The organism is Pseudomonas sp. NFX98 (assembly GCF_047784845.1).
In the GTDB taxonomy this organism is placed as follows: domain Bacteria; phylum Pseudomonadota; class Gammaproteobacteria; order Pseudomonadales; family Pseudomonadaceae; genus Aquipseudomonas.
This window is the reverse complement of sequence record NZ_JBLNNF010000007.1, coordinates 113,560-227,634: the sequence shown is the minus strand read 5'-3', so window position 1 is coordinate 227,634 and position 114,075 is coordinate 113,560. Positions and strand designations below refer to the sequence as shown.

Here is a 114,075-nt window from a genome sequence, read left to right as displayed (position 1 = left end):
AGATCGCTATCGCCGGCAAGCCGTGCTCCTACAGGTTTGCTGTGCGGGTCAGAGACTCAGTCGCATCGACAAATCAACGGCCTTTACGTCCTTGGTCATTGCACCAATCGAGATGTAGTCCACGCCGGTTTCTGCGATCGGCAGCAGGGTGCTTTCGTTGATCCCGCCACTCGCTTCCAGTTTGGCCTTGCCGCTGTTCAGGCGTACGGCTTCGCGCATGTCATCCAGGCTCAGTTCGTCGAGCATGATGATATCGGCGCCGGCCGCCAGGGCCTCTTTGAGCTCTATCAGGCTTTCCACTTCAATCTCCACCGGTTTGCCCGGGGCGATCTTGTGCGCGGCTGCGATGGCCTGCGCGATGCCACCGCACGCGGCGATATGGTTTTCCTTGATCAGGAAGGCGTCATACAGGCCGATGCGATGGTTGTGGCAACCGCCGCAGGTCACGGCGTACTTTTGCGCCAGGCGCAGTCCCGGCAAGGTCTTGCGGGTGTCCAGCAGTTTCACCTGAGTCTGGGCCACGAAGTCGGCCAGGTACTGCGCGCGGGTGGCTACGCCGGACAACAGTTGCAGGAAATTCAGCGCGCTGCGTTCACCGGTCAGCAGCGAACGAGCCGGGCCTTCGAGGTGGAACAACACTTGATTGGGCTTGACCCGCTCGCCATCGGCGACCTGCCAGTGCACCGCAACTCGCGGGTCCAGTTGCCGAAACACGTTATCCACCCAGGCAGTACCGCAGATGACGGCGGCGTCGCGGGTGATGATGGTGGCTTTGGCCAGGCGTTCGGCGGGGATCAATTGCGCGGTGATATCGCCGCTGCCGACGTCTTCGAGCAACGCACGGCGCACGTTGGCTTCGATTTCGGCGGTCAAATCGGCGAGACGTAGATTCGGCATAACGGGCTCCACAAACAAAGTGGCCCGATTATAGGGCCATGGCGCGGAGCAACCCAAGGCATCCGAGACGTTGCCATCGCTCTGAAGCCTGCATTTGGTCGATTCCCTCCGGCAACCGGGCTCTTGAAGCGGTGATCGGCAATCTGCGAAGACTCAATCGCGGCAAGTGATCGCGTCCTGAGGGGCTATCGCGGCATACTGGGCACCAACACAGTCGTCGTTGAAGGAAACGGTATGCAGTTGGACCCCGCGAGCGGTTGGTGTCAGGACGTGCGTTTGTGCCCCTCACCCAACTTCAATGCGCGCCCCACGGGCGAAATTTCCCTGCTGGTGATCCACAACATCAGCCTGCCGCCGGCGCAATTCGCCACGGGCAAGGTGCAGGAGTTTTTCCAGAATCGTCTGGATGTCACGGAGCACCCTTACTTTGAGGGGATTGCCGATCTGCGGGTGTCTGCGCACTTTTTGATCGAGCGTGATGGCGCGGTCACTCAGTTTGTATCCTGCCTTGAGCGCGCCTGGCACGCTGGCGTTTCGAGTTTCGAGGGGCGGGAAACCTGTAACGATTTTTCCCTGGGCATTGAGCTGGAGGGCACGGATGATCTGCCGTTCACCGATGCTCAGTACGACGCATTGATTGCCCTGACCCGGCAACTGCAAAACGTCTTCACGGCCATTACTCCACAGCGTATTTGCGGGCATAGCGACATCGCGCCCGGGCGCAAGACCGATCCGGGACCGGCGTTCGACTGGGCACGCTATCGCGCGGCGCTGGCTAAAGCCGCAGTGGAAAAAGAGGAGCAACAATGAGTTTTCTGGTGTTGCTGTTGGCGGTATGGATCGAGAAGTTCTCGGCCTTGCGCCACCAGATTCAGCGAGATGGCGGTTGGGTGCGCGAGCTGCATAAACTCGAATCCAGCCCGCGCCTGGCGAAAAAGCCATGGCTGGTTTTGCTCGTGCTGGTGTTGTTGCCTGTCGCGCTGTTGGGGTTGCTGTTGCTGGTGCTGGACCCGGTGGCTTATGGGCTGCTGGCGTTGCCGGTGCATCTGCTGGTGGTGATTTACAGTCTGGGGCGCGGCGATCTGCTGGCCGGTCTCGGGCCGTTTCGCGACGCCTGGCGCCGTGAAGACCTGCAAGCTGCGGCCCATGTCGCCAAACGTGACCTGGATATTTGCGCCGACAGTGGCGAGCAACTGCTGGAGCGGGTCGAAGGGCATTTGTTGTGGGAGGCGTACCAGAGCTTTTTCGCGGTGATTTTCTGGTACTTCCTGTTGGGACCGGTCGCTGCCCTGAGTTACCGGTTGCTCGCCTTGGCTGAGGAGCATGGCCAGAACCCTGCGGTGGTCGAGCGTGCTGCTCAGTTGCGCCATGCGTTTGATTGGGTGCCGGTGCGGTTGCTGGCGGCGAGTTTTGCCTTGGTCGGCAATTTTGTTGCGGTGAGTCGGGTGATGTTGCATGAGTTGCTGAACTGGAACATCAGTGCCGCGCAGTTGATCGAGAAGGCCGGGTTGGTGGCGGCTGAAATTCCGGCGCCGGTGGTTGGGCCTGAGGGCATCAATAATCTTGATCGGATCTGGGAGTTGCTGCTGCGGGCGGCGGTGCTTTGGTATGCGGGGTTTGCGCTTTGGACGGTGTTGCCTTAGGTCGATTTTGCTTGTTGCGTACATATCCATTCCTGCGGTAACGGCGGCTTATGGTTTCGCCCTTACGGCGACTCCCTTTGGCAAACGCCGGAGTGCCGGCCCAGCCCAAAGGAAGCAAAGGTTTCGCCCCTTACGTACGGCCCCTCGCTAGAGCTCGGGGTTCCTTCGCTCCGGTATCCATCCGGGGACACTGCCCTCCGGTCTGCTGCGCGACGACCTACATGCAGCGTGTTCGACTGCGTCGAACGGCGCTGCGCGCCACTCCCCGGATGAACACCTCTACTCAGCCTCCCGATGGGCGGGTGGATCAAGATCAACCGAGGCGGCCTGCCGGCCGGCCTATTTATTTGGTTCGTACGCATTTCAGCTGTAGGAGCCAGCCTGCTGGCGATGGCGGCCTGACAGCCGACCTGATTTCGCGGTTGCATCAGGAACAAACCAAAACGTCCCCTCCGTTAACCTTAAGTTACAAAACGACTCCCTGATTTGAGCTATACAGGAATAGCGTCCAATGGTGGCTATCTGCTGCCTGGCTGCGCCTGCCAATAAAAATAAGAAATCAAAGGGAGACTTCCAGTGAAGAGCTTGCTCTATCCCGCCGTCGCACTGATGAACCGCTTGAGCTTCGGCATGAAGTTCAGCCTGATCAGCGTCTTGTTCCTGGTGCCAATGCTGGTGACCAATTTCTATCTGGTGCGCGACTCCTATCGCGAATTCCAGGGTACCCGCATCGAACTGCAAAGCCTCGACTTGTTGGGCAGCAGTCTGTCGCTACGGCGTGATCTGGAAACCCTCAACAATCTGGTGCAGATAAACGTCACCCTCGGCCAGTCCGGCAAGGCCGGCAATGTTGAGCCGCAGATCACCACACTCGAACAAAGCATTCTGGCGCGCCTGCAAGGGCTGACCGCGATGACCACCGATCCGGAGCAGATCGCGGTGTTCGACGGCAAGCGTGACGAAATGATCGCCGCGTTCAAGGCTCAGCAAACTGAAAACTCCCTGCAAAGCAAAAGTGCGCTGATCGGCAAAATGGTCGGCAGCGCGCAGATTTTCAGCCAGATCATCACCAGTCAGGCCGGTCTGAGCCGGGACAATCAGAGCGACATGCGCCAGTTGAGCGAGCTCGTGACCGTCGTCACGCCGCGTGTCACCCAGATTTTGGGTGAAGGCCGGGCGATGGGCTCCTACTCGTTGGGGCAGGGTTTTCTAAACTCGGCATCGAGCACCCGTTTTGATGAATTGCTGTCGCAGATTGAAAAGCTTCAAGGCGAATATGGCTTGAAGTTGCAGGACGCGCTTAGCTCCAGCAAAGCCGCGCGGGAAACCCTGGCTGCCCAGGCTGACAGCAGCAAGGCGTCGTTGAAAAAGGCCAGCGAGTTGTTCGAAGAACAGGTGGTGATGGCCGACACGCTGGATGCGCCGTGGCAGGCTTTTTACGATCAGGTCACGGGCTTGATGGATCAGACTTACCAACTCAACGAAGCCACCCTGAAGTTTCTCGACACCCAGTTGCAGCAGCGCCTTGAGCAAAATCGCACGCACATGATCCTGCAGGCCGTGGCGCTGTCGGTGGTGTTTGTACTGATTTTTTACCTGTATGGCGGCTTCTATTTCTCGACCCGCACCACGCTCAAACGCCTTGGCGGGGTGATGGACAAAGTGGCGGCTGGCGACATGACGGTCACGTTCAGTGCCCACAGCCGCGATGAGCTGGGCGAGTTGGGCGAGGTGTTCAATGGCACCGTGAAAAAAATCCATGACCTGATCGAGCGCGTCGGGCAAACCGTCAGCGAAGTCGAGCGCCAAGCTGGGCAAGTGGAAAACGTGTCTGCGCAAAGCAACCAGGCTGTCGCCGGTCAGCGTACGCAGATTGAGCAGGTCGCTACGGCGATGAATCAGATGTCGGCTACATCGCTGGAGGTTGCGCGCAGTGCTGCTGCGGCGGTCAGCAGTGCCCACAGCGTCAACGATGAAACCATCAGTGGTCGTGGATTGGTGCAGTCGCAGCAGGGCAGCATCGCCGCGCTGGCCAGCGAGATCGATCAATCGGTGCTGGTGATCAATCAATTGGCCAGCGACAGTCAGTCCATCAGCCGTGTGCTGGAAGTGATCAAGAGCATTGCCGAGCAGACCAACCTGTTGGCGCTGAACGCCGCGATCGAAGCGGCGCGGGCCGGAGAGCAGGGGCGTGGTTTTGCGGTGGTGGCGGACGAGGTGCGGACCCTGGCCAAGCGCACCCAGCAATCGACCGAGGAAATCGAGCAGATGATCGCCAGGCTCCACGGTGGTGTCGGCGCCGCGGTGAAGGCGATGGGGGTCAGCCATGAGATGGCGAACGGCACCGTGGGCCAGTCGGAAAAGGTCCAACAGGCGCTGGAAAACATCCTCGGGGCGGTGGGCATGATCGTCGACCAGAACCAGCAAATCGCCGCCGCCGTAGAGCAGCAAACCGCCGTGGCCCATGACATCGACCAGAACATCGTCGAGATCAACCGCGCCGGCGAGCGTACCGCCGAAGGTGCGCACCAGACTGAGGATGCCAGCCGCGCGTTGTCGGCGCAGGTGGTGGAGCTGAAACAGTTGATTAGCGCGTTCCGGGTCTGAAGGAACACTTGGATTCCTGTGGGAGCGGGCTTGCCCGCGAAAGCGGTTTGTCAGTCACTTTGATGTTGAGTGTGCCGGCGTCTTCGCGGGCAAGCCCGCTCCCCCAGGTTTAGTGTCCCGTCTGAAGGCGTCGTAGTGTTTTTCCGCAATCCAAGTAGGATTTCTCCTGTTTTTCTCCGCCCTCTGGTTTCTAGTCTTCAATGAAGGAAGATGCACGTCACCGACACAGAGGAGGCCCAGTCATGTCTGCAGCAACGCTTGGAATCCAGGGGCGCTGTGCCCATTGCCAGCGCACGCTGTTACTCAAACCCTGGCAGCTCAATGCCATTGCAATCAATGAACCCTTCACCTGTTCCCACTGCCAGAAAGCCTTGCAGTTGAATGATCCGAAACAGATCAAGCGCTTCAAATCCCTGGACTCGGTGGCCATGTTGAAGGCGAGCCTGTTGGTCACGGTGTGCACTGCGTTGATGGTGGCGCTGGTGTTGGAGTGGGTCGGACTGCTCAGCGTCGTGGAGCAGTTGAATGCTTCGTTGCTGGCGATTTTTGTCTACTTCATCGCCGTACGGTTTGCCCGCCAGCGTCAGCACATGACCTTGATTCTCGAGGCCGCCAAGGCGCACACCGACTGATTACCAGTCGAACAATTCACAGGCATTGGCAGTACTGGCGGCGGCTAATTGCTCTGGGCTGATGAGCATGATTTCAGCCAACGCCGCGCAGATCGCCGGCAGGTGCGCCGGGCTGTTGCGTTGGCCGGGGAACATGGCGGGCGGCATGTCCGGGGAGTCGGTTTCCAGCACCACCGATTCCAGCGGCAACTCGGCGAGCACGCGGTGCATGCGCAGTGCCTGCGGCCAGGTCGCCGCACCACCCAGGCCCAGTTTGAAGCCGAGCTTGATGTACTCCCGGGCTTCTTCACGGCTACCGGCAAAGGCGTGGATGATCCCGGCACGTTTCAACTTGAAGCGCTTGAGCGTGGCGATCACCGCGGCGTGACTGCGTCGTACATGAATCAGCGCGGGAAGATTGAAGTCCACCGCCAGTTGCAGTTGCGCATCGAACAGCGCTTGCTGGCGCTCGCGGTCGAGGGTTTCGATGAAGTAGTCCAGGCCGATTTCACCCACTGCGCACAGTTGCCGATGACCGGCCAGCCGCGTCAGCCAGTCGCTGAGCTCCGTCAAATGCTCGGGGCGATGATCGTCCAGATAAACCGGGTGCAAGCCGAACGCGGCATGCAGGTCGGGATCGCTTTGCACCAGCTCCCACACGCGCTGCCAATTACCTTGATAAACCCCCAGCACCACCATCTGCCGCACGCCGAGCGCGCGGCTTTCGGTCATCAGGGCCTGACGATCCGTGTCGAAGTCCGGAAAGTCCAGGTGGGTGTGAGTGTCGATCAGGTCCATGGCTCAGTCCTGACGAATCCGCTGCTTGAACGTACGCGCGATGGCCTGTACGCCGGGTTGGTAATCGGATTGCTCGATGGCCGCCAGAGCCAGCTCCAGCGCTTTGTCGGCGATCAATTGATGCTGCTGGGCCATGGCGTTGACCGGCAATGGCAGGAAGTCCAGCAATTGCGTATCACCGAATGTGCCGAGGCGCAGTGGGCGAGTCTTGAGCGGGAAGTCATGCAAGGCATCGAACACGCCTTGCAGCAACACGTAGGAAGTTGTCACGAGCGCTTCGGGCAAATGCCCTACGCGTTGCAGTAACTCTTCCATCAACTGTTTGCCGCATTCACGGCTGAAGGATTCGCCGTGTTCGATCAGCACTTCGCCATTGAACCCGGTCAGCGCCTCTTTGAAACCGGCGGCCCGTTCCTGACTGATGCTCAGTTCAGGACGCGCGCCGATCAAGGCGATCTGCTTGGGCAAAGGATCGAGCAGACTGCGAGTCAGTTGAAGGCTGGCTTCGCGATCGTCGCTGATCACCGAGCAGAAATGTTCCGGTTCCATGACCCGGTCGATGGCGATGATCGGAATGCCTTTGGCCTGCAATTGCCGATAGCTGTCGTCGCCCGTCGGCAGGCAACTGGCGACGATCAGCGCATCACAACGCCGGGCGCGGAACAGTTTGAGCAATTGCCGTTCGCTGTCCGGCGCATCGTCGGAACTGGCGATCAGCAACTGATAGCCGCGCGCCCGAGCGCCTTGCTCCAGCAACTTGGCGATTCGCGCGTAACTGGGGTTTTCCAGGTCCGGCAAAATGAAACCCAGGGTGCGGGTGTGGCGACTGCGCAGCCCGGCGGCCTGGGGGTTCGGCGTGAAGCCGTGTTGTTCGACCACCGCGCGCACGCGCTCGACGGTCGCGCTGCTGATGCGTTGTTGTTCGGCCTTGCCGTTGATGACGTAGCTGGCGGTGGTAACGGACACACCGGCCAACTGGGCGATATCACTGAGTTTCAACCCGCGAGTTCCTTGTTTTTTCGAGCATGCCCGACATTTTCGTCAATCCTACCCGATTCAGGCAGTCGACCATCGTCGCCACGCATCCGACAATTGGGCTTCAAGACTGAGAGATTATCGAGTAACGTGCCAATCATTCTAGATTAAACGTTTCAGCAAGCGTATTTTCTACGTTATCAGCGCTTTTGGCCGGTTCTGCCGTGAAACCGCCAAATATTGTCCTGCGACAAGCGCGTAAGCTGAATCATTCAAAACAATACCTGGCGCCCACAGGCGCCAAAAAGGAGTAAGGCATGCTCGAGCTCACTGTAGAGCAGATATCCATGGGCCAGTCGGCTATGGATAAGTCCGCAGCGTTGCAATTGCTGGCCCGGCATCTGGTTGTCGACGGCCTGGTCGCCGAGGGCTACCTCGCCGGCTTGCAGGCGCGCGAAGCCCAGGGCTCGACCTTTCTCGGTCAAGGTATTGCCATTCCCCACGGTACGCCAGAAACCCGCGACCAGGTGTTTTCCACCGGCGTGCGCCTGATGCAGTTTCCAGAAGGCGTGGATTGGGGCGACGGGCAGATCGTCTACCTGGCGATTGGTATCGCGGCCAAATCCGATGAACACCTGCGCTTGCTGCAACTGCTGACTCGCGCCCTCGGCGAAACCGATCTGGGCCAGGCGTTGCGTCGCGCCAGCACGGCCGAAGCCTTGCTCAAACTGTTGCAAGGCGCGCCGCAAGAGTTGGCGCTGGATGCGCAGATGATCGGTTTGGGCGTGGCCGCCGAAGATTTCGAAGAACTGGTCTGGCGTGGCGCGCGATTGCTGCGTCACGCCGACTGCGTGAGCAACGGTTTCTCCGCCGTGTTGCAGCAGGTCGAAGCGTTGCCGCTGGGCGATGGCCTGTGGTGGCTGCACAGCGAGCAAACGGTCAAGCGCCCGGGGCTGGCCTTCGTCACTCCGGACAGACCATTGCGCTATCTCGGTCAGCCGCTGAACGGACTGTTCTGTCTGGCCAGCCTCGGCGAGGCCCATCAAGCCTTGCTCGAACGCTTGTGCGCGCTGCTGATCGAAGGTCGCGGTCATGAATTGGGTCGCGCCACCAGTTGTCGCGCAGTGCTGGAAGTGCTCGGCGGTGAGTTGCCAACCGATTGGCCAAGCGCACGCATTGCACTGGCCAACGCCCACGGTTTGCATGCGCGCCCGGCGAAAATCCTCGCGCAACTGGCAAAAAGTTTTGAAGGCGAGATCCGCATTCGCATCGTCGATGGCCAGGACAGCGCCGTATCGGTGAAGAGCTTGAGCAAACTGCTCAGCCTCGGTGCCCGTCGCGGTCAGGTGCTGGAAATCATCGCCGAGCCAAGCATCGCCGCCGACGCCTTGCCGGTGCTGTTGGCCGCTATCGAAGAAGGCCTGGGCGAAGAAGTCGAGCCGCTGCCACCGGTGAGTCTGCCGCGTGAAGAAGTCGTCGAGATAGCTGAAGTGCTGTTGGCGCCGGCGTCCGGCAGTCTTGTACAAGCGATCGCTGCCGCACCGGGAATCGCCATCGGCCCGGCGCACATTCAAGTCCTGCAAACCATCGAATACCCGCTGCGCGGTGAGTCCGCTGCGATTGAACGCGAGCGCCTCAAGCAAGCGCTGGCATCGGTGCGCAACGACATACAAGGCTTGATAGAGCGCAGCAAGGCCAGGGCCATTCGCGAGATTTTCATCACCCATCAGGAAATGCTCGACGACCCGGAATTGACCGATGAAGTCGACACTCGGCTCAAGCAGGGTGAAAGCGCCGAAGCGGCGTGGATGTCGGTGATCGAAGCGGCGGCCAAGCAGCAGGAATCATTGCAGGACGCGTTGCTCGCCGAACGCGCCGCCGATTTACGTGATATCGGCCGACGGGTGCTGGCGCAACTCTGTGGAATCGAAACCCCGAGCGAACCGGATCAGCCGTACATTCTGGTGATGGATGAAGTCGGCCCGTCGGATGTGGCGCGTCTTGACCCGACTCGCGTGGCCGGCATTCTCACCGCCCGTGGCGGCGCCACGGCCCACAGCGCCATCGTCGCCCGTGCCCTCGGCATTCCGGCGTTGGTCGGCGCTGGGCCTGCGGTGTTGCTGTTGGCGCCGGGCACGCCGTTGTTGATTGATGGTCAGCGCGGTCGCTTGCATGTGGACGCCGACACGGCGACCTTGCAGCGCGCCACCGAAGAGCGCGATACCCGCGAACAACGTTTGAAGGCTGCCGCCGAACAGCGCCATCAACCGGCGCTGACCACCGATGGTCATGCGGTTGAAGTGTTCGCCAACATCGGTGAGAGCGCCGGTGTTCACGCAGCGGTGGAGCAGGGCGCCGAAGGCATTGGCCTGTTGCGCACTGAACTGATTTTCATGGCCCACCCGCAAGCGCCGGACGAGGCGACTCAGGAAGCCGAGTATCGCCGCGTCCTCGATGGCCTCGCCGGGCGACCGCTGGTGGTGCGCACCCTCGATGTCGGCGGCGATAAACCACTGCCGTATTGGCCGATTGCCAAGGAAGAAAACCCGTTCCTCGGCGTGCGCGGTATTCGCCTGACCCTGCAACGGCCGCAGATCATGGAAGCGCAGTTGCGCGCCTTGTTGCGCGCTGCCGAGAACCGTCCGCTGCGGATCATGTTTCCCATGGTTGGCAGCGTCGATGAGTGGCGACAGGCGCGAGACATGACCGAACGCTTGCGTCTGGAAATCCCGGTCGCGGATCTGCAACTGGGGATCATGATCGAAGTGCCGTCGGCGGCATTGCTGGCGCCGGTGCTGGCCAAGGAAGTCGACTTTTTCAGCGTCGGCACCAACGACCTGACGCAATACACGCTGGCCATCGACCGTGGTCATCCAACGCTTTCTGCTCAGGCCGATGGCTTGCACCCGGCGGTGCTGCAACTGATCGACATCACCGTGCGCGCGGCCCATGCCAACGGCAAATGGGTTGGCGTCTGCGGTGAACTGGCGGCCGATCCGCTGGCGGTTCCGGTGCTGGTTGGGTTAGGTGTGGATGAGCTCAGTGTCGGTGGTCGCAGCATCGCCGAGGTCAAGGCGCGGATTCGCGAACTCAGCCTCGCCCAGTCTCAAATTCTTGCCCAACAGGCGCTGGCCGTGGGCAGCGCCAACGAAGTGCGCGCATTAGTGGAGGCGCTGTAATGGCCCGGATTCTTACCCTGACCCTCAACCCGGCGCTCGACCTCACTGTCGAGTTGTCGCGCCTGGAGCCCGGTCAGGTCAACCGTAGCGACACCATGCACACCCATGCCGCCGGCAAAGGCGTGAATGTGGCGCAGGTATTGGCGGACCTCGGGCATCAGCTGACGGTCAGCGGTTTCCTCGGCGAAGACAACCTGCAAGCGTTCGAAACCCTGTTCGCCAAACGTGGTTTTGTCGATGCGTTCATCCGTGTTCCCGGCGAGACCCGCAGCAATATCAAGCTGGCGGAAAGCGACGGGCGCATCACCGACCTCAACGGTCCGGGGCCGCAGGTCAGCGCAGCGGCGCAGCAGGCATTGCTGGATCGGCTCGACCAGATAGCGCCGTCGCATGACGCTGTTGTCGTCGCCGGCAGCTTGCCGCAAGGCGTCAGTCCGCAGTGGTTGCAGGCGCTGATTCTGCGATTGAAAAATCTCGGTTTGAAGGTCGCTCTCGACACCAGCGGCGAAGCGTTGGCAGCTGCGCTCAAGGCCGGTCCGTGGTTGATCAAACCCAACACCGAAGAGCTGGCGGAAGTGCTGGGCTGCGAGGTGGTTTCGGTGCTGGCGCAAGCTGAAGCGGCGAGCCGTTTGCACGCTCAGGGAATCGAGCATGTGGTGATCTCCCACGGTGCCGAGGGTGTGAACTGGTTCAGCGTTGGTTCTGCGCTGCATGCCACGCCGCCCAAGGTCAGTGTCGCCAGTACGGTGGGCGCGGGCGACTCGTTGCTGGCGGGCATGCTCCACGGATTGCTCAGCGCCGATACGCCTGAGCAGACGCTGCGCACCGCCACGGCGATTGCCGCGCTGGCGGTTACCCAGATCGGTTTCGGCATTGGCGATGCGGCGCAGCTGGCGTCGCTCGAACAGGGTGTGCGCGTGCGTCCCCTGACAGAACAATAAGAGGGTTGGTCATGAAGTTAGCCATTGTTACTGCCTGCCCGAACGGCATGGTCACCAGTGTGCTGTGCGCCCGTTTGCTTGACGCAGCGGCTCAGCGTCAGGGCTGGAGCACCAGTGTCGAAGTCACCGATGTCGTGCATCCGGAAAAACAATTGTCGGCGGCCACCCTTTCAGCGGCCGAGTGGGTGTTGCTGGTGACCAGCGCGCCGGTGGACATGTCCCGATTCGTCGGCAAACGCGTGTTCCAGAGCACGCCGGCCCAGGCCCTGCAAGATGTCGAAGCAGTGCTGCGCCGTGGCGCCGAAGAGGCTCAGGTTTATCTCGCGCCTGAAGCTATCGTAGAACCTGTTGCCGTCACCAAAAACGCCCCGCGCCTGGTGGCTGTCACCGCTTGCCCGACCGGCGTGGCGCACACCTTCATGGCCGCCGAAGCCTTGCAGCAAGCAGCCAAGCGTTTGGGCTATGACTTGCAGGTGGAAACCCAAGGCTCGGTGGGCGCGCGAAATCCTTTGAGCGCAGAGGCGATCGCCGATGCCGATGTGGTGTTGCTGGCAGCGGACATCGAAGTCGCCACCGAGCGCTTCGCCGGCAAGAAAATATACCGTTGCGGCACCGGCATTGCGCTCAAGCAAGCCGAAGCGACGCTGAACAAAGCCCTCGCCGAAGGCACGCAGGAAAGCGCATCGACCGGCGCCAAGGGCCCGGCGAAACAAGAGAAAACCGGCGTCTATAAACACTTGCTGACCGGCGTGTCGTTCATGTTGCCGATGGTGGTGGCGGGCGGTTTGATGATCGCCCTGTCGTTCGTGTTCGGCATCACCGCGTTCAAGGAAGAAGGCACGCTGGCGGCCGCACTGATGCAGATCGGCGGCGACACCGCGTTCAAACTGATGGTGCCGTTGCTGGCAGGCTACATCGCCTACTCGATTGCCGATCGCCCGGGCCTGGCGCCGGGGATGATCGGTGGTCTGTTGGCGAGCACCCTGGGTGCCGGTTTCATCGGCGGGATCATTGCCGGTTTCATTGCCGGTTACGCGGCGCAGGCGATCAATCGTTATGCGCGGTTGCCGCAAAGCCTCGAAGCGCTGAAGCCGATTCTGATCATCCCGTTGCTGGCGAGTTTGTTCACTGGGCTGGTGATGATTTACGTGGTCGGCAAACCGGTGGCCGGGATGCTCGCCGGGCTCACGCATTTCCTCGACAGCATGGGCACCACCAACGCGATTCTGCTCGGCGTATTGCTGGGCGGCATGATGTGCGTCGACCTCGGCGGACCGATCAACAAAGCCGCTTATGCATTCTCGGTGGGGCTGCTGGCGTCGCAGAGTTACGCGCCGATGGCCGCGACCATGGCGGCCGGTATGGTGCCGCCGATTGGCCTCGGCATCGCCACGTTCATTGCCCGGCGCAAATTCGCCCAGACTGAGCGCGAGGCAGGTAAAGCGGCGCTGGTGCTGGGCTTGTGCTTCATCTCTGAAGGGGCTATTCCGTTCGCGGCGAAAGACCCGTTGCGGGTGATTCCGGCGAGCATTGCCGGTGGTGCGCTGACTGGCGCGTTGTCGATGTATTTCGGCTGCAAATTGATGGCGCCGCATGGTGGGTTGTTTGTGCTGATGATCCCGAATGCGATCAACCATGCGTTGCTGTATTTACTGGCGATTGTTGCCGGGAGTTTGCTGACGGCGGTGGTGTATGCGTTGGTGAAGCGGCCGGAAACCGTTGAGTTGGCGCTGGAGCCGGCCAAGGCATAGATCAAAAGATCGCAGCCTGCGGCAGCTCCTACAGGATTGGGTTCACAGAAGGCCGATGTAGGAGCTGCCGGAGGCTGCGATCTTTTCTGTCACAACCGATTCATCCAGGCGTGCTTAAGTTTTTCCTTTTTCAGGGAGAACACCATGAGCGATTTCAATCTCGGTCGCCGCCGTCTCATGCAAGCCGTCGGCGCCGGGCTGTTGTTGCCGGGGCTGGCGCCGGCGGTGATCGCTTCGGTCAAGGATCGGCCACAGCTCACCGACGGCGTGCAGTCCGGCGACCTGCTCGGTGACCGGGCGATCATCTGGAGCCGCAGCGACCGCCCGGCGCGGATGGTGGTGGAGTGGGACACCCGCAGCCTGTTTCCCAACCCTCGACGTTTTGTCTCGCCGCTGGCCGATGCCCGTACCGACTTCACCGCTCGGGTCGAGCTGACCGGGCTGCCCGCCGATCAGGCGATTTTCTACCGTGTGCAATTTGAAGACGCCCAAAGCGGCGTCGCCAGCGAACCGTGGTTCGGCCACTTGCAAAGCGTGCCGCAAACCCGCCGCGACATTCGTTTCGTCTGGAGCGGCGACACGGTCGGCCAAGGCTTCGGCATCAACCCGGACATCGGCGGCATGCGCATCTACGAAGCGATGCGCCTGCGCCTGCCGGACTTCTTTATCCACAGCGGCGACACCATCTACGCCGACGGCCCGGTGCCTGCGCAGCTCACCACCGAAAGCGGCCGCGTGTGGCGCAACATCACCACCGAAGCCAAGAGCAAAGTCGCGGAAACCCTCGACGATTACCGGGGCAATTACCGCTACAACCTCATGGACGAAAACATCCGCCGCTTCAACGCCGAAGTGCCGCAGATTTGGCAGTGGGACGACCACGAAGTGGTGAACAACTGGTCGCCGGGCAAGCAACTGGACGAGCGCTACAAGAGCAAAGATATCCACAGCCTGGTGGACCGCGCGCGTCAGGCCTGGCTCGAATATGCGCCGATGCGATTGCAGATCGCTGACGGTGGTGGGCGGATTTATCGCCAGCTCAGCTACGGGCCGTTGCTCGATGTGTTCGTGCTCGATATGCGCAGCTATCGCGAAGCGAATGATGACAACCTCGGCGGCGCGAAACCTTTCCTCGGACGTGAACAGCTGGATTGGCTGAAGGCGTCATTGAAAGCGTCCAGCGCACAATGGAAAGTCATCGCCGCCGACATGCCGATCGGCCTCGGCGTGCCCGATGGCGAGGTCAGCCCCGGTGTGGCGCGCTGGGAGACGGTGGCCAATGGTGATCCGGGACCGGCCCAGGGGCGCGAGTTGGAAATCGCCGAATTGCTGGGTTTCCTGCGGGCGCAACAGGTGCGCAATTTTGTCTGGCTGACGGCGGATGTGCATTACTGCGCGGCCCATCATTACCACCCGGACCGCGCTGCCTTTCAGGACTTCGAACCGTTTTGGGAGTTCGTCGCCGGACCGTTGAATGCCGGCAGCTATGGACCGAATCCGCTGGATAAAACCTTCGGCCCTGAAGTGGTGTTCCAGAAAGCACCGCCCGCGCAGAACATGTCACCGTTTGCCGGATTTCAGTTTTTTGGTGAAGTGAATATCGAGGGGCAGAGCGGGGAATTGAGCGTGGTGTTGCGGGATCTGGATGGGGTGGCGGTGTTTGAGCAAAAACTGCAGCCGGTGTGACGGCCCCTGTAGGAGCTGCCGAAGGCTGCGATCTTTTGATTTTTTTAGATCAAGATCAAAAGATCGCAGCCTTCGGCAGCTCCTACAGGGGAGGTGCGGTGTTATCAGTAAACGTCGCGGCGATAGCGGCCCTGTTCAATCAGGCGCTGCACTTCGGCGGTGCCCAATACATCGTTGAGCACTTGATCAACTCCGGACGCCATACCCTGCAAACTGCCGCAGATATAGATCACCGCACCGTCCGCCAGCCATTTTTTCAGTTCGCCGGCCGATTCACGCAGGCGATCCTGCACGTAGATCTTCTCAGCCTGATCCCGCGAGAAGGCCAGGTCCAGACGCTGCAAGTCACCGGAAATCAACCACTCTTCCAGCTCGTCGCGGCACAGGTAATCGTGTTCGCGATTACGCTCGCCGAACAGCAGCCATTGATGTGTTTGACCATCGGCAATCCGCGCCTTGAGCAAACTGCGCAACCCCGCCAGCCCGGTGCCGTTGCCGAGCAGGATCATCGGCACCGGTTCGTTCGGCAGATGGAAACCACTGTTACGACGCACCCGCAGGCTGATGTTGCCGCCCACTGGCGCATGTTCAGTGAGCCAGCCGGAACCAACCCCCAAGCTGCCGTCGTGGTGCAGCTCCTGGCGCACGATCAATTCCAGAATGCCGTCGGCGGCAATCGAGGCGATGGAGTATTCGCGCATGGCCAACGGCACGAGGGCGTCCAGCAGGGCTTGTGCGTGCAGGCCGACCAGATGACTGCGGTTCTGCGGCAGTTGGCGGCCGGCGAGGGCTTGCTCCAGCGGTTGCGTCAGACCGTCGTGCTCAATCGTGGCCCGACCGTCGATCCCGAGGCCATCGAGGAAATGTTCGATCGCCCACGGACAGTTGCGCGGCAGCACTTCCACCAGGTCACCGGCCAGCCAACTGCTGGTGGTTGGCGCTGTAAGGCCTAGCAGATAAACCGGCGAACCGCTGCTGTCAGGGTTGAGCAATTCGCGGCGGGTCAGGGTCCAGTTGTCGTAGCTCGGCGCTTGCCATGTATCGGCAGGCGCCTGGCCTGTCAACAGGCCGAGTTGCTGTTGCCAGTGACGCAGGGCGTAAGGATCGCCGCTGTCGACTTCCACCGGCGCGAACAAGGTCTTGCCGCCGTGTTCGCCGAGCCAGTTGTGCAGGCGTCGGGCAAAACCGCAGAAGTGTTGGTACTGGCGGTCACCGAGGCCGAGTACTGCATAGTTCAGGCTTTCCAGGCTCAAGCTGCGGCCCAGTACCTTGCGTTCAAAACCACGGGCGCTGTCCGGCGCTTCGCCATCGCCGAAGGTGCTGACTACGAACAATGCGTTGTCTGAATCACGCAGGTCCTGCTCACTGACATTCGCCAGCGGCTGCACTTTCACCGGCAGGCCGGCAGCCTGCAATTGGCCGGCGGTCTGCCACGCCAGTTGCTCGGCAAAGCCGCTCTGACTGGCGAAGCCGATCAGCCATGCAGGGGCGTCGCTGCCCGGTTGAACCAGGCCTTTGCGCGCGTCCTTGATCTGGCGTTTTTTGCGTCGGCGATCCAGGTACAGCATCCATCCGGTGATGAAGAACAGCGGCATGGTCAACGCGGTGATGGTCAGGATGATCCGCCCGCCGATGCCAAAATAACTGCCGGTGTGCAACGCGTAGATGCTGGTCAGCAATTGCGCCTTGAAGCTCTTGTCGCTGTAGCGGTCATGCCGCTTGATCACGCCGGTGACCGGGTCGAGGGTGATCTGGTTCAGCGCGCGGTCGTGGGGCGAATTTTTGAGCAGGTAAAAAACGGTCGCCGGTTGCCCAGCCACCGGTGGCATGCGGGTGTTGTAGAAACTCAGGCCAGGACCTGCCGCGCTGTAGATGCTGCTCCACATCGTTGAATAATCGGCGATCGGCGCCGGGCCACTGGGTGCAGGGCCGCGAGCGCGAACGCGTTCGTTCTGTGGCGAGTCGGAGAGCAATTGGGTCAGGCCCTTGCTGTACCACTCGTAGGACCAGTACAACCCGGTCAACGCCGACAAGAGGTAAAACACCAGGCACCAGGTGCCCGCAACCGAGTGCAGGTCCCAGTTGAAGCTGCGACCTTTTTTCTTCCAGTCGAGGGTCAGCCAGGCGCGCCAGTTTTTCCACTGGCGCGGCCAGCGCAGGTAGAGGCCGGACAGGCAGAAAAACACCAGGATCAAGGTGCAGGCGCCGGTGATTTGTCGACCGGTATCGCCCATGGCGAGGAAGCGATGCAGTTGCAGCATCAGGCCGAAGAATTGCTGGCCGCTGGCGTCGCCCAGCAGCTCGCCGGTGTACGGGTCGAAAAAGCGCATCGGGCCGCGACGCTCACCCGCAGGCGGAGTGAAGAAGGCGCGTGCGGCGATGTCGCTGTCGATGTCCACCGAGAGCATCGAGACTTTCAGGCTCGTGGCAGCTTCGATTTTTTCCACCAGTTCGGCGGGCGGCAGTACACCGGCGACCTGTTTTTGCACCTGCAACACGGAAGGATTCAACGTGTACAGGATCTCATCCTGAAACGACACCATCGCCCCGGTGATGCCCATCAGGGCCAGGACCAGTCCGGCGCTGATGCCAAAAAACCAGTGCAACTGGAACAGGGTTTTCTTCAACACGTCGCTCGCCTTGTTCGTTCAAAAATAATCATCACGGCGCGCATTATGATGCCGTGGGTTGTCGAGAAACATTCTTTTTTACACACAAAAGCCCCGCTCACCTGGATGAACGGGGCTTAGCCAGAACTAATGTAGGAGCTGCCGCAGGCTGCGATCTTTTGATCTTGATTTTTGATGGCATTTGAATCGCCGAAGATCAAAAGATCGCAGCCTGCGGCAGCTCCTACAGGGCCTGGCCTTCACACTTCCATTAGAAGTGGAAGTTGGTGCTCAGCAAAGCAGTTCGGCCCGCCGCCTGGTTGGCGAAGTGAGTCGAGAACGCCTTGTCGTAGTAGGTTTCGTCGGTCAGGTTCTGCACGTTCAGTTGCAGGTCGATGTTCTTGGTCAGCTTGTAGGCGGCCATTGCATCGTAGCGAACGTAGGAATCAACCATGGTGGTGTTGGCTGCGCTACCGAACACGTCGTCGACATAGAACGCGCCGCCGCCGATGGTCAGCTTCGGCGTGACCTGGTAAGTCGTCCACAGGCTGGCGCTGTTCTTCGGTGTGTTCGGCAGTTCGTTGCCATTGTTGGCCTTGTTTGCCGGCAAGTCGCCGCCATCCACTTGCTCGCTGTCCATGTAGGCGTAACCCGCGAACACCTGCCATTTGTCGGTGAGCTTGCCGGTGGCCGACAGTTCGAAACCTTGAACGCGGGTTTTACCGACGTTTTCATAGGTGGTGGTGTTGGTTTGCACACGAGCGTTTTCTTTCTCGGTGCGGAAGATATCGGCGGTCAGCGACAGGCGATTGTTCAGAAGATCCCACTTGGTGCCGATTTCGTAGTTCTTGGTGGTTTCCGGCTCCATGTCGCTGCTCAGCAAGTTGCCGTTGCGATCTGGGGTGCCGCCCAGCGGGTTGCCGTCCTGGCCTTCGCCGAGGGTAGCGCCCGGTGGTGTGGCGGACGTGGCGTAGGACGCATAGATGCTGCCGTTTTCCGCCGGCTTGTAGACCACGCCGAACTGACCGGTCACGAACTCGCTGACATCATCGCCCTTGGAGGTAGTGGTGCCGGCAGCGTTGTAGGTTTTGTAGTCGGTGTCGAAATGGTCGTAACGCAGGCCCATGTTCACCAGCCACTGCTCGGACAACGTCAGGGTGTCGAACACGTAGAGCGCGTAGGTTTTGCCGGTGGTGTCGGTGCCGGCGTAGTTACGCGAGATGGCACCGTTCCACGGATCGCTCGGGGTCGGGTTGGACAACGACGTGCAGTTGTAGCCGCTTGGTGCGCCGATCAATGCCGGGCTGCAGTTGGTGCTGGCGTTGCCTGGCGAGCCCGGGGTGGTGTCGGTGTTGACGTTGTACGAAGATTTTTGGCTTTCTTCGCGGCTCAACTCGACACCGGTGGCGAAGCTGTTCTTGAAGCCGGCGATGTAGACATCACCGAACAGGTCGGTCTGGTTAGTCGTGGTCTCGGTGTTGCTGACGCGGGTGTTGGCCCGGCGCCAGACGCTGCCGTTATTGACGTTGCCCTTGCTGTCATCCGGCTGGGTCAGGATGTAGTCCTGCATGCTGTTGCCGTGGCGCAGGGTGTTCTTGACGGTCAGCGCATCGCTCAGATCGTGCTCGATGGCGATGGTCGCGGTATCGGTGCGGCCCTTGCGGAAGTCGCGGCCATCGAGACCATAGAAGTTGCTGCTGTCGCCGCCGTCCTGAGGCTTGTCCGGGTTGGACTTTGTACGGGCAGCGGAGCCAGCGGTCGGGATCGAGTAAGGAATGCCCGAGTCCGGGGTGTCGTTGCTTTCCAGATGGTAGTAGTCGAGGTTGACGCGGGTGTCGGTGCCCAGGCCAAAGGCCAGCGACGGTGCGACGCCCCAACGGTCGTAATCGACGCTGTCGCGGCCGGCGACGTTGCTTTCGTGGCTCATCAGGTTCAGACGGCCGGCGACGGTGTCGGAGAACTGGTAGTTGCCGTCCATGGTGTAACGCTGGGTCTGGTCGGAGCCCCAGGTGTAGCCACCGTCGAACGAGTTGCCCAGGTGGGCTTTCTTGCTCACCAGGTTGATGCTGCCGCCGGCCGCACCACGGCCGCCGATGGCCGAGTTCGGGCCTTTGCTGACTTCGATCGATTCAACGGCGAAGATCTCGCGGCTCTGCGAACCGGTGTCGCGCACGCCATCGAGGTAGGTGTCGCCCTGAGCATCGAAGCCGCGAATGAACGGGCGGTCGCCCTGCGGGTTGCCGCCTTCACCGGCACCGAAGGTGATGCCTGGAACAGTGCGCAGCGCATCCTGCATGTTCAGGGCGCCGGTGTCTTTGAGGACTTGTTGCGGGATGACCGTGATCGAACGCGGGGTGTCGACCAGCGGTGCGGTGTACTTGGGCGAGGAGGCTTTCTCGACGTTGTAGGAGGTCTCGTCCTGGGCTTCGCCGGTGATGGCGGTGGCACCCAGCGAAATGGTATTGCTCGGCGCTTTTTCGTCGGTTTTTTCCGTCGCGAATACCATGTGGCCCGCAGAGCCGGCAGTGATTGCAACGCCGATTGCAGAAGCGAGCAAACGTGGTGAACTGACCGGTAGTTGTGGTTGCTGACGTGACATTTCGGATTCCCCTCCCCAAGGATTTGAGGCCGCGGAATATAGGGTAAACACGTATTCGTATCAATTGCGAAACATTACTATTCGCACTTAATTTACATTCTTTACAATTTAGCCTTACGGTTTTTGCTGTTTCGTTCGTCTAGCGGATTTTACATGGGCAATAAGAATCAATACCATTGGCACCCCTTGGTTCTCAGGCGTCCTTCCCATGCTGCTGCACATTCCCGGCTTGTTCGACAAAGAAGAAGTGCGGCGCATTCGCGAGGCTCTGGAGCAAGCTGATTGGGCCGATGGCAAGATCACGGCCGGTTATCAGTCGGCCAAGGCCAAGCACAATTTGCAGTTGCCGGAAGGTCATCCGCTGGCCAAGGAAATCGGCGCGGCCATGCTGGAGCGGTTGTGGAAAAATCCGCAGTTCATGTCAGCGGCGTTACCGCACAAAGTCTTCCCTCCGTTACTGAACTGTTACACGGCCGGCGGCAGTTTCGACTTCCACATCGACAACGCCGTGCGTCAGCCCAAGGGCAGCGTCGAACGGGTGCGCACCGACCTGTCGGCCACGCTGTTCTTCAGCGAGCCCGAGGACTACGACGGCGGCGAACTGGAAATCCAGGACACCTTTGGCACCCAGCGCGTGAAATTGCCTGCCGGCGATATGGTGCTGTATCCCGGCACCAGCTTGCACAAGGTCAACGCGGTGACCCGTGGCACGCGTTACGCCTCCTTCTTCTGGACGCAAAGCCTGGTGCGCGAAGACAGCCAGCGTGCCCTGCTGTTTGAAATGGACGGCGCGATCCGCCAACTCACGCAGGATGTCCCCGATCACCCGTCGCTGATCCGCCTGACCGGCACCTATCACAACCTGTTGCGCCGTTGGGTCGAGGTGTAAGTGGCGGACTTTCGCTTGCGCCGCGAGGAAGTGCTCGACGGCGAACGCCTGCGCTCGATGCTCGACGAAAGTCCGGCCCGCGCAGCACAGGCCATCCTGATCGCCGCCCGTGAAGGTGAAACAGAGGCGCAGGCGTTGCTTGGGCAGATTCTGCTGGACGGGCTTGGGATCGCGCAGGATCAAACGCTGGCGCTGCGCTGGTTCGACATTGCTGCCCGGCAAGGCCACCTGATGGCGCGCAACATGCTCGGCCGTTGTCATGAGCATGGCTGGGGTTGTATTGCCGATGCGACAGTTGCAGCGCGGCACTATCGGACCGCCGCCGAAGCCGGGCTGGATTGGGCGATGTACAACTACGCCAACCTGCTGGCGACCAGGCGCGGGGTGGTTGAGGATCTGTTGCAGGCGTTGAGTTTGTATCGCCGAGCTGCGGAACTCGGCCATGCGAAATCAATGAATCTGTTGGGTCGATATCTGGAAGAAGGGCGAGTCTGTCCGGCTGATCGGGCGGCGGCCCGTGACTGGTATCGGCGTTCGGCCGAGGGCGGGGATTTTCGTGGGCAGTTCAGCTATGCGGCAGTGCTGACTGACGAAGGTAATATTGATGATGCATTGGGCTGGCTGCATAAGGCGCTGGCCGGTGGCAATCTGAATTTCTTGCGGGTGGCGAGTCAGGCTCTTATGGGCGCAACTGATCCACGTATTCAGGCGATGGCAGGCGACTACGCCAAACGATGCGCTGAACTGTAGGAGCTGCCGCAGGCTGCGATCTTTTGATCTTGCTTCTGAAATCAAAATCAAAAGATCGCAGCCTGCGGCAGCTCCTACAAGGACGAATAAGCAGGCACAAAAAAGCCCATGACAAGTCATGGGCTTTTTGCATTCAGCGAATAACGCTTACACGTAGAACGACTTCAGCGGCGGGAAGCCATTGAATTCTACAGCGCTGTAGCTGGTGGTGTATGCGCCGGTCGACAGCCAGTACAGGCGATCACCGATGGCCAGGTTCAGCGGCAGGCCGTACTTGTAGTTTTCGTACATGATGTCGGCGCTGTCGCAGGTTGGGCCGGCGATCACGACTTCTTCCATCTCGCCTTTTTTCTCGGTCCAGATCGGGAACTTGATGGCTTCGTCCATGGTTTCGATCAGGCCGGAGAACTTGCCCACATCCGTGTACACCCAACGCTCAACGGCGGTGCGGGATTTACGCGCGACCAGTACCACTTCGCTAACCAGAATACCGGCGTTGGCGATCAGCGAACGGCCCGGTTCCAGGATGATTTCCGGCAGGTCGTCACCGAAGTCTTCCTTGAGGAAACGGATGATTTCTTCAGCATAGGTTTCCAGGCTGTTGGTGCGGGTGATGTAGTTGGCCGGGAAGCCACCACCCATGTTGATCAGCTTCAGGTGGATGCCGTCTTCTTCTTTCAGGCGTTCGAAGATCACTTTGACCTTGGCGATTGCCGCGTCCCAGACGCTGATGTCGCGCTGCTGCGAGCCAACGTGGAACGAGATGCCGTAAGGCACCAGGCCCAGGTCACGGGCGAGGATCAGCAGGTCCATGGCCATGTCGGTCTGGCAGCCGAATTTGCGCGACAAAGGCCAGTCGGCAGTGGTCGAGCCTTCGGTCAGGATGCGCACGTAGACTTTCGAGCCCGGAGCGGCCTTGGCGATGTTGCGCAGGTCGGCTTCGGAGTCGGTGGAGAACAGGCGCACGCCCTTCTCGTAGAAGTAACGGATGTCCTTGGATTTCTTGATAGTGTTGCCGTAACTGATTCGGTCGGCGCTGACGCCGCGGTCCATGACCTTGTCCAGCTCGTAGATCGAGGCGATGTCGAAGCTCGAACCCTTGTCTTTCAACAGGTCGATGATCTCGACGGCAGGGTTGGCCTTGACCGCGTAATAAACCTTGGCGAATTCGAAACCGGCGCGCAGGTCATCGTAGGCCTGGCTGATCATCGCGGTGTCGATCACCACGAACGGGGTTTCTTGCTTGTCGGCGAACGCCTTCATTTTGTCAAAAGTGGCGCGCGCGAAATAGTCTTCGACGTTGATCGACATGCTGGGAACTCCTACTGGCAAACTAAAATTATCAATGGGTGCAAATGAACGTCCTCCGTATCCCCACTTTGGTTCGCCTACTTCCCAAGGCATGTCGCCGAAAGCAAAAAGGCCATGGGAAGTGCAGCTTTCCCTTGGCCTTGCTGTCTCGTCGTCAGTACTTGAGCCGGATGGATCGTTTCCAGCATGGACGTTCGGCGCGAACTTTAGGGCGTGAGGGGCTTGAGATCAACAAAAAATGTCGCGTTTTTGCACGCTTCTGACGTGCGTTATGTTCATCACTCGTTGTAACCGACTCAGATGACAGTCGGATGTTCCCGACGAATTGCGAAGTGTTAAAAATACCTGCACGTTCGCGGCTTTTGTGCGTCAAGTCGCTAGTAAGTATGATGGCGTCAACTTCGGCGACGTTGAGTGCGAGAAGACGATCTGAGAGGAGATTTGGCTAATTCAGGGAGTGATTTTGGAGAGCTTTTGTCGGCGGCACTGTTGATATTTTTTTCCGGCCTGCCGAACACTCAAAAAACGTACGGTTCCTGTAGGAGTGAGCCTGCTCGCGATGACAATTTCACAGCCAATATCCTCTTCGACTGACATTGCGCTATCGCGAGCAGGCTCACTCCTACAGGTTTTGCAATTTTACCGGGTGATTTGAGGTGTCAGGCGACCACCGCCTCGGCTGGCGACACGATGTTGGTCTTCATCCCTCGCGAACGGCCTGAGCTCAAGTAAGCCGCAATCGACTCCTGCGTCACCTCACCCAGAAATACTCGCTCGGCATCCAACACCGGCAGCCACGCGCGATTGAACTCGTACATCCGCGACAGCAGGATGCGCAAATGCTCGTCATACGCTGCGGTGGCATTGAACTCGCGCAGGTACTGGCCGCAGGTGCCGGTCTGACGGTGCAGGTCGCGACGTCTTACGTAGCCCAGGGCTTTGTTCTCGGTGCAGGTCACCACCACGTAGCGGCGGTCATGCTCGTCCATCAATTCCAGCGCTTCGGCCACCGGTGTTTCCGGGCTGACGGACGGTGCGTTATCCGCTGCGTCTTCGGCTTTCACCAGCAGCAGGCGCTTGAGGGTGCTGTCCTGACCGACGAAGTTGCTGACAAAGTCATCCGCTGGGTGGGCGAGCAATGTGTCCGGATGATCAATCTGCAATAGTTTGCCGGCGCGGAAGATCGCAATCTTGTCGCCGAGCTTGATTGCCTCGTCGATGTCGTGGCTGACCATGATCACGGTCTTGTTCAGCGCCCGCTGCATTTCGAAGAACTCGTTCTGGATCATCTCGCGGTTGATCGGGTCGACCGCGCCGAACGGCTCGTCCATCAACAACAGCGGCGCATCGGCGGCCAGTGCGCGGATCACGCCGATCCGCTGTTGCTGTCCACCGGACAGTTCTCGCGGATATCGATGCAAATATTGTTTGGGCTCAAGCTTGATCATGCTCATCAATTCGCGTGCGCGGTCGTGGCATTTCTGTTTGTCCCAGCCGAGCAGTTTCGGCACGACAACGATGTTCTCTTCGATGGTCATGTTGGGGAACAAACCAATCTGCTGGATCACGTAGCCGATGTTGCGGCGCAGGGTCACTTCGTCGAGGCCAGTGGTGTCTTCGCCATTGATCAGGATCTTGCCTGACGTCGGTTTGATCAGGCGGTTGATCATTTTCAGCGTGGTGCTTTTGCCGCAACCCGATGGCCCGAGGAACACGCAGATTTCGCCTTCGTTGACGGTCAGGCTCACCGAGTCCACGGCTTTCACGTCTTTGCCGTTGCTTTGGAAGGTCTTGCTGAGGTTTTGAAGTTCGATCATTTCAGGAGTCCTTTTGGAGTCAGCGAACGTTGCAGCCATTGCAGAAGCAGGTCGGCGAAGATGGCCAGGAGGCTGACCAGTACGGCGCCGACGATCAGCATCGACATGTCGCTGCGGCTGATGGAAGCGAGGATGAGTACGCCCAGGCCTCCGGCGCCGATGGTGGCGGCGATGGTCATCACGCCGATGTTCATCACCACGGCGGTGCGCACGCCGGCGAGGATCACCGGCACGGCGATGGGCAGTTCGACCATGCGCAGGCGCTGGCCGAAGGTCATGCCGATGCCGCGCGCGGCCTCGCGGATGCCCGGTTCGACGCTGGTCAGGGCCAGGTAGGTGTTGCGCATGATTGGCAGCAGTGAATAGAGGAACACGGCGGTGATCGCCGGCATCGGGCCGAGGCCCTGACCGAATTTCGAATAGAACGGCAGCAGCAGGCCGAACAGGGCAATCGACGGTACGGTCAGCAGCACCGTGGCGCTAGCCTGCAAAGGCCCGGCGAGAGTCGGGAAGCGCGTCATCAAAATGCCCAGCGGCACACCGACCAGAATCGCCAGGGTCACGGCGATGCCGACCAGGGTGATGTGTTGCCACGTCAGGTGTAAGACCAATGGCCAGTCGAGATGGGAAAAGGCGTTCAAAAATTCCATGACTTTTCCTCCTTAATTGATCGGGTGCTGGCGCAGGAAATCGGCGGCAACGGCTGAGGGGCTTTGGTGCTCGACGTCGACCCGCGCATTCAGCTCGCGCATGGTGTTGTCATCGAACAGTTCGGCCAGCGGCTTGAGTTGTTCGGCCAGTTGCGGATGCGCGTCGAGGTAGGCCTGACGCACCACCGGTGCGGCGGTGTAGTCGGGGAAGTAGTGCTTGTCGTCTTCCAGCAGTTTCAGCTTGAAGGCGTTGAGGCGACCGTCGGTGGTGTAGACCAGACCGGCAAACACCTGGCCGTTGCGCAACGCGGTGTAGACCAGACCTGCGTCCATCTGGCGGATGTTTTTGCGGCTCAGGTTCATGTCGTAGAGCTGCACCATGCCGTCGAGGCCGTCCGAGCGGTTGGCGAATTCGGTGTCCAGCGCCACCAGATTGTTGGTCTTGGCTTCCTTGCGCAGCACTGTGTTCAGCTCGCTGATGGTGTTGATTTGCGGGTACTCATCTGCGACGTTTTTCGGCAGGGCGAGGGCGTAGGTGTTGCTGAATTTCGATGGCGTCAGCCAGACCAGTCCTTTTTTGCCGTCGAGTTCTTTCACTCGGGCGTAGGACTGTTCGCTGTCGAGTTTTTCAGTGACATGGTTGTAGGCCACCAGCGACACGCCGGTGTATTCCCAGAGCATGTCCAACTGGCCACTTTCATGGGCGCTGCGGGCCAGGTTACTGCCCAGTCCGCCGGTTACTTGCACCTCGTAACCCTTGGTTCGCAGGTACTGCGAGGTGATTTCCGCCAGCAGGGTTTGCTCGGTGAACACGCGGGCGCCGATGCGGATGACGGGTTTTTCCGCAGCTTGGGCAAATCCTGCGAACAGCAGAACGCAGCCTAGTAAAAAGCTTGATGTTTTCATGACGATTCCTTTGCCGAGGCTTAAGACGGGCGCAAGCCGCGTTCGAGCCAGAGACGGCTGGCGAGTGTCACCAGGCCATCGAGCAACAAGGCCAGCAGCGCGGTGCACGCGGCGCCGAGCAGCAGTTGCGGCTGATTGTTCAGGGCAATGCCGGGGAAGATCAGGCTGCCAAGACTATTGGCGCCGATCAGGAACGCCAGCGGCGCCGTCCCGACGTTGATCGCCAACGCCACGCGTACGCCACCGATGATGATCGGCACGGCGTTGGGCAGCTCGACTTTCCACAGCACCTGGCGCGGAGTCATGCCGATGCCGACGGCGGCTTCCTTGAGTGAGCCCTGAACGTTTTTCAGGCCTTCGTAGGTGTTGCGCACGATGGGCAGCAACGAGGCGAGGAACAGGGCGAAGATGGCCGGGCCACTGCCGATGCCGAGGATGCCGAGGGCGATGGCCAGAACGGCGAGCGGCGGAACGGTGTTGCCGATATTGAAGAACTGCATGAAGCGTTCGGCGCGGCCGAGCATGTTCGGGCGGCTGAGGAGGATGCCGGCAGGAATGCCCACGACAAGGGCGGCCAGCATGGAAGCGAGGACGAGAATCAGATGAGCTTGCAGGTAAAACAACAAATCGTCGCGGTAGTGTTCGATCGTGTTGATGCCGATCCAGTGGATCAGCAGGGCCAGAAGGGCGAATACCAGCGCGCCTCCTATCAGCCCTTTGCCATAGTGGATAGCCACAGGCGGACTCCTTTTTTCAGTCGGCGAACACTTTCTCGTGTGGCAACGCCATTCCTGGCTGCCGAAAAAATGATCGCGATAAGCAGCTCATGCCGAGCGCGTTCCACTGTAGGAGCGAGCCTGCTCGCGAAAAGCCTCCAGACAACGCGTACCTTCAGATACCCAGCGTTATCGTTGGCGTCCATCGCGAGCAGGCTCGCTCCTACAGGGGTCGGCGCACGGCTTTTCGAGCCATGAGCACAGCCTCGTCAGGCCGAATTGCAGGTGTTTCAGGCCCCCGGCGAGTGGTCGTTACGGGGGAGTGGACGTCTCCGTGCTTTAAAAGGTTCCCATCTGAAGCAGCATTTGGCCACCCCTAATGTGCTCAACGGTTCGGTTATTGACTCAAGTTGGGCTATAATCTGCGCCCTTTTTTTGAATCACCTGCCAGGCGATTTCCCATGACCAAACAGGCCGCCGAAGTCGCGAAACGCCGCACTTTCGCCATTATTTCCCACCCCGATGCCGGTAAGACCACCATCACCGAGAAGCTCTTGCTGATGGGCAAGGCGATTGCGGTTGCCGGTACGGTGAAATCTCGTAAGTCCGACCGCCATGCCACCTCCGACTGGATGGAAATGGAAAAGCAGCGTGGTATTTCCATTACCACGTCGGTCATGCAGTTCCCGTATCGCGAGCACATGATCAACCTGCTCGACACCCCGGGCCACGAAGACTTCTCCGAAGATACCTACCGCACCCTGACGGCGGTGGACTCGGCGTTGATGGTGCTAGACGGCGGTAAAGGTGTAGAGCCACGGACCATTGCCCTGATGGACGTCTGCCGTCTGCGTGACACGCCGATCGTCAGCTTCATCAACAAACTCGACCGTGACATTCGCGACCCGATCGAACTGCTCGACGAAATCGAAGCGGTCCTGAAGATCAAGGCTGCGCCGATCACCTGGCCGATCGGTTGCTACCGCGACTTCAAGGGTGTTTATCACCTCGCCGACGACTACATCATTGTCTACACCGCCGGTCACGGTCACGAACGTACCGAAACCAAAATCATCGAGAAGCTCGACTCCGATGAAGCCCGTGCGCATCTGGGTGACGAGTACGAGCGTTTCATCGAGCAGCTGGAGCTGGTGCAGGGCGCTTGCCACGAGTTCAACCAGCAGGAATTCCTCGACGGCCAACTGACCCCGGTATTCTTCGGTACTGCACTGGGCAACTTCGGTGTCGACCACGTCCTCGACGCTGTTGTCGACTGGGCGCCGCGTCCTCTGGCACGCGTGGCCAACGAGCGCACCGTCGAGCCGGTGGAAGAGAAGTTCTCGGGCTTCATCTTCAAGATCCAGGCGAACATGGACCCGAAACACCGCGACCGGATCGCCTTCATGCGTATCTGCTCCGGCAAGTACGAAAAAGGCATGAAGATGCGCCACGTGCGCACCGGCAAGGACGTACGGATCGGCGACGCGCTGACGTTCTTCTCCTCAGAGCGTGAGCAACTGGAAGAGGCGTTTGCCGGCGACATCATCGGCCTGCACAACCACGGCACCATTCAGATCGGCGACACCTTTACCGAAGGCGAAGTCCTGGGCTTCACCGGCATCCCGCACTTCGCCCCGGAACTGTTCCGTCGCGTGCGTCTGCGTGATCCGCTGAAATCCAAGCAACTGCGCCAAGGCCTGCAGCAATTGGCCGAAGAAGGCGCGACCCAGGTGTTCTTCCCGGAGCGCAGCAACGACATCATCCTCGGCGCCGTCGGTGTGCTGCAGTTCGATGTGGTCGCCAGCCGTTTGAAAGAGGAATACAAGGTCGAGTGCTCCTACGAGCCGATCACTGTTTACTCGGCCCGCTGGATCGAATGCAGCGACAAGAAGAAGCTCGAGGAATTCTCCAACAAGGCTGTGGAAAACCTGGCACTGGACGGCGGCGGTCACCTGACCTACCTCGCGCCTACGCGGGTCAACCTGGCACTGATGGAAGAACGCTGGCCGGACGTGAAATTCCGTGCGACGCGTGAGCATCATTAAGCGCTGAGTGGCTACACCGAAAACCCCGATGCGAAAGCCTCGGGGTTTTTTGTTGGAGATCAAAAGATCGCAGCCTTCGGCAGCTCCTACAGGTCGTCCATTTCAATGCAGGAGCTGCCGAAGGCTGCGATCTTTTGATCTTTTCGGCATAACTGTTATTCAAAACCAATCTCTACATCGACGGCATTTCCGTCCGTTCATTAGCGTCCTATCTGGAGATCCGGGCTGATCGGAACTAGATTTCAATCAGCGCCAGACAGGCACTTTTCGAAAGGATGGATTCGGCCATGAACAGATTGCTCCGCATTTTATTGATGATGAAGGTGTTGGTGATGTTGACCCTCGGTAGCTCGGCGGTCTGGGCCGAGTGTGAGGATCATGAGACTCAGGCTTCGAGCGGGCAGGGCGCGCATGGCGAACTGATGATCGCCAAGTCTGAATCTGAGCCGGGCGATAAAGGGCAAGGTGGGGCTGAGGGCGACGATGACTCGACTACCGACGAACCGGACTCCGATGACTCCGACGAAGGCGATAGCCAGACGTAAATCGCAGACAAAATAAAACCCCTTCCACCTGAAATGGAAGGGGTTCTGTCAACCCGGTTTTTACGCCGCGCCGTGTACGAACTGCTCGGCGTAGTGGCAAGCCACCTGACGACTGTCGAGCAGGCGCAGGGCCGGCTCTTCAGTGCTGCAACGCTCGGTGGCGTACGGGCAGCGCTTGTGGAACGCGCAGCCGGGTGGCGGGTTCAGCGGGTTGGGCAACTCCCCGACGATCTTGATTTTCGGTTTGTTCGGGTCCGGGTGAATCGTCGGTGTGGCCGACAACAGTGCCTGGGTGTAAGGGTGCAGAGGGCGCTCGTAGATGTCGTTCTTCGGCCCCATTTCCACCGGGCGACCGAGGTACATCACCATCACGTCATCGGCAACGTGTTGCACCACCGCCAGGTTGTGGGAGATGAACACGTAGGCGGTGTTGAACTCTTGCTGCAGATCCATGAACAGGTTCAGCACCTGTGCCTGGATCGATACGTCCAGCGCCGAGGTCGGCTCATCCGCGACCAGCACTTTAGGCTGGAGCATCATCGCTCGGGCCAGGGCAATCCGCTGGCGCTGACCGCCGGAGAACATGTGCGGATAACGCTGGTAGTGCTCAGGACGCAAGCCCACTTGCTTCATCATCGCCTGAACTTTCTCGCGACGGTCGGAGGCCGACAGGTTGGTGTTGATCAGCAGCGGCTCAGCCAGCTGGTCGCCGACTTTCTGCCGTGGGTTCAACGAAGCGTAAGGGCTCTGGAACACCATCTGCACGTCTTTGCGCAATTGCTTGCGCTGGGCCTTGTCGGCGCCGGCGACTTCCTGGCCGGCGATTTTCAAGGAGCCCGAAGACGGCTCTTCGATCAGGGTCAGGGCGCGGGCCAGGGTGGACTTGCCACAACCCGACTCGCCTACGACAGCGAGGGTCTTGCCGGCTTCCAGTTCAAACGACACACCGTTGAGGGCGCGTACGGTGGCGTGACCCTTGAACATGCCACGGGACACTTCGTAGTGACGGGTCAGGTCGCGGGCGGTAAGTACGACGGCCATTACGCCACCTCCTGGTTCAGCGGGTAGAAGCAGCGGGCGAGGCTGTTGCTTTTCGGGTCGAGGGCCGGACGCTGCGAGCGGCAGTTGTCCTGCACGTACGGGCAGCGCGGCGACAGCAGGCAACCCTGCGGACGGTCGTAGCGACCGGGCACGATACCCGGCAGGGTCGACAGGCGCGCGGCACCCTGGCTGTGTTCCGGAATCGCCTTGAGCAATGCTTCGCTGTACGGGTGCGCCGGGATGTCGAACAACTGTGGCACTTGACCGACTTCGACGGCTTGACCGGCGTACATCACGCACACGCGCTGGGCGGTTTCAGCCACGACGGCGAGGTCGTGGGTGATCAGCACCAGGCCCATGTTCTGCTCTTTCTGCAACGCCAGCAGCAGGTCCATGATCTGCGCCTGGATCGTTACGTCGAGAGCCGTGGTCGGTTCGTCGGCGATCAGCAGTTTCGGCTCGCCGGCAATAGCCATGGCGATCGCAACGCGCTGGCTCATGCCACCGGACAGTTGATGCGGGTAGGCGTCCATGCGGCTGGCCGCGCCCGGGATCTCAACTTTTTCCAGCAGTTCGATGGCACGCTTGCGCGCTGCCTTGCCGGACATTTTCAGGTGCAGGCGCAGCACTTCTTCGATCTGGAAACCGACGGTGTAGCTCGGGTTCAGTGCGGTCATCGGGTCCTGGAAGACCATCGACAGGTCTTTGCCGACGATTTGCCGACGCTGACGGTTGCTCAGCTTGAGCATGTCCTTGCCGTCGAAGCTGAGCGAGTCAGCGGTAACGATGCCGGGATGCTCGATCAGGCCCATCAGCGCCATCATGGTCACGGATTTACCCGAACCCGACTCGCCAACGATCGCCAACACTTCGCCTTTGTCGACTTTCAGGTCGAGGCCATCGACCACGGGCGTAGCGTTCTTGTCGCCGAAGCGAACGTTGAGATTCTTGATTTCTAACAGTGACATTGGAATCTCCTCAGGCGGCGTTCTTGAGTTTCGGGTCCAGCGCGTCGCGCAGGCCGTCACCCATCAAGTTGATTGCCAGCACGCTGAGCAAAATGGTCAAACCAGGCAGACTGACCACCCACCAGGCGCGTTCGATATAGTCGCGGGCCGAGGCCAGCATGGTGCCCCACTCAGGGGTTGGCGGTTGTACGCCAAGACCGAGGAAGCCCAGAGCGGCGGCATCGAGAATCGCCGAGGAGAAGCTCAGGGTTGCCTGAACGATCAGTGGTGCCATGCAGTTAGGCAGCACAGTCACGAACATCAGACGTGGCAGACCGGCACCGGCCAGGCGCGCGGCGGTCACGTAGTCGCGGTTCAGCTCGCCCATCACCGCAGCGCGGGTCAGACGAACGTAGGACGGCAGGGACACCACAGCGATCGCGATCACGGTGTTGATCAGGCCAGGGCCAAGGATGGCGACGATCGCCACGGCCAGCAGCAGCGACGGCAGGGCCAGCATGATGTCCATCAGACGCATGATGGTCGGGCCGACCGCTTTCGGGAAGAAACCGGCGAACAGACCCAGCAGGATCCCCGGAATCAGCGACATCACCACCGACGACAAGCCGATCAGCAGCGACAGGCGCGAACCCTGAATCAGGCGCGACAGCAGGTCGCGACCCAGTTCATCGGTGCCGAGCAGGAACTGGATCTGCCCACCTTCCAGCCAGGCTGGCGGGGTCAGCAGGAAATCACGGTACTGCTCGCTCGGGTCATGGGGGGCAACCCACGGGGCGAAGATGGCGCAGAAAATCACCAGCAGCATGAACATCAGGCCGGCAACGGCGCCTTTGTTCTTGGAGAACGCTTGCCAGAATTCTTTGTACGGCGACGGGTACAGCAGACTTTGATCCACGGCGGAGGCGGCGGTGGCTACTGAGGATGTTGGAGTGCTCATGGTTATTGACCTCAGCGCTGATGACGGATGCGTGGGTTGGCAAAGCCGTAGAGGATGTCCACTACGAAGTTGACCAGAATCACCAGGCAGGCGATTAACAGGATGCCGTTTTGTACGACTGGGTAGTCCCGGGCGCCAATGGCTTCGATCAGCCATTTGCCGATGCCCGGCCAGGAGAAGATGGTTTCGGTCAGGACCGCACCGGCCAGCAGGGTGCCGACTTGCAGACCGACCACCGTCAGTACCGGAATCAGCGCGTTACGCAGACCGTGCACGAACACCACGCGCGACGGCGACAGGCCTTTGGCGCGGGCGGTACGGATGTAGTCTTCACGCAGCACTTCGAGCATCGACGAACGGGTCATCCGCGCGATCACCGCCAGCGGGATGGTGCCGAGCACGATGGCCGGCAGGATCAGGTGATGCAGGGCATCGAAGAACGCGCCGACATCATCGGCCAGCAACGTATCGATCAGCATGAAGCCGGTGCGCGGCTCGATGTCGTAGAGCAGGTCGATCCGCCCGGACACCGGGGTCCAGCCCAGGGACACCGAGAAGAACATGATCAGGATCAGGCCCCACCAGAAGATCGGCATCGAGTATCCCGCGAGGGAGATGCCCATCACCCCGTGGTCGAACAGGGATCCTCGCTTGAGTGCCGCGATCACCCCGGCCAGAAGGCCCAGGATACCGGCGAACAACAGCGCGGCCATGGACAGTTCCAGGGTCGCGGGGAAGAGGGAGGTGAACTCGGTCCATACACTTTCACGGGTACGCAGGGATTCCCCGAGATCGCCGTGGGCCAGTTTGCCGATGTAATCCAGGTACTGGGCATACAGGGGTTTGTTCAGACCTAGGCGTTCCATTGCCTGAGCGTGCATTTCGGGATCGACCCTACGTTCTCCCATCATGACTTCCACGGGGTCGCCAGGGATCATGCGAATCAACGCGAAAGTCAGCAGGGTGATGCCGAAGAACGTGGGGATCAGTAACCCCAGTCGGCGGGCAATAAAACTAAACATCGTGTGTTGTACCTCATCAGCCGGTTAGGCGTGCCCGGCATGCCTGGGTCAGGCACGCCGGGAGTTTTCTTATTTACTTCACCTGGGTGGTGGCGAAGTTATTCGTGGTGAGGGGGCTAATGTGATAACCCTCTACGTTGTTACGCATTGCGGTGAACATTCTAGTGTGTGCCATGCTGATCCATGGCTGGTCCTGGTTAAAAATAACCTGGGCCTGTTCGTACAGTGCTGCACGCTCGGCCGGGTCGGTTTTTTCGCGGGCCTGATCGATCAGGGCCTGGAATTTGTCATTGCACCAGCGTGCATAGTTTTCGCCGTTCTTGGCCGCTTCGCAACTGAGCATAGGCGTCAGGAAGTTATCCGGGTCGCCGTTGTCGCCCGCCCATCCGGCGGAAACCATGTCGTGTTCACCGTTTTTCGCGCGTTTGAGCATTTCGCCCCATTCCATCACGCGAATGTCGATCTTGATCCCGACCTTGGCCAGGTCGGCTTGCATCATCTGCGCGCCAAGCATCGGGTTCGGGTTGGTCGGGCCGCCACCGTTGCGGGTGAACAGGGTGAAGGTGGTGCCTTCCGGTACGCCGGCTTCCTTGAGCAGGGCGCGAGCCTTGTCCAGGTCACGGACCGGGTTCTTCAGGTCGTGGTTGTAGCCCAGCAGTGTATCGGGGAACGGGTTGACTGCCGCGGTCGCGTTGCCTTTGCCGAACAGCGCGTTGACATAGGCTTCCTTGTCGAAGGCGATGTCGATGGCTTTGCGCACCCGCACGTCGCTCATGTACTTGTGCGTGGTGTTCATGGCCACGTACGAGACGGTCATCGCATTCAGTTCATCGACTTTCAGCTTGTCGTCTTTCTTGATGCTCGGGATGTCGTCCGGCTTCGGATACAGCGCGACCTGGCACTCGTTGGCCTTGAGTTTCTGCAGGCGCACGTTGTTGTCGGTGGCGATGGCCAGGATCAACGCCTCGGCCGGTGGCTTGCCACGGAAGTAGTCCGGGTTGGCCTTGAAGCGAACCTGGGCGTCCTTGTTGTAGCGCTGGAAGACGAACGGGCCGGTGCCGACCGGCTTGTTGTTCAGGTCGCCGGCCTTGTTGGCCTTGAGCAACTGATCGGCGTACTCGGCGGAGTAGATCGACGAGAAGGCCATGGCGATATCCGCCAGGAACGGCGCTTCACGACGGGTCAGGGTGAACTTGACCGTGTTGTCGTCGACTTTCTCGACGCTCTTGAGCAGCTCTTTGAAGCCCATGCTTTCAAAGTACGGGAAGCCCACGCTCGACAGTTTGTGCCACGGATGATTCGGGTCCAGCTGACGCTGGAAGCTCCAGACCACGTCGTCGGCATTCATGTCGCGGGTCGGCTTGAAGTATTCGGTGGTGTGAAACTTGACGCCTTTACGCAGGTGGAACGTGTAGCTCAGGCCGTCTTCGCTGATGTCCCAGGATTCGGCCAGTGCCGGAATCACGTCCGTGGTGCCGGGCTTGAAGTCCGCCAGGCGATTGAAGATGGTTTCGGCCACCGCATCGGCTGTGACTGCAGTCGTGTACTGGACCATGTCGAAGCCTTCTGGACTGGCTTCGGTGCAAACCACCAGCGGTTTGGCCGATACGCCCACCGCGACACTCAGCAAGGCGGCCGCGATGGCCGCACGTAGGGGAAGCATTTTCATCAAGAACCCTCTGCAATCGGTTAAAGGACAAAAGCCGAACGGCGATTCTTCACGGAATTCGCCGCTCGGCACATGCATTACAGAATGTTGAACGGGATGGTGGTCACGAGACGGAACTCGTTGAGGCTGCCATCGGCCTGGTTTTCGCTGGCGCGGTGAGCGGTGTAGGTCGCACGCAGAGTAGTGGCCTTGAGCGGGCCGCTTTGTACGGCGTACGAAGCACCGATGCCGTATTCGTAGTGGTGCTCGCCGTCTTGCGTCTGGATGCCGTCGTAGCCCTTGTCCGCTACACCTTTGTTGCCGGTGTAATGAGTGCCGTCAATGCCCCATCCGCGAGCCTGGTAGATGTTGAACTTCAGGCCTGGCACGCCGTATTCGGCCATGTTCAGACCGTAGGCCACCTGGAAGGATTTCTCGTTCGGGCCGTTGAAGTCCGACAGCAGGGAGTTGGCCAGGTAGATGCCGTTGGTTTCGTGCAGGTAATCGAAGTACTCGTTACCGTTCACTTCCTGGTACGAGAAGGTCAGGCTGTGAGCCTGGTGAGTCAGGCCGAACGACAGGGAGTAGGTGTCGTTATCGATGTCGCCGATCAGCGCCTTACCTTCTTCTTGGGTTTTGTAGTAGTTCAGGCCGGTGGTCAGGCTCAGTACCTGGCTGTCGCCCAGTACGTGGGTGGCGCCGAAGTAGTACTGGTTCCAGATGTCTTCAGCCTGGGTGGCCCAGAGGCTGGTGGTCAGGCTGGCGAACGGGGTGTAGGTGATGCCGCCGGTGTAGACGTGATCGGTTTCAACGATGCCGTTGGCGTATTCGGTGCGGAATTTACGCTGGCTTTCTTCGGTACGCGGAGAGTTGCGGTCGAAGGTAGCCAAGTCGAATTGCAGGTTGTTCAGCTCTTCGCTGTGGATCGCCACACCCTGGAAGCTCGAAGGCAGCGCACGGTTACCGATGACGTCGACCATTGGGCTGCTGAAGTTCTGACGACCGGCGGTCAGGGTGGTGTTGGAAACACGCGCCTTGACGTTGGCCAGGCCCAGTTTGCTCCACTGGCCAACGGCGTCGCCGCCTTCTTCGGTCAGGGTACGGTTGTTGCCAGCCCTTTCACGATCGCCAGGTGCGCCGCCAAAGCCGGATGCCAGATCTTTACGGTCTCGGTCCAGCGCGATGGCGTTGTAAGCCGCCACTTCAGTGCTGACACCGACAGTGCCCTCGGTGAAGCCCGAGTTGTACTTGATAATGGTGCCTTGAACCCAGTTGATACGACGATCAGTTGTCTGCAATGCGCCGTCTTTGTTGTAACGCACTACGCCGCCACGCTTGAATTGCTCGTTGGCGTACCAGTTGCGAGTGGTGCCGGTGATCGACTGGCCTTCGAGGAAGCCGGTGGCTTCGGCTTGGGCGCTTTTTTCATTAACGGTAACCGGGGTGAACGCCTGGCTCTGGGTTTCAGCGTAAGCCGTGGCGGTTACGCTGCTGATGGCCAACGCCAGTATCGCGGTGCTGCTCAGTTTCATGGGTAAAGCTCCTTACTTTCTTTTTTTTATGCCGGTCTTTTTTGGTGTCCGGCTTTTGGTTTAGAACTCATTTCACGCATCGCAAACGTTTGCTGTAAGCCTTGTGGGCGAATTACGGCAATACGCTTGCGTGAGGACGCAATGCGCCCCCAGCGTTTTAGCTACACGGTTTTATTTTTCGATGCTGACACCCGAGAACACGTTGCGACCGAACGGGCTGACTTTGAACCCTTCGATTTTGGCGCTCAACGGCTGGTTGACCGTCGAGTGGGCGACCGGCGTGATCGGCACCTGCTGTTTGAGGTACTGCTGCGCCTGTTTGTAGAGCAGGGTGCGCTGGTCGCGGTCGGTCACGACTTTGGCCTGCTTGATCAGCTTGTCGTAAGCCGGATCACACCACATGGAGTAGTTGTTGCCGCCAATGGCGTCGCAGCTGTACAGCGTGCCAAGCCAGTTGTCCGGGTCACCGTTGTCACCGGTCCAGCCGATCAGGCTGATGTCGTGCTCGCCGTTCTTGGTGCGCTTGATGTACTCGCCCCATTCGTAGCTGACGATCTTGACCTTCAGACCGATCTTCGCCCAGTCAGCCTGGAGCATCTCGGCCATCAACTTGGCGTTGGGGTTGTACGGGCGCTGTACGGGCATGGCCCACAGGGTGATTTCGGTGCCTTCTTTCACGCCGGCAGCCTTGAGCAGTTCCTTGGCTTTTTCCGGGTTGTAGGCGGCGTCCTTGATGGTCTCGTCGTAGGACCATTGGGTCGGTGGCATGGCGTTGACCGCCAGTTGCCCCGCGCCCTGGTAAACGGCGTTGAGAATGCCTTGCTTGTTCACCGCCATGTCCAGCGCCTGGCGCACTTCAAGCTGGTCGAACGGCTTGTGGCGCACGTTGTAGGCGATGTAGCCGAGGTTGAAACCGGGCTTCTCGATCAGTTGCAGTTTTGGGTCGTTCTTCAGCGCGGTGACATCGGCCGGGCGCGGGTGCAGGGTGATCTGGCACTCGTCGGCTTTGAGTTTCTGCACCCGCACCGAAGCGTCGGTGTTGATGGCGAAAATCAGGTTGTCGAGCTTCACGCGGCTCGGGTCCCAGTAGTGCTTGTTGCCGGTGTACCGGATGTTCGAGTCTTTCTGGTAGCTCTTGAACACGAACGGCCCGGTGCCGATCGGCTTCTGGTTGATGTCACTCGGCTTGCCTTCGGCCAGCAGCTTGTCGGCGTACTCGGCGGAGAGGATCGCGGCGAAGCTCATGGCGATGTTCTGGATGAACGCGGCGTCCACGCTGTTAAGCGTCATGACCACGGTCAGCGGCCCGGTCTTTTCGACCTTGGCGATGTTCTTGTTCAGGCTCATGCCGTTGAAGTAGGGGAACTCCGTCGGGTAGGCCTTACGGAAAGGTTGTTGCGGATCGAGCATGCGGTTGAACGTGAACAACACGTCATCGGCATTGAAGTCGCGGGTCGGAGTGAAGTACTTGGTTGTATGAAACTTCACGCCCGGGCGCAGGTGAAAGGTGTACTTGAGGCCGTCTTCGGAAATATCCCAACTCGTGGCCAGACCCGGTACGACATTGGTCGCGCCTTTTTCAAACTCTGCCAGTCGGTTGTACAGCGGTTCGGCGGCGTCGTTGTCGGTCGCGGTCGTGTACTGCGCCGTGTCGAAACCGGCGGGGCTGCCTTCCGAGCAGAACACCAGGCTGTTATTGGCGGCCTGGCTCATGGAGGTGGCGGCCAACAGGCCGGTGCCCAGCAATGCGGATAAAACCAAGGTATGGCGCATGACGCTCTCTCTTGTTCAGTGTTTTGGCAATGGGCCTTCGTCCCGCTCGGGGACGTGGAGGCCTCATTGGCTTCAAGCCATGACGTGCAGCAAAACCGATAGCCCACGCATGAGCTGGTCGGATCCCGACGGTATAATCCGTGGGTCCGGCAGTACATGCGAAGAGCCTTACAGACTCGTAGGAAAAGACGACACGTCCTAACGGACTGCTGTAGTCAGCAGACGATTTGGATGTAGGCGAATTCCTGCTTTCTCGGTCGATAAAGTAACGGCGACGTCCAGGACGTCGCCGTTACCCGATCTTATTTGCTGACGCTGACGCCGTAGAAGGAGTTCAAGCCAAACGGGCTGATCTTGAAGTCCTGCACTTCGGCACGCATGGGTTGGAACACCGTCGAGTGAGCGATAGGTGTGTATGGAGCAGCGTCTTTGAGGACGTGTTGCGCCTGCTTGTACAGTTCGGTGCGCTTGGCCTGGTCAGAGGTACGCTTGGCTTCCTTGACGATGCCATCAAACTTCGGATCGCACCATTTGGAGAAGTTGTTGCCGCTCAGCGAGTCGCAACCGAACAGCACGTTCAGCCAGTTGTCCGGATCACCATTGTCGCCGCTCCAGCCAATCAGCATTGCTTGCTGTTCGCCGCCTTTGGCGCGTTTGATGTACTCGCCCCATTCGTAGCTCTGGATTTTGACGTTCAGGCCGATCTTCTTCCAGTCGGACTGCAGCATCTCAGCCATCAGCTTGGCGTTCGGGTTGTACGGACGTTGTACCGGCATCGCCCACAGAACGATTTCGGTACCCTCTTTGACGCCAGCTTCCTTGAGTAGCGCCTTGGCTTTTTCAGGATCGTATTTGGCGTCCTTGATCGTGGTGTCGTAGGACCATTGGGTCGGCGGCATGGCGTTGACAGCCAGTTGGCCTGCGCCCTGATAGACCGATTCGATGATCTGTGGCTTGTTGACCGCCATATCCAGCGCTTGACGCACTTTCAGATCGGCCAGCGGGTTTGGAACGGTTTGACCCTTGAGCTGCGGCATCACGTTGTAGGCGATGTAACCCAGGTTGAAGCCGGCCTGGTCAGGCAGCTTCAGGGCCTTGTCTTCGCGCAGCGCCTTCAGGTCGGCCGGGCGAGGGAACAGAGTGATCTGGCACTCGCCCTTTTTCAGCTTCTGGATACGTACCGACGGGTCGGTGGTGATGGCGAAGATCAGGTTGTCGATCTTCACGTCATCAGGCTTCCAGTAGTCCTTGTTCCCGGTGTAGCGGATGTTGGAGTCTTTCTGGTAGCTCTTGAACACGAACGGACCAGTGCCGATCGGCTTCTGGTTGATGTCGGCAGCCTTGCCTTCCTTGAGCAGCTGGGCAGCGTACTCGGCGGACTGGACGGAGGCGAAGCTCATGGCCATGTTCTGGATGAACGCGGCATCAACTTCTTTCAGAGTGAACTTGACGGTCTTGTCGTCGACTTTATCGATCTTGGTGATGTTGGTGTCCATCCCCATGTCGGTGAAGTACGGGAATTCGGTCGGGTACGCTTTGCGGAACGGGTCATCCTTGTTAATCATGCGATTAAAGGTGAACAGCACGTCGTCGGCGTTGAAATCACGAGTCGGCTTGAAGTACGGGGTGGTGTGGAACTTGACACCGTCACGCAGGTGGAAGGTGTACGTCAGGCCGTCATCGGAGACGTCCCAGCTGGTCGCCAGGCCAGGAATAACGGCGGTGCCGCCGCGCTCGAACTGAGTCAGGCGGTTGAACATGGTTTCTGCAGAGGCGTCGAAGTCGGTTCCGGTGGTGTATTGACCTGGATCGAAACCGGCCGGGCTCCCTTCGGAGCAGAACACCAGATTGGTCGCAGCTTGAGCGAACGGTGCGGCGGCTAACAAGCTAGCGCCGACTAAAAACGGAATGACCGCTTGTTTAAGCATGGTGGCCTCATGATTTGTTGTCATTTTTTAATTTTGAGGACGACCTCGTGAGTCGTGCCTGCGGATACTTATGCAGGGGGCATACCCAATGCAAGATCTTGAGCGACTACAGGTCTTAAACGGTGGCACGAACGTACCTTAATGTCGCATATGTATAATTTTTGACGCATTTGACCGTTTGCGCGGCGTTTTTGCAGTGCAATAGTCGCACTTTTATGGTGCGTTAAAGCGTCGGTCTGCTCGCGCGTGGGGCGGGGTGTTACCTATTTATACCCCGTCCTGTGGGGGTGGGTAGGGGTTAAATGGGAGTGGTTATTGTTGCACTCGTTTTGGTCGAAGGTCGGCAGTTGTACCAAGTGCAACTGATGTCGTTTTTCAGGGGTATTCCTGTCCGTTTCCAGAATCAGCATAGACGTAGTTTGCAAAAAAAAAGGCGACCACCGGAGTGATCGCCTTTTTTCGCCTGCGGGTTACCGATTAAGGCATCAGCACTTCAATCGAACCGTCAGCCGTCATGCTGACCTGGCTGGTACCGGCTTCCACTTCCGGGGTCACCGGGGCAGCACCGTCCATGCTCGCAGCTTTCATCATCATCGGCGCGCGCATGTAGGGCTGCGGGTAGCCGTTGCTGTTGAAGTTCAGATTGACGATTTTGTAGCCTTTGCCACCCAGTGCGTCGGTCGCCAATTGTGCGCGGGCCTTGAAGGCGGTCACGGCATCCTTGAGCAGGGTGTCTTCACTGGCCTTGCGGGTTGGCGTGGCAATGGCGAAGTCCATGCCGCCCATCTTCAGGTCGGTGAGCAGTTCGCCGGTCAGCTTCGACAGTGCGGCGAAATCGGTGCTTTCCAGGCGCAACTCGGCGCGTTCACGCCAGCCAGTGATTTTCTGGCCCTTGGCGTCGTAGATCGGGTAGCTGTTGCGGCTGCCCTGGCGCAGGGTGATGTCCTTGACTTGCTTGGCCTGGGCCAGCGCCTTGTTCATGGTGGTGCTGACGTCGGCGGCGAGTTTGGCCGGGTCGGTGTTTTGCTCTTCGGTGTACAGGGTCACGATCATCAGGTCGCGAGCCACTTCCTGGCTGACTTCGGCGCGCAGGGAAATCTGGTTGTAATGAAGCTCGTCGGCAGCCAGGGCCGGAAGGCTGGCGACGGTGCCAACGCTCAGGGCGAGAAGGGCGGCGCTGCGGCGGAATGTGTGCATGAAAGCTCCTAAGGTGGTGCGCAGGTTTTTGTCCGAGCCTGCGTGAAACCATCAGACTCTAGCTTTAATGATCCGGTTCGCACAGTTACAACTTCTATACAGATCGATTGAAGGTGGCTGCTTCGCAGCCAATCGCGGGCAAGCCTTGCTCCTACAGTTCTGATTCGGTCAAAGGATTGATGCACGACACGGGTCTGTAGGAGCAAGGCTTGCCCGCGATGGCGGCCACATAGGCGCAGCAAACCTTCCTTGGCATGTGGTCGTTTGCCGCACTTTCGCTTCTGAAGGCGCCGCTTGGTTATACTCCCTGCGATCCGCCTGGAGCGCTCATCAGGAGAGCTCATGCTCGCCCCCGTTCAAATCACTTCCGCCACTCGCCAGAACCTTTGGCGGCTGACGTTCATCCGTACTTTGGTGCTGGCCGCCCAAGCCGGTTCCGTGGGCCTGGCGTATTGGCTCGAATTGCTGCCGCTGCCCTGGTTCCAACTGGCCGCGACCCTCGGTTGTTCGATGCTGCTGTGCGCATTTACGGCAATTCGCCTGCGCACTTCGTGGCCGGTCACCGAGCTTGAATACGCCGTGCAACTGGCCTGTGATCTGTTTATACACAGTGCCTTGCTGTATTTCTCCGGCGGTTCGACCAACCCCTTCGTCTCTTATTACCTGGTGCCGCTGACCATCGCCGCCGTGACATTGCCGTGGCGATACTCGGTGATCCTGTCGGGCATCGCGCTGACGATGTACACCTTGCTGCTGGCGCGCTTCTATCCGCTGCAAACCTTCCCGATCGCCCGAGAAAACCTGCAGGTGTACGGGATGTGGTTGAGCTTCGCCCTCGCGGCGGCGGTGATCACTTTCTTCGCCGCGCGCATGGCTGAAGAGCTGCGCCGTCAGGAAGAGTTGCGCGCCATCCGCCGCGAAGAAGGCCTGCGCGATCAGCAATTGCTGGCCGTGGCCACGCAAGCAGCAGGCGCCGCCCATGAACTGGGCACGCCGCTGGCAACCATGAGCGTGCTGCTCAAGGAGATGCGTCAGGACCATCACGACCCGATGTTGCAGGACGACCTGAGCGTGCTGCAGGATCAGGTCAAGCTGTGCAAAGAGACGTTGCAGCAACTGGTGCGCGCCGCCGAGGCCAATCGCCGGTTGGCGGTGGAGATGCAGGACGTCACCGACTGGCTCGACGAAGCGCTCAATCGCTGGCACTTGATGCGCCCGGAAGCCAGTTACCGCTTCCAGCGCCTCGGCCAGGGCACGGTGCCGCGCATGGCACCGCCGCCGGACCTGACCCAGGCGTTGCTAAATTTGCTGAACAACGCAGCGGATGCCTGTCCCGAAGGGCTGCAAGTGACCCTGGACTGGAATGCCGAAGATTTGACCATCAGCATCCGCGACCACGGTGCCGGTGTGCCGCTGGCCATTGCCGAGCAGATCGGCAAGCCGTTTTTTACCACCAAGGGCAAAGGCTTCGGCCTGGGCCTGTTTTTGAGCAAGGCCAGCGTGACACGCGCCGGCGGCTCAGTGAAACTCTACAGTCATGAAGAAGGCGGCACGCTCACCGAGCTGCGCCTGCCTCACGGCGCCCGAGGAGACGAACATGAGTGACGAAATCCAAGTCGAAGGCGAAGAACTGCCGCATTTGCTGCTGGTCGATGACGACGCGACCTTTACCCGCGTGATGGCCCGCGCCATGGCTCGCCGTGGTTTCCGTGTGAGCACGGCCGGTTCCGCCGAAGAAGGCCTCGCGCTGGCTCAGGCTGACCTGCCGGACTACGCCGCGCTGGACCTGAAAATGGACGGCGACTCGGGCCTGGTGCTGCTGCCCAAGTTGCTGGAAATGGACCCGGAAATGCGCGTGGTAATCCTCACCGGTTATTCGAGTATTGCCACCGCCGTCGAAGCCATCAAGCGTGGCGCCTGCAACTACCTGTGCAAACCGGCCGACGCCGACGACGTATTGGCCGCGCTGCTGTCCGAGCACGCCGACCTCGACAGCCTGGTGCCGGAAAACCCGATGTCCGTGGACCGCTTGCAGTGGGAACACATCCAGCGCGTGCTGACCGAGCACGAAGGCAACATCTCCGCCACTGCCCGTGCCCTGGGCATGCACCGCCGCACGCTGCAGCGCAAACTGCAGAAACGCCCCGTTCGCCGCTGAACCTGCGCTGAACGAATGCGGGCCGCTCCTCGCGACAAACCGGACCGATCATCTATGATCGGTTCGTGCGTGTACTTTTCTCTATCGAGCCTTATCCATGAATCAGAACGCTGAGTATTCCGCGGTCAACGATGCTGTGCGCGGGCAGTTTTTTCGCAAAGTGTGGGCGATGATCACGCCATATTGGCAGAGTGAAGAGAAGGTCAAGGCCTGGACGCTGTTGATCGCGGTGATTGCGCTGTCGCTGATCAGCGTGGGGATCTCGGTGTGGTTCAACACCTGGTACAAGGACTTCTACAACGCGCTGCAACAGAAAGACGAAGCTGCTTTCTGGCGGCTGATTCTGTACTTCTGCGCGATTGCGGCGGTGGCGATTGTCGGCGCGGTGTATCGCCTCTACCTCACTCAGATGTTGACGATTCGCTGGCGGGCCTGGCTCACCGAAAAGCATTTTTCCCGTTGGCTCAGCGACAAGAATTACTACAAGCTGGAGCAGGGCGGCTACACCGATAACCCGGACCAGCGGATTTCCGAAGACCTCAACAACTTCACCTCCAACACCCTCGAACTGGGTATCGGGCTGCTGCGCAATATCGTCAGCCTGGTGTCTTTCTCGATCATTCTGTGGGGCGTATCGGGCAGTATCGAAGTCTTCGGCATCACCATTCCCGGCTACATGTTCTGGTGCGTGCTGGTTTACGCGGTGGTCGGTAGCTGGTTGACGCATTTGATTGGTCGTCGCTTGATCGGTTTGAACAATCAACAACAACGCTTCGAAGCCGACCTGCGTTTCTCCATGGTGCGGATTCGCGAGAACGCCGAAAGCATCGCGCTGTACAACGGCGAACCGAACGAAAACCGCCGGTTGAGCGGCCGCTTCGGGATGGTCTGGCATAACTTCTGGGACATCATGAAGGTGTCCAAGCGCCTGACGTTCTTCACGGCCGGTTACAGCCAGGCGGCCATTATCTTCCCGTTCATCGTGGCTGCGCCGCGTTACCTCTCGGGCAAGATCGAGCTCGGCGAGTTGATGCAAATCAGCTCGGCGTTCGGCAACGTGCAGGAAAGTTTCAGCTGGTTTATCAGTGCCTATCAAAGCCTCGCTTCATGGCGTGCCACCTGCGATCGTCTGCTCAGCTTCCGTCAGGCCATGACCGACAACGAGGAGCGCGCACCGGCCATCGACGTGCAGAACACGGGCGCGGCCTTGAAGATGCACAACCTTGGCCTGGATCTCGCTGACGGCCGTCACTTGCTGACCAATGCCGACATGACCGTGGAGGAGGGCGAGCGCGTGATGCTCAGCGGTCGTTCCGGTAGCGGCAAGTCGACGCTGTTGCGGGCGATGGGGCACTTGTGGCCCGCAGGCCACGGCAGCATTCGCCTGCCGGCGGCGCGGTATCTGTTCCTGCCACAAAAGCCATATCTGCCGATCGGCACGTTGCGTGAGGCGCTGAGTTATCCACAGGCCGGCGATACTTATCCGAACGAGCGTTACGCACACGTACTGGAAACCTGCCGCTTGCCGCATCTGGTCGGACGTCTCGACGAAGCCAACCACTGGCAGCGCATGCTCTCGCCGGGTGAGCAGCAACGCCTGGCCTTTGCCCGTGCGCTGCTGTATGCACCGCAATGGCTGTACATGGACGAAGCGACGTCGGCGATGGACGAAGAGGATGAGGCGTCGCTGTATCAGGCGCTGATCGACGAGTTGCCGGGGTTGAGCATTGTCAGTGTCGGCCATCGCAGCAGTCTCAAGCGCTTCCATCCACGGCATGTACGGATCGAGAACGGCCATTTGGTGGACCAGACTGTGACTGCATAAACACCATGCCCCTGTAGGAGCAAAGCTTGCTCGCGATGGCCATCATGCGGTTTTCGATCTGGGACCGCGTTATCGTTCATCGCGAGCAAGCTTTGCTCCTACAAGGGTGGTGGTGATCGTACAACCGTGTTGCGCTATGATGCGGTTTCAGCAGCCGAATTTTTCGAGACAGATGTCCACCATGGAAAACCTGAACGACGCACCACGCCTACCTCGCAAGCGCCGCAGCCTCGCTCAGGAACTGGTGACGGTGCTGTCCGAGCAGATCCGCGACGGTCACCTCAAGCGCGGCGACAAGTTGCCCACCGAGTCGGCGATCATGGATGCCCATGGCGTCAGCCGCACGGTAGTGCGCGAAGCGATCTCCCGTTTGCAGGCGGCGGGGCAGGTGGAAACCCGCCACGGCATCGGCACCTTCGTGCTGGATACACCGAGCCCGAGCGGTTTCCGTATCGACCCGGCAACCGTCGTCACCTTGCGTGACGTGCTGGCGATTCTGGAATTGCGCATCAGCCTCGAAGTGGAATCCGCCGGCCTTGCCGCGCAACGTCGCAGTTCCGAGCAGTTGGCGTTGATGCGTGCGGCGCTGGATGCACTGAACGAAAGCGTCTCCCACGCCAGCGATGCCGTGGCGTCGGACTTCCAGTTCCACCTGCAGATTGCGTTGTCGACCGGCAACCGCTACTTCACCGACATCATGACTCACCTGGGCACCAGCATCATTCCGCGCACACGCCTCAACTCCGCGCGGCTGGCCCATGACGATCAGCAGCACTACATGAATCGCCTGAGCCGAGAGCACGAAGAAATCTACGACGCCATCGCCCGCCAGGATTCCGATGCGGCACGCGCAGCCATGCGCCTGCATTTGACCAACAGCCGCGAGCGGTTGCGTCATGCCCATGAAGAGGCAGAGGCACAGCGGGGGTAAGCAACTGCCCCCATCGTCTGAGCTACCGCCATCGCGAGCAAGCTCGCTCCCGCAGTGTCTTGTGTCGATCACAAAATTTAGATCAGCACCCGGACCCTGTGGGAGCGAGCTTGCTCGCGATAGGGCCGTAAGCCATAAAACAAATCTGCAGTTATCCCAAATCTTCCGACAACGTATCTCTCAAATGACCGTTTATCACGGCGCTCGCAACTCTCCTCCCTCCGCTGAAACCCGCTAAAAATCTGATTCACAGCCTTTCTTGTCGAACAATTTTCACCCATGGCGATGAAATGCAGTTGACGGTTGTATTTTAAGTTGTACGATGACCTACAACTTCAGCGCAGGCTGAACAGTCATTTCACACAAACGTCGCAACTCAGGGTGTTCGAATAATGAATCCACAAGAACTGAAGTCCATCCTCTCTTCCGGTCTGCTGTCTTTCCCGGTTACCGATTTCAATGCACAGGGCGATTTCAACCGCGCTGGCTACATCAAACGTCTCGAATGGCTGGCCCCATACGGCGCCTCGGCTCTGTTCGCCGCAGGCGGCACCGGTGAGTTCTTCTCTCTGGCGGCCAGCGAATATTCGGAAATCATCAAGACTGCCGTCGACACTTGCGCCACCAGCGTGCCAATCCTGGCCGGCGTGGGCGGTTCGACCCGTCAAGCCATCGAGTACGCACAGGAAGCCGAACGTCTGGGCGCCAAAGGCCTGTTGCTGCTGCCGCACTACCTGACCGAAGCCAGCCAGGACGGCGTTGCCGCCCACGTTGAAGCCGTGTGCAAATCGGTCAACATCGGCGTCGTGGTCTACAACCGTAACGTCTGCCGCCTGAACGCGCCGCTGCTGGAACGTCTGGCCGAGCGCTGCCCGAACCTGATCGGCTACAAGGATGGCCTGGGCGATATCGAGTTGATGGTGTCGATCCGTCGCCGCCTCGGTGATCGCTTCAGTTACCTGGGCGGCTTGCCGACCGCCGAAGTCTACGCCGCTGCCTACAAGGCGCTGGGCGTGCCGGTTTACTCTTCGGCGGTGTTCAACTTCATCCCGAAAACCGCGATGGACTTCTACCACGCGATCGCTCGTGAAGATCACGCCACCGTCGGCAAGATCATCGACGACTTCTTCCTGCCGTACCTGGACATCCGCAACCGCAAGTCTGGCTATGCCGTGAGCATCGTCAAGGCCGGGGCAAAAATTGCCGGCTATGACGCAGGCCCTGTGCGGGCACCGCTGACCGATCTGACCGGCGAAGAGTACGAAATGCTCGCCGCGCTGATCGACAAGCAGGGTGCGCAGTAACACATCCGTTTAAGTAAGGCCGCTGAGCAATCAGCGGCCTTTTGCGTGAGGAGATCTCAAAGTGGCAGATGCAAAGCGTTTCGATAACTACATCAATGGTGAATGGGTTGCCGGTGGCGATTACTCGGCCAACATCAACCCGTCCGAGCTGAGCGACACCATCGGCGACTACGCCAAGGCTGACCTGGCTCAAGTCAACGCCGCCATCGATGCTGCCCGTGCCGCGTTCCCGGCGTGGTCCACTTCCGGCATTCAGGCGCGTCATGATTCGCTGGATAAAGTCGGCACTGAAATCCTCGCCCGTCGCGAAGAACTCGGCACCCTGCTGGCTCGCGAAGAGGGCAAGACCCTGCCCGAAGCGATCGGCGAAGTGACCCGCGCCGGCAACATCTTCAAGTTCTTCGCCGGTGAATGCCTGCGCCTGTCCGGTGACTATCTGCCGTCGGTGCGTCCGGGCGTCAACGTCGAAGTTACTCGCGAAGCCTTGGGCGTGGTGGGTCTGATCACCCCGTGGAACTTCCCGATTGCCATTCCTTCGTGGAAAATCGCCCCGGCCCTGGCCTACGGCAACTGCGTCGTGCTCAAGCCTGCTGACCTGGTGCCGGGTTGCGCCTGGGCGCTGGCGGAAATCATCTCCCGCGCAGGCTTCCCGGCCGGCGTGTTCAACCTGGTGATGGGCAGCGGTCGTGTGGTTGGCGATGCGTTGGTCCACAGCCCGAAAGTCGACGGCATCAGCTTCACCGGTTCCGTGGGTGTTGGTCGCCAGATCGCCGTGAGCTGCGTGTCGCGCCAGGCCAAAGTTCAGTTGGAAATGGGCGGCAAGAACCCGCAGGTCATTCTCGACGACGCCGACCTCAAGCAAGCGGTCGAGTTGTCGGTACAGAGCGCGTTCTACTCCACCGGCCAGCGTTGCACGGCGTCGAGCCGCTTCATCGTCACCGCCGGCATCCACGACAAGTTCGTCGAAGCCATGGCCGAGCGCATGAAGTCGATCAAGGTCGGTCACGCGCTGAAAGCCGGCACCGACATCGGTCCGGTGGTTTCCCAGGCCCAGCTTGAACAGGACATGAAGTACATCGACATCGGCCAGTCCGAAGGTGCACGTCTGGTCAGCGGCGGTGGTCTGGTGACCTGCGACACCGAGGGTTATTTCCTCGCGCCAACCCTGTTTGCCGACAGCGAAGCGTCGATGCGTATCAGTCAGGAAGAGATCTTTGGCCCAGTGGCCAACATCGTCCGCGTTGCCGATTACGAAGCTGCCCTGGCCATGGCCAACGACACCGAATTCGGTCTGTCGGCGGGCATCGCCACCACGTCCTTGAAGTACGCCAACCACTTCAAGCGCCACTCCCAGGCCGGGATGGTGATGGTCAACCTGCCGACCGCCGGCGTGGATTACCACGTTCCGTTCGGTGGCCGTAAAGGTTCATCCTATGGATCACGTGAGCAAGGTCGCTATGCGCAAGAGTTCTACACGGTCGTAAAAACCTCCTACATCGGCTGATTCACCGCAATACCCCTGTAGGAGCTGCCGAAGGCTGCGATCTTTGCTTTTAAAGATCAAAAGATCGCAGCCTCGTTTCACTCGACAGCTCCTACAGGGAATATCCAAAGATTCACCCGCGCATAAAAATAATTTGTGGGAGTACATCTACATGCAATCGACCCAGAAGCCGACTCACGTCCGCTATTTGATCCTGCTCATGCTGTTTCTGGTGACCACGATCAACTACGCCGACCGGGCTACCATCGCAATCGCCGGCTCCAGCCTGCAAAAAGACCTCGGCATTGATGCCGTTACCCTCGGCTATATCTTCTCCGCATTCGGTTGGGCCTACGTGGCCGGGCAAATTCCCGGTGGCTGGCTGCTGGACCGTTTCGGTTCGAAAAAAATCTACGCACTGAGCATCTTCACCTGGTCGCTGTTCACCGTCCTGCAGGGCTATGTCGGCGAGTTCGGCATGTCCACGGCCGTGGTTGCGCTGTTCATGCTGCGCTTCCTGGTGGGCCTGGCCGAAGCGCCGTCCTTCCCCGGCAACGCGCGTATCGTGGCGGCCTGGTTCCCGACCGCTGAACGCGGCACCGCGTCGGCGATCTTCAACTCGGCGCAATACTTTGCCACCGTGTTGTTCGCACCGCTGATGGGCTGGATCGTCTACAGCTTCGGCTGGCAGCACGTGTTCATCGTCATGGGCGTGATCGGCATCATCTTCTCCGGCATCTGGCTGAAAGTGATCTACAGCCCGCGCCAGCACCCGATGATCAACGATGCCGAGTTCAAACACATCGCCGACAACGGCGGCATGGTCGACATGGACCAGGACAAGGGCAAAGGCAAAAAAGCCGACGGCCCGAAGTGGGACTACATTCGTCAGCTGCTGACCAACCGCATGATGCTCGGCGTGTACCTGGGCCAATACTGCATCAACGGCATCACCTACTTCTTCCTGACCTGGTTCCCGGTGTACCTGGTGCAAGAACGCGGCATGACCATCCTGAAGGCCGGTTTCATCGCCTCGTTGCCGGCGATCTGCGGCTTCATTGGTGGTGTGCTGGGCGGGGTAATCTCCGACTACCTGCTGCGCAAAGGCCATTCACTGACCTTCGCCCGCAAGGCGCCGATCATCGCCGGCCTGTTGGTTTCCAGCAGCATCGTGGCCTGTAACTACGTGGATGTTGAATGGATGGTCGTCGGCTTCATGGCCCTCGCATTCTTCGGCAAAGGCGTGGGCGCACTGGGCTGGGCTGTTGTGTCCGACACCTCGCCGAAGCAGATCGCCGGTCTGAGCGGTGGCTTGTTCAACACCTTCGGTAACATCGCTTCGATCACCACCCCGATCGTGATCGGCTACATCATCAGCTCCACCGGTTCGTTCAAATGGGCGTTGGTATTCGTCGGTTGCAACGCACTGGTCGCGGTGTTCAGCTATCTGGTCATCGTTGGTCCGATCAAGCGTGTGGTGCTCAAAGAGCCACCGGTCAACGGTCCTGAAACCAACAACAAATTGTCTCAAGCGCATTCCTGAGGAGCGGCGTCATGCAGTTGATTGAACATTCCGACTCGCCGCGCTACATCCGCCTGCACGAGCGGGACAACGTGGTGATCGTGGTCAATGATCAGGGCGTCCCGGCCGGTACCGAGTTTGCGGATGGCCTGGTCACCGTGGACTTCGTGCCACAAAGCCACAAGGTCACCCTGGAAGACATTCCCGAGGGTGGCCAGGTGATTCGTTACGGCCAGGTCATTGGCTACGCCTTGCAGCCGATTCCACGCGGCAGTTGGGTCAAGGAAGATCAACTGCGCATGCCGACCGCGCCACCGCTGGACAGCCTGCCGCTGTCCACCGAAGTGCCGGCCGCGCCAGCACCGCTGGAAGGCTTCACCTTCGAGGGTTATCGCAACGCCGACGGCACCGTTGGCACGCGCAACATTCTCGGCATCACCACCACCGTGCAGTGCGTGACCGGCGTGCTGGATCACGCGGTCAAGCGCATCAAGGACGAGTTGCTGCCCAAGTACCCGCACGTCGATGACGTGGTGGCGCTGACCCACAGCTACGGCTGTGGCGTGGCGATCACCGCGACTGACGCGTACATCCCGATCCGCACCGTGCGCAATCTGGCGCGCAACCCGAACCTGGGCGGCGAGGCTCTGGTGATCAGTCTGGGCTGCGAGAAATTGCAGGCCGGGCAGGTGATGCATGAGAACGACGCCTCGGTGGACTTGAGTGAGCCATGGCTGTACCGCCTGCAGGATTCCAGTCACGGTTTCACCGAGATGATCGAACAGATCATGGAACTGGCGGAAACCCGTCTGAAGAAGCTCGACCAACGTCGCCGGGAAACCGTGCCGGCGTCCGAGTTGATCCTCGGCATGCAGTGCGGCGGCAGCGATGCGTTCTCCGGCATTACCGCCAACCCGGCGCTGGGCTATGCCTCGGACCTGTTGCTGCGCGCGGGTGCGACGGTGATGTTCTCCGAAGTCACCGAAGTGCGCGACGCGATCTACCTGCTGACTTCCCGGGCGCAAACCAAGGAAGTCGCGCAGGAACTGGTACGGGAAATGGACTGGTACGACCGTTACTTGGCCAAGGGCGAAGCGGATCGCAGCGCCAACACCACGCCGGGCAACAAGAAGGGCGGGTTGTCGAACATTGTCGAGAAGTCGCTGGGTTCGATCGTCAAGTCCGGCAGCAGCGCGATCAGCGGCGTGCTCGGCCCTGGCGAACGGTTCAAGGAAAAAGGCCTGATCTTCTGTGCGACCCCGGCCAGCGACTTTGTCTGCGGCACGTTGCAACTGGCGGCCGGGATGAACCTGCATGTGTTCACCACCGGGCGTGGCACGCCTTACGGTTTGGCCATGGCGCCGGTGGTGAAGGTGTCGACCCGGACCGAACTGGCGCAACGCTGGCCAGACCTGATCGACATCGACGCAGGCCGAATCGCTACCGGGCGCGCTTCCATCGAGGAGCTTGGCTGGGAGTTGTTCCACTACTACCTGGACGTGGCCAGCGGCAAGCAACAGACATGGGCTGAAAAGCACAAGCTGCATAACGACATCACGTTGTTCAACCCGGCGCCGATTACGTAAGACCGCGTTATCGTTCATCGCTGGCAAGCCAGCTCCCACAGAGGGCTTCTTTGTTGCACAAATGGTGTGAACACTGAAGATCACTGTGGGAGCTGGCTTGCCAGCGATGGCGATCTGGCAGGCGCCGAAGTTCTCAGTGGCTTATCATTAGCCACCTAACGACGCCCACCCCAAGGTCCTCCCGGCATGCTGGCAATTTTCCTCGAAACCCTGAACATCACCGCACCGGTGTTCGCCATGCTGTTTCTCGGGGTTTTGCTCAAACGCATCGACTGGATCAACGACAATTTCATCCACACCGCGTCGTCCCTGGTGTTCAACGTCACCATGCCGGCGTTGTTGTTTCTGGGCATTCTGCATGCCGACCTGCACGCCGCGCTGCAACCGGCGCTGCTGATCTATTTCTCCCTCGCGACCCTGGTGTGCTTTGCCATTGCCTGGGGCTGGGCGATCTTCAAGTGCCCGCGCGAAGACCGCGGGATCTACACCCAGGGCGCCTTCCGCGGTAACAACGGGGTGATCGGCCTGGCGCTGGCGGCCAGCATGTACGGCGACTATGGGATTTCCCTCGGGGCGATTCTCGCGGCGCTGGTGATCCTGTTCTACAACACGCTCTCGACCATTGTGCTGGCGGTGTACAGCCCGGTGATCAAGTCCGATCCGTGGAGCATCTGCAAAAGCGTCATGGTCAATCCGTTGATCATCAGCGTGATTGCGGCGGCGCCGTTTGCGTACTTCAAAATCAGCCTGCCGGGATGGCTGGAGACGTCCGGCCAGTATCTGGCGCAAACCACTTTGCCACTGGCGTTGATCTGCATCGGCGGCACGCTGTCGCTGGCGGCGATGCGCAAAAGCGGTTCGATGGCGCTTAGTTCAAGCCTGGTGAAAATGCTCGGCCTGCCGATTCTGGCGACGCTCGGTGCGTGGCTCTGGGGTTTTCGTGGTGCGGAGTTGGGGATTCTGTTTCTGTACTTCGGTAGCCCGACCGCCGCGGCCAGTTTCGTCATGGCTCGCGCGGCCGATGGCAATCATGAACTGGCGGCGGCGATCATCGTGATTACTACGCTGATGGCGGCTGTGACCACCAACATCGGGATCTTTTTATTGCAGTGGGGCGGGTGGATCTGAAAATCAAAAGATCGCAGCCTGCGGCAGCTCCTACAGGAGAGCGCATTCCAATGTAGGAGCTGCCGCAGGCTGCGATCTTTTCAAGACAACGAAATTATTCCGACTTCTGGTAACTATCAATCACTTCCTGCGCCGCCCGAAACGCATCAATCGCCGCCGGTACGCCGGCATACACCGCGCAATGCAGCAACGCCTCGCGAATCTCATCCACGGTGCAGCCATTGTTCAGCGCACCGCGCACATGGCCTTTCAATTCCTGCGGGCACTTCAGTGCGGTCAACGCGGCGAGGGTGATCAGGCTGCGGGTTTTCAGCGGCAGACCTTCACGGTTCCACACAGCGCCCCAAGCATGCTCGTTGACGAAATCCTGCAGCGGCTGGGTGAATTCGGTGGCATTGCCCAGCGCGCGGTCGACGAAGGCGTCGCCCATCACTTGGCGGCGGACTTCAACGCCGGGTTTCTTGTTCTCGGTCATGGCAATTCCCTCTTATGGTGTTGGCGACGCCAGGCGCGCAGCGACGTGAACAGCAAGAACGCCAACAGCGCCGGCAGGACGAAAAACAGCATCAAGTGCTCAAGCTTGCCCGCCAGCGGCATGCCGGTGGTAAACGACACCACGTGCAGGCCGTAAGCCAGGTACAAACCCAAAAACAGCAGGCCTTCGGCGCGCGTCACCCGGTAACCGGAATAGAACACCGGCAGGCACAACGCCGCGACGCCGAGCATCACCGGCAAGTCGAAATCCAGCGCATTGGGCGATACCGATAATGGCGATGGCGCGACCAGCGCGGTCAAACCCAGCACCCCAAGAAGATTGAACAAATTGCTGCCGATCACGTTGCCCACGGCGATTTCCCGTTGACCGCGCAGCGCGGCGATCAATGAGGTGGCGAGCTCCGGCAGCGATGTGCTGACGGCGACAATAGTCAGGCCGATGATTCGCTCGGACAGTCCGAGGTCAGTGGCGACCGCTACCGCCGCTCCCAGCAGTAAATGCCCTGCATAAACCAGCATCGCCAGGCCGACGACGATCATCAGCAGGCTGCTGAACCACGGAGCTTCCCCAGTTTGGTTGTGACTCGATACCGGGCGCACCGAATGTCGCGACTGGCGCAGCAACAACGCCAGATACACCAGCAGCGCCGTCAGCAATATCACGCCGTCGGCGCGGGTCAGTTCTTCATTCCAGGCAAGGACGAACACCAGCAGGCTGGCACCGATCATCAGCGGAATATCCAGCCGCACCAGTTGCCGCGAAACCCGCAGCGGAATGATCAGCGCCGATAACCCGAGCGTGACGAGGATGTTGAAAATGCTGCTGCCGATCACGCTGCCGACGGCGATGTCGGCGTTGTGGGCCAGTGTAGCTTGCAGGCTGACGGCCATTTGCGGCGCGCTGCTGCCGAGGGCGACGATGGTCAGGCCGATGATCAGCGGGCGTACGTGCAGGCGCGCAGCCAGGCGCACCGCGGCGCGCACCATCAATTCGGCGCCGGCAATCAGCAGGAACAGCCCGCTGAGCAATTCGATCACGCTGATCAGGGGTAAGTCGGCTAGTCCGAAAATGGCCAGGGCTCCAGGTGTCAGTCGAGGGCTTGCACGCGTACCCGCGCGGTGCCGCTCTTGAGCATGCCCAAGCGTTCGGCGGCTTCATGGGACAGATCGATCAGACGGCCACGGGTATGCGGCCCGCGGTCGTTGATACGCACCACGCAGGATCTGTCGTTGTTCAGATTGGTGACCTTCACCCGCGTGCCGAACGGCAACTGGCGGTGGGCGGCGGTCATGGAATTCTTGTCGAAACGCTCGCCGCTGGCGGTGCGTTTGCCTTGGTGTTTGGCGCCGTAATACGAGGCGACGCCGGTTTTGTCGTAGCCGTGCGGGTCGACCATGTCGTTGCTGGCGCAACCGGCCAACAGAGAGAGCAGGGCGCAGGCGCCGAGTAGACGTTTCATTCAAGGTTTTCCCGAAACAATTGTGGGAGCGAGCCTGCTCGCGATTGGCATTCTGACAGTCAACTTTGTGTTGAGTGCCGGACCGCTATCGCGAGCAAGCTCGCTCCCACAGGGATTTGAGCCAGGCTTAAAAACTGGCTCCATTCCGGTCAGCCTTCGAGCTTGCTTTTCAGCAGTTCGTTCACTTGTTGCGGGTTGGCCTTGCCTTTGGAGGCTTTCATGGCCTGGCCGACGAAGAAGCCGAACATCTTGCCGCGCTTGGCTTCGTCTGCCGCGCGGTATTGTTCGACCTGCTCGGCGTTGGCCGCGAGCATTTCGTCCAGCACCGCCGAGATCGCGCCGGTGTCGGTCACTTGCTTGAGGCCGCGCTTGTCGATGATCTCGTCCGCGCTGCCTTCACCGTTGGCCATCGCTTCAAACACGACCTTGGCGATTTTGCCGGAGATGGTGTTGTCCTTGATGCGCAACAGCATGCCGCCCAGAAGCTCTGCGGAAACCGGCGACTCTTCGATGTCCAGGCCTTGTTTATTGAGCAGGCTGCCCAACTCGACCATCACCCAGTTCGCCGCCAGTTTGGCGTCGCCGCCGATGCTCGCGACTTTCTCGAAGTAATCGGCTTGCTCACGGCTGGTGGCCAGCACGCTGGCGTCGTAGACCGAAAGACCGAATTGCTCCTGGAAGCGCTCGCGTTTCTGCGGTGGCAGTTCCGGCAGGGTGGCGCGCACGTCGTCGAGGAATGAGTTCTCGATGACCACCGGCAGCAGGTCCGGATCGGGGAAGTAACGGTAGTCGTTGGCTTCCTCTTTGCTGCGCATCGGACGGGTTTCGTCCTTGTTCGGATCGTACAGGCGGGTCTGCTGGATCACCTTGCCGCCGTCTTCGATCAGTTCGATCTGACGCTGGATTTCGCTGTTGATCGCCTTCTCGATGAAGCGGAACGAGTTGACGTTCTTGATCTCGCAGCGAGTGCCGAACTCGACCTGGCCTTTTGGACGGATCGACACGTTGCAGTCGCAACGCAGCGAACCTTCGGCCATGTTGCCGTCGCAGATGCCCAGGTAACGCACCAGCGCATGAACCGCCTTGACGTAGGCCACGGCTTCCTTGGCGCTGCGCATGTCCGGCTCGGAAACGATTTCCAGCAACGGCGTGCCGGCACGGTTCAGGTCGATGCCGCTGGCACCGCTGAACTCTTCGTGCAGGCTCTTGCCGGCGTCTTCTTCGAGGTGCGCGCGGGTGATGCCGACACGTTTGACCGTGCCGTCTTCCAGGGCGATGTCCAGGTGACCCTTGCCGACGATCGGCAATTCCATCTGGCTGATCTGGTAGCCCTTCGGCAGGTCCGGGTAGAAATAGTTTTTACGGGCGAACACGTTGTGCTGGCCGATCTCGGCGTCAATCGCCAGACCGAACATCACCGCCATGCGCACCGCTTCCTGGTTCAGCACCGGCAGCACGCCGGGCATGCCCAGGTCGATCAGGCTGGCCTGGGTGTTCGGCTCGGAACCGAACGTGGTGGAACTACCGGAAAAGATTTTCGACCGGGTGGTGAGCTGGGTGTGAATCTCCAGCCCGATCACGACTTCCCATTGCATGTGTGTCTCCTCAGAAGCCGGTTGGGGTGCGGGTGTGCCAGTCAGTGTTCAACTGATACTGGTGCGCAACGTTGAGCAAGCGGCCTTCCTGGAAATACGGGGCGAGCAGTTGCACGCCCACCGGCAGACCATCGACAAAACCTGCAGGCATGGACAAGCCCGGCAGACCCGCGAGGTTGGCGGTGATGGTGTAGACGTCTTCCAGGTACGCAGCGACCGGGTCGCTGTTCTTGGCGCCGAGCTTCCAGGCCGGGTTCGGCGTGGTTGGGCCGAGGATGATGTCGACCTCATTAAAGGCAGTCATGAAGTCGTTCTTGATCAAGCGACGAATCTTCTGCGCCTTGAGGTAATAGGCATCGTAGTAACCGGCGGACAGCGCATAGGCGCCGACCATGATCCGGCGCTGCACTTCCGGCCCGAAACCTTCGCCACGGGAGCGCTTGTACAGGTCTTCCAGGTTTTTCGGGTCTTCGCAGCGATAGCCGAAGCGCACGCCGTCGAATCGCGACAGGTTCGACGAGGCTTCCGCCGGAGCGATCACGTAATACGCAGGAATCGCGTGCTGCATGTTCGGCAGGCTGATTTCCTTGATCACGGCACCGAGCTTTTCCAGCTCCTTGACGCTGTTGTGGATCAGCTCGGCGATGCGCGGGTCGAGACCGGCGCTGAAATACTCTTTCGGCACGCCGATGCGCAGGCCTTGCAGCGAACCGTTGAGGCTGGCGCTGTAGTCCGGCACGGGCTCATCGATGCTGGTGGAGTCGTTCGGATCGAAGCCGGCCATACCTTGCAACAATATTGCGCAGTCTTCGGCAGTGCGTGCCAACGGACCGCCCTGATCGAGGCTGGAGGCGTAGGCGATCATGCCCCAGCGCGAAACGCGACCGTACGTCGGTTTCAGGCCGGTGAGGTTGGTCAGCGCCGCTGGCTGACGAATGGAACCGCCAGTGTCGGTGCCGGTCGCCGCAGGCAGCAGGCGAGCCGCAACGGCCGCCGCCGAACCGCCGGACGAACCGCCTGGAACGTAATCCAGGTTCCACGGGTTTTTCACCGCTCCGTAGTAGCTCGACTCGTTGGCCGAACCCATGGCGAATTCGTCCATGTTGGTCTTGCCCAGGGTCACGGCCCCGGCAGCGGCCAGCTTGGCGACGACAGTGGCGTCGTACGGTGCTTTGAAGTTGTCGAGCATCTTCGAGCCGCAGCTGGTGCGGATGCCCTGGGTGCAGAACAGGTCTTTGTGGGCGATCGGCGCGCCGAGCAGGGCGCCGCTCTCACCATTGGCTCGGCGTGCGTCGGCGGCTTTCGCCTGCGTCAGCGCCAGGTCTTCGGTGAGGCTGATGAAACTGTTGAGCTGCGGGTCGAGCTGGGCGATGCGCGCCAGCAGGACTTTGGTCAGCTCTTCGGAGGAAAACTTTTTATCGGCGAGTCCGCGGGCGATCTCGGCCAGAGTCAATTGATGCATTGCAGGCTCTTTCCCTTTAGTCGATGACTTTCGGAACCAGGTACAGGCCGTTTTCGACCGCTGGTGCGATGGACTGGTAAGCCTCGCGGTTATTGGTCTCGGTCACGACGTCTGCACGCAGGCGCTGGCTGGCTTCCAGTGGGTGGGCGAGCGGTTCGATACCGTCGGTATTGACCGCCTGCATTTCGTCGACCAGCCCGAGAATGCTGTTGAGGGCCGAAGTGATGTGTGGAAGATCGGCATCATTGAGGCCAAGACAGGCCAGATGAGCGATTTTTTCCACGTCGGAGCGTTCTAGCGCCATTGGGATTCTCCAGTGGAAAACAAAACGGACGGCGTCCGTGTGTTAGATTGTCGGAACACTACCGCACTTCTACGGTCATAAGGCCGCGATTGTGGGGCTTGGTGCACAGAAAAGCGGCCAATTTAACATATTGGCGCCTTGCCCAAAATCCCTGTCGTTGTTAGAGTTTGCCGCACTTTTTTACCCACGCGTTGCCTAGGGTCCCTTTCCCATGTTCAAGAAACTGCGTGGCATGTTTTCCAGCGATCTCTCCATTGACCTGGGCACTGCCAACACCCTTATTTACGTGCGCGAGCGCGGAATCGTCCTGAATGAGCCATCGGTTGTGGCTATTCGGACACACGGTAACCAGAAAAGTGTCGTTGCTGTCGGCACCGAAGCCAAGCGCATGCTCGGCCGTACGCCGGGCAACATTGCTGCCATTCGTCCGATGAAGGACGGCGTGATCGCCGACTTCAGCGTCTGCGAAAAGATGCTGCAGTACTTCATCAACAAGGTTCACGAAAACAGCTTCCTGCAACCTAGCCCTCGCGTGCTGATTTGCGTTCCTTGCAAATCCACCCAGGTCGAGCGTCGCGCCATCCGTGAATCGGCCCTTGGGGCCGGTGCCCGTGAAGTGTTCCTGATCGAAGAGCCAATGGCTGCCGCGATCGGTGCCGGCTTGCCGGTAGAAGAAGCTCGCGGTTCGATGGTCGTGGATATCGGTGGTGGTACCACTGAAATCGCATTGATCTCCCTGAACGGTGTGGTTTACGCCGAATCCGTTCGTGTGGGTGGCGACCGTTTCGACGAAGCGATCATCACCTACGTGCGTCGCAACTACGGCAGCCTGATCGGCGAGTCGACTGCAGAGCGCATCAAACAGGAAATCGGTACTGCCTACCCGGGCGGCGAAGTTCGTGAAGTCGACGTTCGTGGCCGTAACCTGGCCGAAGGCGTTCCACGCGCATTCACCCTGAACTCCAACGAAGTGCTGGAAGCTCTGCAAGAGTCCCTGGCAACCATCGTTCAGGCCGTGAAAAGTGCGCTGGAGCAATCGCCTCCGGAACTGGCTTCCGACATCGCCGAGCGTGGTCTGGTACTGACCGGTGGTGGCGCCTTGCTGCGTGACCTGGACAAATTGCTGGCCCAGGAAACCGGTCTGCCGGTGATCGTTGCCGAAGATCCGCTGACCTGCGTTGCTCGCGGCGGTGGCCGTGCATTGGAAATGATGGATAAACACACCATGGATCTGCTCTCCAGCGAATAAGTCGCCGGATCGCCTCTATGCTGTTGAGCGCGCAGGCGGCACTTTGCAGTGCTGCCTGTTCGCGTTTATCTTCTGTCAGTCTGCATCCAGGCCGGTTTGCTGCCGTATGAAAAAAGAGAACATTTGCCTGGGAGGAGCGGCTTATTAAACCGCTTTTCACCAAGGGTCCCTCACTGGGCGTGCGCTTGTTGGTGCTGGTCGTGCTTTCGGTCGCGCTGATGGTGGTCGATGCCCGCTTCACACTGCTCAAGCCAGTGCGTAGCCAAATGTCGCTGGTGCTGATGCAGTCTTACTGGATCACCGACCTGCCGCAGCGGCTATGGCAGGGTGTGGCCAGCCAGTTTGGCAGCCGGACCGAACTCGTCGCCGAAAACGAAAAACTCAAAAGCGAAAACCTGCTGTTGCAGGGGCGCATGCAGAAGCTTGCCTCCCTGACCGAGCAGAACGTTCGGCTGCGCGAGTTGCTCAACTCTTCGGCACTGGTCAACGAGAAGGTCGAAGTGGCCGAGTTGATCGGCATGGACCCCAATCCCTTCACCCATCGCATCATCATCAACAAGGGTGAGCGTGACGGTGTGGTCCTGGGTCAGCCGGTGCTCGACGCCCGTGGCCTGATGGGCCAGGTGGTCGAGTTGATGCCGTACACCTCGCGTGTCCTGCTGCTGACCGATTCCACCCACAGCATTCCGGTACAGGTCAACCGTAACGGTCTGCGGGCGATTGCCAGCGGAACCGGTAACCCGGAGCGTCTTGAGTTGCGTCACGTGGCGGACACCGCCGACATCAAGGAAGGCGATCTGCTGGTCAGCTCCGGCCTTGGTCAGCGTTTCCCGGCGGGTTACCCGGTGGCCACGGTCAAGGAAGTGATCCACGATTCCGGCCAGCCGTTCGCCATTGTCCGCGCCGTGCCGACTGCGGCACTGAACCGCAGCCGCTACCTGCTGCTGGTGTTCAGCGACACCCGTACCCCGGAAGAACGTGCCAACGACGCCGCGCAGGCCCAGGAATCTCTGGATGCGCAGGGCGGTGGGCCGATCATCCCGGCGACCGTGCCGAAACCGGCAATTGTCCCGGCAATCGTTCCGGCTGCCGTTGCGGCACCGACCACTCCCGCAGCCCCGGCGACCGCACCGGCTGCCGCCACGCCGGTCAAGCCTGCGGCCGCGCATCCAGCCGCGACTAAACCGCCTGCGACTGCGCCCGCTGCCGCCGCCAAACCACCGGCGGCTCAACCCGCTGTCGTGAAACCTGCTGCCAAACCGCCAGTCTCCGCACCGGCTACTACTGGGGGACGAGAATAATGGTCGGTGTCAAAGCCTCCCGGAACGGTTGGATGATCTGGCTGACGTTCGCCATCGGCATGCTGCTCAGCGTGTCGCCGTTGCCGCAATTCATGGAAATCCTTCGCCCGCTGTGGCTGGCCCTGCTGCTGGCGTTCTGGGCGCTGGCCCTGCCGCAAAAAGTCGGGATGGTCACCGCGTGGTGCCTGGGCCTGGCTGAAGACGTGCTGTATGGCACGTTGCTGGGCCAGAACGCATTGATCCTGACACTCATCACCTACCTGGTGCTGGCGCTGCAACAACGTCTGCGAATGTTCCCGATGTGGCAGCAGAGTCTGGTGATCCTGGTGATCTTCGGTCTCGCGCAGCTTGTCCAGCTTTGGCTCAGTGCCCTGACCGGCAATCGTCAGCCAACGCTGGCGCTGGTATTGCCGGCACTGGTCAGTGCATTGCTCTGGCCTTGGGTCAGCTTCGGTTTGCGCGGGTTGCGTCGACGCTACAAAATCAACTGATTCGGTCAGGCATTTGCCCATACCACGACAGGGAGATGTCTTGATGAAACAGCTGTACCTCGCCTCTGGCTCGCCGCGTCGGCGTGAACTGCTCACGCAGATCGGCGTGCCGTTCACCGCCGTCAGCGCGGACATCGATGAAACCCCTTTGACTGAAGAATCGCCCTCGGCCTATGTCGAGCGTCTGGCGCGCGGAAAAGCCGCGGCCGGGCGCGACGCAGTTGTGTCCGATGCGGATTTTTGTGTGCTCGGCGCCGACACCGCCGTGGTCCTCGACGGAAAAATTCTTGGCAAACCGGTTGATGAAGCCGATGCGTGCGCCATGCTGATGATGTTGTCCGGCAACGAGCATCAGGTGCTGACGGCGATTGCCGTGCTGGAAGGCGAGCGTTGCGAATCCCGGGTGATCACTAGCCGGGTGCGTTTTCGCCAGATCAGTCGCGATGAAGCGGCAGCCTACTGGGCCAGTGGCGAGCCGCGAGACAAGGCCGGTGGCTATGGCATTCAAGGATTGGGCGCGGTGTTTGTCGCCGGGCTCAATGGAAGTTACTCGGCAGTGGTTGGACTACCGCTGTGCGAAACCGCAGAACTGCTCGGCCATTTCGGCATAACCTGTTGGCAAACCCTTAACGCGCGCTGAGCGTCGTACTGACAAGATGCGGCCATTATCGTGAACATGCCTGAACGAGACCCTGCCATGAGTGAAGAGATCCTGATTAACATCACGCCGATGGAATCACGCGTGGCGGTGGTCGAAAACGGTGTCCTGCAAGAGGTCCACGTCGAGCGTACGCAAAAACGCGGGATCGTCGGCAACATCTATAAAGGCAAAGTCGTGCGGGTGTTGCCCGGTATGCAAGCGGCTTTCGTCGACATCGGGCTTGATCGCGCTGCGTTCATTCATGCTTCGGAAATTTCCCTGCGCGAAGGCCCGGCGGTAGAGAGCATCAGTGCGCTGGTGCACGAAGGCCAGAGCCTGGTGGTGCAAGTCACCAAAGACCCGATCGGCTCCAAGGGCGCACGGTTGACGACGCAGTTGTCGATCCCGTCGCGCTATCTGGTGTATATGCCGCGCACCGCCCATGTCGGCATTTCGCTGAAGATCGAAGACGAAGCCGAGCGCGAACGCCTCAAGCAAGTGGTCACCGATTGCGTCGCCAAAGAAGGCATCAAGGAAGCGGGCGGATTCATCCTGCGAACGGCGGCCGAAGGTGCCGGGGCCGATGAAATCCTTATGGACATCCGCTACCTGCGCCGCCTCTGGGACCAGATCAGCGAGCAGATCAAAACCATCGGCGCGCCAAGCGTGATCTATGAAGACCTCGGTCTGGCGCTGCGCACCTTGCGTGACTTGGTGAGCCCTAAGATCGAGAAGATTCGCATCGATTCCCGGGAAACCTTTCAGAAAACCACGCAGTTCGTCGCCGAATTGATGCCTGAGATCGCCGATCGTCTGGAGCACTACCCCGGCGAGCGGCCGATTTTCGACCTGTACGGCGTCGAAGATGAAATCCAGAAAGCCCTGGAACGCAAGGTCCCGCTGAAATCCGGCGGTTACCTGGTGGTCGACCCGGCGGAAGCCATGAGCACCATAGACGTCAACACCGGGGCGTTCGTCGGGCATCGTAACCTCGAAGAAACCATCTTCAAGACCAACCTCGAAGCGGCGACCGCCATCGCTCGCCAACTGCGCCTGCGCAACCTGGGCGGGATCATCATCATCGACTTCATCGACATGGAAGATGAAGAGCACCAGCGCCAGGTACTGCGCACGCTGGAAAAACAACTGGAACGCGATCACGCCAAGACCAACATCATCGGCATCACCGAGTTGGGCCTGGTGCAGATGACTCGCAAGCGCACCCGCGAAAGCCTCGAACAAGTGCTGTGCGAACCCTGCAATGCCTGCCAGGGGCGCGGCAAGCTCAAGACGCCGGAAACCGTTTGCTACGAAATCTTCCGCGAAATCCTCCGCGAGGCTCGCGCCTATCAGGCGGAAGGCTATCGTGTATTGGCGAACCAGAAAGTTGTCGATCGTCTTCTTGATGAAGAGTCGGGGAACGTTGCCGAACTTGAAGGGTTTATTGGACGCACCATTCGCTTCCAGGTGGAAACCATGTATTCCCAGGAACAATACGACGTGGTGCTGCTCTGATTCGCTACGTTTTAACTTTTCCTGAACGGCTGGCCTCAGCTTTTTGCAAAACTTTTGCCATGGGAGCCAACTGACATGGAGCGTCTGACACGCATTTTGGCCGCACTGACCCGTTGGGGTCTGGGCCTGTGCGCGTTGGTTTTGGTGTTGATGGCGTTGTACGTCAGCCTAGGTCGAGAGCTGGCGCCGCTGGTGGCCGAATACCGCGTCGAAATCGAAACCCGGGCCACTGAAGCATTAGGCATGCCTCTGCAAATCGGCGAGCTCAAAGGCAGTTGGAGCGGTTTCGCGCCTATTTTATCGGCTCACGATGTGACGGTTGGCGAGGGCGCCAACGCCCTGCATCTGGAACAGGTGCGCGCGGTGCCGGACCTGTGGGCCAGCCTGTTGGAGCGTGAGGTGCGCATCGCCCATCTGGCGCTCAATGGCCTGAAGATCAGTCTCAAGCAAGGCGATGATGGTCAGTGGGCGCTCGAAGGCTTGCCGGTCAAGGACGATCAGCCCGTTGATCCGGAACAGTTGTTCAATCGCCTGCAGATGATCCAGCAGTTGTCGGTGCTCGACAGTCAGGTCACGTTACAGCCGTGGGGCGAATCGCCGCTGACCCTGACTTACGTCGGGATGAACCTGAAAGTCGGTACCGCTCGCCAGCGACTCGATGCCCGTCTGACCCTGCCCGACGGCCAGCCGATGGCGATGAGCCTGAAGACCCGCATTCGCGCCAGCCAGTGGAAGGACGGTGAAGCTGAGATTTACCTGAGCCTGCCGCAAAGCGACTGGTCGAAATGGCTGCCTGAGAGCATCAGCCAGCAGTGGAATTTCTCCGAGATCAAGGCCGGTGGCGAGTTATGGGCGACGTGGGGCAAAGGCACCCTGCAGAGCGCGGCGGTGCGTTTGAACGCGCCGCAACTCGAAGGCGCCTACGCCGACCGCAAGCCGGTCAAGATCGACAACCTGGCGCTCAACGGCTACTTCCAGCGCAGCGCCGAAGGCAGTCTGGTGACGCTGGATTCCCTGGCCATGAGCCTCGGCGAGACACGCTGGGAAACCCATCTGCAACTCAAGCAAACCGCAGCTTCCGACCAATCGGAAGAGCTCTGGCATCTGCAAGCCGACCGCCTCGATCTCACCCCGCTCACGCCGTTGCTCAATGCCCTGGCACCCTTGCCGGAAGGCTTTGCCACGGTGGTCGATCGACTCAAAGTCACGGGGGTGTTGCGCAATGTGCTGCTCGACGTGAAACCCAATGCCACCGACGACAGTAAGTTCAGCTTCGCGGCCAACCTCGAACAGGTCGGCTTCGATGCGTATCACGGCGCTCCGGCGGCGCGAAATGTCACGGGCAGCATCAGCGGTGACATGGGGCACGGCGAACTGCGCATGGACAGCAAGGATTTCATGCTGCACCTGGACCCGATTTTCGCCAAGCCATGGCAGTACATTCAGGCCAACGCGCGCCTGACCTGGAAACTCGACAAAGAAGGTTTCACCCTGATCGCGCCGTACCTGAAAGTGCTGGGCGAAGAGGGCAAGATTGCCGGCGACTTCCTGATCCGCCTGTACTTCGAAGAAAACCGGGAAGACTACATGGATCTGAGGGTCGGCCTGGTGGACGGCGACGGTCGCTATACCGCCAAGTACCTGCCGACCGTCCTCAGCCCGGCGCTGGACGAATGGCTGCGCACGGCGATTCTCAAAGGGGCGGTGGATCAGGGCTTCTTCCAGTATCAGGGTTCGCTCAATCACGGCGCCGCCGATACCGACCGCAGCATCAGCCTGTTCTTCAAGGTCCACGATGCCGAACTGGCGTTCCAGCCGGGCTGGCCGCATGTCAGCAAGGTCACCGGTGACGTGTTCGTCGAAGACAGCGGCGTGCGCATTCTGGCCAGCAAGGGGCAACTGCTCGACACCCAGGTCAGCGATATCTACGTCAATATTCCTCACGTGCCGCAGGGCCAGAACAGTCATCTGTTTCTCGATGGTGCGTTTGCCGGCGGGTTGGGCGATGGCCTGAAAATCCTCAAGGAAGCACCGATCGGCACCGCCGAGACCTTTGCCGGTTGGGAAGGCGAGGGTGAGCTGCAAGGCAAGCTGAAGCTGGATATTCCGCTGGCCAAAGGCGAGGAACCGAAAATCCTCGTCGACTTCAAGACCGCCAAGTCTCGTCTGAAATTGCCCGAGCCCCCCTTGGAACTGACTCAACTCAAGGGCGATTTCCGCTTCGACAGCACCAAGGGCCTGAGCGGGCAGAACATCACCGCCCGCGCGTTCGACAAACCGGTGACTGCGCAGATTTTTGCCGATGGTCGTGCGGGCAAGCTCAATACGCGGGTCACGGCCTCGGGGCAGGTCGAAGTCAAGAAACTCACCGAGTGGTTGAGCGTGACCCAGCCGTTGCCGGTGAGCGGCGTGATCCCCTATCAACTGCAATTGACCCTGGATGGCGCCGACAGCCAGTTGATGGTCAGCTCCAGTCTCAAAGGCGTAACCGTTGATTTGCCCGCACCCTTCGGCATGACGGCGGATGCGGGGCGGGATACGACGTTCCGCATGACCCTGCAAGGCGCGGAGCGCCGTTACTGGGTGAACTACGGTGAGTTGGCCAATTTCACTTTTGCCGCGCCGACCGGCAATTTTGCCGACGGTCGTGGTGAGTTGTTCCTGGGTAACGGTGATGCCGTGTTGCCGGGCGCCAAAGGGCTGCGGATTCGCGGGGTATTGTCGGAACTGGACGTCGGCCCATGGCAGGACCTGGTGAACAAATATGCCGGGCAAGACCCCGGTGGTAGCGCCAAACAGTTGCTCAGCAGTGCGGATTTCAAGGTCGGCAAGCTCAGCGCTCTCGGCACCACACTGGATCAGGCCTCGGTGCAGTTGACGCGCAAACCAAGCGCCTGGGCATTGCAGCTCGACAGTCAGCAGGCCAAGGGCAGCGCCAGCATTCCCGATGCGAAAGCCGCACCGATGGTGATCAACCTGCAATACGTTCGGTTGCCGGCACCTGACCCACAGGTCCTGGCCGACGAGAACTCACCGGATCCACTGGCCTCGGTAGATCCGACGAAGATTCCGGCGCTGGATATCACCATCAACCAGTTGTTCCAGGGTAACGACCTGGTCGGCGGCTGGTCATTGAAAATTCGTCCGACGGCCAAAGGCATTGCCTTCAATTCGCTGGACATGGGCCTGAAGGGCATTTTGTTGCAGGGCAGTGGTGGCTGGGAAGGCGTACCGGGCGCCAGCACCAGCTTTTTCAAGGGCCGGGCCAGCGGCAAGAACCTTGCGGATGTGCTCAAGGGCTGGGGCTTTGCGCCGAGCGTTACCAGCCAGGAATTCCATATGGATGTCGACGGGCGCTGGCCTGGGTCGCCGGCGTGGCTGGCGACAAAACGCTTCTCCGGCACCCTTGATGCGTCGCTCAACGAAGGCCAGTTTGTCGAGGTCGAAGGCAGTGCCCAGGCGTTGCGGGTATTCGGCCTGCTCAACTTCAACTCCATCGGCCGGCGTTTGCGCCTGGACTTCTCCGACCTGTTCGGCAAGGGCTTGAGTTATGACCGGGTCAAAGGCCTGCTGGTGGCGACCAATGGCGTGTACGTCACCAAGGAGCCGATCCGCCTGACCGGCCCGTCGAGCACCATCGAACTCGACGGTACCCTGAACATGGTGGCCGATCAGATCGATGCGAAATTGCTGGTGACCTTGCCCGTGACCAATAACCTGCCGATTGCCGCACTGATCGTCGGCGCACCGGCCATCGGTGGTGCGCTGTTCCTGATCGACAAGTTGATCGGCGACCGCGTGTCCCGCTTTGCCAGCGTGAAGTACACCGTCAAGGGGCCGTGGAAAGAACCGAAAATCACCTTCGACAAACCTTTTTGAAAACCCATTCTCCAAACCTATGGAGTAGCATGGCCGTATGTGCAGGAGCTGCCGCAGGCTGCGATCTTTTGATGTTAAAGATCAAAAGATCGCAGCCTCGTTTCACTCGACAGCTCCTACAGGTTTGAGTTGATTTCAGATAAGGATTGGCCATGTCTTTTGCGGTGATTCAAATGATCAGCCAGAGCGATGTGCTGGCCAATCTGGCCCAGGCCCGGCGTTTGCTCGAACAGGCAGCGAGCGCTGGAGCGAAGCTGGCTGTGCTGCCGGAAAACTTCGCCGCCATGGGCCGTCGCGACATTGCCGACATCGGTCGCGCTGAAGCCCAAGGCGAAGGGCCGATCCTGCCGTGGTTGAAACAGACCGCACGCGACCTCAAGTTATGGATTGTGGCCGGCACGTTGCCGTTGCCGCCGGTGGACCAACCGACGGCCAAGTCGCATGCCTGCTCGCTGTTGATCAATGATCAGGGCGAAACGGTGGCGCGCTACGACAAGTTGCATCTGTTCGATGTCGATGTCGCGGACAATCGCGGCCGTTATCGCGAATCCGATGACTATGCTTATGGCAGTGGAGTGGTAGTGGCTGATACGCCGGTGGGCCGGGTTGGTCTGACGGTCTGTTATGACCTGCGCTTCCCGGAGCTGTACAGCGAGCTGCGTGCGGCCGGTGCGGAACTGATTACCGCGCCGTCGGCCTTTACCGCCGTGACCGGCGCCGCGCACTGGGATGTGCTGATTCGCGCGCGGGCCATCGAGACGCAATGTTATGTGCTCGCGGCCGCCCAGGGCGGGACGCATCCGGGCCCTCGGGAAACCTGGGGGCATGCGGCAATCGTCGACCCGTGGGGGCGAGTGCTGGCTCAACAGGATCAAGGCGAGGCCGTGCTGCTGGCCGAACGCGATAGCAGCGAACAGGCGTCCATACGGGCGCGGATGCCGGTGTCCAGTCACCGGCGCTTTTTCTCGCAGGGCGCCCAGCGACCTGCATCAGAACGACGAATTTAAGGCGTAAAGCATATGAGCGAGTTGTTGTCCTCAGTCAGTGAACATCTCCTGGCGCCCGGCGGCGTAACGATCGAAAGCTTGCAAGGTGTGCTCGGCGACTTGGCCGGCCCGGGCATCGATGCCGCGGACCTGTATTTCCAGGGGCAGATTTCCGAGTCCTGGGCGCTGGAAGACGGCATCGTCAAGGAAGGCAGTTTCAACCTCGACCAGGGCGTCGGGGTGCGCGCTCAATCGGGTGAGAAAACCGGTTTTGCCTACAGCAATGCCATCACGCTGGAAGCGTTGGGCGCGGCGGCCCGTGCTGCCCGTTCGATTTCCCGCGCTGGCCAGAATGGCACCGTGCAAGCGTTCACCACTCAAGATGTGGCGCAACTGTACGCGCCGGACAATCCTCTGGAAGTGCTGACCCGTGCCGAAAAAGTCGATCTGCTCAAGCGCGTCGATGCCGCGACTCGTGCGCTTGACCCACGCATCCAGCAAGTCACCGTGAGCATGGCCGGTGTCTGGGAACGAATTCTGGTGGCGTCCACCGATGGCGGTCTGGCGGCGGATGTGCGGCCGCTGGTGCGCTTCAACGTCAGTGTGATCGTCGAGCAGAACGGTCGCCGTGAACGCGGCGGCCATGGCGGCGGCGGGCGTACCGATTACCGTTATTTTCTCGCCGAAGACCGCGCCATGGGCTATGCCCGTGAAGCGCTGCGCCAGGCGCTGGTCAATCTTGAGGCGATCCCGGCGCCGGCAGGTACGTTGCCGGTGGTGCTGGGTTCCGGTTGGTCCGGCGTGCTGCTGCACGAAGCCGTCGGCCACGGTCTGGAAGGCGATTTCAACCGCAAGGGCAGTTCGGCCTACAGTGGGCGGATGGGCGAGATGGTGGCCTCCAAGCTGTGTACCATCGTCGATGACGGCACGCTGTCGGGACGTCGCGGCTCGTTGAGCGTCGACGACGAAGGTACGCCGACCGAATGCACCACGCTGATCGAAAACGGCGTACTCAAAGGCTACATGCAGGACAAGCTCAACGCGCGCCTGATGGGCGTGGCTCGAACCGGTAACGGCCGTCGCGAATCCTACGCGCACCTGCCGATGCCGCGCATGACCAACACTTACATGCTCGCCGGCGAAAGCGATCCGGAAGAAATCATCGCCTCGGTGAAGCGTGGTATCTACTGCGCCAACCTCGGCGGTGGTCAGGTGGATATCACCAGTGGCAAGTTCGTGTTCTCCACCAGTGAGGCGTACCTGATCGAGGACGGCAAGATTACCGCGCCGGTCAAAGGTGCAACGTTGATCGGCAATGGCCCGGAAGCCATGAGCAAAGTGTCGATGGTCGGCAACGATCTGGCGCTGGACAGTGGTGTGGGGACGTGCGGCAAGGATGGGCAGTCGGTGCCGGTGGGTGTCGGCCAGCCAACGCTGAAGATTGATGCGATCACCGTGGGTGGCACGGGTTCGTAAGGAGATACAACTCCTGTAGGAGCTGCCGCAGGCTGCGATCTTTGCTTTTTAAAAGATCAAAAGATCGCAGCCTTCGGCAGCGCCTACAGGGGGCGAGATTTAACGCAGACCGCGTTGAGTCTCGTCCAGCTCACGGATGTACTTGAAGATTTTACGGCTCGATGCCGGTGGCTTGTTGGTCGCCAGTTCGTGCTGGGCCTGACGGATCAGGGAGCGCAATTGCTGACGATCGGCCTCCGGGTAGTCGACAACGAACTTCTCCAGGACGCCGTCGTCGCCTGCGATCAAGCGATCGCGCCAGCGTTCCAGGCCATGGAAGCGTTCGTTGTACTGGCGAGTGGAGGCATCGAGTTGATCGAGCAGAACCAGAATCGCGTCAGTGTCCTGATCGCGCATCAGTTTGCCGATGAACTGGAGATGCCGTTTACGCGCGATGTTCGCGGTGTGCTTGGGCGCATCGGCCAGGGCCCGGCGCAAAGCGTCGGTCAACGGCAGTTTGCCAAGCAAGTCAGGCTTGAGCGTTGTAAGGCGCTCGCCGAGGTCAACCAGAGCATGCAGCTCGCGTTTGACCTGGGATTTGCTTTTTTCTCCCGTATCGAGGGAGTCGTCGTAAGAATCAACCATGGTGGCAGTCCGCAAAGAAACGCCGCCATGATAACCAGTCGGGGGCCGCTTGTCCGGCCCGGTCGCTCGATGACCGTTACCGAAAGCAGAATTTGAGTGGAGAACAGCATGAGTGCAGTTGAAAGCGTCGGCCCACAAGCATTGCCGGCACTGCAGGAGCAAGTCGAGCAGATCATCGCTGAAGCCAAGCGGCAGGGCGCCAGTGCCTGTGAAGTGGCGGTGTCCCTGGAGCAGGGCCTGTCGACTTCGGTGCGCCAGCGTGAAGTCGAAACCGTCGAATTCAATCGTGATCAGGGTTTCGGCATCACCTTGTACGTCGGCCAGCGCAAAGGCTCGGCCAGCACGTCGGCCAGTGGCCCGGACGCCATTCGTGAAACGGTTGCTGCTGCATTGGCAATCGCCAAGCACACCTCGGAAGACGAGGCCTCGGGCCTGGCGGACGCGGCGCTGATGGCGCGTGACGTGCAGGACTACGACCTGTTCCACCAATGGGACATCACCCCGGAGCAAGCCATCGAACAGGCACTGGCCTGCGAGGCCGCGGCGTTTGCCGCCGACAGCCGGATCAAGAACGCCGACGGCACTACCCTCAGCACCCATCAGGGCTGCCGCGTCTACGGCAACAGCCACGGTTTTATCGGCGGCTATGCATCGACCCGACACAGCCTGAGTTGCGTGATGATCGCCGAGGCCGACGGCCAGATGCAGCGCGATTACTGGTACGACGTGAACCGTCAGGGCAATTTGCTGGCGGATCCGGTGAGCATCGGCCAAAAAGCTGCGCAACGTGCGGCCAGCCGTCTTGGTGCGCGTCCAGTGCCGACGTGCGAAGTCCCGGTGCTGTTTTCCGCGGAACTGGCCGGTGGCTTGTTCGGCAGTTTCCTCTCGGCGATTTCCGGTGGCAGCCTGTATCGCAAGTCGTCGTTCCTCGAAGGCACGCTGGGCCAGAAGCTGTTCCCTGAGTGGCTGACCATCGATGAACGTCCGCACCTGATGCGTGCGATGGGCAGTGCGGGGTTCGATGGCGATGGTTTGGCGACCTACGCCAAACCGTTTGTCGAAAAAGGCGAGCTGGTGTCGTACATCCTCGGCACCTATTCCGGGCGCAAACTCGGCATGCCGAGCACCGCCAATGCCGGCGGCGTGCACAACCTGTTCGTCACCCATGGCGATGAAGATCAGGCAGCACTACTGCGTCGCATGGGCCGTGGCTTGCTGGTCACCGAATTGATGGGCCAGGGCCTGAACATGGTGACTGGCGATTACTCCCGCGGCGCGGCTGGCTATTGGGTCGAAAACGGTGAAATCCAGTTCGCGGTCCAGGAAGTGACCATCGCCGGCAACATGCGCGACATGTTCAAGCAGATCGTTGCCGTGGGTAATGACCTGGAGCTGCGCAGCAACATTCGCACAGGTTCCGTGTTGATCGAGCGGATGACGGTGGCGGGTAGCTAAGCCCCGACCGCGGTACAAAAAGGCGCGCCACCCATCGGGTGGCGCGTTTTTTTTTGAAGGTCAAAAGATCGCAGCCTTCGGCAGCTCCTACAGGAGTTCGGCGTAGGAGCTGCCGAAGGCTGCGATCTTTTGATCTTGTTTTGGTTCTCATTATCATCTAATAATAAATCTCATTACCGAATGAGCCCCGGATCATGAGTTCTGCCTTGCACGAGCAGCCGTACCTCGAAAGCTGGCGCTGGATGAGTCGCCAGATCCGTTGCGCGATGAATCCCGACGAGCCGCGCCTGATCGACCACTACCTGGCCGAAGGCCGGTATCTGGCCTGTTGCACGGCAACCTCACCCTGGACCGTCGCCGAAACCTCCTTCCGCTTGTTGCTCGACACCGCCGCCGATGTCGCGCTGCCCTGGCACTGGCGCACTTACTGCCTGGACCAGGCGTGGCGCCCGCTGCGCGAACTCGAACGCCTCTCTTTGTGCAAATGCCGCCTCAAGCGCTGGCAGAGCTACACCTGGCAACTGGCGACCTGCGAGTTGCAACCCTCGATTCCTCTCATTGAACTGGTGCAAGGATTTACAGATGACCAAGACACGTATTGAGCGCGATAGCATGGGCGAGCTTCAGGTCCCGGAAGACGCCCTCTACGGCTCACAGACCCAGCGTGCGGTGGATAACTTTCCCATCAGCGGCAAACCGATGCCCGTGCAGTTCATTCGCGCGCTGATCCTGGCCAAGGCCGCTGCTGCCCGCGCCAACATCGAACTCAAGCAGATCAGCGAAGCTCAGGGCAAAGCCATCGTCGATGCGGCTCAAGGTTTGCTCGAAGGCGATTTCATTCAGCACTTCCCGGTGGATATCTTCCAGACCGGTTCCGGCACCAGTTCCAACATGAACGCCAACGAAGTGATCGCCACCTTGGCCAGCCGTCTGCTCGGCGAACCGGTGAACCCGAACGATCACGTCAATTGCGGCCAAAGCAGCAACGACATCATTCCGACCACCATCCACGTCAGCGCGGCGCTGGCCTTGCACGAGCAGTTGCTGCCGGCCCTGACCGGTCTGGTGCAGGTGATCGAGCGCAAGGCCGAGGAAGTGCATCACCACGTCAAAACCGGCCGCACTCACTTGATGGACGCCATGCCGGTGCGCATGAGCCAGGTCCTCAATGGCTGGGCGCAACAGCTCAAGGCCAACATCGTCCTTTTGCAGGGCTTGCAGCCAAGCTTGCAATCGTTGGCCCAGGGCGGCACGGCGGTGGGTACCGGCGTCAATGCGCATCCCGAATTCGCCGCGCGTTTCAGCCAGCAACTGAGCAAGTTGACCCAGGTTCAGTTCACTCCGGGCGTGGATCTGTTTGCGCTGATCGGTTCCCAGGACACCGCCGTTGCCGTCTCCGGTCAGCTCAAGGCCACCGCCGTATCGCTGATGAAAATTGCCAACGACCTGCGCTGGATGAACTCCGGTCCATTGGCCGGCCTGGGCGAAATCGAGCTGGAAGCCTTGCAGCCGGGTTCTTCGATCATGCCTGGCAAGGTCAACCCGGTGATCCCGGAAGCTACCGCCATGGTCGCCGCCCAAGTGATCGGCAACGACACGGTCATCACCATCGCCGGTCAGTCGGGCAACTTCGAACTGAACGTGATGCTGCCGATCATTGCCCAGAACCTGCTGAGCAGCATCGAGTTGTTGGCCAACTCCAGCCGTTTGTTGGGCGAAAAGGCTATCTCCAGCTTCAAGGTCAATGAAGACCGCATCAAGCAAGCGCTGTCTCGCAACCCGATTCTGGTGACCGCACTCAACCCGATCATTGGTTACCAGAAAGCCGCCGAAATCGCCAAGAAGGCTTATCAGCAAGGCCGTCCGGTGATCGACGTTGCGCTGGAACACACCGACCTGTCGCGCAGCCAGCTGGAAGAGCTGCTCAACCCGGAAAAACTCACCGCAGGCGGCGTGTAAATTCCCCACCGCTTTGGAGGCTCACCATGGAGCACTGGAAACGCACGATCGAAAGGGCCAATCGCTTTTTCATGTTGGGTGAACTGGTTGATGCTCGCGAGGCTTACTTGCAGGCATTGGCCCTGGCCCAGGTGCTGTTCGAGCGCTGGGCGGATGCCGACGAAGCGGTGGCGGCTTGCGTAATTTCCCATCACAACCTGGCGGACCTGCATCTGCGTCTGAACCAGCCGGAGGAGAGCGCCGAGTACCTGTGCGCCATTCACCAACGGCTGTTGCAGACCATGCAGGACCCGCGACTGTCGCCAGCATTGCGCGAAGCAGCGCTGCGCCAGAGCAGCAAAACCTATGTCGAGCTGCTGAATTTCATCAGCGAACACGGTGAATACCCACGCACGCATCGCTTGCTGCACATCGATGCTGCCTCGCCGACGCAACCCCCTGCGCCTCACCATCATGGAGTCCACTGAAATGGCTTTTACCTTGCCTGCCTTGCCGTATGCCTACGACGCCCTGGAGCCGCACATCGATGCGCAGACCATGGAGATCCACTACACCAAGCACCACCAGACCTATATCAACAACCTGAACGCTGCGGTCGAAGGCACTGAGTTCGCTGAATGGCCGGTGGAAAAACTGGTGGCCGCCGTGCAGCAACTGCCGGAAAAACTCCGCGCGGCGGTGATCAATCAGGGCGGTGGTCACGCCAACCATTCGCTGTTCTGGGAAGTCATGGCGCCGCACGGTGGCGGCAAACCCGAAGGCACGCTGGCCAAGGCCATCGACGAGCAACTGGGCGGCCTCGACAGTTTCAAAGAGGCTTTCACCAAAGCCGCACTGACCCGATTCGGCAGTGGCTGGGCCTGGCTGAGCATGACACCGCAGAAAACGCTGGTCGTGGAAAGCAGCGGTAACCAGGACAGCCCATTGATGAACGGCAATACGCCGATCCTCGGCCTGGATGTCTGGGAGCACGCCTATTACCTGCAGTATCAGAACCGCCGCCCGGAATACATCAGCGCGTTCTACAACGTGATCAACTGGCCTGAAGTCGCTGCGCGCTATCAGGCTGCGCTGGTTTAAGTCTTCTAAAAAACAATCCAAGGCTGACTATGGGCACTGAAACACTGGCGATCGGAAGTGGGCGAATGTTTCGTTACGTGTTTGGATCGCTGCTTCTGCTGGCGGGCATGAGCTTGCTGGTTGTGCACGGGCTGGAATGGCTGGATCTGGAGCCGAAGCTGTCGCGGGCGTTGCAGGGTGGTGCGATCTGCGCCCTCGGCACCGCGCTTGGGGCGGTGCCGGTGCTGGTGATCCGGCGCATGCCCCAGGCACTCAGCGATTCCTTGCTGGGCTTCGGTGCCGGAGTGATGTTGGCCGCGACGGCGTTTTCGCTGATCGTGCCAGGCATTGCTGCGGCAGAGAACCTTGGCATGACTCCGTGGGCGGCCAGCGGCCTGATCTGCTTTGGCATCATGCTCGGCGCATTCGGCCTGTTTCTGGTAGATCGCAAAGTGTCCGGCGCGTCGCCGGAAATGCTCATTGGCACTTTAGAGCACCCGGTGATTCCGCCGCGCATCTGGCTGTTCGTGTTCGCGATCATCGCCCACAACATTCCCGAAGGCATGGCGGTGGGTGTCTCGGCGGGTGGCGGCATGCCGGATGCCGACAGTTTGGCGATGGGCATTGCCTTGCAGGATGTGCCGGAAGGATTGGTGATTGCCTTGGTGCTGGCCGGGGCAGGGATGTCGCGGTTCAAGGCGTTCCTGATCGGGGCTGCTTCAGGCTTGGTCGAACCGGTGTTCGCGTTGTTGTGCGCGTGGCTGGTCAGCCTGGCCGAACTGTTGTTGCCTTTGGGGCTGGCCTTGGCGGCCGGGGCCATGTTGCTGGTGGTCACCCATGAAGTCATTCCTGAATCGCGGCGACACGGTCATGACAAGTTGGCCAGCCTTGGGTTGCTGATCGGGTTCTGCTTGATGATGGTGATGGATACAGCACTAGGCTGATTCGCGGACTTGTAGCAGCTGGCGAAGCCTGCGTTCGGCTGCGCAGCAGTCGTAAACCCTGTGTGTGCGATCTGCCTGAAACACCGAGGAGCCTGATTTCACGACTGCTTCGCAGCCGAACGCAGGCTGCGCCAGCTGCTACAGGGCGAGCGCTTATTCGCCTTCGTCGAAGTAGTTGTTGATCAGGGCCACCAGCGCGTCCAGTGCTTCCTGCTCCTGCTCGCCTTCCGTGCTCAGATGAATTTTGGTGCCCTTGCCGGCGGCGAGCATCATCATGGCCATGATGCTTTTGCCGTCGACTGTCGTCTCTGGCGTGCGTCCGACCCTGATCGTGCAGTCCTTGAACTGACCGGCAACTCCAACGAATTTTGCAGACGCCCGGGCGTGCAGGCCCAGCTTGTTGATGATTTCGATTTCCAGAGCAGGCATCGCGATGTGAATCCTTTAGCTGAGGTCGCGGTGGCGGACCTGGACGTTCTTCAGGGATTGCTGCAGGGTCTTGCCCAGACGTTCGGTCAGGTAGACGGAGCGGTGATGCCCGCCGGTACAACCGATTGCAATGGTGACATAAGCACGGTTACTGGCGGCAAAGCGGGGTAACCATTTAAGCAGGTACGCGGAAATGTCCTGGAACATCTCCTCGACATCCGGTTGTGCCGCCAGGTACTCGGCAACCGGTTGATCAAGCCCGGACTGCGCGCGCAGTTCCGGCTTCCAGTAAGGGTTGGGCAAGCAACGCACGTCGAATACCAGATCGGCGTCCACCGGCATGCCACGCTTGAAGCCGAAAGACTCGATCAGGAAAGCGGTGCCGGGCTCCGGCTGGTTCAGCAGGCGCAACTTGATGGTATCGCCCAACTGATACAAGTTCAGGTTAGTCGTGTCTACCTTGAGATCGGCCAAGTCGGCAATCGGTCCGAGCAGGCTGGTTTCATCGTTGATCGCTTCGGCCAGCGAGCGATTGGGGCTGCTCAGCGGATGGCGACGACGGGTTTCCGAAAAGCGTTTGAGCAGAGTTTCTTCGTCAGCATCCAGGTACAGGACATCGCACTGGATGTGCCGGCTGCGGACTTCTTCCAGCAGCTCTGGAAACCGCGACAGATGGCTGGGCAGGTTGCGCGCATCGATGGACACGGCTACCAGCGGCTGTGACAGCTCAGTGTGAATCAACGCGCGTTCGGCCAATTCCGGCAGCAACCCCGCAGGCAAGTTGTCGATGCAGTAGTAACCGTTGTCCTCAAGAACATCGAGGGCGGTACTTTTACCTGAGCCGGAGCGACCGCTGACGATGATCAAGCGCATGATTAATGACCGTTTTGCTCGTCCAGGACAACCTGATACAAGGCTTCATTACTCGGGGCGCTGCGCAGTTTTTCGCGCACTTCCTTGCGGTCGAGCATGCTGGCGATCTGGCGTAACAGCTCCAGGTGCGCATCGGTAGCGGCTTCCGGGACCAGTAGAACGAACAACAGGTCAACCGGGGCACCATCGATGGCGTCGAAATCGATTGGGGCGTCAAGGTGCATCAAGGCACTGATGGGCGAATTACAGCCCTTGAGACGGCAGTGGGGGATGGCGATGCCGTTGCCAAAACCGGTAGAACCGAGTTTTTCACGGGCGACCAGGCTCTCGAAGACATCCTGCATGGCCAGATCCGGCACTTCGCGATGGATGAGGTTGGCAATTTGCTCGAGGGCTTTCTTTTTACTGCCGCCCGGCACGTTCACCAGGGAACGGCCGGGGGTCAGGATGCTTTCAAGTCGGATCATGGGTAGGGAGTGTTAACGACCGGTAGCGCCCTGGAGGAGGCTCTGGGTCTTTTCCTTATGCTTTTTGAGTTGTTTATCCAGCTTGTCGGTCAGTGCGTCGATCGCCGCGTACATATCGGTATGTTCCGCGTTGGCGACCACTTCATTGCCGGGAATATGCAGCGTGGCTTCGATTTTCTGCTTGAGCTTTTCGACTGTCATCGTGACCTGCACGTTGGTGATCTTGTCGAAATGCCTCTCTAATCGTTCGAGTTTTTCGCCGATGTAAGTGCGAAGAGGTTCGGTCACTTCCAGTTGGTGTCCACTGATGTTGACTTGCATACAGCTTCTCCTTCGTTGCCAGTGCATAAAGCGGCAGACCAGATGATCTGCCACTGGAACGCTGTGGCGTGGCTCTACATCAACCGCTTGCGTTCGCTCGAAGGCGCGATCCCGAGGGATTCGCGGTACTTGGCGACGGTGCGGCGAGCCACCTGAATGCCTTGTGCCTCCAGTAAACCAGCGATCTTGCTGTCACTCAACGGCTTTTTCTGATTTTCAGCGGCAACCAGTTTTTTGATGATCGCGCGGATCGCCGTGGACGAGCATTCGCCGCCTTCGGAGGTGCTGACGTGGCTGGAGAAAAAGTATTTCAGCTCATATATGCCCCGTGGGGTATGCATGAATTTTTGTGTGGTTACGCGGGAAATTGTCGATTCGTGCATGCCGACCGCTTCAGCGATGTCATGCAGGACCAGCGGTTTCATCGCTTCATCGCCATACTCCAGGAAGCCGCGCTGATGCTCGACAATCTGGGTGGCTACTTTCATCAGGGTTTCGTTGCGGCTTTGCAGGCTCTTGATGAACCAGCGGGCTTCCTGCAACTGATTGCGCATGAAGGTGTTGTCGGCGCTGGTGTCAGCTCGGCGCACGAAGCCGGCGTACTGGGCGTTGACCCGCAGCCGTGGCACCGACTCCTGATTGAGCTCTACCAACCAGCGCTCGTTGTCCTTGCGCACGATCACGTCGGGAACAACGTACTCGGCTTCGGTGGACTCGATTTGCGAACCCGGACGCGGGTTAAGGCTCTGGACCAGTTCGATGACCTGGCGCAGCTCATCTTCCTTGAGCTTCATGCGGCGCATCAACTGGCTGTAGTCGCGACTGCCGAGCAGGTCGATGTAATCGGTGACCAAACGCTTGGCTTCGGCCAGCCACGGCGTTTTGGCCGGCAGCTGACGCAATTGCAGCAGCAGGCATTCGCCCAGGTTGCGGGCGCCGATGCCGGCAGGTTCGAATTGCTGGATGCGGTGCAGGACGGCTTCGATTTCGTCCAGTTCGATGTCCAGTTCCGGATCGAAGGCTTCGAGGATTTCCTCGAGTGTTTCGTCCAGATAGCCCTGATTGTTGATGCAATCGATCAGGGTGACGGCGATCAGGCGATCGGTGTCGGACATCGGTGCCAGGTTCAGTTGCCACAGCAAGTGGCTTTGCAGGCTTTCGCCGGCGGACGTGCGGGTGGTGAAATCCCACTCGTCATCATCGTTGCTCGGCAGGCTGCTGGCGCTGGTCTGGTAGACGTCTTCCCACGCGGTATCGACGGGAAGTTCGTTGGGAATGCGTTCGTTCCAGTCGCCTTCCTCGAGGTTATCAACCGTCGGGGCGGTTTCCTGGTAGGAGGGTTCCTGAATGTCGGTGTTTGGCTTCTGTTCGGCGTTGTCGGCCAAGGGGTCGGTGTTATCGAAGTCGTCGCCTTCTTCCTGGCGTTCGAGCATCGGATTGGACTCCAGGGCCTCCTGGATTTCCTGTTGCAGGTCCAGGGTCGACAATTGGAGCAGGCGGATGGCCTGTTGCAGCTGCGGTGTCATCGTCAGCTGCTGGCCCATTCTCAAGACTAGCGATGGTTTCATGGCAGGGGCTTAACACCTTATTCGCCGGCGCACATGCGCCATCCACTACAGGGCGCCGGAGCGCCAAACATAAGCAAATTATATGCCCGAAATCGCAGTGTTTGCCTAGAGCGCTGTAACAATAAAAAAGAGTTGATTTTTTATCGAGACAAGCGCTCGGTCGACTAGCCGGGACACCTCAACGCTTACAGGCGGAACTCATGGCCCAGGTAGACTTCCTTGACCAGGTCGTTGGCCAGGATGGTTTCCGCGTCGCCTTCTGCGATCAGCTGGCCATCGTTGACGATGTAGGCGGTTTCACAGATATCCAGCGTTTCACGGACGTTGTGGTCAGTGATCAGCACGCCAATGCCCTTGGCCTTGAGGTGATGGATGATCTGTTTGATGTCGCCCACCGAGATCGGGTCCACACCGGCGAATGGTTCGTCGAGGAGGATGAATTTCGGGTTGGTGGCCAGTGCCCGGGCGATTTCCACGCGGCGGCGTTCACCGCCGGACAGGCTCATGCCGAGGTTGTCGCGGATGTGGCTGATGTGGAACTCCTGCAGCAGGCTTTCCAGCTCCTTGCGACGACCGGCCTTGTCGAGTTCCTTGCGGGTCTCGAGGATCGCCATGATGTTGTCGGCTACCGAGAGTTTGCGGAAGATCGACGCTTCTTGCGGAAGATAGCCGATACCTGCTTTCGCGCGACCGTGCATGGGCTGGTGGCTGACGTCCAGGTCGTCGATCAGCACGCGGCCCTGATCAGCCTGGACCAGGCCGACGATCATGTAGAAGCACGTGGTCTTGCCGGCGCCGTTGGGGCCAAGCAGGCCGACGATCTGACCGCTGTCGATCGACAGGCTGACGTCGCGCACGACCTGGCGGCTCTTGTAGCTCTTGGCCAGATGCTGAGCTTTCAGAGTTGCCATTACTGGGCCTTTTGCTCGTCGGTTTTCTTTTTCGGCTGAATGACCATGTCAATGCGCGGACGTGCCTCGGTCACTTTGCTGCCGGTGGCGCGACCGGCGCTCGCCAGCTTCTTCTCGGTGTCGTAGACGATTTTCTCGCCTTGGGTGACGTTGTTGTCCTTGTCGATGACTTTGGCCTTGTCGATCAGCACAACGCGGTTTTGCGTAGCGTGGTACTGGATTGTCACGCCCCAGCCCTGAACCGGCTTGGTGTCGCCCGCCGTTTGCAGTTGCTCGAAGTAGGCCAGGTTGCCGACCGAGGTCACCACGTCAATGTCGCCACTCGGAGCTCGGGTCATGGTTACCTTATTGCCGGTAACCTTCATCGAGCCCTGGGTGATGATCACATCGCCGGTGTAAGTGGCAATGCCATTTTTGTCGTCCAGTTGGGCATCGTCGGCCTGAATGCGGATTGGCTGTTGTTGATCGTCCGGCAGGGCCCAGGCGCTCACGCTTCCCAGTGCTGCGCCCAGACTGAGCAAAATAGGGAGGGTTTTAACGAGCCTCATACTGTCCTCTTACGTTCGATAGCAGGTGTATCCTGCTTTCTTTCAAATACGCTTTCATTCCCTTGCCAGTCGAAACACCGCCAGCGCCGTCGATTCTAACGTCTCGCTCGGTCTGCGCATATTGCTGTTGCGGGAACACCGTCATGCGGGTGGTGGTGATCAGGGTCCGGCGGTTTTTCTCGTCGAAACGCGTGATGCGAACCGAGTCGATCAGCTCGACCTGGGTGCCGTCCGGGTTGACCTCACCCTTTTCGCTCTGGACGTGCCACGGGAACTCGGTGCCGCGGAACATGTTCAGGTCGGGATTGGTCAGCAGGGTCACCTCGGACGCTTTCAGGTGTTCGACCTTGTCCGACGTCATTTCGTATTGCAGCCTGCCATCCGGCAAGTACTGCACGCTGTGGGCGTTGGTGGCGTAATAGTCGATCTCGCTGTTGTCGACTTGCACAACCGGCTTGTCGAGAAAGCGTTCCGGGCTGATGTTCCAGTAGCCGACCGCGGCGAAAATCGCCGCGATGCAACTGAACATCAGGATGTTGCGAATCTTTTTGCTCAGCATGTTTGGCTCACAGGTACGCGGCGTTGGCCGCATCGAGGCGGCCCTGGGCGCGCAGGATCAATTCGCAGAATTCGCGGGCGGCACCTTCGCCACCACGGGCCTGGGTGACACCGTGAGCGTGTTCGCGCACGAAACTGGCGGCGTTGGCCACTGCCATGCCCAGGCCTACGCGGCGAATCACCGGCAGATCGGGAAGGTCGTCACCAAGGTAGGCGACCTGTTCATAGCTTAGGTTGAGTTGGCCAAGAAGTTCGTCGAGCACCACCAGTTTGTCTTCGCGCCCTTGATACAGATGCGGGATACCGAGGTTTTTCGCCCGTCGCTCAACCACCGGGGTCTTGCGGCCGCTGATGATAGCGGTCTGCACGCCGGCGGCCATCAGCATCTTGATGCCCTGGCCGTCGAGGGTGTTGAAAGTCTTGAACTCACTACCGTCTTCAAGGAAGTACAGGCGTCCATCGGTGAGAACGCCGTCGACGTCGAAAACTGCCAGTTTGATCTGTTGGCCGCGTTGCAGCAGGTCCGTGCTCATTACATTACCCCCGCACGCAGCAAGTCGTGCATGTTCAAGGCGCCGACCGGACGGTCTTCGCCGTCGACCACGACCAGCGCATTGATTTTATGGTCTTCCATGATTTTCAGGGCCTCGGCGGCGAGCATCTCGGCGCGGGCGGTCTTGCCGTGGGCAGTCATGACCTGATCGATGGTGACGCTGTGGATGTCGATGGTGCGATCCAGCGTGCGGCGTAAATCGCCGTCAGTGAAGATCCCGGCGAGCTTGCCGTCGGCTTCAAGGATGACGGTCATGCCCAAGCCCTTGCGGGTCATTTCCATCAACGCGTCTTTGAGCAATGTGCCGCGCTGAACCTGCGGCAACTCTTGCCCGGCGTGCATGACGTTTTCCACTTTCAGCAGCAAGCGTCGGCCCAATGCGCCACCTGGATGGGAAAAGGCGAAGTCTTCGGCGGTAAAGCCGCGGGCTTCCAGCAGTGCGACAGCCAGGGCGTCGCCCATGACCAGCGCAGCGGTAGTCGAAGAAGTGGGCGCCAGGTTCAGCGGACAGGCTTCGTGCTCGACGTGAACGTTGAGGTTGACCTCGGCGGCCTTGGCCAGCGGCGAGTCAGGGTTGCCGGTCACGCTGATCAACTGGATGCCCAGGCGCTTGATCAAGGGCAGCAGGGTGATGATTTCATTGGTGGAGCCGGAGTTCGACAGCGCCAGGATGATGTCATCGCGGGTGATCATACCCATGTCACCGTGGCTCGCTTCAGCCGGGTGGACGAAAAATGCCGTGGTGCCGGTGCTGGCCAGGGTGGCGGCAATCTTGCTGCCGATGTGCCCCGACTTGCCCATGCCGACCACGACAACGCGGCCTTTGCTGGCCAGAATCATCTCGCAAGCGCGTACAAAATCTGCGTCGATATGCGGCAGCAAGCCTTGTACGGCTTCCACTTCGAGGCGGATGGTGCGTTGGGCAGATTGAATCAGGTCGCTGGATTGGCTCATGTCAGAAATCGTTTAGCCTGATGAAAAGGCGGCGATTATAGCGGTTATGATCGAAACCCTCACGCAAGTTCGTCGTGCATTGTCATTCCTTGTTACCTAATCCCTCTAAATGAAGCTTTTTGCCGGTCATATCGCTCAACTTGGGCCGGCAATGGCCTTGGGCGCACGGTGTTTGCAGTGATATAGTTCGCCGCCAGTTCGGCCCGCCCGGGAGGCATGTGCTTTCGTCAGGAAGTCAGGCGTCCGAGTGAGAGGCTGCATCGCAAGGAGTTTAGATGAGTGCCGATAACGCCTACGCGGTCGAGCTGAAGGGACTGTCCTTCAAGCGCGGTGCGCGCAGCATTTTCAATAACGTCGATATCCGTATTCCCCGCGGCAAGGTCACCGGCATCATGGGACCTTCCGGGTGTGGCAAGACAACGCTGTTGCGGTTGATGGGCGCGCAGTTGCGGCCCACCGGCGGCGAAGTGTGGGTCAACGGCCAGAACCTGCCGAAGCTCTCGCGCAGCGATCTGTTCGATGCCCGCAAGCACATGGGTGTGCTGTTTCAGAGTGGCGCACTGTTTACCGATCTCGATGTGTTCGAGAACGTGGCCTTTCCACTGCGCGTTCACACCGAACTGCCCGAGGAAATGATTCGCGACATCGTCCTGCTCAAATTGCAGGCCGTGGGGTTGCGGGGTGCCATCGACCTGATGCCCGATGAACTGTCCGGCGGCATGAAGCGTCGTGTCGCGCTAGCGCGGGCGATTGCGCTCGACCCCCAGATTCTCATGTACGACGAGCCCTTTGTCGGCCAGGACCCAATCGCCATGGGTGTGTTGGTGCGCCTGATCCGCTTGCTTAACGATGCGCTGGGGATCACCAGTATCGTGGTTTCCCACGACCTGGCCGAAACCGCGAGCATTGCCGATTACATCTATGTCGTGGGCGACGGGCAGGTGTTGGGGCAGGGGACTCCCGATGAGCTGATGAACTCGGACGAACCGCGCATCCGTCAGTTCATGACCGGCGAACCCGATGGGCCGGTCGCCTACCACTTTCCAGCGACGGATTACCGCGCAGATCTTCTGGGGAAGCGCTGATGCGCAGAATTTCATTAATGGAACGCGTACGCCGGTTCGGTCAGGCAGGCATCGACGTGCTGGCGGTGTTCGGGCGTTCGGCACTGTTTCTGTTTCACGCCTTGCTCGGCCGTGGCGGTATCGGCGGCGGTTTCGGACTACTGGTCAAGCAACTGCATTCCGTGGGCGTGATGTCCCTGGTGATCATTGTGGTCTCCGGGGTGTTCATCGGTATGGTGCTGGCGCTGCAAGGGTTCAACATCCTGTCCAGCTACGGCTCGGAGCAGGCGGTCGGGCAGATGGTGGCGCTGACCCTGTTGCGCGAGCTGGGGCCGGTAGTGACCGCTCTGCTGTTCGCCGGGCGTGCCGGTTCGGCATTGACGGCCGAAATCGGCAACATGAAATCCACCGAACAGCTGTCCAGCCTGGAAATGATTGGCGTGGACCCGCTCAAGTACATCATTGCCCCGCGCCTGTGGGCCGGCTTCATTTCCCTGCCGGTGCTGGCGATGATTTTCAGCGTGGTGGGCATCTGGGGCGGTTCGTGGGTAGCCGTTGACTGGCTGGGTGTCTATGAAGGCTCCTACTGGTCGAACATGCAGAACAGCGTGACATTTGCCGACGATGTGCTCAACGGCATCATCAAAAGCATGGTCTTTGCCTTCGTTGTGACCTGGATCGCCGTATTCCAAGGCTATGACTGCGAGCCTACTTCCGAGGGGATCAGTCGTGCCACTACCAAGACCGTGGTGTATGCCTCTTTGGCAGTGCTCGGCCTGGACTTTATTCTGACCGCCTTGATGTTTGGAGATTTCTGATGCAAAACCGCACCCTGGAAATCGGTGTCGGCCTTTTCTTGCTGGCTGGCATCCTGGCTTTGCTGCTGCTGGCGCTTCGGGTCAGTGGCCTGTCGCCGAGCCCGAGCACCGACACTTATAAACTTTATGCGTATTTCGACAATATCGCCGGTTTGACGGTCAGAGCTAAAGTGACCATGGCCGGTGTGACCATCGGCAAGGTCACGGCGATCGATCTGGACCGCGACAGTTTCACCGGTCGAGTGACCATGCAACTGGAAAAGCGCGTAGATAATCTACCGGCCGACTCCACTGCATCTATCCTGACCGCTGGCCTGTTGGGCGAGAAGTACATCGGTATCAGCGTGGGCGGCGAAGAAGCCTTGCTCAAGGATGGCGGGACCATCCATGACACCCAGTCGTCGCTGGTGCTCGAGGACCTGATCGGTAAGTTCCTTCTCAACACCGTTAGCAAAGACGCCAAATGAGGAATTTGTAAATGATCTCTACCTTGCGACGTGGCCTGTTGGTATTACTCGCGGCCTTGCCGTTGATGGCTAACGCCGTGGCGGCGCCTACTTCCGCGCACGAACTGGTACAGGACACCACCAACCGTTTGCTGGCCGATCTGGCTGCCAACAAAGAGAAGTACAAGCAGGATCCGCAGGATTTTTACGCGGCGCTGAACAGCATTGTCGGCCCTGTCGTGGATGCCGAGGGTATTTCCAAGAGCATCATGACGGTCAAGTACTCGCGCAAAGCCACGCCTGCGCAAATGAAAACCTTCGAAGAAAACTTCAAGAAGGGTCTGTTCCAGTTCTACGGCAACGCCTTGCTCGAATACAACAACCAGGGCATTACCGTTGACCCTGCCAAGGACGAGTCGGGCGACCGCACCAGCGTCGGCATGACGGTCAAAGGCAGCAATGGCGCGATCTATCCAGTGTCCTACACCCTGGAAAAGGTCGGTGGCGAATGGAAGCTGCGTAACGTCATCATCAACGGCATCAACATTGGCAAGCTGTTCCGCGATCAGTTTGCTGACGCCATGCAGCGCAATGGCAACGACCTGGACAAGACCATCAATGGTTGGGCCGGGGAAGTCGCCAAAGCCAAGGAAACCGCTGAGCAATCCCCCGAGAAGCAAACCCAATGAGCGAGTCGGCAGTCCTGATGGACGAGTCCGGCGAGTTGCGTCTCAGCGGCGTGCTGGACTACCGCACCGGCCCGGCCCTGCGTGAGCAGGGTCAGGCGCTGATCAAGGCCAGCAAGGCTGCGGCAGTGGTGGTTGATTGTTCGGCGGTGGAGAAATCCAGCAGCGTCGGGCTGTCGTTGCTGTTGTGCTTCATGCGCGATGCTCAAGCGGCCGGCAAGGTGCTGAGCATCCGCGGGATGCCAGAAGACATGCGCGAAATCGCTCAGGTCAGTGAGCTGACCGAGCTGTTGGCGCATCCCTAACCCGCATCTATAAAGAAGCCCCCCGTCAGAGTCCTGCTTCCCGGGGTTCGCAGGCGCGGGGCTTTTTTGTATGATGTCCGACCCGCGCGCACAGGGCGCCGATTGAGGTTGAGCATGCAGGCCGTAGAAGTGAAGAGCTTCCTTGAAGGAAAGCTGCCAGGAACCCAAGTAGAAGTTGAGGGCGAAGGCTGCAATTTCCAGCTGAATTTGATTAGCGATGAACTGGCGGCATTGAGCCCGGTCAAGCGTCAGCAGCAGGTCTATGCCCATTTGAACCCATGGATCACCGATGGCAGCATCCATGCGGTCACTATGAAATTTTTCAGCAGCGCGGCCTGGGCCGAGCGCACCTGAGCCCAAGGGCGTCGAGATTCTTATGGATAAATTGATTATTACTGGCGGTGCTCGTCTTGACGGCGAAATCCGCATCTCCGGGGCAAAGAACTCTGCCCTGCCGATCCTGGCTGCCACGCTGCTGTGCGACGGTCCGGTAACCGTTGCCAACCTGCCGCACCTGCACGACATCACCACCATGATCGAGCTGTTCGGTCGTATGGGCATCGAGCCGGTGATCGATGAGAAACTCGCCGTCGAAATCGACCCGCGCACCATCAAGACCCTGATCGCCCCGTACGAACTGGTTAAAACCATGCGTGCATCGATCCTGGTACTGGGTCCGATGGTTGCCCGTTTCGGTGAAGCCGAAGTCGCGCTGCCTGGCGGTTGCGCCATCGGTTCGCGTCCGGTGGACCTGCACATCCGTGGCCTGGAAGCCATGGGCGCGGTCATTGACGTCGAAGGCGGCTACATCAAGGCCAAGGCGCCTGAAGGCGGCCTGCGCGGTGCGCACTTCTTCTTCGACACCGTCAGCGTGACCGGTACCGAAAACATCATGATGGCCGCTGCTCTGGCCAAGGGCCGCAGCGTCCTTGCCAACGCCGCCCGCGAACCTGAAGTCGTCGACCTGGCGAACTTCCTGAACGCCATGGGCGCCAAGGTTTCCGGCGCCGGTACCGATACCATCACCATCGATGGCGTCGAGCGTCTGCACACCACCACTTACAAGGTGATGCCGGACCGTATCGAAACCGGTACCTACCTGGTTGCCGCTGCCGTGACCGGCGGTCGTGTGAAGGTCAAGGACACCGATCCGACCATCCTCGAAGCCGTTCTGGAAAAACTTCGCGAAGCAGGCGCCGAGATCACCTGCGGTAATGACTGGATCGAGCTGAACATGCATGGCAAACGGCCGAAAGCCGTCAACGTGCGCACCGCTCCGTACCCGGCGTTCCCGACCGACATGCAGGCGCAGTTCATCTCCCTCAACGCCATTGCCGAAGGCACGGGCGCGGTGATCGAGACGATCTTCGAAAACCGCTTCATGCACGTTTACGAACTGCACCGCATGGGCGCCAAGATCCAGGTCGAAGGCAACACCGCCATCGTCACCGGTACCGAAAAGCTCAAGGGCGCGCCAGTGATGGCAACCGACCTGCGTGCTTCGGCCAGCCTGGTCATTTCGGCGCTGATCGCTGAAGGCGACACCCTGATCGATCGCATCTACCACATCGACCGTGGTTACGAGTGCATCGAAGAGAAACTGCAGATGCTGGGCGCCAAGATCCGTCGCGTTCCGGGCTAGTACTTGCTGCATGGGCATAAGGACATGCCCGTTGATTTGTTGAAGGCGAGCCGGTTTCCGGCTCGATGTGTGTCCGGCGCCATTTGCGACCGGGCATGAGTACCTTGATAAGGACTGACGTTTCCCATGTTGACCATCGCACTGTCCAAGGGCCGCATCCTTGACGACACCCTGCCGCTTCTGGCTGAAGCGGGCATCGTGCCGACCGAGAATCCGGACAAGAGCCGCAAGCTGATCATTCCCACGACCCAGGACGATGTGCGCCTGTTGATCGTGCGTGCCACCGACGTGCCGACCTATGTCGAGCATGGTGCCGCCGACCTCGGTGTCGCCGGTAAAGACGTGCTGATGGAATACGGCGGCCAGGGCCTGTACGAGCCGCTGGACCTGCAAATTGCCCGCTGCAAGCTGATGACAGCCGGCAAGGTCGGCGCGGTCGAGCCCAAGGGCCGCCTGCGTATCGCCACCAAGTTCGTCAATGTTGCCAAGCGTTACTACGCCGAGCAGGGCCGTCAGGTCGACATCATCAAGCTCTACGGCTCGATGGAACTGGCGCCGCTGATCGGTCTGGCCGACAAGATCATCGACGTGGTCGACACCGGTAACACGCTGCGGGCCAATGGCCTGGAGCCACAGGATTTCATTGCGGATATCAGCTCCCGGCTGATCGTCAACAAAGCGTCCATGAAAATGCAGCACGCCCGTATCCAGGCGTTGATCGACACCCTGCGCAAGGCAGTGGAGTCTCGACACCGCGGCTGATTCACCTGCGCGACTCTGAGTCGCGCCGTCTATCCGCCTCATAGCCAGAATTCTCAGGTGCCCAAGCGGATCGAATGTTAGCTTCGGGCGCCTGAGTTTTTTGCCATTCCTATGAGGCTCTCGCTATGACCGCACCGACTGCAATTCGCCGACTCAACGCTGCTGACCCGGATTTCGCGCATCATCTGGATCATCTGCTGAGCTGGGAAAGTGTGTCTGACGACTCGGTCAATCAGCGCGTGCTGGACATCATCAAGGCTGTGCGCGAGCGTGGCGATGCGGCGCTGGTGGACTTTACCCGCCAGTTTGACGGTCTGGACGTGAAGTCCATGGCCGACCTGATCCTGCCCCGCGAGCGTCTGGAGCTGGCGCTGACGCGCATCTCCGTGCCTCAGCGTGAAGCACTGGAAGTCGCCGCCGCCCGCGTGCGCAGCTACCACGAAAAACAAAAACAGGATTCCTGGAGCTACACCGAGGCCGACGGCACCGTGCTGGGCCAGAAGGTCACGCCGCTGGACCGCGCCGGTCTGTATGTGCCGGGCGGCAAGGCGTCGTATCCGTCGTCGGTATTGATGAACGCGATTCCGGCCAAAGTCGCCGGCGTGACCGAAGTGGTCATGGTGGTGCCGACCCCGCGCGGCGAAATCAACGAACTGGTGCTGGCTGCTGCCTGCATCGCCGGCGTCGACCGTGTGTTCACCATCGGCGGTGCCCAAGCCGTTGCGGCACTGGCTTACGGCACCGAAAGCGTACCGAAGGTCGATAAAGTGGTCGGCCCGGGCAACATCTATGTCGCCACCGCCAAGCGCCACGTGTTTGGCCAGGTCGGTATCGACATGATCGCCGGTCCATCGGAAATCCTCGTGGTATGCGACGGCCAGACTGATCCGGACTGGATCGCCATGGACCTGTTCTCCCAGGCCGAGCACGACGAAGATGCCCAGGCGATCCTGGTCAGCCCGGACGCCGAATTCCTCGACAAGGTCGCGGCCAGCATCGCCAAACTGATGCCGACCATGGAACGCGCTGCAATCATCGAAACCTCGATCAATGGTCGTGGTGCGTTGATCAAGGTGCGCGACATGGACCAAGCCATCGAAGTGGCCAACCGCATCGCGCCGGAACACCTGGAATTGTCGGTTGCCGATCCGCAAGCCTGGCTGCCGCAGATCCGCCACGCCGGCGCGATCTTCATGGGCCGTCACACGTCCGAAGCCCTGGGTGATTACTGCGCCGGCCCGAACCACGTGTTGCCGACTTCCGGCACCGCGCGTTTCTCTTCGCCGCTGGGTGTGTACGATTTCCAGAAACGCTCGTCGATCATCTTCTGCTCCGAGCAGGGTGCTTCCGAGCTGGGCAAAACCGCGTCGGTGCTGGCCCGTGGCGAGTCGCTGACCGCCCACGCCCGCAGCGCTGAATACCGCATCGTTGATGAACAAAAGGGAAACTGAACATGAGTAAATTCTGGAGCCCGTTCGTCAAGAATCTGGTGCCTTACGTCCCGGGCGAGCAGCCGAAGCTGGCGAAGCTGGTAAAGCTCAACACCAATGAAAACCCGTACGGTCCATCGCCCAAAGCCTTGGCCGCGATGCAGACCGAACTGAACGACAACCTGCGTCTGTACCCGGACCCTAACAGCGATCTGCTGAAGAACGCGGTCGCCAAGTACTACGGCGTGCAGAGCAATCAGGTGTTCCTCGGCAACGGTTCCGATGAAGTGCTGGCGCACATCTTCCACGGTTTGCTTCAGCACGATCAGCCGCTGTTGTTCCCGGACATCAGCTACAGCTTTTACCCGGTTTACTGTGGGTTGTATGGCATCAAGTTCGACGCGGTGCCGCTGGACGAGCAGTTCCAGATCAACCCGGCGGACTACGCCAAGCCGAACGGCGGGATCATCTTCCCGAACCCGAACGCACCGACCGGTTGCCTGTTGGCGTTGGAGGCTGTTGAACAAATCCTCAAGGCCAGCCCGGATTCGGTGGTTGTAGTCGACGAGGCGTACATCGACTTCGGCGGTGAAACCGCGATCGCGCTTGTAGGCCGTTATCCAAACCTGTTGGTCACGCAGACCCTGTCCAAGTCGCGCTCCCTGGCTGGGCTGCGGGTTGGTCTGGCGGTTGGGCATCCGGACCTGATCGAGGCGCTGGAGCGGATCAAGAACAGCTTCAATTCTTATCCGCTGGATCGCATGGCGAATGTCGGCGCCGCTGCCGCGTTCGAGGATCGCGAGTACTTCGACAAGACCTGCCGGTTGGTGATCGACAATCGCGAGAAGGTTGTTGCGCAGTTGGAGGAGAAGGGCTTTGAGGTTTTGCCGTCGGCGGCGAACTTCATTTTCGCCCGTCACCCGCAGCACGATGCGGCGGGGCTGGCGGCGAAGTTGCGTGAGCAAGGTGTGATCGTTCGGCACTTCAAGCAGGAGCGGATTGCGCAGTTCTTGCGGATCAGCATCGGTACGCCGGAGCAGAATCAGGCGTTGATTGATGGCCTCGGCGACCTTTAAGCCGCCGCTTACCCTGTAGGAGCAAGGCTTGCCCGCGATGAACGAAAACGCGGTGAGCCCGCTGAACCGCGGTGGCTCCATCGCGGGCAAGCCTTGCTCCTACAGGGTTTTGGTGCGTTACTCGTGATGCGGTTCGCCGAGGAACGTCAGTGAGCTGAACAACCCACGACTGCTCACGTCAGCGCTGTCATTCACCGGCACTTCTACCTGAGCCGAAATCACGTTCAACCCTTCATTGCGCACCAGCACTTTTGCGCGGCCATTGGCATCGGTTTCGGTGCTCAGGGTATTCGGTGCGTTCCGATAGTCACCCACCAGCTTCACGCCCGCCGCCGGTTTGCCATCGAGCAACACCTGGACGGGTAACGACTCGCCTGGCCCAACCGTCAGCGGATCGACCTCCGGCAGAATCAGCAACTTCAATTGATCAAGCTTGGGCAGTTTCGCCCCCGGTTGATAAATCGCCAGGCTGTACTTGAAGGTCTGGGTCGACTCGATCGCGCCCGGCACTTTGCTGCGTCCTTCGTTGATCCATTTCTTGTCGGCAGTCTGCGACCACATGCCATTGTTCAGGGCTACCGCCAGCACCGCTGGAGGCTTCAGCGGTTGCAGGCGGGCGTGATCGGCCAGGCGCTGGACTGTCACCGGAATCATTTTCCCATTGGTGTCATAGGCCCAGGCGCCGCTGATTTTCTGCGCCTTGAAGGCATTGTCTTCGGCGCCATGGCCGTAAATCACTTCGATGTTGCCACGACGTTGCTCGGTCCACAGACCGTGGGCCGAGACCTCAGTGGCGAACAACAAGCCGAGCAGCGCCAAGGGTTTGAGAGGGTGCATGGGGACGTCCTTTTACAGAGTGATTGTCAGGCTGACGGTGAAATTGCGCGGCTCGCCGGGGTTGACCAGTAATTGCTGTAGGAGCGCTCGAAGTATTTCTCGTCGAAAAGGTTGTTCAGGTTCAGGCCCACCGTGACGTTGTCGCTGGCCTTGTAATGGGCCAGCAGGTCGACGGTGTGGTAGGCGGGCAGTTCGAAATCACTGCCGGCTTCGCCCGAGCGATCACCGACATAAGTGAACGCGGCGCCAACGTCTGAGCCGCGCAGTTGACCGTCCTGAAATTCGTACACGCCCAGCAGACTGCCGCTGCGTTTGGCCACGCCGAGAATGCGGCTGCCGGTGGGAATGACCTTGTCGCCTTGTGTAACTTCGGCGTCGATGTAAGCGAAGGCACCGATCACCCGTACCGCATCGGTCACTTGCCCGGCAACTTGCAGATCGAAACCCTGGCTGCGCGCCTTGCCCATGGCACGGTTGGTGTCGGTGCCTGGATCGAGGGCGAGGACGTTTTCCTTTTCGATATGGAAGGCGGCGAGGGTGCTGCTCAAACGTTCGTCGAACAGCTCGCTCTTGATCCCGACTTCGTAGCCGACGCCTTCTTCCGGGTCGAACGATTTGCCGCTCGCATCCAGGCCATTGTTCGGTTTGAACGAGTTGGAGACGTTGGCGAACAGGCCGACTTCAGGCGTCAGTTGATAGAGCAAACCGGCGCGTTGAGTCAGTGCGTCGTGACGCTGGCGGCTCGTGGCGTCACGGGTGTGATCGTCGATGCGTTGCTCGAAATGTTCGAAGCGCGCGCCGAGCATGCCCCGCAGTTTCTCGGTGAAGATGATCTGGTCTTGCAGGTTCAGCGCGTGGCTTTCGACGTGTTCGAAGAAGTCCGTGCCGGAGCGTGCGCCGTTGGGTTTCGGCTGGCCGTAGACCGGTTGGTAAATGTCGATGGCGTAGGGGCTGCCGGCAATGGTCGTGACCCGTTCGTCCTTGCGGTAGTTCTCGTATTCACTGCCGATCAGCAGTTCGTGCTGCAAGGTGCCGGTGTCGAAAAAACCGCGCAGTTCGAGTTGGGAAATGCTGTCGTGCCAGTTGTTGTCACGCTCGCGGTAGCGGCGGTTGACGGTTTGGCCATCGGCATTCAGCGGGCGCGACTCCGAGGCGAAACCCCAGAGTTTGCCTTCCTTGTAGTGGCTGGCCAGACGCAGCTGCCAACGGTCGTTGAGCTGATGTTCGAGGGCGGCTTGCAGCAGGTTGTTGTGGTTGTCGATGTTGCCGTCGTTGGGTTCGCCGAGAAAGGTCGAACGGGAAACACCGCTCCAAGTGTTGTTCGGCGCGACGATGCCGCGATCGAAGGTAGAGCTGTGGCGAACGAATTCGCTTTCCACCAGCAGGCGTGTGTCCGGATTGAGTTGCCAACTGAAAGTGGGCGCGACGAACACCCGCCGGCTGTCAACGTGATCGCGGAAGCTGTGGTTGTCCTCGACCGCCAGGTTGACCCGCGACAGTACATTGCCGTGGCCATCCAACGGCGTGTTGACGTCCAGTGCCGTGCGGTAGCGATCCCAACTGCCGGCGCTGGTTTGCAGGGTGGCGAAGGCTTCGGGCTGAGGTTTTTTGGTGACGATATTGACGGTGCCACCTGGATCGCCGCGACCATAGAGGCTGGCTGCCGGCCCCTTGAGCACTTCGATGCGTTCGACGTTGGCCACGTCCGGCGTGCTCGGATAGCCACGGTTGGCGCTGAAACCATCCTTGTAGAACTCCGACGTGGTGAAGCCGCGCACGCTGTACTCGTACAGCGTCAGGCCGCCGAAGTTGTTCTGCTTCGACACGCCGCCGGCAAACTCCAGCGCACGTTCGACGCTGGTGCTGCCCAGGTCGTTGAGCACGCTGACGGGAATTACGCTGATCGATTGCGGGATGTCGCGAATGGCGGTGTCGGTTTTGGTCGCGCTGGCGGAGCGGGTTGCGCGATAGCCATCGACCGGGCCGGTGGGGGATTCGTAGTCGGAAGTGACGCTGATGGCGTCCAGTTCCAGGGCTCGGGAATCTTCGGCGAAAACCGGATCCCCCAGCAGCCCAAGGGCAAGACTTGCCACGGAGGCCTTTATTCGAGACGACATGTTATGTTGTTCCAATTGCGAGAATTGAAACAATATAACATGACTAATGAGAATGTCTGCTAATGGCTCGAGATTCTCGAGCCGGGCTTAGTTCTCTTCTTTTTCCTTGATCGGCGCGGGCGGCGGGCGCAGGCCTATTTCTGCCGTGAGCTTGAGTTCCTTGCTGTTGCGCATGACCTGGATAGTGACTTTGTCGGTCGGTTTGATCCGCGCCACCTGATTCATCGAGCGTCGCCCGTCGCCGGCCGGTTCGCCGTCGATGGCAAGAATCACGTCGCCCAATTGCAGGCCAGCTTTCTGCGCCGGACCGTCGCGGAATATACCCGCAACGACGATGCCCGGACGTCCTGACAAACCGAAGGATTCCGCCAGTTCCTGGGTCAATGGCTGCACTTCAATGCCCAGCCAGCCGCGAATCACCTGGCCGTGTTCGATGATCGACTTCATCACTTCCATCGCCAGTTTGACCGGAATGGCGAAGCCTATGCCTTGGGAACCACCGGACTTGGAGAAGATCGCTGTGTTGATACCGGTCAGGTTGCCATTGGCATCCACCAGCGCACCGCCGGAGTTGCCGGGGTTGATTGCGGCGTCAGTCTGGATGAAGTCCTCGTAGTTGTTCAGGCCCAACTGATTGCGACCGGTGGCGCTGATGATGCCCATGGTCACGGTCTGGCCGACGCCGAACGGGTTGCCGATGGCCAGCGCGACGTCGCCGATGCGAATGTTGTCGGAGCGGCCGACGGTGATTGAAGGCAGGTTCTTCAAATCGATCTTCAGTACCGCAAGGTCGGTTTCCGGGTCGCTGCCGATGACGCGCGCCAGGGTTTCACGACCATCCTTGAGTGCCACCACAATCTGATCGGCGCCGCTGGTCACGTGGTTGTTGGTCAGGATGTAGCCTTCCGGGCTCATGATCACGCCGGAACCGAGGCTCGATTCCATGCGTTTCTGCTTGGGCGAGTTATCGCCGAAGAAGCGTCGGAACTGCGGATCTTCGAACAGTGGATGGCTGGGTTTGTTGATGACTTTGGTGGTGTACAGGTTCACCACTGACGGCGCGGCGGTGGTCACGGCGTCCGAGTAGGACACCGGACCTTCCTTCATGCTCGTGGTTTGCGGGGCTTGCTGCAGATTGACGTCGAGACTTGGAAGCCCGACCCACTGCGGGTAACGCTGGATGATTAACAGAGCGACAAGCACGCCGGCCAACAGCGGCCAGCCGGAAAAACGCAGCGCCTTGAGCATTAAGCACGTCCTGAGAGAGTTGCAGGCGGAATGAGACCGCTCATAATGACGCGCATTATACGAGGCCGCGCGTGCCTCTGAACGGGATATTTAGGAGTCTTTTATGGCCGTCGCCCTGAGCACCCTGGTCGAAGAAGCCGACCGTTACCTCGGCAGTTCGAAAATTGCCGATTATTGCCCCAACGGCCTGCAGGTCGAAGGCCGGCCGCAGGTGATGCGCATCGTCAGTGGCGTCACCGCCAGCCAGGCCTTGCTCGATGCTGCCGTGGAAGCCAATGCCGATCTGGTGCTGGTGCATCACGGTTACTTCTGGAAGGGCGAAAACCCGTGCATCACGGGCATGAAGCAGCGTCGCTTGAAGACCTTGCTCAAGCACGATATCAGCCTGTTGGGCTATCACTTGCCGCTGGATCTGCATCCGGAAGTCGGCAACAACGTGCAACTGGCGCGGCAACTCGACATCACCGTCGAAGGCCCGCTCGATCCGGACAACCTGAAGATCGTCGGTCTGGTCGGCTCCCTGAGCGAACCGGTGACGCCCCGTGACTTCGCCCGCCGCGTGCAGGAAGTCATGGGCCGCGAGCCCTTGCTGATTGAAGGCAGCCAAATGATCCGCCGCGTCGGCTGGTGCACCGGTGGTGGCCAGGGCTACATCGATCAGGCGGTGCTGGCGGGTGTCGATCTGTACCTCAGCGGTGAAGCATCCGAGCAAACCTTCCACAGCGCCCGGGAAAACGACATCAGCTTCATTGCTGCCGGTCACCACGCCACCGAGCGTTATGGCGTTCAGGCGTTGGGGGATTACCTGGCACGGCGTTTTGCCCTTGAACACATCTTCATCGATTGCCCGAATCCGATCTGACTCCGCCTGCAATATGATCGCTTCTGTAGGAGCTGCCGAAGGCTGCGATCTTTTGATCTTGAAAAATCAACGTCAAAAGATCGCAGCCTTCGGCAGCTCCTACGCAGGGTGGGCAGCCCAAACGCACAGGCATATTCATATGCTCTTTCGATCTAGTTGGTGTCCTGATTAGAAGAGGTCGCTGTGCTAGGATTCCCCGCTCGAACACGGCCCGCTGGCCGTTCATAAGAAAGATTTCGTGAGTAGCCATGGTCGACAAACTGACGCATCTGAAACAGCTGGAGGCGGAAAGCATCCACATCATCCGCGAGGTGGCAGCCGAGTTCGACAACCCGGTGATGCTGTACTCGATCGGTAAAGACTCCGCCGTGATGCTGCACCTGGCTCGCAAGGCATTCTTCCCTGGCAAGCTGCCGTTTCCCGTGATGCACGTCGACACGCGCTGGAAATTCCAGGAGATGTACAGCTTTCGCGACAAGATGGTCGCCGAGCTGGGCCTCGACCTGATCACCCACGTCAACCCCGACGGCGTGGCGCAGAACATCAACCCGTTCACCCACGGCAGCGCCAAGCACACCGACATCATGAAGACCGAAGGCCTGAAACAGGCTCTCGACAAATATGGTTTCGATGCCGCCTTCGGTGGCGCCCGTCGCGATGAAGAGAAATCCCGTGCCAAAGAGCGCGTGTACTCGTTCCGCGACAGCAAGCACCGCTGGGACCCGAAAAACCAGCGCCCAGAGCTGTGGAACGTCTACAACGGCAAGGTCAACAAGGGCGAGTCGATCCGCGTATTCCCGTTGTCGAACTGGACCGAACTGGACATCTGGCAGTACATCTATCTGGAAGGCATTCCGATCGTCCCGCTGTACTTCGCCGCCGAGCGCGAAGTCATCGAGAAGAACGGCACGCTGATCATGATCGACGACGAGCGCATCCTCGAACACCTGAGCGATGAAGACAAAGCCCGCATCGTCAAAAAGAAAGTGCGTTTCCGTACCCTTGGCTGCTACCCGTTGACGGGCGCGGTGGAGTCCGAGGCCGAAAGCCTCACGGACATCATTCAGGAAATGCTCCTGACGCGAACTTCCGAGCGCCAGGGCCGTGTCATCGACCACGATGGCGCCGGCTCCATGGAAGATAAAAAACGTCAAGGTTATTTCTAAGGGGCTGTCATGTCGCATCAATCTGATTTGATCAGCGAGGACATCCTCGCCTACCTGGGCCAGCACGAACGTAAAGAGCTGCTGCGCTTCCTGACTTGCGGTAACGTCGACGACGGCAAGAGCACCCTGATCGGGCGCCTGCTGCACGACTCCAAGATGATCTACGAAGATCACCTGGAAGCGATTACCCGCGACTCGAAAAAAGTCGGCACCACCGGCGAAGACATCGACCTGGCGTTGCTGGTCGACGGCCTGCAGGCCGAGCGCGAGCAGGGCATCACCATTGATGTCGCGTACCGCTACTTCTCCACCGCCAAGCGCAAATTCATCATCGCCGACACCCCCGGCCACGAGCAGTACACCCGCAACATGGCCACCGGTGCGTCCACCTGTGACCTGGCGATCATCCTGGTCGACGCCCGTTACGGCGTGCAGACCCAGACCCGCCGCCACAGCTTCATCGCCTCGTTGCTGGGCATCAAGCACATCGTCGTCGCCATCAACAAGATGGACCTCAAGGACTTCGACCAGGGCGTGTTCGAGTCGATCAAGGCCGACTACCTGAAGTTCGCCGAAGGCTTGAAGCTGAAGCCAACCAGCATGCACTTCGTGCCGATGTCGGCGCTGAAGGGCGACAACGTGGTGAACAAGTCCGAGCGCTCGCCGTGGTACACCGGCCAGTCGCTGATGGAAATTCTCGAGACCGTCGAAGTGGCGGGCGACCGCAACTTCACCGATCTGCGTTTCCCGGTGCAGTACGTCAACCGTCCGAACCTGAACTTCCGCGGTTTCGCCGGCACCCTCGCCAGCGGCATCGTCAAGAAAGGCGACGAAGTGGTGGTGTTGCCGTCAGGCAAGAGCAGTCGCGTGAAATCCATCGTCACCTTCGAAGGTGAACTGGAGCACGCCGGTCCTGGTCAGGCAGTCACGCTGACCATGGAAGACGAAATCGACATCTCCCGTGGCGACCTGTTGGTGCATGCCGACAACGTGCCGCCGGTGACCGACAGCTTCGAAGCCATGCTGGTGTGGATGGCTGAAGAGCCGATGCTGCCGGGCAAGAAATACGACTTCAAACGCGCTACCAGTTACGTGCCGGGCTCCATCGCCAGCATCGTCAACAAGGTCGACGTGAACACCCTTGAAGAAGGCCCGGCCAGCGCGTTGCAGCTGAACGAAATCGGCAAGGTCAAGATCGCGCTCGATGCGCCGATTGCCCTTGACGGTTACGACAGCAACCGCACCACCGGCGCCTTCATCATCATCGACCGCTTGACCAACGGCACCGTTGGCGCGGGCATGATCGTCGCCCAACCGTTGGCGCATGGCACCAGTACCCATCACGGTAAGCTGGCCCACGTCGCCACCGAAGAACGCGCCCAGCGCTTCGGCCAGCAACCGGCTACCGTGTTGTTCAGCGGCTTGTCGGGCGCGGGCAAGAGCACCCTGGCCTATGCGGTCGAGCGCAAGCTGTTCGACCTGGGCCGTGCGGTGTTCGTACTCGATGGCCAGAACCTGCGTCACGACCTCAACAAAGGTCTGCCGCAGGATCGCGCCGGGCGTACCGAGAACTGGCGTCGTGCGGCTCACGTTGCGCGTCAGTTCAACGAAGCCGGTCTGCTGACCCTCGCTGCATTCGTTGCGCCGAGTGCTGAAGGTCGTGAACAGGCACGAGAGCTGATTGGCAAGGAACGTCTGCTGACGGTCTACGTCCAGGCTTCGCCGACCGTGTGCGCCGAGCGTGACCCGCAAGGCCTGTACGCGGCAGCCGGGGACAACATCCCGGGCGAGTCCTTCCCGTACGACGTGCCACTGGATGCCGATCTGGTTGTCGACACCCAGTCCGTGACGCTGGAAGAAGGCGTCAAGCAAGTGCTGGATCTGCTGCGCAAGCGTGGCGCGATCTAAGCGTTAGCCGGAAAAGAAAAACCCGCCGATGAGTGATCATCCGGCGGGTTTTTTATTGAGACCTGCTCGGTCAACTGTAGGAGTGAGCCTGCTCGCGATAGCGGTGAATCAGCCGACATAAATTCTGAATGTACGACCGCTATCGCGAGCAGGCTCACTCCTACAGGGGGTTAGTGTTTACCAGGGAATTCGCGATGCATCTGCCCCAGCAACGCATCCTTGTCCTGCCACAACTGGTTGATCCAGCCCTGAAACTGCAGTCGGTACTCACCGTCCTGGTCGTAGTTCTTGCCAATGAACTGCGGCGGAATCTTCAGCTCTTCAAAGTGCACCACCACGTCCGCAATATTCCCGCACAGCAAGTCCCAGAATCCTGGACGCCCGGCAGGGTAGTGGATGGTCACGTTGACCAGGGACTCAAGCTGCTCGCCCATCGCATCGAGAACGAACGCGATGCCGCCCGCCTTGGGCTTGAGCAGATACTTGAACGGTGATTGCTGTTGCTTGTGCTTGCCCTCGGTGAAGCGCGTGCCTTCGACAAAGTTGAAAATGCCCACCGGGTTGTTGCGAAACTTCGCGCAGGTCTTGCGCGTGGTTTCCAGGTCTTTGCCTTTCTTCTCCGGATGCTTCTCCAGGTACGCCTTGGAATAGCGCTTCATGAACGGAAAGCCCAGCGCCCACCACGCCAGGCCAATCACCGGGACCCAGATCAGCTCCTGTTTGAGAAAGAACTTCAGCGGCTGGATGCGCCGGTTGAGCACGTATTGCAGCACCAGTATGTCGACCCAGCTCTGGTGGTTGCTGGTGATCAGGTACGAGTGCTGGTAGTCGAGGCCTTGCAGGCCGCTGATGTGCCAGCGGGTGCGGCGCACCAGGTTCATCCAGCCTTTGTTGATACTGATCCAGGCTTCGTGCGTATGGCTCATCAACCAGCCCGCAATGCGCTGGGTAATGGCGAATGGCAGTACCTTGACGAGCGCCACGCAGAACAGAAACGAGCAGAGCAAAATCGTGTTCAGGGCCAACAGCAGCGAGGCAATCACGCCTCGTAGCGGTGCAGGTAGAAAATCCAGCATTTAAACATCCATAGGTCGGTTGGCTGCCTGGATCGCGGTCAACGCGATGGTGTAGACGATGTCGTCGACTTGTGCGCCTCGCGGCAAATCGTTCACCGGTTTACGCAGGCCTTGCAGCATCGGGCCGAGGCTGACGCAGTCGGCGCTGCGCTGCACGGCTTTGTGGGTGGTGTTGCCAGTGTTGAGGTCGGGGAACACGAACACCGTGGCGCGACCGGCCACCTGACTGTTCGGTGCCAGTTGCCTGGCCACGGCTTCGTTGGCGGCGGCGTCGTATTGCAACGGGCCGTCGATCAACAGCGAGTGCTGTTGTTCATGAGCGAGCAGCGTCGCTTCGCGGACCTTCTCGACTTCTTCGCCGCTGGCCGACTCACCGCTGGAGTAGCTGATCATCGCCACCCGTGGGGTGATGCCGAATGCGGCTGCCGAATCCGCACTTTGCAGGGCGATTTCGGCCAGTTCACTGGCGCTCGGGTGCGGGTTCATCACGCAGTCGCCGTAGACCAGCACTTCTTCTGGAAACAGCATGAAGAACACCGACGACACCAGTGTGCAACCCGGTGCGGTTTTAATCAGTTGAAGGGCCGGGCGAATGGTGTTGGCGGTGGAGTGAATCACGCCCGACACCAGTCCATCGACTTCATCCAGCGCCAGCATCATGGTGCCGATCACCACGGTGTCTTCCAGTTGCTGCTCGGCCATCGGCGCGTTGAGACTTTTGCTTTTGCGCAACGAAACCATCGGCTCGACGTAGCGTTCGCGGATCAGGTCCGGATCCAGAATTTCCAGCCCCGGTGGCAACTCGATCCCTTGGGCGCGGGCAACGGCCTGCACGTCTTCGGGTTTGGCCAGCAACACACAACGGGCAATGCCTCGGGCCTGGCAGATTGCGGCCGCTTGAACGGTCAGTGGCTCGCTGCCTTCGGGCAGGACGATACGCTTGTTGGCGTTCTGCGCGCGCTGGATCAGTTGATAACGGAACACCGCTGGCGACAGGCGCATTTCCCGTGGCGTGCCGCAACGCTGGTGCAGCCACTTGGCATCGAGATGACTGGCGACGAAATCAGTGATGATCTCGGCGCGTTCGCGATCGTCGATCGGGATTTCCTTGTTCAGCCCGTTCAACTGGTTGGCGGTGTCGTAAGAACCGGTACTCACCGACAACACCGGCAAGCCTGCCTGCAACGCGCCCCGGCACAAATCCATGATGCGCGGGTCGGGCAGAGTGTCGCTGGTCAGCAGCAGGCCGGCCAGCGGTACGCCGTTCATGGCCGCCAGGCTGACGGCGAGGATGATGTCGTCGCGATCGCCGGGAGTCACCACCAGCACGCCGGGCTTGAGCAACTCCACGGTGTTGCGCATGGTGCGGGCGCAGATGATGATTTTGGTCATGCGCCGGGTTTCGTAGTCGCCGGCATTGAGCACCTGGGCGCCCATCAGGTCGGCGACGTCGCGGGTGCGCGGTGCGTTCAGCTCCGGTTGGAACGGGATGCAGCCCAACAGGCGGAAATCGCCGCTGCGCAACAGCGGTGAATGCTCCTTCAGGCGCGAGGCGAACGCTTCCATGCTTTCGTCGGTCTTGACCTTGTTGAGGATCACGCCGAGGACTTTCGGGTCTTTCGGGCCGCCAAACAATTGCGCCTGCAACTCCACGCGCCCGGAGAGCTCGGTCAGCACTTCGTTTTCCGGCGCCGACACCAGAATCACCTCGGCGTCGAGGCTCTTGGCCAGGTGCAAGTTGACCCGTGCGGCGTAACTGGCGCTGCGCGTCGGCACCATGCCTTCGACGATCAACACGTCCTTGCCGATGGCGGCCTGCTGATAAAGCGTGATGATTTCTTCGAGCAGCTCGTCCAGCTGACCGTCGCCAAGCATGCGCTCGACATGGGCCAGGCCCAGCGGCTGCGGCGGTTTCAGGCCGTGGGTGCGGGCCACCAGTTCGGTGGAGCGTTCAGGCCCCGTGTCACCCGGATGCGGTTGGGCGATCGGTTTGAAAAAGCCGACCTTGAGGCCGGCGCGCTCAAGCGTACGCACCAGCCCGAGGCTGATGGAGGTCAGGCCCACACCAAAATCAGTGGGCGCGATAAAAAAAGTTTGCATGCGAATTCTCTAAAGGAGCAGGCAAAGGTGAACGCCTATAGCTGGCGATCTACCGAAATTCAGTCGCCAAGGTTATCGCTAACCGAGCCTTGTGCGCACCAACCGCAAGCAAAGGGCTGGCCTATTTTTTCAAGACGTTGCGCAGGGTCCATGACCCAGGCCCGCGATTGCCACGGTGGCTGGTGTCGCAGGTGTTGAGTGTGGCCGCAGGAAAGTTCGGCCACCCAGTGGCGGTCCTCGTCCTGATGGAAGCCTGTGATCGTCGCAATCCGTTTGTCCGGGTTGTGTTCGCTTTCGGACGATTGCTTCGCTAAACTTGGCCTTTCTATATTCTTATGCAAAAGGTCTCGCCCCATGCTGATCGCCGCCAATAAGGCTGTCTCCATCGACTATACCCTGACCAACGACGCTGGTGAGGTCATCGACAGCTCCGCCGGCGGCGCGCCGCTGGTCTACCTGCAAGGCGCAGGTAACATCATCCCGGGTCTGGAAAAGGCTCTGGAAGGCAAAGCAGTCGGCGACGAGCTGACCGTAGCCGTTGAACCTGAAGACGCTTACGGCGAATACGCTGCCGAACTGGTCAGCACCCTGAGCCGCAGCATGTTCGAAGGCGTCGACGAACTGGAAGTGGGCATGCAGTTCCACGCTTCCGCTCCGGACGGCCAGATGCAGATCGTGACCATCCGCGATCTGGACGGCGACGACGTCACCGTCGACGGCAACCACCCGTTGGCTGGTCAGCGCCTGAACTTCCAGGTCAAGATCATCAACATCCGTGACGCCAGCCAGGAAGAAATCGCTCATGGTCACGTCCATGGCGAAGGTGGCCATCACCACTGATTTTCTGCGCTAAGCTTTCGAGAACTGGAGAGGCGCCCCGAGGGCGCCTTTTTAGTCTGCGGCTGTCCCAGGCGACACCGCCAAGTGGCTGTTTCGAGAAGAACACGGGAATCTGGAGTACGTCATGAGTGCTTTTCACGACCTTAATTTGACAGCCCTGGATGGTCAGGCGCTACCTTTGGCGCCTTTCAAGGGGCACGTCGTGCTGGTGGTCAACGTTGCCTCCAAATGTGGCCTGACCCCACAGTACGCGGCGCTGGAAAACCTCTACCAGCAATACAAGGGCAAGGGTTTCAGTGTGCTTGGCTTGCCGTGCAACCAGTTTGCCGGGCAGGAACCGGGTTCCGAGCAGGAGATCCAGGCGTTTTGCAGCCTCAACTATGGCGTGACTTTTCCGTTGTCCAGCAAGCTGGAAGTCAACGGTCATGAGCGTCATCAGCTGTACAAGCTGCTGGCCGGCGAGGGCGCCGAATTCCCCGGCGACATTACCTGGAACTTCGAGAAGTTCCTGCTGGGTAAGGACGGGCGTGTGCTGGCGAGGTTTTCCCCGCGCACACCACCGGATGATCCGGCTGTGGTTCAGGCGATTGAAAAAGCCCTGAGCTGATACAGCAACTTCAAAAGATCGCAGCCTTCGGCAGCTCCTACAGGTGTACACATTCCTCTGTAGGAGCTGCCGAAGGCTGCGATCTTTTGCTTTGTGTCTTTTGACTCTTAATCACCAAAATCAATAATGCTGTTCAAGGCGTCGGACTCTCCATATTATCGCCGTCATAAAGTCATTCTTCCGTGGAGCGTCCCATGCCCGTTCAAGCCCTGTTCAAACCGTTCCACCTCGGCACCCTCGAACTGCCGACCCGTGTCGTCATGGCGCCGATGACCCGCTCGTTCTCGCCGGGCGGCGTGCCGAATTCCAAAGTGATCGAGTACTACCGTCGTCGCGCGGCGGCTGGCGTTGGCCTGATCATCACCGAAGGCACCACCGTCGGTCACAAGGCTTCCAACGGCTACCCGAATGTTCCGCATTTCTACGGTGAAGCGGCATTGGCCGGCTGGAAGAAAGTCGTTGATGCAGTGCACGCCGAAGGCGGCAAGATCGTTCCGCAGCTGTGGCATGTGGGCAGTGTGCGTCGCATCGGCACCGAGCCGGACGCCAGCGTGCCGGGTTACGGTCCGTCGGAAAAAATCAAGGACGGTCAGGTCGTGGTTCACGGCATGAGCAAGCAAGACATTCAGGACGTGATCGCTGCGTTCGCCCAAGCGGCCAAGGATGCCCAGAGCATCGGCATGGACGGCGTGGAAATCCACGGCGCCCACGGCTATCTGATCGACCAGTTCTTCTGGAAAGGCAGCAACCAGCGTACCGACGAATACGGTGGCAGCCTGGCCAACCGCTCGCGTTTCGCCATCGAGCTGATTCAGGCGGTGCGTGCAGCGGTCGGTGAAGGTTTCCCGATCATCTTCCGTTTCTCGCAGTGGAAGCAGCAGGATTACACCGCGCGTCTGGTGCAAACTTCAGAAGCGTTGGGCGAGTTCCTCCAACCGTTGTCTGACGCTGGCGTGGATATTTTCCACTGCTCGACGCGCCGTTTCTGGGAGCCGGAGTTCGACGGTTCCGAACTGAACCTGGCGGGCTGGACCCGCAAACTCACCGGCAAGCCGACCATCACCGTGGGCAGCGTCGGCCTGGACGGCGAGTTCCTGCAGTTCATGGTCAACACCGACAAGGTCGCGCAACCGGCCAGCCTGGAAAAACTGCTGGAGCGTTTGAACAACGATGAGTTCGACCTGGTGGCGGTCGGTCGCGCGCTGCTGGTAGACCCGGACTGGGCGCAGAAGGTGCGTGACGGTCGTGAGGAAGACATTCTGCCGTTCAGCCGTGAGGCGTTGATGACGCTGGTTTAAGCGGCGTTCGTGCCGGCCTCATCGCGGGCAAGCCTTGCTCCTACAGATCCACGTCGTGTCGATGTATTGTGATCGACATTAATCCTGTAGGAGCAAGGCTTGCCCGCGATGCTTTTCAAGGCAACAACGCTGCATCCGGTACGGCCAATCCCTGCACACAAGCACCCCGCAACTGCCCTTCAAATTGTTCAATGATCGCCGGCCAACCTTGCCGACTGGCATGCTGGCGCGCGTTGAGCCGCACGCAGCGCAAGGTTTCGCGCTCTTCCAGCAACCACGCCGCCGCATCGCAGAACGCCTCTTCGTCCCCCGGCATCGCCAACACGCCGTTGTAGCCATGGCGGATATGCTGCGCCGCTGCAGCCTGATCGTAAGCCACCACGCCCAACCCTGATGCCAGCGCCTCCAGCACCACATTGCCGAAGGTTTCAGTCAGGCTGGGAAACAGAAACACATCCCCCGACGCATAGTGACTGGCCAAGGCTTCGCCGCGTTGTGCACCGCAGAAGATTGCTTCGGGCATTTCGCTTTCCATCAGCAGGCGTTGCGGGCCATCGCCCACCACGATCAGCTTCAGGTTGCGCTGTGGATAAGTCGCCTTGAGGGTGTTGAAGCAGCGCTTGAGCAAACCCAGGTTTTTCTCCTGCGCCAAACGTCCTACATGGATGACGGCAATGTCGTTCTCGCCCAGTCCCCACTGCTCGCGCAGCGCATTCAAGCGTTTGGCCGGGTGAAACAACTGGCTGTCGACGCCGCGAGACAGCAAAGCCAGGCGCTCGAAATGCCGGCGCTCCAGTTCCATGCGCTGGCTGACACTCGGCACCAGCGTGAGGTTCGAACGATTGTGGAACCAGCGCAGATAGTGGGTCAGCAGGCGCGTCAGCAAGCCGAGGCCGTACTGGCTGGAATACTGCTGGAAATTGGTGTGAAAGCCGCTGACCACCGAAATGCCCAGACGCCGCGCCGCACGCAATGCCGATAAACCCAGTGGCCCTTCGGTGGCGATATACAGCACGTCCGGGCGCTGACGCTTCCAGCGTCGCAGCAATTTGTGCATCGACGACTGTCCCCATTGCAGACCGGGGTAACCCGGCAGCGGCCAGCCTCGGCACAGCAACAACTCATCGTCGCTGCCTGCGGATTGATCGCAGCCCTGGCGCGGTCGTACCAATTCCACCTGATGCCCGCGCGCGCGCAAACCGTCGCACAAGCGACCAAGGGTATTGGCCACGCCGTTGATTTCGGGAGGAAAGGTTTCGGTGATCAGGGTGATATGCAGAGCTGTCGTCATGACCCCAGTGTCGGCTGAGGCCATGTCGACGTTGTGACGAGCAGATGATGGATTTGTTACCGGCTCAGCGTTGCGCCACCAGATTCTCGGCACCGCGCTCGCGCACCCAGAACAACGTCGCCCCGGCCACGGCCGCCGGCATCATCAGGATGTTGACCACCGGGATCAGCAACACCAGATACACGCTGCCGCCAAAACCCATGCTCTGCCAGCGTTTCTGCCGCAGCCAGGCGAGCATCTCGTTCCAGCCCAGTTTGTGGTTGTCCGCCGGGTAGTCGATGTACTGGATCGCCATCATCCACACCCCGAACAGCAGCCACAGTGGCGCGGCGATGATATTCACCACCGGGATGAACGACAGGATGAACAAGCCGATTGCCCGGGGCAGGAAGTAGCCGAGCTTGCGCATTTCCCGGGCAAGGGTGCGCGGGATCATCGCGACCAGTTCGCCCCAGCTGAAGGCCGGGAAGTCGTCGGTGCCGCGCACCACCACTTCGACTTTCTCCGCCAGGAAGCCATTGAACGGCGCGGCGATGATGTTGGCGAGCATGGTGAAGGTGAAGAACACCATGAATATCACCAACACCACGAACAGCGGCCACAGGATATAGCTGAGAAAACTCAGCCACTCGGGCAGGGACGGCATCAGCGTATCGACCCACAGGCTGAACTGATGGCCGGCCAGATAGATCAATCCGACGAACAGCACCAGGTTGATCGCCAGCGGCAACAACACGAACAAACGCAGGCTTGGGCTGAGGACCAGTTTGAGGCCTTCGCGCAGGTATTGCGGGCCGGACAGAACGGGGGCGGGCATAACGTGCTCCGAGCAGAGGGTAAACGCGCCGACCTTACCGGCTTTGCCTGACAGGCGAAAGCGCGGCAGCGGTATCGACATTCACTGTAACAAACGCGTCCTGAAAATCACGCTGACGGGATAGAGACCACCTATGAGCTGGATTGTTAAACCGTATTTCCTTAATCTTCGCCCCCTCGATACGCTGCACCCAATCTTTTTACAGGACGGTCGTGTTCAAGCCTTCCCCAAGTGCTTTCAACCGTTCTTTTTTATTCCCGCCGGTGATCCGGCGTTCCGCGCCAGGTGTTCCGGGCCGGTCAACAGGAGCAGGTCATGTCTGAAGTCCGTCATTCGCGAGTGATTATTCTCGGTTCCGGCCCTGCCGGTTACAGCGCTGCGGTATACGCCGCCCGTGCCAACCTCAAGCCACTGCTGATCACCGGCATGCAGGCCGGTGGTCAACTGACCACCACCACCGAAGTCGACAACTGGCCGGGCGACGTCCACGGCCTGACCGGCCCGGCGTTGATGGAGCGGATGCGCGAGCACGCCGAGCGCTTCGAAACCGAGATCGTTTTCGATCACATCAATGCCGTGGACTTCGCTGCCAAGCCGTACACCCTGATCGGCGACAGCGCGACCTACACCTGCGACGCCCTGATCATCGCCACCGGTGCCAGCGCTCGTTACCTGGGCCTGCCATCGGAAGAAGCGTTCATGGGCAAAGGCGTGTCGGCCTGCGCAACGTGCGATGGTTTCTTCTATCGCAACAAGCCTGTGGCTGTGGTCGGCGGCGGCAACACCGCGGTTGAAGAAGCCCTGTACCTGGCCAACATCGCCAGCACCGTGACCCTGATCCACCGTCGTGAAACGTTCCGCGCCGAGAAGATCCTGATCGACAAGCTCAACGCTCGCGTGGCCGAAGGCAAGATCATCCTGAAGCTGAACGCGACCCTGGACGAAGTCCTGGGCGACAACATGGGCGTGACCGGTGCCCGCCTGAAGAACAACGACGGCAGCTTCGACGAAGTGAAAGTCGACGGCGTGTTCATCGCCATCGGCCACACCCCGAACACTTCGCTGTTCGAAGGCCAGTTGACCCTGAAAGACGGCTACCTGGTGGTGCACGGCGGCCGTGACGGCAACGCCACCGCCACCAACCTCGAAGGCATCTTCGCTGCCGGTGACGTGGCTGACCACGTGTACCGTCAAGCCATCACCTCGGCCGGCGCCGGTTGCATGGCGGCACTGGATGCCGAGCGTTACCTGGACAATCTGCAGAACGCTTGATGCTGTTTGCATAGCAATGAGAAAACCGGCTTCGGCCGGTTTTTTTGTGCCTATGAAAATATGATCTCCATCGTGTAGGAGCTGCCGAAGGCTGCGATCTTTTGATCTGGCTCTTGAAGATCAAGATCAAGATCAAAAGATCGCAGCCTTCGGCAGCTCCTACAGGTCAGGTCAGTTTTGCCAGGCACGCCTCAAGAATATCCAGTCCTTCCTCCAGCACCGCAGCTTCGGTCGTCAACGGCGCCAACAGCCGAATGATGTGCCGCGACTTGCCGCTAGGCATCAACAACAAACCTGCATCCCGTGCCAGCGCCAGCAGCTGCGTCAACTGCGCCGCTGCGGGCGAGCCGTCGGCATTCGCCAGTTCGATGCCGCGCATCGCGCCAACACCGGTCAGGCGTCCCAGATATGGCGACAACTTGCTCGCGCGCCAGGTTTCGTAGCGACTGACAATCGCCTCTTCTTGCTGCGTGCCCCACGCTTGCAGATTGGCATCGGTCATTTCGTCCAGCGTCGCCAATGCAGCGGCGCAGGCGATGGGGTTGCCGGAATAGGTGCCGCCGAGCCCGCCCTTGGGCAAGATGTCGAGCAGCGATTTGCGCCCGACCACCGCACCCAGCGGTACGCCACCGGCGATGCTTTTACCGAGCAGGATCAGGTCCGGCTCGATGCCCAGCCGCGAGAACGCAAAACGCTGACCGGTGCGGCCGAAGCCGGACTGGATTTCATCGGCGATCAGCACAATGCCCTTTTCGTCGCAGAATTTGCGCAGCGCCTGGGCGAACTCGACGTCCATGGCCAGGAAACCCGCTTCGCCCTGCACCGGTTCGACGATGAAGCAGGCCACATCCTCGACGTCGATTTCAACGCTGAACAACCGATCCATGGCCTTCAGCGCTTCAGCGCAAGTCACGCCGTTATCCTGGCTGGGGAAGGGCAGGTGATAGACCGGCCCAGGCAGCACACCGACTTTTTGTTTATAGGGCGCAACTTTGCCGTTGAGGTTGAGCGTGGCCAGGGTGCGACCGTGGAAGGCGCCATCGAAGGCGATCACGGCCGTGCGGCCGGTGGCGCCGCGGACGATTTTCAGCGCGTTCTCAGCCGCTTCGGCGCCGCTGTTGGTGAGCATGCCGCTGACCGGATAATCGACCGGGATAAACGCGCTGAGGCGCTCCATCAGTTCGAGGTAAGGTTCGTGCGGCGCGGCATTGAACGCGTAATGGGTCAGCCGTGTGGCTTGTTCGCGAATGGCGTCGACAATGGCTGGATGGCAATGGCCGAGGTTGAGTACGCCGATGCCACCGACAAAGTCGATGTAGCGTTTGCCATCGGTGTCCCAGACCTCGGCGTTTTTGCCGTGGCTGAGCGTGACAGGGTGAACGATATTGATCGACTGACTGATGGTTTCGCTGCGCATGGATGACCGGCTCGGAAGAAGGAGGACTTCTTTTTATCTAAGCCGTCAGCAGTGGTAAGGGGCAAACGAAATAAAGTTGCCGGGTCAATCTTAAAAGTCTGGATGTGTTGCTAGAACCTGTAGGAGCACGGCTTGCCGGCGATGGCGATTTCAAGTGCGCCATCGCCGCTCCTACAGAAAAGCTATCAGCGGCGGGTCAGCGGCTGTTGAGTGAACTTCACACCCGCCAGGCCATGGGCGATCAACGCACGGATATTGCCGTGATCGCTGCCTTCAGGAGTAGCCAGCACGGAGCGGTAATGCTCGCCGAACGCCAGTAGCGCTTCTTCATCGCTCAGGCCTTCCAGCAAGGCCAGACCCAGGGTCTTGCACGAACCTTCGTTCTGCCCGGCAGCGTTTTCCACGCCGCCATTGTTGAAGGCCTGGGGCTGATAGTCGTAGCCGGCGGCGATGAAGGCCAGGGTGTCGGCGAAGGCATGTTCGCCGCTCTTGAGGCTGTCGCGCAGGGTGTTCAAATCACTCATTGGGTTTTCCTTTCGCGAACGCCGCTTGCTGTTCGGCGTTGGCTTCTTGCTGATATTGGGCTTTCCATTCGGCGTACGGCATGCCGTAAACCACTTCGCGGGCGTCGTCGAGGCTGACCTCGATCTGGCGCTCGTCGGCGGCGGCCTTGTACCACTTGGACAGGCAGTTGCGGCAGAAACCCGAGAGGTTCATCAGGTCGATGTTCTGCACATCCTTGCGGCTGTCCAGGTGCGCGACGAGCCGGCGAAAGGCGGCGGCTTCGAGTTCCAGGCGTTGTTGGTCGTTCATGGCGGGCTCTGTGTGACTCAATCGTGCGCGGATGATAAGAGTCTGACGGGCAATCCGCCAGACGCGCTCAGCGGCTCGCCGCCAGTGTAATCGACACCGACTCGGCAAATCGCAGGGCATGAGGCTTGTCGACTTCGACCTCGGCGTACAGCACCGACTTGTTGGCCATGACCAGATCGAGAATTTCCTGGGTCAGGCGTTCGAGCAGGGCAAAGCGGTTGCCTTCGACGTGAGCGATGATCGCCTTGGTGATGGTCCGGTAGTTCAGCGCGTGATCGATATCGTTGTCACGCACCGCTTCCTGGGCCGCATAGAGGATGGTCAGGTTGATCAACACATCCTGCTTGTTGAGGATTTCATCCTCGTTGATACCGATGTAGGTGCGCAGGCACAGGTCCTTGACCCGGATGCGTGCCATGCCTGGTTGAAGTTGTGGCATTACTACTTGCTCCGTCCAATCAATTGCAGGAACTCCTGACGGGTGTTGCTCGACTCGCGGAAGGCGCCGAGCATCACCGAGGTGTTCATGGTCGAATTCTGTTTCTCGACACCGCGCATCATCATGCACATGTGCCTGGCTTCGATGACAACGGCGACACCCGCCGCGCCGGTGACTTGCTGCACCGCCTCGGCGATTTGCCGGGTGAGATTTTCCTGGATTTGCAGGCGACGGGCGAACATGTCCACCAGTCGTGCAATCTTCGACAGGCCCAGCACTTTGCCTGTTGGAATATAAGCCACATGCGCCTTGCCGATGAAGGGCAGCATGTGATGTTCGCAAAGCGAATAGAGCTCGATGTTGTCGACGATCACCATTTCATCGTTGTCGGAGGCGAACAGCGCGCCGTTGACGATCTCTTCGACACTTTGCTCGTAGCCATGACAAAGGTACTGCATGGCCTTGGCCGCACGCACCGGGGTGTCTCGCAGGCCTTCGCGATCGGGGTTTTCACCGAGGCCGATGAGGATCTCGCGATAGCTCTGGGACAGGGCGTTCTGGTGCAGGGATTGCGTCATGGAAGATCCTCGCGGGACACTTATTTGATGTGCCTTCCGCCGTTGACGGTCAGGGTCGTGCCGGTGACATAAGGGTTGTCGAGCAAATAGCGCAGGCTGTGATAGATCACTTCGCTGCCGGGTTCGATGCCCAGCGCGGATTTGGCCAATGCCTTGGCGCGGTAGGCTGCGTCGTCGTCAGGATTGAACAGTAGCAGGGCCGGGGCGATCGCGTTGACCTTGATGGCCGGCGCGTATTTGGCCGCGAAGGACAGGGTCAGGCTGTCGAGCCCGGCTTTGCTGGCGCAATAACCGATGTGCTTGCTGCTGCCCTTGCGGGTTACGTCATCGCTGATGTGCACGATGTCGGCAGGGCTTGAGCGTTGCAGCAAGTCGGCGCAATGCAGGTTGATCAGGTAGGGCGCGAGCATGTGCACGCTGAACATGCGGGTGAACGCTTCGGCATCGGTGTCCGGGGTTTCGGCGAGCCATTCGGAGGCGTTATGGACGATTGCCCGCAGGCTGTCGGTATGAGTTTTCAGTTCGCTGATGAAGGCAAAGATTCCGGCTTCGCTGGAGAAGTCCGCAAACACCGCCGTCGCCCCCAGATCCCGCAGGGTTTGTACGCCGGGGCGTTCGCTGCGGTAGCTGAAGATCACGCGATGGCCGTCTTCGAGCAGGCGCTGCGCACAATGCAGGCCGACACGCTGGCCGGCACCGGTGATGAGGATGGGGGCTGCGGAAGAAGTCATGAACGGCTCGCATCGCGGTAAGAGCAAAACTATACCAGCGACTGGCCGTGTAATGCCGCTGAAAAGATCGCAGCCTGCGGCAGCTCCTACCTTGAAATGCGATCCCTTGTAGGAGCTGCCGCAGGCTGCGATCTTTTAGCGGTTTTGAGGGCTTGGCTCGGCAGGCAAGCGCCGCGTCGGCGCCGCGTTCAGCCAGTTGGCCAGCAATCGGGTCGACAGCGGAATGAAGAAATAGACCATCAATGGCGTCAGGCACAAAGTGCTGATCAATACCCGGCTCAGCAGACCCATTTCGCCGAGCAACGGCCCCAGTGCGAAGTTGAACAGCAGGGACACCGGGAAAAACGCCAGCCAGATTGCCACGGCCTGTTTCCAGCGCGGTGGGCGTTGTCCGGCGGCGCCGAACCAGCCTTCGATGCCGCTGACCCGATGTTCTGTCGGATGG

At 59.9% G+C, this 114,075-nt stretch carries 102 protein-coding genes and 1 pseudogene (1 of these 103 only partly in view); 52 read left to right on the top strand and 51 right to left on the bottom strand.

Going from position 1 to position 114,075, the window contains the following annotated elements; all coding sequences use genetic code 11:
- Positions 1–48 precede the first annotated feature (48 nt).
- Positions 49–897, bottom strand: a complete 849-nt coding sequence (gene nadC, locus ACM110_RS11725) for a carboxylating nicotinate-nucleotide diphosphorylase (RefSeq protein WP_416127890.1) — start codon at positions 895–897, stop codon at positions 49–51.
- A 234-nt stretch (positions 898–1,131) separates the two neighbouring features.
- Between nadC and ampD the strand changes: the two genes are divergently transcribed.
- The 4 genes from ampD to ACM110_RS11705 all read left to right on the top strand — a co-directional run bounded on the left by ampD (position 1,132) and on the right by ACM110_RS11705 (position 5,779).
- A complete protein-coding gene (ampD, locus tag ACM110_RS11720) occupies positions 1,132–1,707 on the top strand; it encodes a 1,6-anhydro-N-acetylmuramyl-L-alanine amidase AmpD (protein WP_416127889.1) in 576 nt (191 codons plus the stop codon).
- Entirely contained in the window at positions 1,704–2,540 is an 837-nt protein-coding gene (gene ampE / locus ACM110_RS11715) for a regulatory signaling modulator protein AmpE (RefSeq protein ID WP_338584651.1), read from the top strand. The genes ampD and ampE overlap by 4 nt, the downstream gene beginning before the upstream one ends.
- Before the next feature lie 576 nt (positions 2,541–3,116).
- The gene (locus ACM110_RS11710; protein ID WP_416127888.1) at positions 3,117–5,147 is read left to right on the top strand and encodes a methyl-accepting chemotaxis protein; all 2,031 of its coding nucleotides are present in this window, start codon (positions 3,117–3,119) and stop codon (positions 5,145–5,147) included.
- Positions 5,148–5,389: 242 nt separating this feature from the next.
- Positions 5,390–5,779 (top strand): hypothetical protein, encoded by a 390-nt coding sequence (locus tag ACM110_RS11705; protein WP_416127887.1) that lies wholly within the window; start codon positions 5,390–5,392, stop codon positions 5,777–5,779.
- On the opposite strand, the gene ACM110_RS11700 is transcribed toward ACM110_RS11705, so the two are convergent.
- Together ACM110_RS11700 and cra are read right to left on the bottom strand one after the other, a co-directional pair.
- The gene (locus tag ACM110_RS11700) at positions 5,780–6,556 is read right to left on the bottom strand and encodes a TatD family hydrolase (protein ID WP_416127886.1); all 777 of its coding nucleotides are present in this window, start codon (positions 6,554–6,556) and stop codon (positions 5,780–5,782) included.
- A gap of 3 nt (positions 6,557–6,559) precedes the next feature.
- Positions 6,560–7,555, bottom strand: a complete 996-nt coding sequence (cra, locus tag ACM110_RS11695) for a catabolite repressor/activator (protein WP_416127885.1) — start codon at positions 7,553–7,555, stop codon at positions 6,560–6,562.
- Positions 7,556–7,848: 293 nt separating this feature from the next.
- Between cra and ptsP the strand changes: the two genes are divergently transcribed.
- From ptsP to ACM110_RS11675, 4 genes are all read left to right on the top strand, one after another.
- Entirely contained in the window at positions 7,849–10,710 is a 2,862-nt protein-coding gene (gene ptsP, locus ACM110_RS11690; protein WP_416127884.1) for a phosphoenolpyruvate--protein phosphotransferase, read from the top strand.
- Positions 10,710–11,651: a 1-phosphofructokinase gene (gene pfkB, locus ACM110_RS11685; protein WP_416127883.1), complete on the top strand. Its 942-nt coding sequence runs from the start codon at positions 10,710–10,712 to the stop codon at positions 11,649–11,651. The genes ptsP and pfkB overlap by 1 nt, the downstream gene beginning before the upstream one ends.
- A gap of 11 nt (positions 11,652–11,662) precedes the next feature.
- Positions 11,663–13,402, top strand: coding sequence for a PTS fructose-like transporter subunit IIB (locus ACM110_RS11680; protein WP_416127882.1), 1,740 nt, complete (start codon positions 11,663–11,665; stop codon positions 13,400–13,402).
- A gap of 144 nt (positions 13,403–13,546) precedes the next feature.
- Complete coding sequence (locus ACM110_RS11675; RefSeq protein WP_416127881.1) at positions 13,547–15,088, top strand: alkaline phosphatase D family protein; 1,542 nt, start codon at positions 13,547–13,549, stop codon at positions 15,086–15,088.
- Between the two features lie 104 nt (positions 15,089–15,192).
- Here the strand turns inward: ACM110_RS11675 and ACM110_RS11670 are convergent, their stop codons facing one another.
- Together ACM110_RS11670 and ACM110_RS11665 are read right to left on the bottom strand one after the other, a co-directional pair.
- A complete protein-coding gene (locus tag ACM110_RS11670; RefSeq protein WP_416127880.1) occupies positions 15,193–17,718 on the bottom strand; it encodes a PepSY domain-containing protein in 2,526 nt (841 codons plus the stop codon).
- 250 nt (positions 17,719–17,968) lie between these two features.
- Entirely contained in the window at positions 17,969–20,296 is a 2,328-nt protein-coding gene (locus ACM110_RS11665) for a TonB-dependent receptor (RefSeq protein WP_416127879.1), read from the bottom strand.
- Between the two features lie 208 nt (positions 20,297–20,504).
- Between ACM110_RS11665 and ACM110_RS11660 the strand changes: the two genes are divergently transcribed.
- Positions 20,505–21,185, top strand: a complete 681-nt coding sequence (locus ACM110_RS11660; RefSeq protein WP_416127878.1) for a Fe2+-dependent dioxygenase — start codon at positions 20,505–20,507, stop codon at positions 21,183–21,185.
- Positions 21,186–21,242: 57 nt separating this feature from the next.
- Entirely contained in the window at positions 21,243–21,935 is a 693-nt protein-coding gene (locus tag ACM110_RS11655; RefSeq protein WP_416127933.1) for a tetratricopeptide repeat protein, read from the top strand.
- 147 nt (positions 21,936–22,082) lie between these two features.
- Here ACM110_RS11655 and ACM110_RS11650 read toward each other — a convergent pair whose 3' ends face one another.
- From ACM110_RS11650 to ACM110_RS11630, 5 genes are all read right to left on the bottom strand, one after another.
- A complete protein-coding gene (locus ACM110_RS11650) occupies positions 22,083–23,246 on the bottom strand; it encodes a type III PLP-dependent enzyme (protein ID WP_014716890.1) in 1,164 nt (387 codons plus the stop codon).
- Positions 23,247–23,905: 659 nt separating this feature from the next.
- Entirely contained in the window at positions 23,906–25,063 is a 1,158-nt protein-coding gene (locus ACM110_RS11645; protein ID WP_416127877.1) for a betaine/proline/choline family ABC transporter ATP-binding protein, read from the bottom strand.
- Positions 25,060–25,713 (bottom strand): ABC transporter permease, encoded by a 654-nt coding sequence (locus ACM110_RS11640; RefSeq protein WP_416127876.1) that lies wholly within the window; start codon positions 25,711–25,713, stop codon positions 25,060–25,062. Before ACM110_RS11640 ends, ACM110_RS11645 begins: the two co-directional genes overlap by 4 nt.
- A gap of 12 nt (positions 25,714–25,725) precedes the next feature.
- Positions 25,726–26,619, bottom strand: coding sequence for a glycine betaine ABC transporter substrate-binding protein (locus ACM110_RS11635; RefSeq protein WP_416127875.1), 894 nt, complete (start codon positions 26,617–26,619; stop codon positions 25,726–25,728).
- 20 nt (positions 26,620–26,639) lie between these two features.
- A complete protein-coding gene (locus ACM110_RS11630) occupies positions 26,640–27,356 on the bottom strand; it encodes an ABC transporter permease (RefSeq protein WP_416127874.1) in 717 nt (238 codons plus the stop codon).
- 440 nt (positions 27,357–27,796) lie between these two features.
- Here ACM110_RS11630 and ACM110_RS11625 point away from each other — a divergent pair, with 440 nt between their 5' ends.
- Positions 27,797–29,380: a peptide chain release factor 3 gene (locus ACM110_RS11625; RefSeq protein WP_008057464.1), complete on the top strand. Its 1,584-nt coding sequence runs from the start codon at positions 27,797–27,799 to the stop codon at positions 29,378–29,380.
- Positions 29,381–29,667: 287 nt separating this feature from the next.
- Positions 29,668–29,925 carry a hypothetical protein gene (locus ACM110_RS11620; protein WP_416127873.1) on the top strand — a complete coding sequence of 86 codons (258 nt, stop codon included), beginning with the start codon at positions 29,668–29,670 and terminating at the stop codon, positions 29,923–29,925.
- A gap of 60 nt (positions 29,926–29,985) precedes the next feature.
- Here the strand turns inward: ACM110_RS11620 and ACM110_RS11615 are convergent, their stop codons facing one another.
- The 9 genes from ACM110_RS11615 to ACM110_RS11575 form a co-directional block, all read right to left on the bottom strand.
- On the bottom strand, positions 29,986–30,966 hold the full coding sequence (locus ACM110_RS11615) for a peptide ABC transporter ATP-binding protein (RefSeq protein WP_416127872.1): 981 nt from the start codon (positions 30,964–30,966) through the stop codon (positions 29,986–29,988).
- Positions 30,966–31,934 (bottom strand): oligopeptide/dipeptide ABC transporter ATP-binding protein, encoded by a 969-nt coding sequence (locus ACM110_RS11610; RefSeq protein ID WP_338584671.1) that lies wholly within the window; start codon positions 31,932–31,934, stop codon positions 30,966–30,968. The genes ACM110_RS11615 and ACM110_RS11610 overlap by 1 nt, the downstream gene beginning before the upstream one ends.
- 10 nt (positions 31,935–31,944) lie before the next feature.
- Positions 31,945–32,871, bottom strand: coding sequence for an ABC transporter permease subunit (locus ACM110_RS11605; RefSeq protein ID WP_150703598.1), 927 nt, complete (start codon positions 32,869–32,871; stop codon positions 31,945–31,947).
- An 11-nt stretch (positions 32,872–32,882) separates the two neighbouring features.
- Entirely contained in the window at positions 32,883–33,893 is a 1,011-nt protein-coding gene (locus ACM110_RS11600) for an ABC transporter permease subunit (protein WP_075947650.1), read from the bottom strand.
- A gap of 73 nt (positions 33,894–33,966) precedes the next feature.
- Positions 33,967–35,562 (bottom strand): ABC transporter substrate-binding protein, encoded by a 1,596-nt coding sequence (locus tag ACM110_RS11595; RefSeq protein WP_338584672.1) that lies wholly within the window; start codon positions 35,560–35,562, stop codon positions 33,967–33,969.
- A gap of 77 nt (positions 35,563–35,639) precedes the next feature.
- Complete coding sequence (locus ACM110_RS11590; RefSeq protein ID WP_416127871.1) at positions 35,640–37,073, bottom strand: OprD family porin; 1,434 nt, start codon at positions 37,071–37,073, stop codon at positions 35,640–35,642.
- A 171-nt stretch (positions 37,074–37,244) separates the two neighbouring features.
- Positions 37,245–38,846: an ABC transporter substrate-binding protein gene (locus ACM110_RS11585; protein ID WP_338584674.1), complete on the bottom strand. Its 1,602-nt coding sequence runs from the start codon at positions 38,844–38,846 to the stop codon at positions 37,245–37,247.
- Between the two features lie 302 nt (positions 38,847–39,148).
- A complete protein-coding gene (locus ACM110_RS11580) occupies positions 39,149–40,774 on the bottom strand; it encodes an ABC transporter substrate-binding protein (protein WP_338584676.1) in 1,626 nt (541 codons plus the stop codon).
- Between the two features lie 477 nt (positions 40,775–41,251).
- On the bottom strand, positions 41,252–41,971 hold the full coding sequence (locus tag ACM110_RS11575; protein WP_338584677.1) for an SIMPL domain-containing protein: 720 nt from the start codon (positions 41,969–41,971) through the stop codon (positions 41,252–41,254).
- Between the two features lie 342 nt (positions 41,972–42,313).
- Here ACM110_RS11575 and ACM110_RS11570 point away from each other — a divergent pair, with 342 nt between their 5' ends.
- The 9 genes from ACM110_RS11570 (at position 42,314) to ACM110_RS11530 (ending at position 53,908) form a co-directional block, all read left to right on the top strand.
- The gene (locus tag ACM110_RS11570; protein ID WP_416127870.1) at positions 42,314–43,576 is read left to right on the top strand and encodes an ATP-binding protein; all 1,263 of its coding nucleotides are present in this window, start codon (positions 42,314–42,316) and stop codon (positions 43,574–43,576) included.
- Positions 43,569–44,129 carry a response regulator transcription factor gene (locus tag ACM110_RS11565; RefSeq protein ID WP_150703605.1) on the top strand — a complete coding sequence of 187 codons (561 nt, stop codon included), beginning with the start codon at positions 43,569–43,571 and terminating at the stop codon, positions 44,127–44,129. Before ACM110_RS11570 ends, ACM110_RS11565 begins: the two co-directional genes overlap by 8 nt.
- A gap of 97 nt (positions 44,130–44,226) precedes the next feature.
- On the top strand, positions 44,227–45,954 hold the full coding sequence (locus ACM110_RS11560; RefSeq protein ID WP_416127869.1) for an ABC transporter ATP-binding protein/permease: 1,728 nt from the start codon (positions 44,227–44,229) through the stop codon (positions 45,952–45,954).
- Positions 45,955–46,135: 181 nt separating this feature from the next.
- On the top strand, positions 46,136–46,885 hold the full coding sequence (locus tag ACM110_RS11555; protein ID WP_338584681.1) for a FadR/GntR family transcriptional regulator: 750 nt from the start codon (positions 46,136–46,138) through the stop codon (positions 46,883–46,885).
- Positions 46,886–47,277: 392 nt separating this feature from the next.
- Positions 47,278–48,189 carry a 5-dehydro-4-deoxyglucarate dehydratase gene (kdgD, locus tag ACM110_RS11550; RefSeq protein WP_416127868.1) on the top strand — a complete coding sequence of 304 codons (912 nt, stop codon included), beginning with the start codon at positions 47,278–47,280 and terminating at the stop codon, positions 48,187–48,189.
- A gap of 61 nt (positions 48,190–48,250) precedes the next feature.
- Positions 48,251–49,693 (top strand): aldehyde dehydrogenase family protein, encoded by a 1,443-nt coding sequence (locus ACM110_RS11545; protein WP_416127867.1) that lies wholly within the window; start codon positions 48,251–48,253, stop codon positions 49,691–49,693.
- Positions 49,694–49,844: 151 nt separating this feature from the next.
- The gene (locus tag ACM110_RS11540; RefSeq protein ID WP_416127866.1) at positions 49,845–51,215 is read left to right on the top strand and encodes an MFS transporter; all 1,371 of its coding nucleotides are present in this window, start codon (positions 49,845–49,847) and stop codon (positions 51,213–51,215) included.
- Positions 51,216–51,226: 11 nt separating this feature from the next.
- Positions 51,227–52,780, top strand: a complete 1,554-nt coding sequence (gene garD, locus ACM110_RS11535) for a galactarate dehydratase (RefSeq protein ID WP_416127865.1) — start codon at positions 51,227–51,229, stop codon at positions 52,778–52,780.
- A 186-nt stretch (positions 52,781–52,966) separates the two neighbouring features.
- A complete protein-coding gene (locus ACM110_RS11530; RefSeq protein ID WP_416127864.1) occupies positions 52,967–53,908 on the top strand; it encodes an AEC family transporter in 942 nt (313 codons plus the stop codon).
- A gap of 94 nt (positions 53,909–54,002) precedes the next feature.
- On the opposite strand, the gene ACM110_RS11525 is transcribed toward ACM110_RS11530, so the two are convergent.
- The 6 genes from ACM110_RS11525 to gatC form a co-directional block, all read right to left on the bottom strand.
- Complete coding sequence (locus ACM110_RS11525; RefSeq protein WP_416127863.1) at positions 54,003–54,383, bottom strand: carboxymuconolactone decarboxylase family protein; 381 nt, start codon at positions 54,381–54,383, stop codon at positions 54,003–54,005.
- Entirely contained in the window at positions 54,380–55,441 is a 1,062-nt protein-coding gene (locus tag ACM110_RS11520) for a calcium/sodium antiporter (RefSeq protein WP_416127862.1), read from the bottom strand. The genes ACM110_RS11525 and ACM110_RS11520 overlap by 4 nt, the downstream gene beginning before the upstream one ends.
- A 50-nt stretch (positions 55,442–55,491) precedes the next feature.
- On the bottom strand, positions 55,492–55,863 hold the full coding sequence (locus tag ACM110_RS11515; RefSeq protein WP_416127861.1) for a septal ring lytic transglycosylase RlpA family protein: 372 nt from the start codon (positions 55,861–55,863) through the stop codon (positions 55,492–55,494).
- 149 nt (positions 55,864–56,012) lie between these two features.
- Positions 56,013–57,458, bottom strand: a complete 1,446-nt coding sequence (gene gatB / locus ACM110_RS11510; protein WP_338584693.1) for an Asp-tRNA(Asn)/Glu-tRNA(Gln) amidotransferase subunit GatB — start codon at positions 57,456–57,458, stop codon at positions 56,013–56,015.
- A 10-nt stretch (positions 57,459–57,468) separates the two neighbouring features.
- Complete coding sequence (gene gatA / locus ACM110_RS11505; protein WP_416127860.1) at positions 57,469–58,920, bottom strand: Asp-tRNA(Asn)/Glu-tRNA(Gln) amidotransferase subunit GatA; 1,452 nt, start codon at positions 58,918–58,920, stop codon at positions 57,469–57,471.
- Positions 58,921–58,936: 16 nt separating this feature from the next.
- Positions 58,937–59,224, bottom strand: a complete 288-nt coding sequence (gene gatC / locus ACM110_RS11500; protein WP_007976465.1) for an Asp-tRNA(Asn)/Glu-tRNA(Gln) amidotransferase subunit GatC — start codon at positions 59,222–59,224, stop codon at positions 58,937–58,939.
- Positions 59,225–59,435: 211 nt separating this feature from the next.
- On the opposite strand from gatC, the gene mreB reads away from it, so the two are divergent.
- The 8 genes from mreB to tldD all read left to right on the top strand — a co-directional run bounded on the left by mreB (position 59,436) and on the right by tldD (position 70,761).
- Positions 59,436–60,473, top strand: a complete 1,038-nt coding sequence (gene mreB / locus ACM110_RS11495; protein ID WP_002555108.1) for a rod shape-determining protein MreB — start codon at positions 59,436–59,438, stop codon at positions 60,471–60,473.
- Between the two features lie 143 nt (positions 60,474–60,616).
- The gene (gene mreC / locus ACM110_RS11490; RefSeq protein ID WP_416127932.1) at positions 60,617–61,774 is read left to right on the top strand and encodes a rod shape-determining protein MreC; all 1,158 of its coding nucleotides are present in this window, start codon (positions 60,617–60,619) and stop codon (positions 61,772–61,774) included.
- Positions 61,774–62,265, top strand: a complete 492-nt coding sequence (mreD, locus tag ACM110_RS11485; RefSeq protein WP_338584699.1) for a rod shape-determining protein MreD — start codon at positions 61,774–61,776, stop codon at positions 62,263–62,265. Before mreC ends, mreD begins: the two co-directional genes overlap by 1 nt.
- Positions 62,266–62,308: 43 nt before the next feature.
- The gene (locus ACM110_RS11480; RefSeq protein ID WP_416127859.1) at positions 62,309–62,905 is read left to right on the top strand and encodes a Maf family protein; all 597 of its coding nucleotides are present in this window, start codon (positions 62,309–62,311) and stop codon (positions 62,903–62,905) included.
- A 57-nt stretch (positions 62,906–62,962) separates the two neighbouring features.
- Entirely contained in the window at positions 62,963–64,420 is a 1,458-nt protein-coding gene (gene rng, locus ACM110_RS11475; RefSeq protein WP_416127858.1) for a ribonuclease G, read from the top strand.
- A gap of 75 nt (positions 64,421–64,495) precedes the next feature.
- The gene (locus ACM110_RS11470) at positions 64,496–68,299 is read left to right on the top strand and encodes a YhdP family protein (protein ID WP_416127857.1); all 3,804 of its coding nucleotides are present in this window, start codon (positions 64,496–64,498) and stop codon (positions 68,297–68,299) included.
- A 152-nt stretch (positions 68,300–68,451) separates the two neighbouring features.
- Positions 68,452–69,306 (top strand): carbon-nitrogen hydrolase family protein, encoded by an 855-nt coding sequence (locus ACM110_RS11465; protein WP_416127856.1) that lies wholly within the window; start codon positions 68,452–68,454, stop codon positions 69,304–69,306.
- A 12-nt stretch (positions 69,307–69,318) separates the two neighbouring features.
- Positions 69,319–70,761 carry a metalloprotease TldD gene (gene tldD / locus ACM110_RS11460; RefSeq protein ID WP_338584706.1) on the top strand — a complete coding sequence of 481 codons (1,443 nt, stop codon included), beginning with the start codon at positions 69,319–69,321 and terminating at the stop codon, positions 70,759–70,761.
- A gap of 99 nt (positions 70,762–70,860) precedes the next feature.
- On the opposite strand, the gene yjgA is transcribed toward tldD, so the two are convergent.
- Positions 70,861–71,385 carry a ribosome biogenesis factor YjgA gene (yjgA, locus tag ACM110_RS11455; RefSeq protein WP_416127855.1) on the bottom strand — a complete coding sequence of 175 codons (525 nt, stop codon included), beginning with the start codon at positions 71,383–71,385 and terminating at the stop codon, positions 70,861–70,863.
- 108 nt (positions 71,386–71,493) lie between these two features.
- Here yjgA and pmbA point away from each other — a divergent pair, with 108 nt between their 5' ends.
- From pmbA to ACM110_RS11425, 6 genes are all read left to right on the top strand, one after another.
- A complete protein-coding gene (gene pmbA, locus ACM110_RS11450) occupies positions 71,494–72,840 on the top strand; it encodes a metalloprotease PmbA (RefSeq protein ID WP_338584709.1) in 1,347 nt (448 codons plus the stop codon).
- A 194-nt stretch (positions 72,841–73,034) separates the two neighbouring features.
- A complete protein-coding gene (locus ACM110_RS11445; RefSeq protein ID WP_416127854.1) occupies positions 73,035–73,442 on the top strand; it encodes a FagA protein in 408 nt (135 codons plus the stop codon).
- Positions 73,423–74,799, top strand: coding sequence for a class II fumarate hydratase (locus ACM110_RS11440; protein ID WP_416127853.1), 1,377 nt, complete (start codon positions 73,423–73,425; stop codon positions 74,797–74,799). The genes ACM110_RS11445 and ACM110_RS11440 overlap by 20 nt, the downstream gene beginning before the upstream one ends.
- 26 nt (positions 74,800–74,825) lie before the next feature.
- Positions 74,826–75,266, top strand: a complete 441-nt coding sequence (locus ACM110_RS11435) for a hypothetical protein (RefSeq protein WP_416127852.1) — start codon at positions 74,826–74,828, stop codon at positions 75,264–75,266.
- 1 nt (position 75,267) lies between these two features.
- Complete coding sequence (locus tag ACM110_RS11430) at positions 75,268–75,879, top strand: superoxide dismutase (RefSeq protein WP_416127851.1); 612 nt, start codon at positions 75,268–75,270, stop codon at positions 75,877–75,879.
- Between the two features lie 29 nt (positions 75,880–75,908).
- The gene (locus ACM110_RS11425) at positions 75,909–76,802 is read left to right on the top strand and encodes a ZIP family metal transporter (RefSeq protein ID WP_416127850.1); all 894 of its coding nucleotides are present in this window, start codon (positions 75,909–75,911) and stop codon (positions 76,800–76,802) included.
- A gap of 153 nt (positions 76,803–76,955) precedes the next feature.
- On the opposite strand, the gene ACM110_RS11420 is transcribed toward ACM110_RS11425, so the two are convergent.
- The 10 genes from ACM110_RS11420 to ACM110_RS11375 form a co-directional block, all read right to left on the bottom strand.
- Entirely contained in the window at positions 76,956–77,231 is a 276-nt protein-coding gene (locus tag ACM110_RS11420; RefSeq protein ID WP_180205699.1) for an HPr family phosphocarrier protein, read from the bottom strand.
- A gap of 15 nt (positions 77,232–77,246) precedes the next feature.
- Entirely contained in the window at positions 77,247–78,104 is an 858-nt protein-coding gene (gene rapZ, locus ACM110_RS11415; RefSeq protein WP_416127849.1) for an RNase adapter RapZ, read from the bottom strand.
- 2 nt (positions 78,105–78,106) lie between these two features.
- Positions 78,107–78,571, bottom strand: a complete 465-nt coding sequence (ptsN, locus tag ACM110_RS11410; protein ID WP_416127848.1) for a PTS IIA-like nitrogen regulatory protein PtsN — start codon at positions 78,569–78,571, stop codon at positions 78,107–78,109.
- A gap of 12 nt (positions 78,572–78,583) precedes the next feature.
- The gene (gene hpf / locus ACM110_RS11405) at positions 78,584–78,892 is read right to left on the bottom strand and encodes a ribosome hibernation-promoting factor, HPF/YfiA family (RefSeq protein ID WP_007941242.1); all 309 of its coding nucleotides are present in this window, start codon (positions 78,890–78,892) and stop codon (positions 78,584–78,586) included.
- A 74-nt stretch (positions 78,893–78,966) separates the two neighbouring features.
- On the bottom strand, positions 78,967–80,460 hold the full coding sequence (locus ACM110_RS11400; RefSeq protein WP_338584724.1) for an RNA polymerase factor sigma-54: 1,494 nt from the start codon (positions 80,458–80,460) through the stop codon (positions 78,967–78,969).
- A 185-nt stretch (positions 80,461–80,645) separates the two neighbouring features.
- Positions 80,646–81,371: an LPS export ABC transporter ATP-binding protein gene (gene lptB / locus ACM110_RS11395; RefSeq protein ID WP_008054366.1), complete on the bottom strand. Its 726-nt coding sequence runs from the start codon at positions 81,369–81,371 to the stop codon at positions 80,646–80,648.
- Complete coding sequence (gene lptA, locus ACM110_RS11390; RefSeq protein WP_416127847.1) at positions 81,371–81,919, bottom strand: lipopolysaccharide transport periplasmic protein LptA; 549 nt, start codon at positions 81,917–81,919, stop codon at positions 81,371–81,373. The genes lptB and lptA overlap by 1 nt, the downstream gene beginning before the upstream one ends.
- A complete protein-coding gene (lptC, locus tag ACM110_RS11385; protein WP_416127846.1) occupies positions 81,906–82,478 on the bottom strand; it encodes an LPS export ABC transporter periplasmic protein LptC in 573 nt (190 codons plus the stop codon). Before lptC ends, lptA begins: the two co-directional genes overlap by 14 nt.
- A gap of 7 nt (positions 82,479–82,485) precedes the next feature.
- Complete coding sequence (locus ACM110_RS11380) at positions 82,486–83,010, bottom strand: HAD family hydrolase (RefSeq protein ID WP_338584728.1); 525 nt, start codon at positions 83,008–83,010, stop codon at positions 82,486–82,488.
- The gene (locus ACM110_RS11375) at positions 83,010–83,984 is read right to left on the bottom strand and encodes a KpsF/GutQ family sugar-phosphate isomerase (RefSeq protein WP_095193904.1); all 975 of its coding nucleotides are present in this window, start codon (positions 83,982–83,984) and stop codon (positions 83,010–83,012) included. Before ACM110_RS11375 ends, ACM110_RS11380 begins: the two co-directional genes overlap by 1 nt.
- Before the next feature lie 275 nt (positions 83,985–84,259).
- Here ACM110_RS11375 and ACM110_RS11370 point away from each other — a divergent pair, with 275 nt between their 5' ends.
- The 10 genes from ACM110_RS11370 to hisC all read left to right on the top strand — a co-directional run bounded on the left by ACM110_RS11370 (position 84,260) and on the right by hisC (position 92,213).
- Entirely contained in the window at positions 84,260–85,069 is an 810-nt protein-coding gene (locus ACM110_RS11370; protein ID WP_416127845.1) for an ATP-binding cassette domain-containing protein, read from the top strand.
- Entirely contained in the window at positions 85,069–85,866 is a 798-nt protein-coding gene (gene mlaE, locus ACM110_RS11365; RefSeq protein WP_416127844.1) for a lipid asymmetry maintenance ABC transporter permease subunit MlaE, read from the top strand. The genes ACM110_RS11370 and mlaE overlap by 1 nt, the downstream gene beginning before the upstream one ends.
- Entirely contained in the window at positions 85,866–86,333 is a 468-nt protein-coding gene (gene mlaD / locus ACM110_RS11360; protein WP_046026814.1) for an outer membrane lipid asymmetry maintenance protein MlaD, read from the top strand. The genes mlaE and mlaD overlap by 1 nt, the downstream gene beginning before the upstream one ends.
- Before the next feature lie 11 nt (positions 86,334–86,344).
- On the top strand, positions 86,345–87,001 hold the full coding sequence (locus ACM110_RS11355; RefSeq protein ID WP_338584733.1) for an ABC transporter substrate-binding protein: 657 nt from the start codon (positions 86,345–86,347) through the stop codon (positions 86,999–87,001).
- Complete coding sequence (locus ACM110_RS11350; protein ID WP_416127843.1) at positions 86,998–87,303, top strand: STAS domain-containing protein; 306 nt, start codon at positions 86,998–87,000, stop codon at positions 87,301–87,303. Before ACM110_RS11355 ends, ACM110_RS11350 begins: the two co-directional genes overlap by 4 nt.
- A 114-nt stretch (positions 87,304–87,417) precedes the next feature.
- Positions 87,418–87,657 (top strand): BolA family protein, encoded by a 240-nt coding sequence (locus ACM110_RS11345; RefSeq protein ID WP_338584735.1) that lies wholly within the window; start codon positions 87,418–87,420, stop codon positions 87,655–87,657.
- 22 nt (positions 87,658–87,679) lie between these two features.
- A complete protein-coding gene (gene murA, locus ACM110_RS11340) occupies positions 87,680–88,945 on the top strand; it encodes a UDP-N-acetylglucosamine 1-carboxyvinyltransferase (RefSeq protein WP_034147088.1) in 1,266 nt (421 codons plus the stop codon).
- Between the two features lie 126 nt (positions 88,946–89,071).
- On the top strand, positions 89,072–89,707 hold the full coding sequence (gene hisG, locus ACM110_RS11335) for an ATP phosphoribosyltransferase (protein WP_192309717.1): 636 nt from the start codon (positions 89,072–89,074) through the stop codon (positions 89,705–89,707).
- A 125-nt stretch (positions 89,708–89,832) separates the two neighbouring features.
- Positions 89,833–91,158 carry a histidinol dehydrogenase gene (gene hisD, locus ACM110_RS11330; protein ID WP_416127842.1) on the top strand — a complete coding sequence of 442 codons (1,326 nt, stop codon included), beginning with the start codon at positions 89,833–89,835 and terminating at the stop codon, positions 91,156–91,158.
- 2 nt (positions 91,159–91,160) lie between these two features.
- Entirely contained in the window at positions 91,161–92,213 is a 1,053-nt protein-coding gene (gene hisC, locus ACM110_RS11325) for a histidinol-phosphate transaminase (protein ID WP_416127841.1), read from the top strand.
- Positions 92,214–92,330: 117 nt separating this feature from the next.
- Here hisC and ACM110_RS11320 read toward each other — a convergent pair whose 3' ends face one another.
- The 3 genes and pseudogenes from ACM110_RS11320 to algW all read right to left on the bottom strand — a co-directional run bounded on the left by ACM110_RS11320 (position 92,331) and on the right by algW (position 96,415).
- Positions 92,331–93,050, bottom strand: coding sequence for a DUF4198 domain-containing protein (locus tag ACM110_RS11320; RefSeq protein ID WP_416127840.1), 720 nt, complete (start codon positions 93,048–93,050; stop codon positions 92,331–92,333).
- A gap of 12 nt (positions 93,051–93,062) precedes the next feature.
- Positions 93,063–95,167, bottom strand: a pseudogene (locus ACM110_RS11315) (TonB-dependent siderophore receptor).
- 87 nt (positions 95,168–95,254) lie between these two features.
- Positions 95,255–96,415, bottom strand: a complete 1,161-nt coding sequence (algW, locus tag ACM110_RS11310) for a Do family serine endopeptidase AlgW (protein ID WP_416127839.1) — start codon at positions 96,413–96,415, stop codon at positions 95,255–95,257.
- Positions 96,416–96,518: 103 nt separating this feature from the next.
- On the opposite strand from algW, the gene ACM110_RS11305 reads away from it, so the two are divergent.
- The 3 genes from ACM110_RS11305 (at position 96,519) to cysN (ending at position 100,351) form a co-directional block, all read left to right on the top strand.
- Positions 96,519–97,277 (top strand): Nif3-like dinuclear metal center hexameric protein, encoded by a 759-nt coding sequence (locus ACM110_RS11305; protein ID WP_416127838.1) that lies wholly within the window; start codon positions 96,519–96,521, stop codon positions 97,275–97,277.
- Between the two features lie 248 nt (positions 97,278–97,525).
- Complete coding sequence (gene cysD, locus ACM110_RS11300) at positions 97,526–98,443, top strand: sulfate adenylyltransferase subunit CysD (protein ID WP_338584745.1); 918 nt, start codon at positions 97,526–97,528, stop codon at positions 98,441–98,443.
- 9 nt (positions 98,444–98,452) lie between these two features.
- On the top strand, positions 98,453–100,351 hold the full coding sequence (gene cysN, locus ACM110_RS11295; protein ID WP_416127837.1) for a sulfate adenylyltransferase subunit CysN: 1,899 nt from the start codon (positions 98,453–98,455) through the stop codon (positions 100,349–100,351).
- Positions 100,352–100,521: 170 nt separating this feature from the next.
- Here cysN and ACM110_RS11290 read toward each other — a convergent pair whose 3' ends face one another.
- Genes ACM110_RS11290 through ACM110_RS11280 form a run of 3 tightly spaced genes read right to left on the bottom strand, consistent with a single transcriptional unit; the run spans position 100,522 to position 103,913 of the window.
- Positions 100,522–101,427: an acyltransferase gene (locus ACM110_RS11290; RefSeq protein ID WP_416127836.1), complete on the bottom strand. Its 906-nt coding sequence runs from the start codon at positions 101,425–101,427 to the stop codon at positions 100,522–100,524.
- Positions 101,428–103,527 carry a phosphate acetyltransferase gene (gene pta, locus ACM110_RS11285; protein WP_416127835.1) on the bottom strand — a complete coding sequence of 700 codons (2,100 nt, stop codon included), beginning with the start codon at positions 103,525–103,527 and terminating at the stop codon, positions 101,428–101,430. It abuts the gene before it with no gap.
- A gap of 59 nt (positions 103,528–103,586) precedes the next feature.
- On the bottom strand, positions 103,587–103,913 hold the full coding sequence (locus ACM110_RS11280; RefSeq protein ID WP_416127834.1) for a DUF3565 domain-containing protein: 327 nt from the start codon (positions 103,911–103,913) through the stop codon (positions 103,587–103,589).
- On the opposite strand from ACM110_RS11280, the gene ACM110_RS11275 reads away from it, so the two are divergent.
- From ACM110_RS11275 to ACM110_RS11265, 3 genes are all read left to right on the top strand, one after another.
- Positions 103,882–104,367: an FKBP-type peptidyl-prolyl cis-trans isomerase gene (locus tag ACM110_RS11275; RefSeq protein ID WP_008054392.1), complete on the top strand. Its 486-nt coding sequence runs from the start codon at positions 103,882–103,884 to the stop codon at positions 104,365–104,367. The two genes, ACM110_RS11280 and ACM110_RS11275, sit on opposite strands and share 32 nt — an antisense overlap.
- Positions 104,368–104,491: 124 nt before the next feature.
- Positions 104,492–104,974: a glutathione peroxidase gene (locus ACM110_RS11270; protein WP_416127833.1), complete on the top strand. Its 483-nt coding sequence runs from the start codon at positions 104,492–104,494 to the stop codon at positions 104,972–104,974.
- Between the two features lie 194 nt (positions 104,975–105,168).
- Complete coding sequence (locus ACM110_RS11265; protein ID WP_416127832.1) at positions 105,169–106,272, top strand: NADH:flavin oxidoreductase; 1,104 nt, start codon at positions 105,169–105,171, stop codon at positions 106,270–106,272.
- A 115-nt stretch (positions 106,273–106,387) separates the two neighbouring features.
- Here the strand turns inward: ACM110_RS11265 and ACM110_RS11260 are convergent, their stop codons facing one another.
- Both ACM110_RS11260 and cysZ read right to left on the bottom strand, forming a co-directional pair.
- The gene (locus ACM110_RS11260; protein ID WP_416127831.1) at positions 106,388–107,587 is read right to left on the bottom strand and encodes a glycosyltransferase family 4 protein; all 1,200 of its coding nucleotides are present in this window, start codon (positions 107,585–107,587) and stop codon (positions 106,388–106,390) included.
- Between the two features lie 40 nt (positions 107,588–107,627).
- Positions 107,628–108,380, bottom strand: a complete 753-nt coding sequence (gene cysZ, locus ACM110_RS11255) for a sulfate transporter CysZ (RefSeq protein WP_416127830.1) — start codon at positions 108,378–108,380, stop codon at positions 107,628–107,630.
- A gap of 315 nt (positions 108,381–108,695) precedes the next feature.
- Between cysZ and trxB the strand changes: the two genes are divergently transcribed.
- On the top strand, positions 108,696–109,652 hold the full coding sequence (gene trxB / locus ACM110_RS11250; protein ID WP_416127829.1) for a thioredoxin-disulfide reductase: 957 nt from the start codon (positions 108,696–108,698) through the stop codon (positions 109,650–109,652).
- A 166-nt stretch (positions 109,653–109,818) separates the two neighbouring features.
- Here the strand turns inward: trxB and ACM110_RS11245 are convergent, their stop codons facing one another.
- From ACM110_RS11245 to ACM110_RS11215, 7 genes are all read right to left on the bottom strand, one after another.
- Complete coding sequence (locus ACM110_RS11245) at positions 109,819–111,069, bottom strand: aspartate aminotransferase family protein (protein WP_416127828.1); 1,251 nt, start codon at positions 111,067–111,069, stop codon at positions 109,819–109,821.
- A 185-nt stretch (positions 111,070–111,254) separates the two neighbouring features.
- Positions 111,255–111,593, bottom strand: coding sequence for a HopJ type III effector protein (locus tag ACM110_RS11240; RefSeq protein ID WP_416127827.1), 339 nt, complete (start codon positions 111,591–111,593; stop codon positions 111,255–111,257).
- Complete coding sequence (locus ACM110_RS11235) at positions 111,586–111,882, bottom strand: DUF1244 domain-containing protein (protein ID WP_095129425.1); 297 nt, start codon at positions 111,880–111,882, stop codon at positions 111,586–111,588. The genes ACM110_RS11240 and ACM110_RS11235 overlap by 8 nt, the downstream gene beginning before the upstream one ends.
- A gap of 67 nt (positions 111,883–111,949) precedes the next feature.
- A complete protein-coding gene (gene folX / locus ACM110_RS11230; RefSeq protein WP_338584760.1) occupies positions 111,950–112,321 on the bottom strand; it encodes a dihydroneopterin triphosphate 2'-epimerase in 372 nt (123 codons plus the stop codon).
- 2 nt (positions 112,322–112,323) lie between these two features.
- A complete protein-coding gene (gene folE / locus ACM110_RS11225) occupies positions 112,324–112,899 on the bottom strand; it encodes a GTP cyclohydrolase I FolE (RefSeq protein ID WP_338584762.1) in 576 nt (191 codons plus the stop codon).
- Between the two features lie 20 nt (positions 112,900–112,919).
- On the bottom strand, positions 112,920–113,630 hold the full coding sequence (folM, locus tag ACM110_RS11220) for a dihydromonapterin reductase (RefSeq protein ID WP_416127826.1): 711 nt from the start codon (positions 113,628–113,630) through the stop codon (positions 112,920–112,922).
- Between the two features lie 135 nt (positions 113,631–113,765).
- A protein-coding gene (locus tag ACM110_RS11215; protein WP_416127825.1) for an antibiotic biosynthesis monooxygenase crosses the window boundary here: on the bottom strand, positions 113,766–114,075 show its 3' portion. It continues 260 nt past the right edge of the window; the window shows 310 of its 570 coding nt (coding positions 261–570); its start codon lies off the right edge, out of view; it ends in the stop codon at positions 113,766–113,768.

What these genes read in the sequence shown, in the direction of transcription:
- nadC (WP_416127890.1), bottom strand. Translation starts at nt 897, where the DNA reads ATGCCGAATCTACGTCTCGCCGATTTGACCGCCGAAATCGAAGCCAAC.
- ampD (WP_416127889.1), top strand. Translation starts at nt 1,132, where the DNA reads ATGCAGTTGGACCCCGCGAGCGGTTGGTGTCAGGACGTGCGTTTGTGC.
- ampE (WP_338584651.1), top strand. Translation starts at nt 1,704, where the DNA reads ATGAGTTTTCTGGTGTTGCTGTTGGCGGTATGGATCGAGAAGTTCTCG.
- ACM110_RS11705 (WP_416127887.1), top strand. Translation starts at nt 5,390, where the DNA reads ATGTCTGCAGCAACGCTTGGAATCCAGGGGCGCTGTGCCCATTGCCAG.
- ACM110_RS11700 (WP_416127886.1), bottom strand. Translation starts at nt 6,556, where the DNA reads ATGGACCTGATCGACACTCACACCCACCTGGACTTTCCGGACTTCGAC.
- ptsP (WP_416127884.1), top strand. Translation starts at nt 7,849, where the DNA reads ATGCTCGAGCTCACTGTAGAGCAGATATCCATGGGCCAGTCGGCTATG.
- pfkB (WP_416127883.1), top strand. Translation starts at nt 10,710, where the DNA reads ATGGCCCGGATTCTTACCCTGACCCTCAACCCGGCGCTCGACCTCACT.
- ACM110_RS11680 (WP_416127882.1), top strand. Translation starts at nt 11,663, where the DNA reads ATGAAGTTAGCCATTGTTACTGCCTGCCCGAACGGCATGGTCACCAGT.
- ACM110_RS11675 (WP_416127881.1), top strand. Translation starts at nt 13,547, where the DNA reads ATGAGCGATTTCAATCTCGGTCGCCGCCGTCTCATGCAAGCCGTCGGC.
- ACM110_RS11665 (WP_416127879.1), bottom strand. Translation starts at nt 20,296, where the DNA reads ATGTCACGTCAGCAACCACAACTACCGGTCAGTTCACCACGTTTGCTC.
- ACM110_RS11660 (WP_416127878.1), top strand. Translation starts at nt 20,505, where the DNA reads ATGCTGCTGCACATTCCCGGCTTGTTCGACAAAGAAGAAGTGCGGCGC.
- ACM110_RS11655 (WP_416127933.1), top strand. Translation starts at nt 21,243, where the DNA reads ATGCTCGACGAAAGTCCGGCCCGCGCAGCACAGGCCATCCTGATCGCC.
- ACM110_RS11650 (WP_014716890.1), bottom strand. Translation starts at nt 23,246, where the DNA reads ATGTCGATCAACGTCGAAGACTATTTCGCGCGCGCCACTTTTGACAAA.
- ACM110_RS11645 (WP_416127877.1), bottom strand. Translation starts at nt 25,063, where the DNA reads ATGATCGAACTTCAAAACCTCAGCAAGACCTTCCAAAGCAACGGCAAA.
- ACM110_RS11640 (WP_416127876.1), bottom strand. Translation starts at nt 25,713, where the DNA reads ATGGAATTTTTGAACGCCTTTTCCCATCTCGACTGGCCATTGGTCTTA.
- ACM110_RS11635 (WP_416127875.1), bottom strand. Translation starts at nt 26,619, where the DNA reads ATGAAAACATCAAGCTTTTTACTAGGCTGCGTTCTGCTGTTCGCAGGA.
- ACM110_RS11625 (WP_008057464.1), top strand. Translation starts at nt 27,797, where the DNA reads ATGACCAAACAGGCCGCCGAAGTCGCGAAACGCCGCACTTTCGCCATT.
- ACM110_RS11620 (WP_416127873.1), top strand. Translation starts at nt 29,668, where the DNA reads ATGAACAGATTGCTCCGCATTTTATTGATGATGAAGGTGTTGGTGATG.
- ACM110_RS11615 (WP_416127872.1), bottom strand. Translation starts at nt 30,966, where the DNA reads ATGGCCGTCGTACTTACCGCCCGCGACCTGACCCGTCACTACGAAGTG.
- ACM110_RS11610 (WP_338584671.1), bottom strand. Translation starts at nt 31,934, where the DNA reads ATGTCACTGTTAGAAATCAAGAATCTCAACGTTCGCTTCGGCGACAAG.
- ACM110_RS11605 (WP_150703598.1), bottom strand. Translation starts at nt 32,871, where the DNA reads ATGAGCACTCCAACATCCTCAGTAGCCACCGCCGCCTCCGCCGTGGAT.
- ACM110_RS11600 (WP_075947650.1), bottom strand. Translation starts at nt 33,893, where the DNA reads ATGTTTAGTTTTATTGCCCGCCGACTGGGGTTACTGATCCCCACGTTC.
- ACM110_RS11595 (WP_338584672.1), bottom strand. Translation starts at nt 35,562, where the DNA reads ATGAAAATGCTTCCCCTACGTGCGGCCATCGCGGCCGCCTTGCTGAGT.
- ACM110_RS11590 (WP_416127871.1), bottom strand. Translation starts at nt 37,073, where the DNA reads ATGAAACTGAGCAGCACCGCGATACTGGCGTTGGCCATCAGCAGCGTA.
- ACM110_RS11585 (WP_338584674.1), bottom strand. Translation starts at nt 38,846, where the DNA reads ATGCGCCATACCTTGGTTTTATCCGCATTGCTGGGCACCGGCCTGTTG.
- ACM110_RS11580 (WP_338584676.1), bottom strand. Translation starts at nt 40,774, where the DNA reads ATGCTTAAACAAGCGGTCATTCCGTTTTTAGTCGGCGCTAGCTTGTTA.
- ACM110_RS11575 (WP_338584677.1), bottom strand. Translation starts at nt 41,971, where the DNA reads ATGCACACATTCCGCCGCAGCGCCGCCCTTCTCGCCCTGAGCGTTGGC.
- ACM110_RS11570 (WP_416127870.1), top strand. Translation starts at nt 42,314, where the DNA reads ATGCTCGCCCCCGTTCAAATCACTTCCGCCACTCGCCAGAACCTTTGG.
- ACM110_RS11565 (WP_150703605.1), top strand. Translation starts at nt 43,569, where the DNA reads ATGAGTGACGAAATCCAAGTCGAAGGCGAAGAACTGCCGCATTTGCTG.
- ACM110_RS11560 (WP_416127869.1), top strand. Translation starts at nt 44,227, where the DNA reads ATGAATCAGAACGCTGAGTATTCCGCGGTCAACGATGCTGTGCGCGGG.
- ACM110_RS11555 (WP_338584681.1), top strand. Translation starts at nt 46,136, where the DNA reads ATGGAAAACCTGAACGACGCACCACGCCTACCTCGCAAGCGCCGCAGC.
- kdgD (WP_416127868.1), top strand. Translation starts at nt 47,278, where the DNA reads ATGAATCCACAAGAACTGAAGTCCATCCTCTCTTCCGGTCTGCTGTCT.
- ACM110_RS11540 (WP_416127866.1), top strand. Translation starts at nt 49,845, where the DNA reads ATGCAATCGACCCAGAAGCCGACTCACGTCCGCTATTTGATCCTGCTC.
- garD (WP_416127865.1), top strand. Translation starts at nt 51,227, where the DNA reads ATGCAGTTGATTGAACATTCCGACTCGCCGCGCTACATCCGCCTGCAC.
- ACM110_RS11530 (WP_416127864.1), top strand. Translation starts at nt 52,967, where the DNA reads ATGCTGGCAATTTTCCTCGAAACCCTGAACATCACCGCACCGGTGTTC.
- ACM110_RS11525 (WP_416127863.1), bottom strand. Translation starts at nt 54,383, where the DNA reads ATGACCGAGAACAAGAAACCCGGCGTTGAAGTCCGCCGCCAAGTGATG.
- ACM110_RS11515 (WP_416127861.1), bottom strand. Translation starts at nt 55,863, where the DNA reads ATGAAACGTCTACTCGGCGCCTGCGCCCTGCTCTCTCTGTTGGCCGGT.
- gatB (WP_338584693.1), bottom strand. Translation starts at nt 57,458, where the DNA reads ATGCAATGGGAAGTCGTGATCGGGCTGGAGATTCACACCCAGCTCACC.
- gatA (WP_416127860.1), bottom strand. Translation starts at nt 58,920, where the DNA reads ATGCATCAATTGACTCTGGCCGAGATCGCCCGCGGACTCGCCGATAAA.
- gatC (WP_007976465.1), bottom strand. Translation starts at nt 59,224, where the DNA reads ATGGCGCTAGAACGCTCCGACGTGGAAAAAATCGCTCATCTGGCCTGT.
- mreB (WP_002555108.1), top strand. Translation starts at nt 59,436, where the DNA reads ATGTTCAAGAAACTGCGTGGCATGTTTTCCAGCGATCTCTCCATTGAC.
- mreD (WP_338584699.1), top strand. Translation starts at nt 61,774, where the DNA reads ATGGTCGGTGTCAAAGCCTCCCGGAACGGTTGGATGATCTGGCTGACG.
- ACM110_RS11480 (WP_416127859.1), top strand. Translation starts at nt 62,309, where the DNA reads ATGAAACAGCTGTACCTCGCCTCTGGCTCGCCGCGTCGGCGTGAACTG.
- rng (WP_416127858.1), top strand. Translation starts at nt 62,963, where the DNA reads ATGAGTGAAGAGATCCTGATTAACATCACGCCGATGGAATCACGCGTG.
- ACM110_RS11470 (WP_416127857.1), top strand. Translation starts at nt 64,496, where the DNA reads ATGGAGCGTCTGACACGCATTTTGGCCGCACTGACCCGTTGGGGTCTG.
- ACM110_RS11465 (WP_416127856.1), top strand. Translation starts at nt 68,452, where the DNA reads ATGTCTTTTGCGGTGATTCAAATGATCAGCCAGAGCGATGTGCTGGCC.
- tldD (WP_338584706.1), top strand. Translation starts at nt 69,319, where the DNA reads ATGAGCGAGTTGTTGTCCTCAGTCAGTGAACATCTCCTGGCGCCCGGC.
- yjgA (WP_416127855.1), bottom strand. Translation starts at nt 71,385, where the DNA reads ATGGTTGATTCTTACGACGACTCCCTCGATACGGGAGAAAAAAGCAAA.
- pmbA (WP_338584709.1), top strand. Translation starts at nt 71,494, where the DNA reads ATGAGTGCAGTTGAAAGCGTCGGCCCACAAGCATTGCCGGCACTGCAG.
- ACM110_RS11445 (WP_416127854.1), top strand. Translation starts at nt 73,035, where the DNA reads ATGAGTTCTGCCTTGCACGAGCAGCCGTACCTCGAAAGCTGGCGCTGG.
- ACM110_RS11440 (WP_416127853.1), top strand. Translation starts at nt 73,423, where the DNA reads ATGACCAAGACACGTATTGAGCGCGATAGCATGGGCGAGCTTCAGGTC.
- ACM110_RS11435 (WP_416127852.1), top strand. Translation starts at nt 74,826, where the DNA reads ATGGAGCACTGGAAACGCACGATCGAAAGGGCCAATCGCTTTTTCATG.
- ACM110_RS11430 (WP_416127851.1), top strand. Translation starts at nt 75,268, where the DNA reads ATGGCTTTTACCTTGCCTGCCTTGCCGTATGCCTACGACGCCCTGGAG.
- ACM110_RS11425 (WP_416127850.1), top strand. Translation starts at nt 75,909, where the DNA reads ATGGGCACTGAAACACTGGCGATCGGAAGTGGGCGAATGTTTCGTTAC.
- ACM110_RS11420 (WP_180205699.1), bottom strand. Translation starts at nt 77,231, where the DNA reads ATGCCTGCTCTGGAAATCGAAATCATCAACAAGCTGGGCCTGCACGCC.
- rapZ (WP_416127849.1), bottom strand. Translation starts at nt 78,104, where the DNA reads ATGCGCTTGATCATCGTCAGCGGTCGCTCCGGCTCAGGTAAAAGTACC.
- ptsN (WP_416127848.1), bottom strand. Translation starts at nt 78,571, where the DNA reads ATGATCCGACTTGAAAGCATCCTGACCCCCGGCCGTTCCCTGGTGAAC.
- hpf (WP_007941242.1), bottom strand. Translation starts at nt 78,892, where the DNA reads ATGCAAGTCAACATCAGTGGACACCAACTGGAAGTGACCGAACCTCTT.
- ACM110_RS11400 (WP_338584724.1), bottom strand. Translation starts at nt 80,460, where the DNA reads ATGAAACCATCGCTAGTCTTGAGAATGGGCCAGCAGCTGACGATGACA.
- lptB (WP_008054366.1), bottom strand. Translation starts at nt 81,371, where the DNA reads ATGGCAACTCTGAAAGCTCAGCATCTGGCCAAGAGCTACAAGAGCCGC.
- lptA (WP_416127847.1), bottom strand. Translation starts at nt 81,919, where the DNA reads ATGAGGCTCGTTAAAACCCTCCCTATTTTGCTCAGTCTGGGCGCAGCA.
- lptC (WP_416127846.1), bottom strand. Translation starts at nt 82,478, where the DNA reads ATGCTGAGCAAAAAGATTCGCAACATCCTGATGTTCAGTTGCATCGCG.
- ACM110_RS11380 (WP_338584728.1), bottom strand. Translation starts at nt 83,010, where the DNA reads ATGAGCACGGACCTGCTGCAACGCGGCCAACAGATCAAACTGGCAGTT.
- ACM110_RS11375 (WP_095193904.1), bottom strand. Translation starts at nt 83,984, where the DNA reads ATGAGCCAATCCAGCGACCTGATTCAATCTGCCCAACGCACCATCCGC.
- ACM110_RS11370 (WP_416127845.1), top strand. Translation starts at nt 84,260, where the DNA reads ATGAGTGCCGATAACGCCTACGCGGTCGAGCTGAAGGGACTGTCCTTC.
- mlaE (WP_416127844.1), top strand. Translation starts at nt 85,069, where the DNA reads ATGCGCAGAATTTCATTAATGGAACGCGTACGCCGGTTCGGTCAGGCA.
- mlaD (WP_046026814.1), top strand. Translation starts at nt 85,866, where the DNA reads ATGCAAAACCGCACCCTGGAAATCGGTGTCGGCCTTTTCTTGCTGGCT.
- ACM110_RS11355 (WP_338584733.1), top strand. Translation starts at nt 86,345, where the DNA reads ATGATCTCTACCTTGCGACGTGGCCTGTTGGTATTACTCGCGGCCTTG.
- ACM110_RS11350 (WP_416127843.1), top strand. Translation starts at nt 86,998, where the DNA reads ATGAGCGAGTCGGCAGTCCTGATGGACGAGTCCGGCGAGTTGCGTCTC.
- ACM110_RS11345 (WP_338584735.1), top strand. Translation starts at nt 87,418, where the DNA reads ATGCAGGCCGTAGAAGTGAAGAGCTTCCTTGAAGGAAAGCTGCCAGGA.
- murA (WP_034147088.1), top strand. Translation starts at nt 87,680, where the DNA reads ATGGATAAATTGATTATTACTGGCGGTGCTCGTCTTGACGGCGAAATC.
- hisG (WP_192309717.1), top strand. Translation starts at nt 89,072, where the DNA reads ATGTTGACCATCGCACTGTCCAAGGGCCGCATCCTTGACGACACCCTG.
- hisD (WP_416127842.1), top strand. Translation starts at nt 89,833, where the DNA reads ATGACCGCACCGACTGCAATTCGCCGACTCAACGCTGCTGACCCGGAT.
- hisC (WP_416127841.1), top strand. Translation starts at nt 91,161, where the DNA reads ATGAGTAAATTCTGGAGCCCGTTCGTCAAGAATCTGGTGCCTTACGTC.
- ACM110_RS11320 (WP_416127840.1), bottom strand. Translation starts at nt 93,050, where the DNA reads ATGCACCCTCTCAAACCCTTGGCGCTGCTCGGCTTGTTGTTCGCCACT.
- algW (WP_416127839.1), bottom strand. Translation starts at nt 96,415, where the DNA reads ATGCTCAAGGCGCTGCGTTTTTCCGGCTGGCCGCTGTTGGCCGGCGTG.
- ACM110_RS11305 (WP_416127838.1), top strand. Translation starts at nt 96,519, where the DNA reads ATGGCCGTCGCCCTGAGCACCCTGGTCGAAGAAGCCGACCGTTACCTC.
- cysD (WP_338584745.1), top strand. Translation starts at nt 97,526, where the DNA reads ATGGTCGACAAACTGACGCATCTGAAACAGCTGGAGGCGGAAAGCATC.
- cysN (WP_416127837.1), top strand. Translation starts at nt 98,453, where the DNA reads ATGTCGCATCAATCTGATTTGATCAGCGAGGACATCCTCGCCTACCTG.
- ACM110_RS11290 (WP_416127836.1), bottom strand. Translation starts at nt 101,427, where the DNA reads ATGCTGGATTTTCTACCTGCACCGCTACGAGGCGTGATTGCCTCGCTG.
- pta (WP_416127835.1), bottom strand. Translation starts at nt 103,527, where the DNA reads ATGCAAACTTTTTTTATCGCGCCCACTGATTTTGGTGTGGGCCTGACC.
- ACM110_RS11275 (WP_008054392.1), top strand. Translation starts at nt 103,882, where the DNA reads ATGCTGATCGCCGCCAATAAGGCTGTCTCCATCGACTATACCCTGACC.
- ACM110_RS11280 (WP_416127834.1), bottom strand. Translation starts at nt 103,913, where the DNA reads ATGGAGACAGCCTTATTGGCGGCGATCAGCATGGGGCGAGACCTTTTG.
- ACM110_RS11270 (WP_416127833.1), top strand. Translation starts at nt 104,492, where the DNA reads ATGAGTGCTTTTCACGACCTTAATTTGACAGCCCTGGATGGTCAGGCG.
- ACM110_RS11265 (WP_416127832.1), top strand. Translation starts at nt 105,169, where the DNA reads ATGCCCGTTCAAGCCCTGTTCAAACCGTTCCACCTCGGCACCCTCGAA.
- ACM110_RS11260 (WP_416127831.1), bottom strand. Translation starts at nt 107,587, where the DNA reads ATGGCCTCAGCCGACACTGGGGTCATGACGACAGCTCTGCATATCACC.
- cysZ (WP_416127830.1), bottom strand. Translation starts at nt 108,380, where the DNA reads ATGCCCGCCCCCGTTCTGTCCGGCCCGCAATACCTGCGCGAAGGCCTC.
- trxB (WP_416127829.1), top strand. Translation starts at nt 108,696, where the DNA reads ATGTCTGAAGTCCGTCATTCGCGAGTGATTATTCTCGGTTCCGGCCCT.
- ACM110_RS11245 (WP_416127828.1), bottom strand. Translation starts at nt 111,069, where the DNA reads ATGCGCAGCGAAACCATCAGTCAGTCGATCAATATCGTTCACCCTGTC.
- ACM110_RS11240 (WP_416127827.1), bottom strand. Translation starts at nt 111,593, where the DNA reads ATGAGTGATTTGAACACCCTGCGCGACAGCCTCAAGAGCGGCGAACAT.
- ACM110_RS11235 (WP_095129425.1), bottom strand. Translation starts at nt 111,882, where the DNA reads ATGAACGACCAACAACGCCTGGAACTCGAAGCCGCCGCCTTTCGCCGG.
- folX (WP_338584760.1), bottom strand. Translation starts at nt 112,321, where the DNA reads ATGCCACAACTTCAACCAGGCATGGCACGCATCCGGGTCAAGGACCTG.
- folE (WP_338584762.1), bottom strand. Translation starts at nt 112,899, where the DNA reads ATGACGCAATCCCTGCACCAGAACGCCCTGTCCCAGAGCTATCGCGAG.
- folM (WP_416127826.1), bottom strand. Translation starts at nt 113,630, where the DNA reads ATGACTTCTTCCGCAGCCCCCATCCTCATCACCGGTGCCGGCCAGCGT.